Below are 113,281 nucleotides of genomic sequence, written 5' to 3' on the forward strand. Positions count from 1 at the left end.
GACCGCCTCCTCCAGGGTGGCGCGGTCCTCGATCCGCGCGGAGAACGAGCGCGTCACCGCACAGCCCTTGCGCCGGGCCGGCACCAGCTCCAGCGGCAGGCAGGCCAGCCCGCGCAGCTCGTGGATGATCCGCTCGCCCACTACGGTCAGGCCCTTGCGCACTGGGCGCGGATCGAGGTCGCGCAGGTCCGCCACGCTCTCGACGCCCATCGCCTCGAGCTTCGCCAGCGACGCCCGGCCGATGCCCCAGACCTCGGCCACCGAGATCCGGCACAGCCAGTGCGCGTAGGCCTCCGGGTCGGTCAGGTCGCACACGCCGCCGAGGTCCGGCACGGTCTTGGCGATGTGGTTGGCGAGCTTGGCCAGCGTCTTGGTCGGGCCGATGCCGACGCAGGTCGGGATACCGGTCCAGGCGCGCACGGTCGCGCGTAGATCTCGCGCCAGCTCGATCCGGAGCGCGGGCGCCACGTCGGTGAGGTTCAAGAAACTCTCGTCGATGGAGTAGATCTCCACCTGCGGGCTGAACTGGCGGTAGACCGCGTTGGTGCGCCCCGATATGTCGCCGTAGAGCGTGTAGTTCGACGAGAACACGCGCACGCCCTGCACCCGGCACAGGTCGCGGATCTTGAAGTAGGGATCGCCCATCTTGATGCCGAGCGCCTTGGCCTCGCTCGTGCGGGCGATGGCGCAGCCATCGTTGTTCGACAGCACGATCACCGGCACGGCGGCGAGCTTCGGGTCGAACACGCGCTCGCACGAGCAGTAGAAGCTGTTGCCGTCGATCAGCGCGACGGCGCGGCCGCCGCCGATCCGGTCGCGTCCGCGGGGCGTGCTCACGACAGCTGGCCGCGGGCGACGTGCCAGCGGATCGAGAAGCGGACCACGCCCCAGATCACGCCCTCGCCGAGTTCCTAGACGGCGAAGACGGGCAGGTCCGGGTTGCAGAAGGCCAGCCGCGCGACGTTGCCCTCGACGACGAGGCGCTTGCACGACATCTGGCCGTCGATCGCCGCCACGACGATGCTGCCATGCCCGGCCTTGAGGCTGCGGTCGACGCAGGCGAGGTCGCGGTCGTAGATGCCGGCGCCCTCCATGGAGGATCCGCTGATGCGCCACAGGAAGGTTGCGGGCGGGTTCGGCACGAGCCAGCGCGGCAGCTCCAGCGCATCCTCGACGAAGTCGTCGGCGGGCGACGGGAAGCCGGCGCACAGCGCCTGGCCGATCAGCGGCACGCGGACGGCGTCAGGGCTGTCCACGAGGAGCGCGTCGATCCGGTTGAGGTGCACCCGTATCCTCGTCGTGCTAGAACGGACGAAGAACAAAGCATCAGGCCACGCCGAGGTTCAACCGGTTCGGGCTTCCCCGCTGAAAGCGTGGTGGACGGATGTGGACAGCGTGTGAGAACGCGAATGGTGGTGGCGCCTTACGCTGCCCTTCGCAGAAACGAGGTGAGGATGGCGATGAAGACGGCGTTCGTGGTGCAGCCGTTCGAGCTGCATCGGAAGCGGTTGCGGCCGGCGCGGCAGGAGCCGGCCTCGACGGAGAGCGGGGCGTTGAAGAAGGCCGAGAACTTGGCCAAGCGGATGCCGGGCGCGGTGGCGCTGAGGGTGGTGGCCGACGACGAGACCGGCGAGCTGGAGGGTGTCACGATCCTCGGTCAGTGGGGCGAGATCCCGGACGATTTCGCCGAGAGCCTGCAGGGCGGCTGATCGCCGCCTGGACCACATGTGAGCTATGCCGGCGCACCTGATGGCGATCGCATGGCGAGATCGACTGAACGCTGCGAAGAAGCAGCATGCGGCCGAGGATGAGGCGGAGCGGTGGACCAGCCGCGCGAACACCCATCCCGGCACGCAGGGCGCCTGACCCTTCAGCCGCCGTCAGCATCCGATGCAGACGTGCGGATCCCACTTCGGGAGGGGCTTCAACGGTAGCAACGGCTTGAACGCGCGAGCGTCCGCGGTCACGGTTTGCTCAGGCAGATTGACCACCGCCGTATCGCGACCCACCGCACTGACTGGTTCGGCCGCGATGACCGGCGATGAATTGATGCTACCCGTCTGCTCAGGATCGGAGGCTCGCGCGGCGCCGCAGCTCAGCGAGACGGCGATAGTTACGATGATCAGGCGGGGGGTGTTCATGGCTCTGCTCCGCCGGCACAACGTGGCACCGGAGCCCAGGTTCGGGTGCGTGCGATGCAATAACAGCGCACCCCTACCAAGCCCGTAATCCCGCCGGCATCGTCTTCATCGAGCAGACCGGTCAGAGGCCAAGCATGCGACTGCGGGAGGAGAGGCAGCGTCAGCGTTCCCGCGCCGTGAACTCCCAGATCGGCGGCCCCCCGGACCTGACCCGGTTTCGTACGTTAGCCGGAGAAGCGATCGAACACGATCCGGTCTGCCTCGACGCCGATGGCCGGCGCGCCGTTGACGATCAGGGCGCCGGCATATTCCACGGGCAGGAAACTGTGCTGCGGGTGGACCCCGAACAGCTGCTCAACCGTTCAGCCGAGCCGGTGCGCTTCAGCGCCGTGCTGATCGCGGACGGCGAGCGCATGCGCGCGGATCGCCGCCCACTTCGCTGATGCGACGTACCGGCACTGCGAGGCGCGCTCGGACAGGCGTTCGATCTGGTCGCGCTAGGAGGCGACAGCGGGCGGGAGGTCGGACATGCCGCTGCGGTAGGTGCGCGCGATTAACGCGACTTACCCCCTGGGGGCGAACCGACATCCTGGAGCGGCGTTGCCGCGCTGACGTAGCATGATGCGGCGTCCGATTTGGAACATTCATGACCTATACGCTTCAGCGTCTCGCCCCGGGCAGCTTCGATCTCATCCTCGACGGGAAGATCGTCGGGAGCCTCGTCCGCGACGTGTCCAAGGACGGCTACGAGGGCGACTGGACGGCCGAGACGCTCGCCGAAAGCCCGCCTTACCCAGCCCCATTCCTGCACGAGACGCACAAGTTCGGGACCCTGAAGGCTGCAGCGGATTGGCTCGACGCAGAGGTTCCGGATCTGTGATCTGAACCACGTTCGGTGCGTCGTCGGCGTGGTGCGAATCTCGCATCGCAGGACGCTCGAAGCCGCGAGCGTCGACCTCGTGGAAGAGAACGGTGAGGAGCCGGGGGTGCGGCTGAAAAAATTGAACCCGCTTGATCAACGGTGAGCGGGTCGAGGCTTGAGCTGAACCGCAAGCAGCGCATGCTGCGCGACAATCCGATTTGTTGTCTCTGCGGCGGCGTTCAGTCGACTAGTGAAGACCACATACCGCCGCAGTCCTGTTTCCCGGCAGGTTATCATCGGTAAGGTATGAAGTTCCCCGCATGTGATGACGGCAATCAGTCCACAAGACCATATGATGATATGTTTGGCTTTTATGCCCTAGCGGTGGATTTTGATGATGACGACCTGAATGCTGAGACACTTAACAAGCGTATTCAGAGCTTGCTAAATAACTACCCCGACGCCGTTCCCATCGAAAATCTTCCTGCGAACGAAAAAAATAGGAAGCTTAAGCTCATGGGCATAGCACCTGTTGGGCAATTTCTGAACGATATTGACATTGTGTCGGTGCCGCAAGCATCGAAGATCGTAATGTATGTCACCACCAGGAAACTGGCGTGCGCGCTATCTTGAAGATAAACTGGAGAAATACTTAGTATGTCACATCGAATCACCAGAATTTAGCAGCAGGCTCAAGATGCCCAGCAGAAGCCGAGAGCTAATTATTGGAACGACCTTTGCTTGAGTATCGGCCGTTAAAAAGATCAGATACTAGATATTATGGACAAAGGTTCTAATATAAATCCGTCTCTATGGACGACGACGATTTTTTGCATTCCATGTTCAAATTGGCAGCGGTTTAATACTCAGTGGCATGACGATTCCGACAGGTAGGGAATTCAAACCGTCGACGGCGATGCCAATTTGGCGGGTCGATGATCCTTGGAATTGTTTGGGTAAGGATTTCGCACTGCTGCAGCCTCAGCAAGCGACTGAAACTTGAGCACCCTGTTGCAGATTATTCAGCTATCGTCCCGCCATGCGTACAGCCCTCGCCGCACTCGCTCTCGTCGTCGCTGCCGGTGGAGCGCAGGCTCAGCAGCAGCTCCCAACCGTTTCCGAGCTGCTAACCGCCGAGCTGAAGGCATCGCAGGCCTGTGAGGCCGCCGGCGACCCGGCTGTTACCCATGGACAGTGCAGGCTTCAGGATCGGCTCAGCGGTCGCTTAGCCCAGGCCGGCTACTGCTATGGCCGCACGGGACAGACCGAAGAGAAGAAGGAGTGGCATGCCTGCCAGCCGGACTCGATTTACGAGGACGACATCCAGGCGGTCACGCGCTGATCACCGATGACCACCCGCTAGCATCTACCGCCTCCACACGCTCGCTGAGGCGGGCAAGCGCTTCCTTTGAGCGATTGATCATATGCGCCGCTGAGATGAGCTCGGTCTGGTCGCAGCCGCCGTGCAAACGGATTCGGAAAACGATATTGCTGGGTACCATCGCACTGGTGGGAGTCGAGCCGCAGGAACGCTCTAGGTTTTTGCCGCGATCGTCGTTCGTCCGCCAATCTTGGAGCTTGCGACAGATCCGCTTTGGCCCTTTGCCGCCTGTGGTACCGCGCGATGTCGGCGAGGCGGTTCTGACGGCCTGAGTGGTGACTTGGCGCCAAGCACGTGGGACGTCAGCGAACCACCTTCCGCCGAAAGCGTTCCCGACTCTCAACGGCAAGGAACGCGACATGAAGGTGATCTCGGCGACCGTCCTCGGCTTGGCGCTACTCAGCAGCGTAGCCCCGGCCTTCGCGCAACCCTACGGCGGGCGCGACTATGGCTACGACCGCGGCGATTATGGCTCCCGCGACCGGGGCTACGGAGATCGCGGGTATGGCGATCGTGGCTACGGCGACCGTGATCGTCGCGATTATGATCGGGACAATGACCGGGGCTCGCGGGGCGGGCGTGGCGACTACGCATTCAACGAGGAAGAGTATCTGCGCTGCAATCCGGACGTGCGCCGAGCGGTCATAGGTCGTGCCATCAAGTCCGGACTGGAACACTACCGGAAGGTCGGCATGGCCGAAGGACGGAAGTTGAGCTGCTGAACCTGGGTTGCGGCACGGAGGCGGTGGCTTAATCTTTCCGCCGCGTCGCCCTGCTGAATCCGCTCGGCCCCGCCCCCGATCTGCTCACGGGGCGGGGGAGCGTCCGATCTCGCCAGCGCAAGAGCCGAGCCGTCACGCGAAGTGGCACGCGCAAGGTGCACCTGTGGCAGATAGACCAGCCGCAATTGCCAGAGGATCAATCAATCCGCTGCGGCCTTCTCCCCCGTATGAACCGCTTCGCACTCATCGGCATCTTCGCAGCCCTGTTCGCCGGGATCCTGGCTATCGGGGGCACATGGTCATATGTGACGAGCATAAGCCCGGCCGTTGGCCCGGACACGAGTTCGACGCCAAATCCTACGGCACAACGGAAACAGCCGTAGGTCTACCGCGCGGAATATCTGAAAAAGCCCGCCGCGGCGAACCGGGCGGGCGTTCTCAGATTCGGGCCATGAGCGGGACGACAGGCCCGGTCCCATCACGAGAATGCAGGTTGTACGCCAACGAAAAACTCCCGCCCGGCTGAGCCGGCGGGAGTGAAATGGCAAAAAACACCCCGGCCGAAGCCCCGTCACCCAACGGCCCCGCCTCGATCTGCGGACAGGGCGAAAACGCGGGCGAGCCGATACGCAACGTTGTTCGGGAGGCGAGATGGCGTCGCCCGTTTGGCCGGCCGTGCGGACGTGTTCATTGCGATCGACCCGCCTCGGGATCGACCACTGCAAGTCTGGGCGTGGCCAGCCGTATGATCTGGCCGCCCGCGTATCCGCTCAGTTCAGTCCGTTTTCGCGGCGAGCTCGCCCAGATGACGCTGCACGATGCGGTGGGTCTCGGTGGCAAAAGCCTTGAGGTCTGGGTTCGTCCCGGATTTGGCCTCTTTGGCGAAAGCGGCTCCGTCTGCGTCGTGAATCGCCTGCATATCTTTGACATAGGCGGAGTCGAAGGCTGCGCCCGACAACCCTTTCATCCGATCGAGCCGCCCCTGGAACTCGCTGTTGAGCGTGTCAGGGAAAGGAAGGCCGGCGCCGGTGGCGATCGATTTCAGCTTGTCGCCCACGAGGCCGTGATCGTGCGCTTCGGTGTTGCCCTGGTCCTTGATGTCCTGCCGGGCGCCCCTGTCCTCTGCGAGCTTCCCGAGCTCGACCTCGTACATCCCGCCCTGCGAGACCTTGGCGACGAAGGCCTTGTCCACATCGGAGACGGTGGCTGCGCGGGCAGCCACGAGCCCGGCCAGCGACAGGATTGTGGCGAGGCAGAAGCGCGCGGACGGTCGACTGTAGAACATGGGATGAAACTCCTGTTGCCCGTGATCAATCAGGAGGCGAAGAGATGCGATGCATCACGCTTCGGTGATACCCTGCGCGGAGGCATCGGAGCGGCCGGATGTGCATTGCTGGCGACGTACTCAGCGCCAGCCGACCGAACCAACGTTGCATCCTGCCTTCGGTCAAGCTTAGGACGGCACGACAAGGCGAATTGGAGGCGTGGTTGAACGAGCCCGAACAGGGCAGCGCGGAGGCGGTCTACGTCTCAGCCATGGTGGGCGAGATGATGCAGCGCGTCCTTGAGGACGCGCTGGCCGAACTCGCGCGGACGCGTGGCGCTGCCTACCTCGACATGTTCGTGGAGCGCGAGCTGGCCCGCTACGCGGATCTGTTCCGCGAGCGGCCGGACGACACGCCCGAAGTCACCGGCACACTGCGCGCCTGGTTCGCGGTGGAGGGCGGGGCGGCGTTGCGCGCCGTGGTCAAGCGCGCAAGCCTCGAAGCGCGACGCGACTGACGGGCTCCGCTGGCCGCCCTACCTGCCGCCACGGCCCTTGTAGGCCGTTATCGCCCGCCGGCAGTTCTCCGAGATCTGATCCATATTTTTCTTGAAGCAGGCGTCCATTCCCGGACTGTCGGGATCTTCGCCGCTGCAGAAAGTGACGGCATCGCCTGAACAGTAAGTCTTCAGATCTTTGTTGCCACGTTTTGAGGTGGGCCCGTCAGGAGCCCCGAGAACAGGAGCTGCTACGGCAATGAGGCCTATGGCGAGGATAATGCTTCGCATATGAGATGCCCTGTCGACGGTGTTCGTGGATGCAATAAGAGCCCGGCTCGGTCATTTTTTCGTCTGCTCACGGAGACGAGGTTCATTCACCTCCGCGGCATTCGGGCTTTGACCGAATGGTCGAATGGCTACTTGCCACCCGCCTTCTCGTAGGCATCGATGGCGCGGCGGCAATTCGGGGTCATCCGGCTCATGTTTTTCTTGAAGCAGGCATCCATCTGCGGGCTATTCGGATCAATACCGGCGCAGAATTGAAGGGCGTCACCGGCACAATTGGTTTGTAGGTCCGCGTTGCCGCGATTGGGCACCTGCGCTGAGGCGGGAGCGGCGATAGCGATGAGGCTGAAGGCGAGGATGAGGCGGCGCATTCTTGGTCCCTGAGCGAAGCAGTTCGTCGAGGCCCTAACAAACTCACCGCCGGTTTTATCCCTCCCGATGCCAGATCCCGGCCCGCTGGCATTCCTGGGGATGCATTTCAGGCCGGCGACGATCGCACGAGCCAAACGACGCCGCAGGCTGCCAGCGCCGGGAAGCCGATCAGCGATTGGGTGCCACCGATCGAGCTGAGGAAGCCGCGGCTCACGAGCGTGCGCCCTTCTTGGCGAACTCCCAAACCGGAATGCCCCAGACCTGACCGGGCTTGGTCCGGTAGCCCGAGCCTCGATCAAACACGACCCGTGTCGGCTCGACCGCCAGGGCCCTGCTGCCGGAGACCATCAGCACGCCGCAGTAATCCACCCGCAGGGTCCCGTGCTCGGGGTGAAGCGCGAACAGCTCAGCCGCGGTCCACCCGAGCGTGTGCGCCTCGGTTCCCAGCCGATCACAGAAGTCGAGGGCTGCTTCGCGCATCGGGGCCCACCGTGACGGGGCGAGATACCGGCAGGGCGAGGCGTGGGGGGACAGATCCTCGATCGCACTGCGCCACAGGGCGGCGGCTTGAGGGAGCATGGTGGGCGCGAAATCGAGGGCCATGTGGCCGAGCTACGGCAGGCGCGGTGCGGTGACCATGCGGCCAGAAGCGGTCTTGCCCAACATGGGTTAGGGCGGCTCGCATACAGCCCTTGGTGCCCTGGTTTAAGGCTGAGGTGCCCGTGAAGAAGTGGGACGACCTTTCCGGGGACCGGACTGAGCAGGAGCGCTACGACGAGACCCGCGGCCTTCCGCGGCGCCGATCCACTTGCTCAGCCCCGCCCCGATCTGCTCGCGGGGCGGGGAACGGCGGATCTCACCGGCGTAAGAGCCGCGCGGATACGCGACGTGGCTCCGGGGTAGGAGGGCCGGCGGCGGTTAGCGCGGCGTGCCGATACCAGCACCGTCATCGTTCCAGACCGGGCCCACTGGTGGAAGCGGCGCGATCGGCAGGCTTGAGACCAGCAACGCGATCATGGCGGCGCGAGAGCTCAGCATGATGGCCGGCGGTTCGCCGGTGAGGGTTCGCCAAGCCGCGACGAAGGCTTCGGCGGGCATGGCGGCGAGCGTATCGCTTGTGGGGATGGGGTAGTCCGCAGTGCCAGGCGTGGGCGTGTCCATGCATCTCCAATGAACGCAGACTGCTTTCCGCCGGTACGCTTGCTCAGGAAGATGAATCATGTGTTCCACCGCCCGCACGAAAAAGCCCGCCGGGCTTGCGCCGGGCGGGCTGAAGGTGGGTCTGCTTCGGGGGAAACGCAGAGATGAATTCTTAGCCAGCTTGCCCATCACCGCGCCACTCTGGCCGGAACATGGCGGCCCTGCACCCCCGGTCGATCACAACAGCGTCATACGTCTGGCGGCGCCCGGAGAAGGAGGTACGTCTGCGGGGCAAGCCGGCCTCGGCCGAAGTTCAAAAGGTCGACGAGGCCGCGCGCGACCGCGCACCCGCAGTCGGGTCCGCGGCAGGCAGACGGCCCGCGAAAAGCTCGTTCATCGACGTGTCGCAGCGCTACTGCGCGAGCCCGTCCTTCACGAGGCTCGATGCCTCGATGCGCAGCTGGCAGAAGCGGTACGTCCGCGATCTCCGCGACACGAGGGCCGAGACGCCGGCGTCCGCCAACACCCTGCTAAAGGCGCTGCGCGCCCTGTTCCCGTCGACAAGGAATGAGGACATCGTCGATGCGGATCCGACGCGCGACGTGAAGCGCCTCCGATACGTCTCCAAGGGGCATCACACCGGGACGCTGGACGAGGTCGCGCAGTTCGAGCGCCGGTAAACGGTCTGCACGAAGCCGCATCTCGCCTTCGCGCTCGTGCTCTACACAGCCCGCCGGCGTGAGGACGCGCCGCGTCTCGGCCCGCAGCACATCCGCGACGGGCGCCCGCGTGTCACGCAGGCGAAGAACGAACATCGCGCCCCGGTCGCGATCGACGTACCGGTGTTTCCGGATCTGGCCGAGGCGATCGCCGCCCACCCCTCGTCGCCCCCGACGTTCCTCGTGACGGAGGACGGCAAGCCCTTCTCGGCGGCGGGACCCGGCAACCGGTTCCGGGAGTGGTGCGACCAGGGCGGGCTGCCGCCTTGCTCGGCGCACGGTCTGCGCAAGGCCACGGCCGCACGCTTGGCCGAACGCGGATGCACCCCGCACGAAATCATGGCCGTGACGGGTCATCAGACGTTGGAACAGGTGGAGCGCTACACCCGGGAGGCTCAGCGTGCCGGGCTCGCCGACAGCGACTGGGAACGCTTTGAGTGGGGCCAGCGTGGTCACACCGGAAACGAGGGTTCAAGTCCCACTTCCGGCAAGGTACTGTCAGCTTTACGAAAAGCCGCGCCGGTGGCGCTCCCAAGGGGAATCGAACCCCTGTTTTCGCCGTGAGAGGGCAAGGCCGATTGTCCAACGACGTCCAGGGGCGTCCAGCTATCATACTGATATTAGACTGATTTTTGACATTTTGACCCTTGGCTTGTCTGACTAGGTGTGACACAAACCGGGCACGTCGGCAGGACACAAACGGGACACCATGCCTCGCAGCGCACGCGCCCCGAAGCTGGAGAATCGCAGCAGTCGGCTGAAGCTGCCGATAGCTCGCAAACCCGAGTTCGTCCGTGTCGCTCCGGGAACATCCTTGGGCTACCGACGCACCGCGACTGCCGGTTCCTGGGTGGTGCGAGTTGCCGATGGCAAAGGCGGTTCCTGGACGAAGCGGATTGGCGCTGCCGACGACCTATCCGATAGCGACGGCGAAGCCGTGCTTACTTTCTGGGAGGCGCAGGAAAAAGCGAAGGTCGTCGCACAGGGCGATTCGGATGACACGAAGCGCGGAACGCCACTTACGGTCGAGCGTGCAGCCGAAGCCTACTTGGCCAGCCTGGAGGCCCGCAACAGCCGCACCGCCTACGATGCACGCCTGCGCCTGAGGCGGCTGCTCCTGCCTCGCTTTGGGGCTAACCGCATCGAGGATCTCACGCGCCGGCAATTGGAAGCTTGGCGCGACGGCCTCGTGCACAAGGATGGCGACGCGGAGCGGCGGCGACGCAGCCAGGACACCGCCAATCGTGTGCTGAGCATCGTCAAGGCGCTCCTCAACCACGCCGTTGGCGATCCAGCTAACAACCTCTCCGACGACAATGCGTGGCGGCTAGTGCGGCCTTTCCAGGGTGTCGCTCGGGCTCGTGAAGTACACTTTACGGTCCCTGAGATGCTACGCCTTCTCGAGGCTGCCGACGATACGCTTTTTAGGGATCTGCTTACGGCCGGCTTCCTGACAGGCGCGCGCTACGGAGAGCTCTGCGCATGCGAGGTTCGTCACTTCGATCTCGCTCGCGAGACGTTGCATGTGCCACGCGGTAAAACCGGACCTCGCACCGTCATCTTACAACCGGAAGCGGTGACATTCTTCGCTCGGATCGTCGGCAAACGCGGCAAAAGCGAACCACTGCTTGCGCGGCCTAATGGCCAAGGTTGGAAGCCCAGTGACCAACAACGGCCAATGGAGCAAGCCATCGCGAAGGCTGGACTACATCCTGAAGGCACCTTCTATGCTCTGCGCCACTCCTATATCTCACGCGCTATCGAAGCAGGGATGCCGCTCACGGTACTAGCCGAGAACTGCGGTACAAGCGTCCGTATGATTGAGAAAACCTACGCAAAGGTGCTCGCCGACAAGCGACGTGAGTTCATTGTGAAGGGAGCACCACGGCTGTTTACAGCATGATCTAATTTTTACAACTTCGAAATTAACTCAGTTATGTTAAGCCGCCGGGCTGTCTCCAAGGAGATTTACGATGTGATCAATTTTTTGTGACACTTCTTCGGATTGAATATACGTATTTGCTAAATCAAATAACGCAGAGATGTTTTCAGGACTCGCGTCATCTAGATCCTCGTTGACCTCACTGAGATCTACTTGTAACCTCACATAATTACTGGTGGTTACAATTTGTCTTGCTGTTAAATGGGCCACCTCTGAGGCGCCGTCAAAGAGCACATCAATGATAGGCTTAGCCCATCTCAAAGATCCCCAGGTTCGTGCATCTTCCGCAGATATTTTCCTCATCAAATTTCCCGTGCCTAAAGAAATTAGAACTATTTTATCTTCCCGTTGTAGATCTCTGATACTCTCTTTATTTCTTATCCGCACAGCTTCTGCAACAGCCATCATCGCTGGGTTATTGCAAAATACGCCGCCATCTATCAACGGACGGGTTATGCCGCCAGACTTCAAAATGTGTGCGGGAAAGTACGATGGAGCGGAGCACGATGCCTTGCACGCTTCCCAAAATGGTATGCTTGTGCCGTCCCCTTCGTAAGATTTCATCAGATAGATTTGTCGATGAAATACGTCGTATGACGAGATTAAAAGCCGGGTTTTTGCATCACTCAGAACGCCAGTTAAACCAAAAAGTTTTTGTAGAGAGTCTGAAAGATTATCTTCAGTATAAGCAGGCGCAAAACTCAAAGCATCCATCCATTTGAACGGTCTTCTTTGTGTCGTTCCTGGTGGAAAAATCTTTGGCCCTAACTTTTTATAAAAATCAACAGATGAATTGATGTCGGTGCCCATTGCTGCAACAGAGGCAATCAGAGATCCAGTGGAAGTTCCTGCAATAAGATCGAATTTCTCATCTATACCGCTCGAACCGAGCCTTTCTGCTATTTTTGCAAGGAACACGGCGGGGATAATGCCTCTGATACCACCACCATCAATTGCCAATATCCGAAAGGTCGCCATTTTGCCTCTGAAGTGTGACCGAGAAACAAAGCTAAAAGCATACTGAATGCTACCGGTTAATCCTGTCAATTGTCTTTTTCCGCGGTTACGCTGCCTGTCCTTCCGTGAGATCGTATCAATTGGCCGTGTTTTCAATGATATTTCAGATACATAAAATGAAAGGAAATATGTGTTATATGATTCTATAATATAAAACGCATGTGTATCTAGTACAAATGACTACTGACGCATAAACGCCTGTTATTTTTATCTCATATTATAGGTTTGTTGTTTATTTCACCAATGTCAATCAATGCTGATGTAATCGTCTTCGTGCCATATCGACGTTGCGGCTAACGAAGGCGTTGTATTAGGAGATTGACGGCCAGATCGTCATGCATGCGCATTGGGTCAACGCCGCTTGTTGCCTTAGTCGTCAACGAGCGGCGCAGGCGGCGGCTTCCGCCTGATCAAAATTTACGAATCCGAGCCGGGTGTTGCGACGCTGATCGAGGTGATGACTCGACACATCGCAGCCCGCTATGGCCTTAATCCCGTGCGTAATGTCCAGGTGCTTACCTCGATGCAGCACGGCGTTCTAGGCGCGAGGAACCTCAAATATGAGGTCTAGGCCGTGCTGAACCAGAACCCCGCCACACCAGTCGAGCGCTTTGGCTGGCGTTTCTCGCCGGGCGACCGAGTGATGGCAAGCCAAAACGACTGCGCCCGAGAGGTCTTCAACGGCGACCTCGGCACGGTGTTACGCATCACGAGGAGGAAGGCGCGGTCGTCGTGACGTTCGAGGGGCGAGAGGTTGTGTATCCCTACGGCGAACTCGACACCCTCGTGCCGGCCTACGTCACGACGATCCACAAATCGCAGGGCTCGGAATACCCGGCAGTCGTCATCCCGCTCACCACTGGGCATTGGACCATGTTGGCCCGCAACCTCCTCTACACAGGGGTCACGCGGGGCAAGCGGCTGGTGGTGGTCATTGGGCAGCGCAAAGCCATCGGCATCGCAGTTCGCGGTGGGAACATGAAGCCTCGCTGGACCAAGCTTGTGCAATGGCTGAGAATGTCGCAATCGGCGGATGGCTCTTAGACGGGAAGGAGCTGTGCCGATGCCGATCAGCAGAATGGACCTCTTGGACGCGGGCTCGCGGGAAGCTCTAGTCAATCGCATCCTACAGGCCGAGCCGAACCTTTCGGTGCCCGTGCCGATCCAGGAGCTGTGCGCGCGACCCGGCATCCTCCGGATCGAATACCTAGACACCGACAAGTTCGAGGGCGGCCTCGTTACCGACGCGAAGCGATACGACGGAGTCATCCTCGCCAAACGCGGGGGCGAACCGCGTCGCCGCTTCACCATCGCGTACGAACTCGGCTAATTCCTGATGGCACACCATGTTCCGGATCAGCCCGGCCGGTTCCTTTGCAAGAGTTCTGACCTATTGCGCTTCACGGCCAAGGCGGGCGACCAACGGCAGCTCAGGGAGGTGGAGGCTAATCGCTTCGCCGCTCTCGTGCTGATGCACCCGCACCTGCTGCGAGCCGCCATGGCGGCTTTTCGCGAGCCCGATCTGCAGCATGTTCTTGTGCTCGCACGCGACTTCGCGGTCGGCAAGGAGGCGGCGGCTCGGGCCTACGTGCAATACCATCCTGAGCGGATCGCCATCGTCGTGGCGGGCAACGGCCGGGTGCAGCGGTGCTACCGCAGCCTCTCCTGCCCGGCCATCGTCTGCGCCGTCGGAAGCCCGGTCCCGGAGCAATCGCTCTATCACAGCGGTTCGCACCGGCCGAGCATCGCGAGCGACATCGGCGCGTGCAGTCCCGATCTCTGGATTGATGTGAAGCGCGACCTCCGCGCGCCGGCCCTATACGAGCAGGTGTACCTCCTGCCGAACGGCTTTGCGATGATCCTGCTGCGTCCGGAACCCGTCCCGGAGGAGAGCGCGGAGGAGCGCAGGCTTGAAGAGGGCTGGCGTCACCGCTTTCACTCGGGGAGACTGTAGGCAAGACTCAGCTCTGACGGCCATAGCTGTGCGTGCCGTCTCCTCGCGAGAGGTGCCTGAACGCGCAAACGCTGGCAGAGATTGAAGCGGCACCGAGCGACATTTAAGGTAGCCGAAAAGCCAGCTTTTGGAGCCGTCACGGTGAGCCCATGTCGAGTAGCTTCTTTTTTCAACAAGCCGAAAAGACCTCACTGAACCGAGAGATTATCGATGCGGTCGAAGCGTGGGCTAATGAAACTCGTACACAAGCGTATGTCATCGACCGGCCATTAGGCGATGAGAGGTATGAATACAAACACTCCGGCTGCATTGTTATACTTATTCCTGGCCGGAAACTTTCGTTTATTGATTTTTCTGGCGATAGTGAAAGTTTTGAGGATTTTATCGAGGACTTCATTGAAGATCTTGGATCAATATCTGACAAGTATCGCTACAAAGATGCAATTGGCCGACCAAGGAGGTGGCGTGAACAGCTTGTTGTCTCGTTCGACAATGGCATCAGCACCAATCTTGCGTCTTTGCTTGAGAAAAATGACTTAACCGATCCGGGTCGGAGACGAGTTGCTGAACTTTTAGTCTCACTATTGACCGGCAGCATAAACGACATTCAAAAGGTAAGGGCAGATCTCCCGCAAAGCTTATTGGAAAAGGTCAAGCGTAAAATATTACTATTTGATGGCGATCAAACGCGATTTATTTATCAAACATCGAAAATAAAACGGTGAATATCCAGGGCCTTTCTGGCACTGGCAAAACCGAGCTATTGCTCCACAAACTCAAAGATATTTATATAAAACATTCAGAGTCGCGAATTGCTTTCACGTGTCACAACCGCATCCTCGCGGATAATCTAAAGCGACGTATACCTGAGTTTTTCAATTTTATGAAGGTTGAGCAGCAAATCGCATGGAATGAGCGTCTCTGGTGTATGCACGCTTGGGGTTCCTATTCGGACACGAATTCGGGGACTTATAGATATATCTGCGATTTCTATAGCCTAACCTTCCGCCGTTTTGGGCCAACGTCGCCCTTTGACGCTGTTTGCAAGGAAGCAGTTGAGCAAATACGGCTGAAATCAGTGAACGAGTACGCTTTCGACTATGTTTTGATTGATGAAAGTCAGGATTTTCCACAATCGTTCATTGAGCTTTGCCAGCTGGTGACGCGACAAGTTGTGTACGTTGCAGGAGATATATTTCAAAGTATCTTTGATGAAAGAATCACGCCGACTATATCTCCAGATTTTCTGCTGAGTAAATGCTATCGTACGGATCCGAAAACGTTGATGTTTTCCCACGCGCTTGGAATGGGGCTTTTCGAGCCTCGCAAGCTGCGCTGGCTCGACGATGCTGAATGGATGACTTGTGGTTATATTGTTGAAAAATCTAGTGATTTCAGTTTCTACCGTTTGAAGCGGGAGCCTCTACGACGGTTCGAAGACATTGATGAGGCAAACCTAGATTGTGTAAACATCACACAATCCAACGATGCAGTAGGAACAATTATCCAGACGATTGACCTCATTAGAACCTCGAATCCGACTATCGAACCCGATGATATCGGAATCATCCTTCTTGACAGCGCCAATAGTAGCTACGTTCTCGCGGACCGGTTGGAACAAATTATACCGCAACATTTTGGTTGGCAGGTAAATAAGGCTTATGAGTCCAAAAGCAAATTGAAAAGCCATCTCTTCATTAGCAACAAAAATAATGTTAAGGGCTTGGAGTTTCCGTTCGTAATCTGCGTTACTAGTGCCATAAGAGATACTTACTCCTATAGAAACGCGATTTATATGACGCTCACCCGATCCTTTCTCAAGTCGTATCTCATTTTATCAGATCGTCAGGACGGTACTGTACTGAAGCAGATCAAAGACGGCTTGGAGGTCATAAACAACTTTGGGTACATAGAGGTACAGCCGCCGACGGCAGAAGAAAGTGCTCTTATTCGCACTACCATCGAGCACGCCTCCGCGAAGGAGTCATACTTCGACTTCCTGGAGTCGATTTTCGACAAGATCGGAGTGGCTTCCACGGCTCGTGAGAAGCTTAGATCGGCAGTAACAACGATGCTTGGTGAAGAATTTGACGCCGATTTGGTGCGTGAAGTCGTGTCATCTAATTACAGCGCCATACTGCGGAGTTCAAAAAGTGAAGAAATTTGACTTCCCTTTGGACGCTTTCCAGCTGGCTCGCCTCACGTCCCAATTTAGGGAGAAGAAGGACGTTATTGCACTTTGGATGAATTCATTAAAAACAATTGCTGCCTACGCACGGCCTGAGGATGCTAAAATTGTCGGGGAGCTTGTGCTTGTTGTTGATCGGATGAGCAGGCTTTTTATTCATACTCAGGACAAGTCGTACTCAGTAAATTTTCCGTTTTCCGTCCGCGAAGTCGAGGGTGCTCTCGAGTTCGGAACACCCACTTGCCCGGTCGTCGATAGCAAGGTCACTTCAGATATCATTTCCCTCATCAATACAAACGATGTCTTGAATAAACGTAGCGTGTCAGAGTTTGCGGACCCCTTGCTCGAAATCTATGGCGAACAAGATGTAATATGGGAGCTTTTGCGCGATTTGATGATCGCGGATGATGGATATCTTCGAATTGACCACGATCCAGCAAATGTTAACGGTAACGTTCATCCGCTCGATCACATTGATATTTTTTATTCTCAATCTGCCACATTCAAACTTGGCTTGCGAGCTCGTATTCCCATAGAAGCGTTTCATGATCTGATGAATATTAGAACAGATTGCTTTTTCCTAGGAGGCGCGTAGTTTCAAGTTTCTTATGCCGAATCGAGAGGATCTTTGGTGTTTTCTTTCTATGCCGCTGCGGCTATTCAAAAATGCTTTCAGACGTGTCAAAACTTATAATATATGGGCATACCCCGACGTGACGTAACATTGGCGACGCCGCGCATCGTAACATCTGGGTCGACGGCGACTATCTGTGACGCAGTAGCTTTGCGCCTACAGCCTGAGGTGACACATGGCCCGCATCGAGTATGCCCGCGTCAGCACCATCGATCAGGACCTCAACGGCCAAGTCGCTCGCCTCATAGCTGCGAACTCAGCCTCACACGAATATGCGCTCACGGGCAGGTGCTCAAGGCGTTCGATTTCGCCAACCGCGGCGGCGGCCGACAACTACTTCCCTTGTGACGTAGCAGCCGCGTGCACTTGCGAGTCCGTCAGCAGGGGAGACGACTGGCAGGCGGTATTCAACCTGCATCACCGTGATCTGAGCCTATGAGCCTACCAAGGCGAAGCAGCGGGTACACCGCCAAAACCAGTGCAACGACCCAGCCGACCACGCTCACGTTGGTCGCCAAAATCAGCCAGCGCTTCGGATCTTCCCTCCAAAAGGCGATGGCCGACGGCAGAGTGAATACCGCAAGCACCATCAACCAGACGCAGGTAACAGCTAAGGCGAGTGTATCTCGAGGGTTCATGTGCCGCTTCGCATCAACGCAATAGTCTCATCAACGTGTCAGGTAGACATTGATACGCGTGTCCGCCTCATTGTTTTGGGCGATTCGGCGTCGGCACGATTACGACCACGTCGCCCTTCTCGGTCGCTTCGGCGTAGAAGGTGATCGCAGTGTCTTCCTGCTGCTTGGAGCCGGCGAAGGTGACGCTGATGCGGGTCATCGCCTTGCAGACCGACCTTCGCGGGGTTTGTTCAACCGCGACGAGGTCGCGAATTTCCCACTCGACTTCGGCAACCTGCCGGAACTCGGCATAAAGTTGGTCGAGCGACCGGTGGAGCGCATCAATGACTGTCTGATCGCTGCATCGGATGTCGCGTGAGCAGCCCCCGAGCATCTCTGCGGGAGCGAGCGAGCCTAACACCAGCGTCCGAAACGCAAGACGTCTATGGTGATGACTGGCCACGTCAGTATTCCTCGGCCAGCATGATAGTTAGCACCCGTGTCGTCACCGCTGGATCGGCCGGGTTGGGCGAATGCCCGCGCAGGTCGCAATCGTAGGCGTCGATCTTCCAAAACAAGCGCCGCCCGCCGGCCTCGACCGCGCCGAAGTCGTGTTCGCTGTGGGGATCGTTGTCTCCGTCGAAGCCGTCGAAGCGGCGCACAGCCAGTAGGACGGCGATGCGCTCGGCCTCTGGCAGCGTGATCAAGCCGGCCGTCTCGACCACACGACCGCCGACGAAACTCCGACGAAACGCGTCATTGAGCTGGGCGATGTGCGTGATACTGGCGGTCTCCCTGGGCCGCGTGCGGTGCGTGGGATGAGGGCGCGCATTCTTGTTCATGTTTTGTTCTGGCGTTGCCTGAGTGTTCGTCATCGGCTGCTTCACTCCGCCGATGCGCAATGGGCGGCCAAACGATCGGCCGCTGCAAAGGCACGTCGTGACAGCTCGGCGAAACGATGCGCCTCAGCCTCGAACGCAGCACCCAGTGCCTTCCGCACGCCGGGGCGTTGCGCCTCGGCGGTTCGCAGCACCACTTCCAGATCGTCGCCCTCCAGGCTGGCGACCGCTTCGAGGGCTGCTGTTAAGACGGCGTCGGCAGCCGCACAGGGGCGAACGCGCTGCGGTGCCTTAGCGGTAGGCAGCAAGGCCGGTAGGCTCGCGGCGGGCGGGATCTGATCGGCACGGTCGGTCATTTCGTTCTCCTTCAATGCAGCGATGCGGGACCCGGGTGCTCAGCCCTGCGGGTCAGTGGCGGGGTGCAGCAGGGCGAGTTCGTCGCGGCGGGGGTGAACTCGGGCAACTCAGGCCAGTCACGCCAGCGCAGGAGGAAGCGGTCGTCGGCGCGGGTGGCGACGACGAGGGACTCAAACCAGCCCTCGGCATGCCCTTCGGTGGCGAGCACAAGCGAACCCGGCTTGATCGCGTCCCAGCTGCCGGGCACGCGGGCATCACCGGCCGGCGGCTTGGATGGTCCTGGAGCGGCCTGAGCGTGCGATGCAGCGACTGCGCTGCTTGTCGGGGTTACCGGAGCCGTAGGCTTCGGCGCGGGTGACGCAGCTGAGGTTGCGCTAGCGCGGGGCTGCGAGCCACCCTCTGGTTCGCCGAGAAGTCTAACGGTTTTGGGCGGCTGACCCCGGCCACCACTGATGCTGCTCGGCTTAGGCTGCTGGTTGGACATGCTGGAGCTCCAGAAACGACGAAGGCGGCCTGGAGGCCGCCTTGCGAGGGGAAGATGCTTTGCGCTGAGGCCGCGCTGATCGCGGTGGTGGGGCGCGCCAAACAGGCGGCCTTGGCAGGAGCTGAAGCGGCGTCATCGCAGGTGCTTTCAGTCGCGCAGGGTGAGCGACGAAAGTATCAATACCGGATAATTATCCTAATGTCAAGGCTGCGGCCGTCGTCCAGCTTGTCGCCGCATTCGCTGCGCACAGAGCGGCATGGCAAAATTTGCGATTATGTTCCAATTTAGACAATACTGCTGGATGTTGTCGGTGCAACGGTGCTGAATATTCTGATCGCGCCCTGAAATGCTGACGCTAAAGAGTATGTTTTACCGTCGCCGCAGCAGACGAAGGAGGCGCTGAAATTTCTTCCAATGGCGCCAATTGGTTCGATGTCGAAAAGCGGACCTTCGGCTTTGCGCCCACAGCTGACCTCGAACCGATAGGCACTGAACCGCCGCTCCCGACCCTTTGCAGAAGCTCGGAACGTCCGCTCGCAAACGGTTCAAGGGACCGAATCCGGTAACTTGTAGCCAGAAGCCGTCCGGGTGCTTCCCGCACCGGAACCGCAGGGACAGCTATCTAGCGCGGCTTGGCGTAGCGCGTGAGGAGCAGCGTTACCGCGGAGCACCACCAGCACCGTAGCCGCCAGATCGTAGTCCCCGCATTGAACTCCAGGGGGCGACCTCTGCGACCAGCGGCGAGCGCTGGCTACGAAGCCGGCCCCCACCTTATGCGAACATGTCGGGTTGGGTCTCGGCGATGTGGTTGTACAACGTCTGGAAGTGCAGCCATCCGATATAGTCGCTGCCCACGTGCTCGCGGCTGTAGCGGGCGGTCTTCTCGGAGAGGAGCTGCGGCTTGATGCCGGTGGCCTCGACCAAGAGCTGCTGCTGGCAAGCACGCTCAAGGGCGATGAACCAGAAAGCCGCGTCGTCGATGCTGTGGCGCGAGCAGGTCAGCAGCCCGTGGTTCTGGTGCAGCACGCCGCGGTTGCGGCCGATCTGCTGAGCCACCGAGAGGCCGCTCTCCTTCTTCACCGCTACGGCGCCCGCCGAGGCGACAATCACCGCATGGCTGTTGTAGAAGGCCGCCGCATCCTGGCTGATCATATCGAGCGGCCGGCCGGTGGCGCACCACGCGGTGCCGTAGGTCGTGTGCGCGTGGCACATCGCGATGACTTCCGGATACTCCTCGTGCACGGCGGCATGGAGGACGAAGCCGGCCCGGTTGATCGCATAACGCCCCTCGACCACCCGGCCCGTGTGGTCGGCCAGGATCAGGTTCGACATCCGCACTTGCGAGAAGTGCACGCACATCGGGTTGGTCCAGTACAGCTCCGGATGCTCGGGATCTCGGATCGTCAGATGTCCGGCGAAGCCGTAGTCGAAGCCGTGCATCGCGAAGGCGCGGCAGGCGGCGACGAGGTGCTTCTTGCGGTACTCGCGCTCCTCGGCGTGGTTGGCGAATTCGGGGATCTCCGGGAAGATCAGGCCGGCCTGCTCGGGCTGATAGATCGAGGTCCGCTTGCGGCCGGCATCGTCGTTGGGCAGGTCGAGGGCGACGGCCCCGTTGTGGGAATGATCGTCGAGCATGGTGCGACCTCTACTAAAGTAGCGGGTAAGGAGAATAAGGCGATCCAGCCGCACGACAGCTGCTAACACATGAAGTCAGTAGTAGCCGGTCAACGCCCGTCGCCGCTCGGTCTTAACCGCCGTGGAGCCGAGCGAGCTTAGACGGGAGACTAGACTATCGGTCACCCAATGAGGCCGGGATGATCCGGATCAGCGCTGCCCCCACCAACATGCAAGCGGCCACCGCGTAGAGGCCGATCGCAGGGTTGCCGGTGAGCACGTTCAGGCCGCCCACCATGTAGGGCGAGACGAACCCGGCGAGGTTGCCGATGCAGTTGATCGTGGCGATGCCGGCCGCCGCCGAGGTGCCCGCCAGGAACGCGCAGGGCACGCCCCAGAACAGTGACAGCGCCGAGAGCATGCCGGCCGTGCCAACGCACAGCCAAGCCACCGCCGCGACCGGGCTTTGGCCGACATAGCCGGCAAGCGCCAAGCCGACGGCACCGATCGCCAGCGCCACCGAGAAGTGCGCCCGCCGCCGTCGGGTGCGGTCGGCACTGATGCCGGTGAGGATGATGGTCGGGATCGCGACGAGATAGGGGATCGCCGAGAGCCAGCCGATCGTCGCGACGTCCTTAATGCCGGAATCCTTCACGATCGACGGCAGCCAGAAGCTGATCCCGTACAGGCCGATAATCGTCATGAAGTAGACGCCACTGAGCTTCCAGATCCGCGCGTCCCGGAGGAAGGCCGCCGAGGAGCCGTGCGTCACCTTCTCGCCGTCCTCCCGGCGGAGCTCCGCACTCACCTCCGCCTTCTCGGCCTCGGTGAGCCAGGAGGCCTGCTCGGGCTTGTCGACCATTAGAAAGAGCACGGCGATACCGGCCAGCAGCGAGGGGGCGGCCTCCAGCAGGAACAGCCACTGCCACGCCTTCATCACGCTGGAGCCGGTGAAGTGCTCCAGGATCAGCCCTGAGACCGGTCCGCCGACGACGCCCGCGAGCGGGATTGCGATGTAGTAGAAGCCCAGGGCGAAGCCGCGCTTCTTCGCCGGAAACCAGTAGGTCAGGTAGAGCATGATGCCGGGCGAGAACCCGGCCTCGGCGAGCCCTAGGAAGAACCGCGCTACGTAGAACTGGACCGGCGTTGTCACGAACAGCGTCAGCGCCGAGATGATTGCCCAGCTGATCATGATCCGAGCGATCCAGACCCGGGCGCCGAGCCGGTGCAGGGCGAGGTTGCTGGGCACCTCGAACAGGAAGTAGCCGATGAAGAAGACCCCGGCCCCGAAGCCGTAGATGGCGTCGCTGAAGCCGAGATCGGCCATCATCTGGAGCTTGGCGAAGCCGACATTCACCCGGTCGAGATACGCGCACAGATAGCAGACGACGATGAACGGCATGATCCGCCACGTGATCTTGCGGTAGACGTTCGTCTCCGCCACCGGGGTGGTCAGGCCGATACTGGCTGCGTGATCCATCGTTTCCTCCGATCGGCCCATTGGCGGGCTCTGTCGCGATGTTGCGAAACCTTGGCCGGCCCCGCCGCTAGGGGCGGGGCCGGCGCGCGATCAGGGGCGCGGCGCTCGGTCAGGCGACCTTGCGCGCGGCGTCAGCTAGGCCGAGCTCCTGCCGGAACAGGGTCTCCATCTCGCGCCGGACGCGGATCGCCTCCTGGCCGGCGTCGAACGCGACGTCGCTCCAGCGCACGGCCCGGCCGGCGGGAACGTCGTTCTTGAGCACCATGTTGTGGGCCAGTCCGATCGGCAGGGCGTCCTGCGCCAGCGAGTTCGCCGTCGGCATCAGCTTGCCGTAGACGGTGAACCCGCCTTCGCCGTCCAGCCGCTCGCCGGCCTTGAGGGCCCGCTTGGCGGTGGCCGCCACGTCGCCGCGCCACTCCCCCGTGGCGCCCGTGGCCTCACCGCGGACCGCGATCGAGGCCACCGAGATCCCGAGCTCCAGTCCGATCAGGTGGTAGGGTTTGTAGGTGGCGGCGAAGCGGCCGCTGTCGTCGGTTCTAAGCCCGTACTGGGCGAAGCAGTCGCGCACGTAGGGGCTCGGCGCCTCGAACACTGCGTAGACGCCCCAGCGCAGGTCCCGGAACACCGGCCGACCGTCTCGCTCAATGGACGAGACCACCTCGACCGTGCCCCGCTCCGCCAGGATGCCGCCGTCCGCGACAGGCCGCAGGACGCTCGGCAGGTCGTCGACGCCGCAGGGCGGGAAGGCGAGGCCGTCGCGCGGGGGCGTGAGCCCGCAGGCATTGGCCACCGCGGCCATCTCCAGCGCCGACTTGGTGCCGTCGAGGAAGGAGTTGAACATCTGCGGGTTGAAGTCGCCCCCCGCGACCTGCTCGGCGCTGAAGCCGTAATGGCCCCAGACCATGTCGGGCGTGGAGGCGTGGTAGGCCGGCAGGTACTTCGTCCCCTTGCCGGCACAGATCACCTCAAGTCCGATGGTGCGCGCCCAGTCGACCAGCTCGGCTATGAGCGCCGGCTGGTCGCCTGAGGCCATGGAGTAGATCACCCCTGCTTCCGCGGCCCGGCGGGCCAGCAGCGGCCCGGCGAGCACGTCCGCCTCGACGTTGACCATCACGATGTGCTTAGCCGCCGCGCAGGCCTTGAGCGTGTGGTGGATGCCGGCCGCCGGGCTGCCCGTGGCGTCGATCACGATGTCCACGAAGGGGCTCGCGATCATCGCGTCGGCATCCTCGGTGACGAAGGTGGTGCCGGCCCGTGCGGCCTCCTCCATCCCGCGCGCCGCGAAGCGGGCCTCGTCCCAGCCCACCCGCCGCAGGGACTGGCGGGCCCGGTCCGGTGACAGGTCGGCCACCGCGATCAGGTGGATCCCCGGGGTGCGCGGCGCCTGCGACAGGTACATGGAGCCGAACTTGCCGGCGCCGATCAGGCCCACCCGGACGGGCCGGCCCTCCTGCGCGCGCTGCTGCAGCTTGGAAAACAAGGCCATGTCGCGATCTCCCTGGGCTTTCCGCGGTCGATCCGGATCCAGGCTCGGTTCCCGCCGCGTTTGCACTTTGTCGCGAGATCGGAATTATCATTCGTATTTCCGCACGCCCATGCGAAGGATTGCAAAGGCGCCGTGCGCAAATCCCCATGCCCGAGGCCCGGCGGCGCGTAATGTCCGATTTCGACTGGAACGACCTGCGCGCTTTCCTGGCCGTCGCCCGGGCCGGACGGCTGACTGTGGCGGCCCAGCGCATGGGCGTCGATCATTCGACCCTCAGCCGACGCCTCTCCGCCCTGGAGGGCACCCTCGGCGCGCGCCTATTCGACCGCCGCCCGTCCGGCTTTGCCCTCACCAATGCGGGGGAGCGCCTGCTGGCGGATGCCGAGCGCATGGAGAGCCTGGCGATCGGCCTGCGCGCGCGGCTGGACGCGGACGCGCATCAGGTCGGCGGTACCGTTCGACTCGGCACGCCCGAGGCCTTCGGCACCTATTTCCTCGCCCCGCGCCTCGCCGAGCTCTGCACGGCCCAGCCGGCGCTGGAGGTCGAGCTGGTGGCCAACCCGCGCAGCTTCAGCCTGTCGAAGCGAGAAGCAGACCTCGCCATCGGCATGACCCGGCCCGAGACCGGGAGGCTCTATGCCCGCAAGCTGGTGGATTACGCGTTGGGCCTCTACGCGGCGCGGCGCTACGCCGAGGCCGCGGAGGCGATCCGGAGCGTGGACGACCTGCCGTGCCATCGCTGGGTCGGCTACGTCGAGGATCTGCTCTGGACGAGCGAGCTCAACTACCTGCCGCAGGTCTCGGCGGCGATCCACCCGCAGGCGCGGATCTCGAACGTCATCACCCAGCTGGAGGCGGTGCGCGGCGGCGCCGGCCTCGCCGTTCTGCCGCATTTCCTAGCGCGCGGTTGCCAGGACCTCGTGGCCGTCCTGCCCGAGGTGCACATCGTCCGGGCTTACTGGCTCATCGCCCACGCGGATACGCGTGATCTGCCGCGGGTCCGGCTGGTCTCGGACTTCCTGACCCGGCAGGCCGAGGCGGCCGGCAATGCCTTCTGGCTGGCGCCGCCGTAAAACTCGGGCCCGGACCATTCGAGAATTGCCGGATCAGGTCAGCCTGACGAGCTGGCCGCATCGTGGCGGTCGCCGAGGCCGGCAGCTTGGCCAAGGTCGCGGAGGCGCGGGGAAGGAACACTTCCGTGCTGTCGCGGCGCGTGAGTTCGTCGATGATGTGGCGTCAGCCATCAAGACTGAGTGGGTGCGATAAGCTGCCCCTGCCTGATGCACCCTGACGTCCGCTCGGAAGAAGCGACCACACGTTTCTACGGCAGGGTCAAGTCGGATGGGGAAGGTCAGCTTTCTGGCGGCAGGCGAGGGTCTGATTGCCACCTCATCCGGACCTTCGCCGGCGACATCGCCAAGATCCGCTTAAAATCACTCAAGGTATCTACCTGAGCTGCGCTGAACGTCCGCTTCCCCATAGCTTCCGCCCCGAAGCAGACAGTTCGCAAACGGCCAGATTTCGTCACGCCTGATCCCGTGGACGCACAAAACCAGACGTTCGGCTGTGCGCCCATCCCGGCCATTCGATGGGTTATCACGAGTTCCCACAAGCAGACGTTACCACCGACGTTCGGAGAGCGGCCTACGGGATGATCTAACGGTACGGAAGCGGCTGCCGACATGGCCGAACAGTCCTTCACCGTGTCTGTCCCGCGGCAATCCCGCCGAGTTCTAGAAGGATCTCAGATGTGTGCGATTTTGCGTTCCAAAAGGCAGAGACCACCCGATGGAACGCTTATGATTCTTGGTACGGACCGTTCCACAGGAGCGGGCCCTATTGGACCGATTTTGGTAGTGGGGTTCGGTGCACGAGCTTGCAGCAATCGCCTTGGAGGCGGGTGCAACGGCTGCAGCGGGTGGGAAGCGGGATTTGACGTAACGCTTGGAAGCGGACCTTCAACTCCGCTCCCGGCTCAGTCGTTCGGGGTGATGCAGTTGGTATTTTCAAGGATCGCCCTCGGTCAAACACCATTTGGCGCAGCTCGCTTTCGCGCAGTACCAGCAGGTGCTCGATAAGCTCTAGCTTAGAACGCCTTCAGATTTGAACCGCTATAAGTGTGTGATCTATAACACGTTTTCGCCTTGCTCAAGGATCTGTGAACGGTGATCACTGGGGCGTTGCGCCGTTCAAGGCGCGTGTCAGCGTGATCTATGTCTTACCGTTCCTCGCTCCTCGCCGTCCTTCTCGCCACCACCACCCTCGCTGGGAATGCGAGCGCGCAGGACGGGACCATCCAGCTCAACGAGATCTCAGTCGACGCGGCAGGACCCGGCAGCTCTGCCCCGGGACCGATGGGCTCCGGCGGCCTCAACCTCAGTGCGGGCGACGGCGGCACGGCCGCGACCAGCGGCGGTGGCGGTGGTCCGTCCGGCATCACCGGCTACACCGCCCGCGTGACGACTGCGGGAACGAAGACCAACACGCCAATCATCGAGACGCCGCAATCGATCTCCGTCGTCACCCGGGAGCAGCTCAACGACCGCAACGTCCAGACCCTGAGCGATGCGATCAACTACGTCCCCGGCGCCATATCGGCCCGGTCGGGCTTCGATCCGCGCTTCGACCAGATCTTCATCCGCGGCTTCGACGTGCTCACCAACCAGGGCACCTACCGCGACGGCCTGCGCGTAATCGGCAGCGGGTTCATCTTCCCGCGCATCGAGCCCTACGGCGCGGAGGCCGTGACCATCCTACGCGGGCCGTCCGCCGGTCTCTACGGCCTCGGCTCGCCGGGCGGCATCCTCGACATCACGAGCAAGCGCCCGGTTTTCGTGCCATTCGGCGAGGTCCAGTTCCAGGCCGGTAGCTTCGACCGCGTCCAGGGCAACTTCGACTTCGGTGGCCCAGTCGAGGGCTCGGGCGGTACCATGGCCTACAGGCTGACCGGCATCCGTCGCGAGGCCGGCACCTTCATCGGCCTCGGCACCAACGACGACCGGTTCAACATCGCGCCCGCCTTTACCTGGAAACCCGATGCCGCCACGACGTTCACGTTCCTGAGTGAGTTTCAAACGACCAACACGCCAGCCACGACGTTCTACTACAACTACCCAGGTTTCCGGGCGAGCCCGTACTATATGGGCGACCCGCGCTTCGCCGGTCTCGACCAGACGCAGTATCGGGTCGGCTACGCCTTCGAGCATTTCATCACGCCCGATTTGGTCTTCCGCCAGAACTTCCGGCACTACGGCGTCTTCCTCAGCGGGAAGTACGTCGATATCAACGGCATAAACGACGCAAACACGATCGGCACGCGCGACACCGGCTACATCCGCGAAGGCTTGGTGCAGCAGACGCTGGACAACCAGTTGGAGGCGCGCTTCGCCACCGGCCCGATCGCTCACACCGTGGTCGGGGGCGTCGACTATGCGCGGTACAGCTTGAGCCAGCGCCTCGGCTTTGGCCTAGCCCCGGACCTGAACCTCATCACGCGGAACTACGGCCAACAATTCATCGCCACGCCGACTCTCGGGTCCGCCGCGCGCCAGACACAGAGGCAGATCGGCGTCTATCTGCAGGATCAGGCTAAGTTCGGCGACTTCATCCTCACCCTGAACGGACGCCACGATTGGGTCTTCCAGGACAATTTCGCCACCCCCGACAGTGCAGTCTCAAGCCAGAACAACAGCGCGTTCACGGGCCGGGTCGGACTGGGTTACGTCCTAGCGCCGGGCCTCGTGCCCTATGCCAGCTACGCCACGACCTTCACCCCGCAGGTGGGCCTCGATCGGAACGGACAGGCGTTCAAGCCGGCGACCGGTGATCAGATCGAGGCAGGCGTGAAGTACCTGATCCCCGGCACCAACATCCAAACCGCGTTCGCCGGCTTCGACATCACCCAGTCGAACATCCTGATCCCCGACGCGTCCTCCCTCGCGTTCCAGACCGCCGGCGGTGCCGTGCGCTCGAAGGGCTTCGAGGCCGAGGCGACCGCCAACCTCGCGCCGGGAACAAACCTGACCATCGCCTACACACACGTCGACATCCGGTTCGTGAACTCAGTGTCTTCGACCGGTCAGTCGCTCGCCGGCAACCTCGTCTCGGGCATCCCCCAGGATACCTACGCGTCGTTCCTGACCTACGCGTTCCCGCCGTCTTCGCCTCTGCGCGGCCTCCAGATCGGCGGTGGCATCCGCTACATCGGTGCGAGCTACGCGGATGATCAGAACACGGTGCGCAACACTGCCGTCACGCTCTACGACGCCTTGGTCGCCTACGACTTCGCGGCTCTCGATCCGAAGTACAAGGGCTTCCGCGCGCAGCTCAACGGCTACAACATCTTCGATCGGAACTACCAGACCTGCTCGTTTGGGTTCTGCAATCGCAACCAGCCGGCGACGGTCATCGGCAGCCTGATCTACCGGTGGTGAGAGGCTCCACCTCCAGCGGCTGGGTATTCGAGTGCCGAACCGTTACACCAGCACGACGACCGCGGCGCGCCGCATGGCGGGCTGCGGCTGAGACGACACGGGCGTGAGAGGGTGCCGTGCACGAGATCGACCTGACCCCGACTTACCAGGACACCCTTCGTCTCGCGCAGCTCCGGAAGCAGGCCAAGCGCCTCGGACTGAAGTTGTCGAAGTCGCGCTGGCGTCAGTCTTATATTCGGAACCGCGGCGGCCTGATCCTCTTCAATAGCCGGGACGAGGTCGTCGCAGGGGACGGCTACAGTCTCAATCTGGCGGCGGCTGAGAGGATCTTGTCCGTCATGGCGGATCAAATGCCCTCTTCGACGCCACGATCAATGGAACGTATGGGGTCGGCATAGAAAGCTTTGCTCAATAAGCGCCCCAGTGCCGGTAAGCAGACCTTTCCGAGGTCCTAGAAGGGTCGAAAGCAGACTCTGTACTCTACGCGGGAAAGATATGTAGCATCGTGCCGATCACGCCAAGCGCACATATGCCGATTAGAGCCGCTGTGATGTACAATAGCATCCAGCTTTCACTTTTGATGGGCGAGTGGATGTCGTCGTCAGGATCGTCAAACCAATCTGTCACGTGGTCATATCATGTCGGGCAAGTTGGAGAGCGGCTTATGTACGCTATGCAATGAGGACATAAACCTAGAAGCTTCTTCCGGTCTGCCCGTGACCCCCGAGCGATCTGCTTGATCGTCTACGACGAGCTCGCCATCGGCGTGACGACGTGCATAAAGCTCGCCAGGCCAGCGCTCCGCACCGGGTGGAAGGGTTTAGCCTGTGCTTCGCAGTATCGTTTCAGGTGAAGGCTCGCCTCGTGGCTGACACAGCTCACGGGGAACACCGCTAGATCCGCTTGCCCAACCAGCCCCGCCAGAAGGCACAGGTTGTCCTCGATACCTCCGTCATGGTTGAGCAGCCTGCCGCCCCTGGCCTCCACGAAGCGGCGGAGATTGGCCACCTGACGCCGCCGGCCGCCAACATAGAGGATGACCTGTCCGTCTAGCCGTCCCGATGTTTGGCTATCGGCTGTATCCACGCTCGGCACATCCAGAGCCGCTTCGAGGGCAGCCAGTTCCCTTTCGGCAACTGATCGGCGGGCTATCTCCGTGGCTAGATCAGCGCTGAGGCGTTCGGCTGCGCCAGCCAGCACCGCAAGCCGCTCCTCCAACGCGGTCGCATGCGCGATCTCCCGGGCCAGCCGCACCTCCAGGCCGCGCGTGGACGGTGGCTCGATGGTCGTAGTAGCCGGGATGGGACGCTCGGTTTCGATCGTCCGGGTGCGCTTCCTGAGATCGTCGCGCTCGCGCATGAGCGCCATGATGCGCTCGTCCCGTGCCGCGAGCGCTTCATCGCGTCGGCCCAACTCCTCTTCGAGATGGCGCAGGCGGCGGATGTCGGCCCGGTTCGACTGACCGACGAGGTGCGAGAGCATGTGCACTTCGCCGAAGATTTCCTGCACGAGTGGCCAGTCGGTGGCTGGGTGGGTGATCGCTGCCCAATAGGCGCCAGGGATAGCCCCACGCTCCAGCGAGGACTTCCAGAGCGCCCGAACCGCGTCAGCGGTGCGCGCCTCGGCAAAGCGTTCGATCTCCCGCTCGTGCCGCCGGTCCAGGGTCTTTTGCAGCAGACGGCCACCCCCGTCCTTGCGACCGGCTATCTGGACGATCTCTCCGTGCAGGTGGTGCTCACTGATCGTCCGAGCGTCGGCACGCCCAAGCTTGGCCAGGATCGCGCGGGCTTCAGAGTTGGTCAGGCAGGTGCCTACGATCGAGCAGTGCAGGTTCTCGGCAAGCTCCCAGATCCGGTCCCGCGGTTTATCCGCCGAGTCGGGTTTAGGCGGCGGCACGAACGGCGGACGGGTGACGGAAGCGAGGGCGCGCAGCGCTGGACCGTCGAGGTGAGCGATTGGCGGCATCGGCGTCTCGGCAGTCGTTATATCCATTCGGATATAACACTCTGTCCAAAAACAATCGGCTTGCCTAGGGGGAGGTCACAGCCGGCAGGTCGTCTGCGGTTCGCTCGGGAGCAGCGATCCGATCTAGGAAGGGCGCGGCCGCCCGGTCGGCAGCACGCTCGATCGCCCTGTAATGCGCGACCAGATCGACTCCGAGTGTAGACAAGCGTGCCCCGCCTCCCGCCTTACCGCCAATCTGCGCCTCGACTACCGGCTGCCCGAAACCGCTGTTCATCGCCTCAATGAGCATCCATGCCCGCCGGTAGGACATGCCGAGCGCCCGCCCGGCTGCGCTGATCGAGCCGTGCTCGGCAACCATCTCCAGGAGTTGCACTTTACCGGGGCCGATACGATTGTCGGGCCCAACGTCGATACGAATGCTCAGGCTTGCCATCGGGTCTCTCCCTCGCCTCATGCCACGAACCAACGCGTCGACCGGTGGAGCAGTCGCGAACGCAGCGCAATCGATGGCTTTCGGCGATATATTCTGCTTGATATAGCGCTGCTGGCACATCCGACGTCGAGGACCGCTTCCGCATGCGCAGTTTGATCCGCTCCGGCCTCATCGCCGCCTTGTTCCTCACCGTTGGAGCAGCCCAAGCGGCCGAGACCACGACGGTGTTCGGAGCAGCCAGCCTCAAGAACGCTCTCGATGATGCCGGCAAGGCATTCACAGCACAATCTGGGATCGAGATCCGGGCAAGCTACGCGGCGTCCTCTGCCCTCGCCCGGCAGATCGAGGCCGGAGCGCCGGCCGATCTGTTCGCCTCGGCCGACCTCGAATGGATGGACTACCTCGCCAAGAAGAACCTCATCCGTCCGGACACGCGGGTGAGCCTGCTCGGCAACCGCCTCGTCCTGATTGCGCCGCGCGACGCCAAGGAGAACACGGTTGCCTTCACGCCGGAGGGCTTCGCCAAAGCGCTCGGTCCCGATGGGCGGCTGGCCACAGGCGAGGTCAACTCGGTACCGATCGGCAAGTACGCCAAGACCGCTTTCGAGAAGCTCGGCCTATGGGGAAGTATTCAACCTCGTCTGGCCATGAGCGACAACGTCCGAGCGGCCCTGGCTCTGGTCTCGCGCGGGGAGGCGCCTCTCGGCGTCGTCTACGAGAGCGACGCGAAGTCGGATCCCGGCGTGAAGGTCGTCGGCATATTTCCGGCGGACAGCCACCCGCCCGTGGTGTACCCGTTCGCCGTCACCACGGACGCGAAGGGCGACGGGGCGAAGCGCTTCCTGGACTACCTCCGGAGCGCAGCGGCCAAGCCGTTCTTTGAGGCTCAGGGCTTCAGCGTCATCGACGGTGGCAAGAACTAGCTAGCCTGAAAAGGGCCAGGAAGGCGGACACCGTGAAGATCAGCGCACGCAACATCATCAAAGGCACCGTGACCGCGATCGAGAAGGGCGCCACCACGGCGCACGTCAAGATCGAGATCATGCCCGGCCAGGTCGTCACCGCCGCCGTGACGAACGAGGCCGTCGACAGCCTCAACCTCACGGTCGGCGGTCCCGCCTACGCTGTGATCAAGGCGTCCGACGTCATGGTTGCGGTCGACTGATGAAGCCTGGATCCCGCGTCCTTCTCACCGTCGCATCGGTGGTCTGCTGCATCCGTCCGGCGGCGGCTGAGGAGCCACCGGCCTGCGCGAGCTTCGCATGGTCGGTTGCACGGGATCGTGCTGCGTTCACGGCACCCGACTTGGCCGAGCTCGCATCTGGATCGGCTTTGCTGGGCGGGGCGGGGGCCGCGCAGATGTCATTGAAGCCGGCGGCAGAGGTAACACTGCCGGTTCAGTCCGAGAGGGCGGCGAAGCCGGGGACGTTCGCGGGCTTCATCACGGCCACGGTGCCATCCGCCGGCACCTATCAACTGACGCTGTCGGAGGATGCCTGGATCGACGTCAGTCAGGATGGGCGTACGACGCTTAAGCCCGAACGCATCAGCGGTAAGGCCGGCTGCCCGGAGGTCCGCAAGAGCCTGCGTTTCGCACTCGACGCCGGCCCGGTGACAATTGAGATCGGCCGCGCGCCGAGCCAGCAGATCAAACTCAATCTGCTCCAAGCGGAGTAGCCGCGTCGGCCGCTCGTCCTGACCGCCTTACGGCCCGCTGATCGGTTCGAGTTCGTGGCGGGCGAGGATCGCCTGTCCCTTCTCGGAGACGAGGAACAGGGCAAGGCGCATCGCGTCCGGATTGTCGGAGATCAGCGCCATGGCGTAGGTCGCCGGCACCGACAGGCTGGACGGCAATTGCACGACGCTGAGGCCGGGTACCTCTTTCGTCGTGTCGCCCTGACCGCTGCAATAGTACAGCAGAGCATCGGCGTTGTTTCCGAGGAAGACCGTAGCGGCGGGGCTGCGGCCCGCGACCGGCACCATCGTGTTGGGCGAGCCGAGCAGCCTCAGCGCCTTCTTCTCCAGCACAGCCTTGGCGCCGGGATGCTCGGCCTCAGCCCGGTCGAACACGGCAAAGGCGTAGTCGCCACCGGGATCGGCGCCGGGCGTCGAGGTCGCGAGCCGTAGGTCGGGCTTGAGCAAGCGATCGATGAGGTTGTCGGCCGTCAGGCCGTGGTCGGCGTGGGCGTACACGCACAACCTGTTGCGGGCGAACGGCACGACGTCCCTGGCTATGCCCGCCGCGGCGAGGCGCCGGGGGCCGGCAAGATCGGCGGACAGGTAGAGGTCTGCCTTCTCACCGGCCTCGATCCGCTGGCGCAACAGACCGGCCGGCCCGAAGGTCGGCGGCGCTACTGTTTCAACGGGCAGGCCCGAGGCGGCGATCACGTCCTTGAGCGCAGCCACGAGACTGCCAGCAGCATAGACCTGCATCGGCTCAGCCCACGCTCCGCCTGTAGATGACAGCGTGAGGCAGCCGAGGAGAGCTAATTGCCGAAGGATGCGCGAGGGTATGGTGAGACGGGTGGCGGGCAATGATGCCTCCAGACGGCTAGAGCAGGGCTATATCTGTTCGGATATAGCCCAAAGCCTGGCAGGATCACCCCTGGCACATGCGTTTCAGGCATCCAGTCGAGGCGTCAGTCGTCGGTCTCGAAATCACCCGGTTGCGGCGGGGCGATCGGCGTGAAGAGGGTCCGGTCTGGCTTGAGGTCGAGGAGTGGTGTGCCATCGAGGCAATCGAGGCCCCTGACCGTCAGGATGTTGCCCTCGATGGCGACGAGCGTGGCGATCGATGTTCCGATTGGGTTCGGCCGTACGGGCGAGCGAAGAGCAAAGGTGCCGCGCGTGCTCCCATTGTTGGCCGGGCTCTGCCGCACAAGATCTCGTCGGGAAGCATCGAGCCAGTACAGCACCTCAATCCGAGCGAATTTTGCTAGCCCGTCTAGCGCTGCGCCCCAAGGTTCAAACAGCTCGATACGGCAGATCGGACCATCCGACCTGCCTTGTCGTGGGCAAGCGAGACGATCGGTCCAGGGGGTGTGGATACGACCGATGTAGACCAATCCGGCGTCATCGGCTGCAGGTGCCGCGACTGCGACTTCGCCAGTTCTAATTTCGTTGAGGCGCACCATGGACGGTCTTCTCCCATGGACATCAGGCTCACGCCACTAGGTTAAAACCAGCTGCGTAACACTGAACAGCGCGAAGGGAATTTGCGTCCGATTGCACGATCGTTGGCCATGGGCCGGCGCTCGCGGTGTCCAGCTCCCCCGCAATGCACCGACCCTCACACGACCGCCCGACCGAGGCTCCACGGGCGGGCGGCAGGGAACTGGCCTGCGTCCGCCTGTCGTCGCGTACTCACACCGCCGCACGTCTTGCGGCGTCGCGAACGCCTCGAATGTGCAGTCAGAAGAGAGGGCTTTCATAACCATCCTGACGTCGATGTCATCCACAGGGTGCCTTCAGCCGAACCGGAACCGGCTGACGTTGTCGCCGTTGACCGGCCAGATTGGATCTGTTCTAATTCGCAACAAGACGGATCGACCATCGAGTAGGGACACCGACATGGCCAACGCGCACTGCGAGAGCTGCAAGTTTTTCGACGAGCACAAAGGTAACGGCGCTTCCGCTCAGGGTGATGCCGGCCTGTGCCGCTTCAACCCGCCGATCAGCCAGCCGGCGCCGGAGGCGAAGGGCTTGTGGCCGGTGGTTTCGTCCGAGGACTGGTGTGGTCACTTCACCGCAGAGATGACTGCGGCCGAGTAAACCGTTCTCGTCGCATCCCTCATGGGAACGCGGGGGCCAGCCTTCGGGCTGGCTTTTTTATTGCTGTGTCGTCTCGACTGCCGATCGATAGAGCCGATCGGATGCTCGGCACAAAGCCGAATTTCTCGTCGAGCTGATGCTGTCCAAGCTGCCATGTTTTAGCGCGGCAGTTCCAATGCTCTTGCTCTATTGGAACGCTGCACTCCGCGCTCGCTTTAGGGCGAAATAGCAGGGTGCGGTTTCCACCCCAGACCGATCCTGCCGAATGGCAGACGTACGCTCGCTCTGCCGGGGAAGGCTGTCAACGGTCATGGCGGCAGGGTCGGGTCGGTAGGAGGTCGTCCGCTTTTCCCGACAAAACGGCTTCGAAGCAGACCGGCCGGTTTCAGCCAGACCTAGAAACATGGGTATGCGCGACCGTACGAGGTACGAAGAGACCCTGTAGTCGCTTCCATCGCAGGGCCCTTTGATTGCAAATTCGAATTAGATGCCAGGGCTCGCGCATCATGTGTGAACCCGGCTACGACTTGCCGATGCCCGATCGTGGAGGGCGCAGGTAGCTCGCATGCCCGACACCCACCCGCTGATCCAGCGTCCAGGCCTGCGGGGCGCGCGTCCGCTCGCCGGGCTGCCCAGTTCGCCGCTTGCCTACGCCCTGCTCGCCCTGGCCTTGACGGCGGTCGGGTGGAACTTCGTGGCCGGCGATGCCGCTCGTCGCGAACGGTTGCACCGCCGAGAGTTGATCGGCCACAGCGAGCGCCTGCTCTCGACGATGAAGGATTTGGAGACCGGCATGCGCGGCTACGCGCTCACCGGCAAGCCCGAGTACCTCGAACCCTATGCCGATGCTCTCGGCCGCATCCCCGGTGAGAGCGCCTTCCTCGACAATCTCGACGGTGGCTCTTCCGATCCAGCGATCGCGGCACTCGCTCCCGTGCGCAAGCTGATCGGCGATGAGGCGGTGTTCTCCGACCGGGTCGTGATCGCGCGGCGTGACCAGGGGTTCGACAGCGCAGAAGCCCTGATCGAGACCGGCGCGGGCAAGCGCCTGATGGATGCGATCCGTGCCGCCACCGCGACGGCCAACCGATCCGCCGCGGAGGCGTCGGCGGAGAACGACCGTCGCGACAGCTTGCGCTACACTGCTCTGACGGCGTTCAGCCTGCTTTGCGCGACCCTCGCGATCGTGCTGCTGGTCCGCCTCACGATAGTACGGCGCCGCGAGAGCCAACGCAGCAGCGGGCTGTTCGAGGGCGTGCTCGCCAATGCCCCGGTCGGGCTGGGCTTCCTCGACGGCGGGTTTAACATCCGTCACATGAACCGCGCCCTGGCGACGATGAGCGAGCGCGGCTTCGGCGCGGATCTCGGCGCACCGATCTGGACGCTTCTCCCTAAGCTGGAAGATCAGCTCACCCCGCTGCTGGAGGCAGCGCGCGACCACGGCCTCGTCAGCGCTGACGTGCCGGTCAGCGTGGCGAGCGAGAGCGCGCCGGGCGGGATGCGCCACTTCCGCATGAGCTTCTACCCGCTGAGCCAGGATGAAGGGTCGGCTGTGGCCACCGGCGTCGGCCTCGTCGTGGCGGACGTAACTACGGCCGTCCTGTCCGAGGCCCAGGTCCGAGCGGGCGAAGCGCTGCTGCGGAGCGTTCTCGACACACTGCCGGTGGGCGTGCTCATCGCCGACGCGCCGTCCGGACGGATCACCGGCCACAACGCCCGCGCCGAGACGATCCTCGGGCACGGGGTGCTGCCCGCGCAACCCGGCGAGGGACCGGCCCGCTGGGTCGGCTTCCACGAGAATGGCCGGCCGGTCGAGCCGAGCGAGTGGCCGCTGATCCAGGTGGTGCGCGCCGGCGAGCCACAGTCCGAGCTGGAGGTCGACTATCAGCGCGGCGACGGTGCCCGCGCCTGGGTCGGCTTCGCCGGCGCGCCGATGCGGGATGCCGAAGGCGAGCTCATCGGCGCTGTCGTGGTGGTGTCCGACATCGACGCGCGCAAGCGCTCCGAGCACGTCCTCGCGGCGGCGAAGGACGCCGCCGAGGAGGCCAACCGCGCCAAGTCCGAGTTTCTGGCGAACATGAGCCACGAGCTGCGCACCCCGCTGTCGGCGGTGATCGGCTACTCGGAGATGCTGCAGGAGGAGATGGAGGACGCCGGCCAGGCGGACCTGCTGCCCGATATGAAGAAGATCGAGGCGAACGCGCGCCACTTGCTCGGGCTGATCAACGACGTGCTCGATCTGTCGAAGATCGAGGCCGAGCGCATGGAGGTGTACCCGGAAAGTATCGACGTCGCCGCGACCGTGCGCGACGTCGCCGCCACGGTGGAAGCCCTGGTGGAGAAGAAGGGCAACGCCCTGGTCCTCGACATCGCGGACGGGCTTGGCGGTGCGTACACGGACGCGACCAAGCTGCGCCAGTGCCTGATCAACCTGCTGAGCAACGCGGCAAAGTTCACGGAAGGCGGGGAAATTAGGCTGTCGGCACGCCGGCAGACGGACGCCGAGGGTGATCGGCTGGTGTTCGCGGTGGCCGACACCGGCATCGGCATGAGCGAGGAGCAGGCGTCACGCTTGTTCCAGCGCTTCAGTCAGGCCGACGCCTCGACCACGCGGCGCTTCGGCGGCACGGGGCTCGGGTTGGCGATCACCCGGGCGTTCGCGCACATGCTCGGCGGCGACATCGCGGTCGAGAGCCGTCAGGGTGAAGGTACGACCTTCAAGGCCGCACTTGGCCTTGAACCACTGCCGGTCCTCGTCGACCAGGGAGACGAGGGCGATCGGGACGGAGAACAGATCGCGCGCCAGACGGCAGACGGCATCGAAGTGCGCCTCGTTCGGCGTGTCCATGATCGCGAGATGGTGCAGCGCGGCCAACCGGTCCGTTTCGTTGGATGCAATCGCAACCATTTATTCACCCACCTATCGGTTTGGGGGCGAAGACCACCCAAGTCGATGCGCGCCAGGGTTGTAGCGACAAGTTTTTAATGAACTATTCTCGGCAAGCTGCTCCCTTTTGATGGCGGTAGCTCTATAGCGTTGGGCGTATGCCCGCAGGTCTGCTCTCAAACGTTAAGATAACTTCCGATGATCGCCCCAAGCCAGATTAACCCGATGGCTGACGAACGGCTACTTTGAAGAAACGGCGATGACGGTCAAAGCAGCTAGGTCGGTCTGGTTCAGGACTGTCCGCTTTTGCGTTGGACCGGCTCCGAAGCAGACTAGCCGCTTTCGGCCATTCGAAGACGCCGCCTCGGCCGGCTGAACGTCTCAAGTGGGTGGATTACTGCCTGGCCACTTTCGAGCAGTAAAAACATCCGGTGAAAACATCAGAGCGAACGTCCCCATCGCACCCGCTCGCAATTCAACTCGGGTGTAGGCAGGTCAACCAACTTGCGGCAAGATACCCCTTGTCACAGCACTCAGTTCGGCATCGACCTCGAAGAAGCATAAGCTGATATCGCGCGCCCCAGCCTCGGTAATGCATGCCTTCAGCCCAGCATCTCCGACCTCGGCTTGCCCCTGTAATTCAAAAAATATACTCCGACGTAATAATCGATGTCGTTTTATTTAAGCCAATATTTTCGAAATAAGCCGTCAATTGATGAAACATGCTCAGCCATACCCCTCAATTCCTCTGGAGAGGCGCTTTTATGTTGATCGTTTGGGATGTAGGTGATGATTAAGATCGCAGCTCATCCTTGCGTTTGGCTCAAGAAAGCGCTGGTGGGTAGCACGCGCCACGGCTGCTTTACACTCCGCGCTTAAGTTGCCAGGCGGCCAACGAACGACCGCGTTCGGTAAGCGCAGTTGGTAACTTGGGCGGCTGCCATGGGTCGCAAGCGGGATAGCTGCTTATGGTAAATTTCCACCTGTCTGCTGTCAGGTGGCGGTGATCAGGGACAGACATAGCCCCTGCGTCCGCGCACGGCCTGGCAGAAGACATTGCGATCTGGCATTGCTACGGGTCGGCCTCCTGACAAAGAGGACGAGCACATGCTTCGTGGACGCTGTCACTGTAACTCGATCCAGTTCGAAATGCCGGATCAGGCCGTAGCAAGTTCCGTGTGCTACTGCGGCGATTGTCGGAAGCAGTCAGGAAGTCCCATAGTGGCATGGGCCATGGTGCCTGAAGAAGCTGTGTCGGTCACGGGTGAGCCGAAGGTCTACAACTCGTCTCTCGATGGGCGGCGATCGTTCTGCGGGTCATGCGGAACTGGCCTGTTCTTCTCGAATGCACCACTCCAGCAGATGGGGATGATGCAGGTCAGGGTCGCAGTGCTCGACGATCCCGAGGCGATCGCCCCGCAGATGCAGGTGCAGACGGCGGAACGCGTGAAGTGGGTGACATCCCTGCACGAACTACCGGCATTCGAGCGTTTTCCGGGTTGAGCAAGGATCGCATATCACGCCACTCGGAAGCGTTAGAGGGCCGACGAATGGCTGCTTACGGGAACCGAGATCGGGGTTCCCAGCGGCTGCCATGGGTGGCGAGCCGAAGGGCCGCTCGGGTGAAAAGCGGCTTGCCTGCTTTCGGTCGGAAAATGTGAACAGCCGACGTTCAGCTGACGACTTGGTTGAAAGTAAAGCTGAGCGGACATTTTCTTGCGATCGGCGTACGAGGCGTTCGTTCGTTTGCGGTCGGCGCGGAATGAAGCTTGCGCCGTCCTTAATGCTTCAGCCCTCTGCACCGCGGTCCGGCGCCGCCGTTTTGGGCGGCATCATTCGGGCTTCGATCTTGACGTCCGATCGCAGACGCCGTGCGATCGCTTGTCCGAAAAACTCGGTCGTGCGACGCACCCGGGCTGGAACGATCCGGCGCTTCGGCCAGACGAGGTTGACGTCTCTCGTCGCAACCATGAACTCGTCCAAGACGGTGACGATGTCGGGTCGGGAGAGATCGTCTACGAGCGAGGCGTTGGTGAATAGGCCGATGCCGACGCCGGCCAGTACGCCGGCCCGGATCGTCTCGATACTGTTCGACGTTAGGTTGCCGTGGACGCGCACGCTGTAGGGTCGATCGGGTCCAACAAACGGCCAATCGGCAGCCTCGTGCATTCCGCCGTAGACCAAACAATTATGATCGACGAGGTCCGTTGGCTCTAACGGTCGTCCGTGTTTTTCGAAATATCCGCGGGACCCGGCGCATACCAGTGACGTGGCCGAGATCCGTTTGACGATGACATCGAGCTGCTCGACCGATCCGATGCGGATGGCCAGATCGACACGGTCCGCGAGCATGTCACGAACGGTATCCGACAGAATGAGGTCGACGCGAAGTTCTGGATAGAGTGACAGCAACTCGGGGACGAGCGGAACGACATGCAAGCGTCCAAACGTTGACGGCGCGCTGACACGGATCGAGCCCGAGATCTTCGAGGCGCTGGTCGTCAATTCATTGTCAGCGTCGTCCAGCCCCTCAATCAGTAGCTTCGTGCGGTCGTAATATTTCTGTCCTTGATCGGTCAGTGTCACGTTACGCGTACTGCGATTGAGAAGAGCAACGCCAAGGCGTTTTTCGAGCGCCGCGATGGCCTTGCTGATCCCCGGCTGCGCTTCACCGTTGCGGCGGGCCGCCGCCGAGAATCCTCCGGCTTCGGCCACGGCGATGAAGGCGGCCAACTCGCGGAAGCGGTCCATGCCCATTCTCCTCGGGAATAGATCCTATGGAATTTCCGATCATTATCAACGGAAGTCACATGCCTCACTGATCGGCAGCCATTGGGGAAGCGAGCTAGGCGGCGAAGCTGACCATCCAACAAAGGGCACCGACCATGACTCATGCTTCCTTATCTCGCCCCGATCCGACGTCCCCTTCCACCTACGACCTAAGCGGCAAACGAGTCGTCGTCGTAGGCGGCAAGACTGGGATCGGCCTCGGCATCGCAAAGGCCGCCCACAGGGCCGGCGCGGCCGTGACGGTCGCCAGTCGGCGCAGCGTCTCGGCCGCGGAGAGGCCGGACCTCGCCGAATTCGAGCAGATCAGCCTCGATATCCGCGATGAGACGGCGGTGCGCGCCGCCTTCGAGACCATCGGCAGCCTCGATCATCTCGTTGTCACGGCGGGACCCGAATTGGGATCCTGGGGCGCGTTCATGGACGAGGACATGCGCGGCCTGCGCAGCTACCTCGAAGGCAAGTTCCTCGGCTCCTGGACGTGCGCGCGACATGCCGCGCCGCGCCTGCCGCCCGGCGGCTCGATCACCCTCCTCACGGGCGGCACCGCTGCGAAGCCGAAGCGCGGCCTGACCGCTGTCATGGCTACCTTTGCCGCCGTCGAGGCCATGTCGCGCTCGCTCGCTCTGGAACTGGGGCCGGTCCGGGTCAACACAATCCGTCCCGGCTACGTCGATACCGGGCTTTGGGACGCTCTACCTGAAGCGGAACGCGCGGACCTCCGCGAGAAGGTCCGCGCGAACTTCCCGGCGCGCCACGTCGGCACGATTGCCGATATCGGTCATGCCGCCGTCTTCCTGATGACCAACCCCTACGTCACGGGCAGCCTGCTCGAGGTCTCCGGCGGCGAGCTTCTGGTCGACTGGCTTTTCTGAGCAGCCATCGCCGCGTCCCGTTTCGCGCCGCCCTGGAAAACCGGAGACCGTCAGCATGGCACATCGTATCCGCATGCATCGGACCGGCGGACCCGAGGTTCTGCACTACGAAGAATTTAACGTCGGCGAGCCGGCACAGGGGCAGGTCCGCCTCGTCCAAGAGGCAGCCGGGGTTAATTTCGTCGATACCCAGTTCCGCGACGGCATCTATCCCGCGACGCTTCCGCTGACGCTGGGCGTGGAAGGTGCCGGGATCATCGACGCGGTCGGGTCGGGCGTCACCGAACTTCAAGTCGGCGATCGTGTCGGCTACTGGCTCGCGTTCGGCAGCTACGCCAACATGCGCCTCATCGATGCAGACAGACTGGTGAAGCTCCCGGATGGTATATCGAGTGAGCAGGCCGCCTCGATCTTCACGAAGGGCCTCTCGGCTTGGGCCATGGTCAAGCGCGCCCATGTCGTCCAGCCCGGCGAAACGGTACTCGTCCATGCCGCCGCCGGTGGCGTCGGCTCCCTCGCCGCGTCATGGGCGCAGGCCCTCGGAGCCAGAGTGATCGCCACCGTAGGCAATCCGGCCAAGGCAATCTGGTTGCGCAAACGCGGCATCGAGACGGTGCTGAACGCCAGCGACATTGACCTCGCCGCGCAGGTTGTGGCCCTGACCGGCGGCAGGGGCGTCGATGTGGTCTATGAGTTGGTCGGCGCCGCGACCTTCGAGAAATCGATCGCCGCGCTGAGGCCCGGTGGGGAGCTTGTCCATTTTGGCAACGCCTCCGGCCCGCCGCGCATTGACCCGGCAGCCCTGGCGGATCGAGCAATCGCTTATACCAAACCGGATACCGCCGATTTCGTGACCAGCCGCGCAGTCTTATTAGGGGCCAGCACCGAGCTCTGGTCCGCTCTGGCGGCCGGCATACTCGAGCTTCCGTCTGTCACCAGCTACCCGCTGTTCGAGGCTCGGCGTGCGCATGAGGATATCAGGGCGCGAAGTGTCATCGGATCTATGGTGTTGGCCGTTTGAGTGTCGGTGGACTCCCCGAGGTTTACGTCGCCTTCCCGCCACTCGATACGCTGTCAATTTCTGCCAACTGCCGGACTGTGTTTACCACCCGGTCGAGTGGTTTGCAGTCCGTCCGCGGACGGTCGTACGTGGTTCGAAACGGACATCGCAGATGTCTGGTCTAGGAGCGCTTCATGCCAATCGAACATGTCACGATCCGGACGCGCGATGGCGATTGCCCTTCGCACGTCGTGATCCCCGCCAGCGGTGGACCATGGCCCGCGGTGATTTTTTACATGGACGCCGGTGGTATCAGGCCGGCGATGCTCGACATGGCGCAGCAGTTCGCTGACGCTGGCTACATCGTTCTGCTGCCGGACCTCTTCTACCGTTACGGACCCTACGGGCCATTCGTGCCCAAGGAGGTGTTCGCGGGTGACTTTCGCGCAATCCTTGGACCGCTGATGGCCACAACCAGCGCCTTGAAGGCCGCTGAAGATGCGGAAGCCCTGCTCGCTTACCTCGACACGCGTGACGACGTCGGAGGTCGCAAGGTCGGGGTGGTGGGCTTCTGCATGGGCGGCGGCATGGCCCTGGCCACAGCGGGAACCTACCCGGAGCGGTTCGCGGCAGCCGCAAGCTTTCACGGGGGCAACCTCGCGACCGATGCGCCGACGAGCCCCCACCTATTCGCGCCGAAGCTGAAGGCGGAGGTCTACATTGGCGCGGCGGAGAACGATGGCAGCTATCCGCCCGCGATGGCCGAGCAGCTTGAGAGATCTCTGACGGAGGCCGGCGTACGCTATACATCGCAAACGTATCCGGCCGCGCACGGTTGGATGATGCCGGACTTTCCGGTCTACGATCACGCCGCCGCAGAGCGTGGCTGGAGCGCAATGCTCGCGCTCTTCGGCCGGACCCTGCCCGGCGGCGAAAGATAACGCGTGGCCCTGGTCCAACGTCTTCTTACTCGTCAGGCAGTGAAATGGTCTGAACGGCGAGATCGGGTCGGTAGAAGATCGTCTGCTTTCCCGGCAGCCTTGCCCCGAAGCAGACAAACCGCAATCCGCCAGATCCAGTCCCGCAGGGTTGTGCCTTTTAATGACCGGGGTGGGTGCAGGCTGTGTGAAAACGCAGGCGCGTTCCGGAATCGCAGATCAATCTTCTCTGCGCGAGGCATCCCTGCCCTCCAAATGGCGGCCTTGAAGACAGTAGGGTGCCCTTTCCGATATCGGGCAGGGAGCCGGAGAGAAGGTCCTTCTACCGCCTCCACGTTTTCACACAGCGTCGGTGGGAAGCGGACCTTCGCACTCCATTCGGAAGCGGACTTTCCGCATGCGACCGGCATACCGGGGGCGCCAAGGGCACCAGCACCCTCATCAGTAGGGTTAGGCAGCGCGTTACCCCCTGGTCTATCGGCCGGGTTCTTCCGACGCGGGTCTCGCCACGGTACGTCTGGCCACCACGCCGAGCGTCGAGCCCTGCACGATGATGGTGAACAGGACCACCGCGTAGGTCGCCGCAAGGATGATGGGCTTGGCGTCGCTCTCCGGGATCGAGAGGGCCAGCGCCACCGAGATGCCGCCGCGTACGCCGGCCCAGGTCAGGAAAGGCACGTTCTTGGCCGACAGGTTCCCGCCCCAGCGGAACACCAGCAAGGGCGCCGAGACCGCGAGCAGGCGGGCGACGAGCACGATGGGGACGGCCGCCGCCGCGAGGACGACGGTGTCGACCCTGAAGCGCAGGACCAGCACCTCCAGGCCGATAAGCAGGAACAGCACCGAGTTCAGCACCTCGTCGATCAGGGTCCACAGGGCGGAGACGTAACCCTGGGTGCGCTCGCTCATGGCATCACGCGGAGCCCTGTCGTCGACGAGCAGCCCGGCCGCGACCACCGCAAGGGGGCCGCTGATGTGGAGCTTTTGGGCCAGGGCGTAGGTGCCCGTCACGAGGGCCAGGGTGATCAGGACCTCGACGGGGAAATCGTCGATGGTCCGCATGGCGCGGTAGGCGACGTAGCCGGTCACGCCGCCGAGGAGCAGGCCGCCCCCCGCCTCCTGCACCAGCAGGCGGGCGATCCCGGCGGGGCCGGATGCCTCGCCGCCGATGCCGGCCGCGAAGCCGAGGAGGACGGTGAACAGGACGATGCCGACGCCGTCGTTGAACAGCGCCTCGCCCTGCATCTCGATCTCCAAGGCCGGGGGCACCTTCACGTTCTTCAAGGTGGCCAGTACCGCCACCGGATCGGTCGGACTGATCAGCGAACCGAACACCAGCGCCCACGGCAGGGTGACCGGCAGGCCGATGCCCTGCGCCACGGCCCAGAAGGCGCAGCCCACCACGGCCGTCGAGATGACGGTACCGACCAGCGCGAGCGTGGCGACCGGCCAGGCCCGGTCGCGCAGGGCGCCGAGGTCGAGGGTCATGGCGCCTGCGAACAGCAGGAACGCCAGCATCCCGTTCATCACCACGTCGGTGAAGTCGATCTGCCTCAGCACGTCACTCAGGGCGCCGTAGAGGTTTTGGCCGGGGAAGGCGACGTCGAGGAGCACCAGAAGCAGCGATGCCACGAGCCCCATCACCAGCAGGCCGATGCCGTGCGGCATGTGGACGAAGCGCCGGTTGATCCAGCCGAACAGGGCCGACAGGGTCAGGAGAAGGGCGGTGAGATCGAAGATCGAGAGCACACGGCTTCCTTGTCCAGCGTCACCCATGAGAACGAGCGGCGGTTGTGACGTTCAGGAGCGTCACTTTTGGATGGCGAACGGAAGTTGATCGGCGGCCATAAAGCGGACGTTCGACCTCGCGCGGCTAGGGGTGAACCCGGTCGGCAGCAGGTGCGTGTCACCGATCAAGGCAACGGCCAGAGCCGCGAGGGTGGCCGCGACGCCGAGGCCCACCGTCACGGTCGAGGCCAGGCACTGGAGGGGACGGCGACGCGCACGCTGGGGCGGACCTTGGTTGCCGGCAGGCCCGCCGTGGGAGCCGCGCCTCGTCCACCCGTCCTTCAGCGTCGCTTGGATCGCCCCGCTTTCACGAGCGCGGCCGCGGCCAAGACACCGCCAAGCGCCAACCCGACCGTGAGGCCGGGGTGCATGGCCGCCGTGGTCGCGAGCGCAGTCTCGCCCGGGTAGCGTGACGAAGTGCGGCGTGACAGCAGGTGATCGTAAAGCTGCGTGAAGGCGCGATCGATCGCGCGGGTCTCGACGAGCGTGCGATCCAAGAGCTTGACGGCTTTGGCATGTCCGAGCGCGTGTGCGGCCCTCCGCAGCGTGCCATACCTGGCGATGTAGAAATGCGCCGCGACTTGACCGTACTCGATGTTGATGAGGTCGCGGTCGGCGGCGTCCCCATGCTTGGCTATTTCCGCTTCGTTGAGATCGCAGATGCCCTGCATGGCGGGATCGTTTCTGGGGTCGGGCCTGACGCCGATCGAGTCGAAAACCTCCTTTAACCGCTCTAGCTGAACGATGTTCTGTTTCGATCCGGCCTCCAGCATCTGTTTCAGCTTCGGCAGCGTCGCCGTCTTGTTGTTGCGCGTCGCCTGCGCCGCCCCCTGCCGATGGGCTCCGTGGAGAAGGTCTAACCCTTCCTCGAAAAGTCGCCGGTTCCCTGACATCATTCCTTACCTCGTGTTCGCCGTCTTGAACTCAGAGTCTGTCTGGCAACTCTGGCCGCCCTCGTCGTTCAATTGATGCGATCGACTACGGTATCCAACGCAGTAAGCGCCCGGGTCGGCCTCAAGATCCGTCTCGGCCTTCTGCAGGCGGCAGGTATCTACGGGCGCCGATTGGAACTGGGGTGCCGACACGCGGTTTCGGCGGTCGCTCAAGAAACACCCGAAAACCCACCTGTGTGATGGCCAGGACATGCCCGCCACACAATCCACACGGCTTGAAGCACTTGCTCGCCAGCGATGTCTGTATTTTCAACTGCTCATTTCACATCCGTCAGGTAGCTTTCCGTCGGACCCGGTCGCTCGGGATCGTACAGTTTGCCCGAAAGCAGACCTTCCGAATTACCGAGTCGGTCGTGGGCGGAAACGTTCGGTAGCCGATCCCCTTTGGGACACATGGGGAATGCCCGGAGCGCGAGTTCAGACGGTCCGTTGTCGAGCCTGGAAACGGCAAGGCTAATTAAAGCGGTCGTTCGCGGGATGGGCCATGTGAAGCGCAACCAGAGCAGGTCAGCGCGATCAGCGCAGCCTCGAAATGCCGCGCTCTAGGTTAGCTTTAAAGCGCTGCTTCATTTCCGCGGCGATAAAAGAGCGGACCATGGACCGGATCCCGAGAGGATGCGGCAAGCTCGGCCGATATGCTTGACTATCCGGGGATGACCGCAGGCTCTGGGGTGCAAGAAGCCCTTTCAAGGCGCATCCTCCCCGGCCGTTTCAAGGATCACGCGCGCCGTCTCGGCAGGTTGATCCCAATGCGGGAAGTGGCTGCAGCGTTCGAACCAGTGCAGCCGGGCCGACGGGAAGGCTACCTGGGCGCGTGCAGCCTGGCGTGGCAGCAGCAGGTGGTCCTGGCGGCCCCAGCCGATGGTGACCCGGCCAGGCGTCTTTGCCGAGCCCTGCTGCAACGGTCCGCGTGCCAGCTCGCGCAGCATCGCATCGAACACCGGTGTGGCCGCCAGGCTCCGCAGCTCCTCTTCGACAAGCTGCGGTGGTAGCACCCACGGACGGGCCGACAGTTGAGCCAGCAACACCGTACGGGTGACGGCATGGCGCGACAGGCCGGGATGGAAGGGCCGCAGCAGCCGCACCAGGCGTATCGATGCCGCGAGCGTCCAGTGTAACCAGCGCGTTTCCCACCCGCGCCAGAAACCGCCGGGATCGAGCGCCACGCAGTGCCGACCGATGCCCCGCCGCGCCAGCTCCAGCACCAGCCGGCCCCCCACCGAACTGCCGACAAGGTCCGCCGTCGTCAGGCCATGGGACTGCACGAAGCCGGCTAGGGCGTCTGCATAAGCCTCCACCGTCTGTCGGCCCGCGAGCGGGGCCGATTTGCCATGTCCCGGCAGGTCGACCAAGATCAGTTCGCGCGAGCCGTGCAATGCGCTCAAGAGCGGATCCCAGGTGCGGAGATTGGCCCCCAGCCCATGGACCATCAGTAGCGGCCGGCCCGTGCCGAGGCGTTCGAAATGTAGGGACATGACGGCATTGTCCTTCAATTTTCGCCCTGCAATACGAACACTGGTCCGTTGCAGATTTCGTCAGGCCGAGAGTGCCAGTCAGGTCCGCGGGCCGCTCATATCGGACGCATCGAGGTCGAGTGACCCGCCGCGGCATTCGGTGAACCTGCACAGGTGATCAGAACATGAACCCATGGCCGGGTTGGCGCTTGCCGAGCCAGCATCGTCGTGCGCGGTCCGTGCGATCACGCCGGCTCCAAACGGTCGACGGACGGAGACTTGACGGCACGGAGCCATCCAGCCCCCGGGAACTTCTCACCATCGTCTTCAGTCCTTTGCGATCGGCTCCCAGATCCGGAACCTGAGGGCTTCGATCACGACCGTCTACGTCAGGATGGCGCCGCCGCGGTCGATGTGCGTGTTGCACACCACCGCATCGTCGGTTCAATCGGAGACGGAGGGGCCCTCGAACTCACAGGCGTGCGACCGGGCGACATCAATCAGCATGTCGCCCCCCCTGGCTGTCCGATGTCGATCATGTCGCGCCTAGGCCGGAACGTGATCAATGCTCGCGGTATCCTCGGACGCCACGCCATTCTTGCTGTGGCGGAAATCGCTCAGCGCCTGGTAGACCCGAAGCCGTGCGCGCATCACGGAACCAAGCGGCCGGTGAGCCGTGAGACTATGGGCAGGACGGAAGGTCATCACCTCGTCGAAGTAGCGCACGCGGGCCGCGCTGTAGGCATCCTGGCGGGGCAGCCGCAGCGTCGCGGCCGTACGGTAGGGGCTGATGGAGACCGGCCAGTCGACCGAGGCATCCTCGATGGGTTGGCTCTCGGCGTCGGCCCAGATCTGGGCCCTCAACTCGAACACCACCTCGTGGTCGCGGAAGAAGGCGACCGTGGCATGGCGGAAGCCGTCCTCGTCCTGATGCGGATCGAGCCGCCACTCGGATAGGGCACGCTGGCTTTCCGTCGCCGGAACGACCCCGAGCTTGGCCACGTAATCGCCGTAGCGGACCGGCGCCTGGCTGAAGTAGCTGTCGGCGAGGGGGTGGCTGTAGGGATGGCCGAAGAAGTCGGCCAGCGCGCTCTCCGTCCCGAAGGCGTGCAGCGCGCGATTGAGGTTGCGCATCGTCGACGAGACCGCGCTCTTCACCCCTTCCGGCAACCCCGTGGACTTCCCGATGACGGTGCCGTCCCGCAGGAAGCCGGCCGCTGTGCCCGAGGGAAACGTGGTGCCCGTCGCGAGTACGAAGTCCTGGGTGTCGACGGCGTGGCCGGGCAGCTTCTCGCCGGGCACGTCGAACACCTTGATGGACATGCCGCGGTGGGTCGAGACCCGGTCGCCAAGGGTCTCGCCCGGCCCCTGAGCGAAGCGAACCGCCACGGGGTGGGTGCCGGGCGTGGCGAACAGCCCTTGGGCCAGTTCGGGCGGCAGGCCGGCGGCAATCGTCAACTCGCCGGTGACGCAGGCCGAGCTCTTCGCGTGGCTGGCACGCACGGCATGGTGCTCGCGTGCCTCGACGGTCTCCGATTGCTGCGTCATGCCGTTGATGATGCCGTCAATCGTCTTCTGCTCGTCCGGATCGGGCTTCTCGACGTCGGGTGCGTATCGAAGGTAGGTCATGTTCTTCCTCACGGGGATCGGGGAACTGAAGCGGGCCGCGGCAGGAAAGAGCGCAGCGGGTTCGGGGTTCGACGGGTTGAATCGGAAACGGAATCCTGTTCCGAAAACCGAGGGTGCCGGGGGCCATTCTCGACCCAGGACGACTTCGCATCCGTCGAAAGTCTGCGTTCGGCTGCTGGCCGAGCGGGGTTCAAACCGGAGGCGACAGCCCGAGCGTTGCCTCAGGGTAGACGTCTGACCCTCCCGCAAAGGGCGACCATCGCGTCACCTCAGATACCGGCGTACCAGGCGTAGCCCTGGTCCTCCCAGTATCCCCCCTTGCCATTGCCGAGGCTGGCGAAGCTCTCTACCACCTCGATGCGCATCACGTATTTCGCCTGCTTGTAGCCGAGGTTGCGTTCCACGCGCAGCCGCAGCGGTGCGCCGTTCGACACGGGAAGCGCCTCTCCGTTCATGTCGTAGGCGAGGATGGTCTGCGGGTGGAACGCGTCCACGAGATCAATGCTTTCATAATACCGGACCGGCGATCCGCCGCTGGCCGCGTCATCATCCGACGCCTGCTGGCCACCTGAATCCTTCCTGCTTTCCCCGCTACCCGATTGCTTGGTCATGCTCGGGTTGGCATTGCCGGCGGGGGCCTTGTCGGCCTCCTCCCCGTCTCCCCCGCCTTCGAGTGCGTTGCCCTGATCCATGGTGTCGGCGCAGTGGAACACCACGTAGCGCGCCTCCGATTTCAGCTTGGCCCGGGACAGGAGGTCGGAGAGCGGCACCCCGGTCCACTTGCCGATGGCGCTCCAGCCCTCGACGCAATCGTGCCGGGTGATCTGGGTGCGGGCGGGAAGCTTGCGGAGCTCGGCCAGGGACAGCTTGAAGGGCGCCTCCACGAGGCCGTCGACTTCCAGGTGGTACTTGGCGAACTTAGACTTCACGAGGGCCTTGTAGGCCTTGTCCGGCGGGTCCTCGGTGCCGTTCGGCTTGAACCACGGCGAGATGTCGGCCTCGGCGTATTCCGGGGCCAGCGCCCGGTCGGTGAGTAACAGGCGCTGGACGAACAGGTTGGCGTCCTCGCCGGTCTTGAGGGTGCGCCGGAACCACTCCGAGTTGCCGAGGCGGTCGCAACCGCCCAGCATGGCCGCCGCGGCCGTGGCGGAGGCCCCCGTCAGGAGGGCGCGTCGGCTGGGTAATCTGCTCATGGCCGGGGCTCACCCGTGGCGGCGGTGGGCTCGACCTTGCGCTCGATCACGAACCAGCCGGTGAGCATGCCGCGCATGTTGTTCCAGAAGCCAGAGAGCAGGACGAGGGCGACGTGAACGACCACGAACAAGACCAGCAGGGCCGCCACGACGAAGTGGACCGTGCGCGCCGACTGGCGCCCGTCGAACAGCGTCAGCAGGTACGGGAAGGCAGCGTCCATCGCCGGGGACATCGCGAGCCCGGCCAGCACCTGCACCGGCAGCAACACGAACAGCACCACGAGGTAGGTCAGCTTCTGGATGACGTTGTAGCGCTTGGCCTCGTCGCCCTGCGGGAAGCGCAGCGTCAGGTGCTCCCGGATCGACGCGCCGAAATGCCGGATCTGGTCGCGCGACGGGATCACGCGGAACCGAAGCTGTCCGCTGACTAGCCCATAAAGCAGGTAGGCGAGCCCATTCAGGACGAAGGCCCATGCGAAGAAGAAGTGCCAGGAGCGGCCGCCGGTGAGGTCCTGGTCGCTCGGCAGGGTCGACCAGGCCGGGAAGCCGCGGTCGGCAGCCTCGCCATTGGAGCCGACCGATGAGCCGAGCCAGCCCGTCGTGTCGAAGCCGTGACCGAACACCGTCGTTACGCCCTTGGGCGGGTCGTCCTCGGTCGAGGACATCGCCATCAGCGGCGTGTCGAAGGTCGAGACGCCGCCCCAGTAAAGGGCCGGGTGGGCGTTGAAGATTTGCAGGCCGCTCATCAGCAGGACCAGGAGGCAGACCGCGTTCACCCAGTGCGTGATGCGGATGACGACGGGATGCCGGAACATCCATCGGCGACGCTCGACCTCATCAGTCTCTGGCGCTGATCGGGTGAGATAGGTTCGGGCCAAGCGGTCTTCCTTGAAATCGTGGCCGGCAGGGCGGAGGTCCCTTCATCGGGACCTCCGGGACTGTCAGGCGCTTGAAATCACATGCCGCGGTTCATCATCCGCTTCTTCATCATGCGGCGCTTCATCATTTGCTTCCGCATCATGCGCTTCTTCATCATCATCCGGTCGCCGTGCATCATGCGGACCTGGGTGACGCCGCTCTCGGACTGGAGGCCGTTGACGGACATCGGGGCGGCGCTGGCCGAACCGGCCGCGAGGGCGACGCCGCCAAGGGCGGTCAAGGCGACGAGGGCGAGATTGAAATTTTTCATGCAAGATTTCCTGTAGTGCTGAATGACTTATTCAACCTTCGTCACAACAAATATTTTCCGGCATTGTTCCGATATATAGAATCCCATCATTTGATGGTTATTGGCCATCTGGACAGACGATAGCGTGTACGAAAGGAAAGCCTTCGGCACGAATATTATCAGGTCGTTTGACGGCGGTACGATATCGGCTCAAGTTAAGTTTCAAATATAATTATTGGCGGTTAGGATGCCGCGCACAGCCGGCCAAGCCATCGAAACAGGCCAAGATCCTCGTCGCACATCTCGTCGCCGCCAATTGCCTTCTTGCTAGCGGTGTTGGGATTGGCCTGAGGGATGTGCTCGGTGTCAGATCCTGATGCGCCGGCTGGCTTGCTTTAGGATGCAATCCGACGCCGAGAGCCGAGGACGGTCCGTCCCGGGGGGCGAGGCCATGCCCGATCTCGACGATTTCGGCGGCGGCTTCCTCAGGTTGTATTTTGACCTTACCTAGGCCGGCCACCAGGCGCCGATCGACGAGCACTGTCTGGGGCCGGCATCGCTCGCCGAGACCGTGTCCAGCGCCGACGACCATCAACGCGTCACGGGCGAGGGCGACCATGACGCTAAGAACCGGACAGACAGCTTTCGACCAGCTTCAGTCGTACAGAAGTTGCTCGCTCAACGTCCGCTTCCGAGCATCGCGGCGCAAAGCCGGATTGACTGGGTCGGGTCGTCAGGAGGCTGTCCGCTTTTCCAGCGGGTCTGCTCCGAAGCGGACCAGCTGCTTTCGGCCAGAGTACGCCATGCTGGATCGCAGTCGCGCGTAAAACCGGACGTTCGGCTTTGCGCCCAATTCCGCCATTCAGAAGCGTCTGCCGACATCTCCGAAGCGGACATCGACGCGGAGCGAGTCAGATGTCACAGTTACGTCGCTTCCGAACCTTCATCCGAGCCAGCGGATGCTCGCTCGTGCCCTGACGGTTATAGCGGATGCGGGAGCCAACCGGGCCTGCGGCAGCCTCGATGCGTGGGCCAGGCATGAGCGACACGTCGCTTGTTCAGTTCGATGCCCGATCTCAGTTACAGCCCCATGGCCACTCAGTTCGACGTCATCATCATAGGCGGAGGTGCCGCCGGCATCGGCGCCGCGAGACGGCTCGCGGTCCACGGCGCATCGGCCTTGCTGCTGGAAGCCTCCTCGCGTCTTGGAGGCCGTGCGTACACGCAGAATCTCGGAGGTTATCAGCTCGACCTCGGCTGCGAGTGGCTCCACTCGGGCGACCGCAACGCGTGGGTCGGCATCGCCGAGGCATCGGGCTTCCCGGTCGACCGCAGCGATCCGCCGTGGTCGAAGGCGCATCCCTCCATTGCCGAGGATAAGGACGACCAGGAGGCGGCGTGGAGGGCCTACGGCGCCTGGGAGAAACGGCTCCGTGCCGTCGCGAGGGGCAGCGACAGGGCAAGCGATGCCCTGGAGCCCGGGGGTGAGTGGAACGCCTACGTGCGGGCCATCGCCGGCTTCATGAGCGGCATGGCGCCGGAGGTGATCTCCGCGACCGATTACCTGGCCTACGACGATGCCTCGACGGGTAAGAACTGGAACCTGCCGCTCGGCTACGGCACGCTCGTCGCCGCCAGCCTCCCTCCCTCGACAGCCCTGCGGCTCGCCACCCCCGCCGAGCGGATCGACCTAACGGCGGACGGCGTCGCGGTCACCACGCGCGCCGGCACCGTCCGCGCCAAGGCCGCCGTCCTCACGGTCTCGACCGCAGTCCTGGCCGGCGACGCGATCTGCCTGCCGCCGGGAACCGAGCCCTGGCGCGAGGCGGCCGCCGCCCTGCCACTCGGGCGCAACGAGAAAGTCTTCTTTGAGATCGGGCGCGACGCCGCGTTCGAGCCGGGCTCGCACGCTTACGGCAACCTACGCGACGCGCGGTCCGCGGCCTATTCGATCCGGCCCAACGGCTGGCCGGTCATCGAGGCATTCCTCGGCGGCGACGGCGCCCGCATTCTGGAAGTGGAAGGGCCGGCCCCCGGTTTCGCCCACGCAACGACCGAGCTGGTCGCCCTGTTCGGCAGCGACGTAGCGTCGGCCCTCCGCCCGCTCGCGGCGACCTCGTGGAGCCGGATGGCGTCCATCGGCGGCGCCTACAGTTGCGCCCTGCCAGGCCAATCCCAGACGCGTGCACGGCTGGCCCGGCCCTTCGACTTCACTACGGCTCATGGGGCTCATGACAGCGGGCACAGGGGCGCGGACGAGATCATGGCAGCGCTTCGGCACAGACAGGGGAAAGCGGCCTGACGGAAGCCCGGCAGCATCCGTATGGTCGCAGGCACCGGAAGATCCGAGGCTGACCTCCGACGCTCTCGGACACCATCGCGCGACGAGCGCGTTGAACACGCTCTTGCGTTGGAAGTCGGTGCGACAGGGCAGCCCTAAGACCGACGCCTCCGACCCGCGTCTCAGGATGCAGACCCCGTCCACGCAGTACGCGCAGCCGCCGCTCAACGACCAACCGCAGGCAGGCGTCGGGCCTCGCCTGCGGTGGGCCTTCCTATAAGCTCGGCGCGATAGGAATTTCGCACGTGCGATCCAGCGCCAGAAGAGCTGTTTCACTTGCTCAGGCGGGTCTTCCCTCGACCTTGGCATAGGTCCCGGAGGACACCTGCTCGGCGAGCTGTGCCTTGAAGTCCGCAATGCCGAGGACCTGCACCAGGTTTCCGCTGTCGTCGAGGAACTCGTAGAGCGCGTCCTCGATGTTGCGGTTGCTAAAAAACACGATGGCGTCCTCATCGCCGCCGCCCTCCATGTGAGGCTCGCCGTTGGCAGCACCGGAGACGTAGCTTCCGGTCGGACGGACCTCCTTCATCTCCCCGTTCTCGCGGTAGAACCGAAGCTCGCCCTGCATCACCAGGGTGACGTAGGGGCACTTGTGCCGATGGAGCATCACCTTCTGGTTGGCCGCGAACTTGAACACGACGTCGACGATGCGGCTCTCCTCGTCGACCTTGTAGACGAAGAAAGCGATGTGCGGGAGCCAGTCCAGCGTCCGCCAGGTGATGTTGCCCTCATCGAAAGCATAGTTCGGCATCGGTTGTCCTCCATTTATTATTGTTGTTTGGGGCCGGACGTGCTTGGCGCATGTGCTCCGGCCCCGTCCGGGGTGGTCAGCCGTGCGGCTTGAACACGACCTTGGTGCAGTTGTCCTTCTTGTCCCGGAACATGTCGTACAGCGCCGGGCCATCCTCCAGGTTCGTGGAACGATGGCTGATGATGAAGGACGGATCGATGTCGCCGTTCTGGATGCGCTCCATCAGCGGCTTCATGTATCGGACCATGTGGGTCTGGCCGGTCTTCAGGGTCAGGCCCTTGTTCATCAGGACGCCGAGGGCGACGGGACCGACCGGCCCCGCGAAGACGCCCGGCATCGAGACGTTTCCGCCCGGACGGCAAGCCAGGATTGCCTGGTTCAGGGCGAAGGGACGCTCCAAGCTGACGGTGTGCTCCATGATGGCGGAGGACACCTTCTGGAGGGTGGTGTCGGCCCCGTGCGACTCCATGCCGACCGCCTCGATGACCGAATCCGGACCCAGGCCATGGGTCATCTCCATCAGCGTGTCTTGGACGTTCTCGGTCGACAGGTCGATGGTCTCGGCGCCGGCCTCGCGGGCCAGGGCGAGGCGCTCGGGGACGCTGTCGATGGCGATGACGCGCTTTGCGCCCAGCATCAGGCAGCACTTCACCGCGAGCACGCCGACCGGGCCGCAGCCCCAGATGGCGACGGTGTCCTCCGGGCCGATGTCGCAGTGCTCGGCGGCCTGGTAGGCCGTCGGGAAGATGTCGCTGAGGAACAGAACCTGCTCGTCACTGAGACCCTCGGGGACCACGATGGGGCCGACGTCGGCGTAGGGCACCCGCAGGTACTCGGCCTGGCCGCCGGCGAACCCCCCGGTGATGTGCGAGAAGCCGAACAGGCCGGCCAGGGGGTAGCCGTAGGTCTCGGCCTGGAGCTTGCCGTTCGGGTTGGTGCGCTCGCAGCAACTCCAGTTGCCCCACTTGCACTGCCGGCACTCGCCGCAGCAGATGGTGAAGGGCACCACGATGCGGTCGCCGACCTTGAGCTTCCGGTTGTCGCGCCCGACCTCGATGACCTCGCCCATCGTCTCGTGCCCAAGGACGTCGCCGCACTCCATCGTCGGCATGAACCCGCCCATGAGATGGAGGTCGGATCCACAGATCGCGCAGACGGTCACCTTGATGATGACGTCACGGCCGTGCTCGATCTTCGGGTCCGCCACGGTCTCGCACGAGATCTTGCCTCGGCTCTGCCATGTGAGTGCTTTCATCCGGCGACGCTCCTGGTTCGGGGTGTGCCGACAGGATGACCCCCACCGCTACCACCAAGGAGGTAATGTCCGACGCGCTTGCCTGATCCGGATGGGGGCGAAACTTCTCCACCTCCGGATGACCGCTGCGGAGCACTGGGATTTTTCTTCCAGTGGAGGAAATCTGAAGCTTTGGTACCCCGCTGCCGGGGCTGCTTTCGACCCAGGCCGTGTCAAAACTCGGAGAATGGGCGTCTGCCGTCAGGTGACGTCCCGGTCGTGCGAGAACGGGCCTTCCATCGCTTGGAGCAAGCTTTTGTGGTCGAGCGACGATCCGTTTGAGTGAAGGCGCCTTTGGACGGTCTTTCGGCCCCTAAGTGAGCGATCCGAGGCTTTCGCTCAGGCAGGGATCGCTGCCAAGAGCTTCCGGCTTTCCAGGATGTTGAGAACCCGCGTCAGATTGTACGCCAGGACCTGGAGTGCCATCTCGGTCGAGACGCGCGGCAAGGTCTTGGTCAAGAAGTGCCTCGCCCCCATCCGCGCCTTCAGCGTGCCGAAGGTGTCCTCGACCGTCTCGCGCCGGACCTGCATGGCCAGCGGATCGCCGTCCAACCGGCGCTGCACGGCCTCCAGCACGGCCTCGTGCTCTTACCGGGTCACCCGGCGCTCCTTGCCTGTCGTGCAGGCTCCCTTCATGGCGCAGGCCGAGCAGACATTCGTCCAGTACCGATGCAGCGTCAGGCCATTTTCCACTGAGGTGTGCCGATAGCACAGCGTCTGACCCGCTGGACACAGGTAGGTGTTGTCCTGACAACGGTAGAGGAAGTCTTCGCTGCCGAAGCGTCCAGTGGCCTTGGCACCCGAGTTCATCGGGCGGGGCAGCGTCACAGCGATGCCTGCACGTTCGCAGGCCAGGATCTGTTCACTGGAATAGTAACCCCGGTCAGCCACCGCATCGAGTGTATCCGCTTCCAGAGCCTGCTTGGCCCGCGCGGCCATGCCGCTGAGCTGCGCCCGGTCCGAGCCGGCATTGTTGACCGCGTGTGCGACGATCAGATGATGCTCGGTCTCGACCGCCACCTTGACGTTGTAGCCCACCACGCCCGATCCACGCCCGCTGGTGGCTATCGATCGCGCATCGGGATCGGTCAGCGAGACCTGCCGGTCGGGCGCCGCCTTCTTCTGCTCCTCCAGTCTAGCACATCGATGCCGTCAGGGGGCGTCCACCCCTACGCTTTTGGCTTGCTGGACAGCATCCATTGTGAGGACGCAGATGCAGTTCGCCATGTTCCACAGGTGCGGGTTGTGCGGCGCACCGGGCACCGGGGATTTGGCCGAGGAGATGTCGAGCATCTCGTAGATCCTTTCGTGCGCCGCGTCTCGGCAGAAGCCCCCCGCACTCCCGGGCGCAGCTCGGTCGATGGCGGCTACCGGGCACGCACACGAACGGGCACCGACTTCGCGGCCGGTACTTTGCTGCGCTCGGCGTGATGCCACAGCGGGATCAGAGGGTTGCACTCGGGGTAGTAGCCGCCGAGGCAGCCCTCCGGGATGTCGTAGGCCAGCACTCGAAAGCCCGTGACCTCACGCTCGACGCCGTCGTTCGCGGCCCCAACGAGATCGACGGTCTGCGCGTCGCGCAAGCCTAGGCGCTTGATGTCGGCCCGGTTCATGAACAGCACCATCCGCGTGCCCTTCACGCCGCGGAACCGGTCGTTGTAGCCGTAGATCGTGGTGTTGAACTGATCGTTGGAGCGCATGGTGATGAGCCGCATCACCTTCGGGTCGTCCTGCTCGGTGTCGGGATTGGCCGAGAGGCCACGCGGCGTGACGAAGTTCGCCCGGCCGGTCTCGGTCTTCCACTGCCGCTCGGCGGCGGGGATCGGCCGACGGAAGCCGCCCGGCGTCCACATCCGCGCGTTGAAGTCTTGGAACTCATTCGGGTAGGTCGCCTCGATGGCATCGCGCACGCTGGCGTAATCCCCGCCCCAGCGATCCCAGTCGATGTAATGGTTGACCGGCAGTGTGGCCTTCGCGATTTCAGCGACGATGCGCGGCTCGGACAGGAGGTGCGGGCTCGCTGGCTCGGCGTACCCTTTCGAACCGTGGATGCAGGCGGTCGAATCCTCCATCGTCACCGTCTGCCGACCTCCGGGCTGGCGGTCGATCTCGATGCGGCCGAGACAGGGAAGGATGTAGGCGATTTCGCCGTGAACGAGGTGATTACGGTTGAGCTTGGTCGAGATCTGAACCGTGAGGCGTAACTTCCTCCAGGCCGCCTCCATCATCGCCGTCTCGGGCACGGCGCGGATGAAATTGCCGCCGAGAGCCACGAACGCTCGGATCGAGCCGGCGATGATCGCCTCACAGGCCTCGACCGTGTTGAGCCCCGTCTCCTTCGGCGGATCGAAGCCGTAGAGGGTTTTGAGCTTGTCGTAGGGGACGAGCTCAGGCTTTTCGGTGATGCCGACCGTGCGCTGGCCCTGGACGTTGGAATGGCCACGCACCGGGCAGATGCCGGCGCCGGGACGGCCGATGTTGCCGCGCAGCAGCAGGAGGTTGACGAGTACCTGCACAGTCTCGACGCCCATGCGGTGCTGGGTCAGGCCCATGCCGTAGATGCCGATCGCGGCCTTGGATTCGGCATAGGTCCGGGCCACCTGTTCCAGCGCGGCGCGCGTCAGGCCGGAGTGGCGCTCCAGCTCGTCCCAGCCCTTTCCACGTACGGAAGCGGCGAAAGCTTCGAAGCCTTCGGTGTGCTCGGCGATGAACGCGACGTCGATCAGGCGCGGACGGCCGGTCTCGCGCGCCGCGTCGTCGGCTTCGAGCAGCGCCTTGCAGATCCCGTAGATCGCCCCGAGATCGCCGCCCGCCTTGACCTGAAGGTACTGTGACGAAATCCGCGTCTCGGACCGCGTCAGCATCTCCAGAGGGGCCTGCGGGTTAGTGAAGCTTTCCAGCCCGCGCTCACGGAACGGGTTGAATGTGATAATCGGCACCCCGCGCTTGCTCGCCTCCTGCAGCGGGTGAAGCATCCGGGGCGCGTTCGAGCCTGGGTTCTGACCGAAGAACAGGATGCAGTCGGTATGCTCGAAATCGTCCAGCAGCACCGTGCCGACCGTCGATCCGATACTCTCGGGTAACGCGACCGACGTCGATTCATGGCACATATTGGAGGAGTCGGGCAGGTTGTTGTTCCCGTACAGACGCGCCATGAGGCCCCACATGTACGAGGCTTCCAGGGACGCTCGACCGGAGGCGTAGAATACGGTCGCCTTTGGCTCGACCGCCCTGAGTTCGGCGCCGATTTCACGGAACGCCGCCTCCCAAGACACGGGGACGTACTTGTCGCTAGCGGCATCCCAACGCATCGGTTCGGTGAGACGCCCCTCTTCCTCGAGATCGTAGTCGCGCCACGTCTCTAGTTCGGTCACGGTATGTTTCGAGAAGAAGTCCGCGGTGATCCGCTTGCGGGTCACCTCCCAGGCTGTGGCCTTTGCGCCGTTCTCGCAATACTCGAACATCGCGGGCTTGGCCGGTTTCGCCCAGGCGCAGCTTACGCACATGAAGCCATCGGGCTTGTTCTGGTGCATCAGCATCGAGGCGCCCGACAGCGGGATCTGCTCGCGGAGCAGGATCTCGGTGAGGGATTTCGCCGAACCCCAGCCGCCGGCAGGACTGTCATAGGGCTTGATCGTGATAGGATCTGCCATGCCGATCTCCGAGAATGTGCGCAGAATCGATAATCAAGCCGGTTATTTTCCGCGTATAGCGTCTTAAAAGCTTGATGCTGGAGCGATGGTAGCGAATATTTATTACGGTTCAGCTCTGTGTGGCGCAGAATACGAGCGAGACGGATCCAGCCCGACCCTCGCGCGCAGGGGTATGACATCGAACGACAGAGCTTGGTGAGGGACAGAATGCGTCGGAACGCCGTGCAGGCGCGCCCAGCGGTCCCCCGTTGTTGAACGGTGCAGCCAGGGACCAGCGGCGCGCAAAGAAAGGAACTTGGTGATCGAAACCTTATAAGGCGAATTACCGCGGATGATACACAAATCTACCCTTCCGTGACGTTTCGACACAATAATGTAAGATAGTTTTTATTTACAACATGATTTTTTAATTTCACGCGTTCTCGGGTTATATAATCTGAGCGCCTGCTGGAGAGCGGCATTAATTTTTGTCGCGGTTACGAGCCATTGCTATCTTGGCGCATCCGTGCTGCCGTGCCGATTTGCTGACCGGTTTGTCCTTACCGATGGCGAGTATGAATGGGTTTCGCCAGACCTGCTGCGTAGACCTGTCGTCGAACCGGCCTCGGCCTCTTGGCGCGCCTACTTCCGCAAACTCTGCCGCATCCACTTCGTGGCATTTTCCAGGGTATCGAACACGTCCGCTTTTTTGCAAACCTTCTCCGTAGCGGACAGACGGCTTTCGGCCACTTCCAGCTTCGTTGGCCGGCGCCTTGATCGGCTGAGTTGGGGGGCTTTCAGACGGTCTGCTTCGGGGCGGCAATGCATGGAAGCGGACACCGCTCCCGCGCCCGGTGACGACCCTTCTCGGACGGCCATGCAGATGCCATCGGAGGTCCGCATCCAAACAAGAGCAGGTGTTCAACGGATCTCAGTACCACCATTGGAGACTTGAGCGGGTCTAAACCCTCCCCATTCGCAGTCTCGCAACCGCGCTGCTGACTTGCACGAGACGTAGGAAGCGTCTCACGTCGGTGGCTCGATCAGGCATACGCAGTCCAGACATAGGCGTCAGGTTCGCTTAAGTGACTGGACTGAGGTTGCCGTCTACGTTGATCGAGGTTCCGGTCACGTAGCCCGCGAGGTCGGAAGCGAGGAAGCAGGCCACATTGGCGAACTCCTCCGCTGTTCCGACACGGCCGAGGGGGATGTTGCGCGCCATGTCCGCCAGGAACGCTGCATAGGGCTGATCGTCGTTCTTGCCGGCATGGCGGCGGACCCATTGGTCGCTGTCGATCAGTCCGACGTGCAGGGCGTTCACGAGGATGCCGTGCGGTGCGCCTTCGCCCGCAAGTACCTTGGACAGCGCCAGTCCCGCCGCCCGTGAGACTGACGTCGGGGCCGATCCTGCCTTGGGCGCTTTGGCTGCGGTGTTGAGCACGTTGATGATCCGTCCCCAACGGCGCTCGACCATCCCGGGCCACACCAGTCGCGCGAGCCGGATCGCCGCAAACAGCTTGAGGTCGAGGTCGGCCTGCCAGACGGCATCGGTGATCGATGCGAAGGCGACGGTCTGGGAGACGCCTGCGTTGTTCACGAGGATGTCGACGCGTCCTAGCGTCTCCATGACGTCGTGGTAGGCGCGCTCCACCTCAGCTGCCTGCGAGACGTCGCAGGCCACCACGTGAACCCGACCGCGCGCGATCGGCTCCACAAGCTGCTGTGCCTCTGCAAGTCCCTCTGGCCGGCGTGCAAGCAAGGCGACATCCGCGCCACTGCTGGCCATGCGCGTAGCGATGGCCAAGCCGAGCCCCTTGCTTCCCCCCGTGATGAGGGCGACGCGTCCGTCTAGCGTCACATCCATAAGTTCTCTCCCGTGGATCGGTCGGTGTCCGGTCGCAGGTTCTCAGACTGACACGGCGTCCCGCCTGCCCGCGTCGTAACGCTCCTGCGAGGTGAGCACCTCCTCTATGTGGGTCTCTGCCCACACGCGCAGGGCGTCGACGGTGGCCGCGAGCGTCCGCCCCAATGGCGTGATGCTGTACTCGACCGTGACCGGCACGGTCGCGACCGCCCTGCGACTGACCAGCCCGTCCCGCTCCAGGCTCTTCAAGGTCTGCGACAGCATCTTCTGCGACAGGCCATCGATCGCCCGGCGCAGTTGGTTGAACCGCACAGGGCCGTCGGTCAGCAATCCCAGCACCAGCACCGCCCACTTATCGGCCACGCGATCCAGCACCATCCGGGTTGGGCAGGCCGAGGCGTATGCGTTCCAGGCGGGCATGTCGGTTTCCCTCGGGTAACTTAGTGCGCAGCAGGTGCCTTCTTTACGCCTGCTCGCACTTGCTGCACCAGGTACCTATTCGAAACCACAGTAGGGTACCACTATGAACGTCGCTCTCATCGGAGCCACCGGCAACGCCGGTTCGCGCATCCTCGCCGAACTCGCTCGGCGCGGGCACGCCGTCACCGCTATCGCGCGCAGCGCGGATAGGGTTGCAGCGCTGCCAGGCGTGACGGCAAAAGCGGGTGACGTCTTCGACCAGGAGGGTCTCGCGGCTTTACTCAAGGGGCATGATGCGGTGATCAGCTCCGTGCACTTCACCGCGAGCGACCCGCGCAAGCTGATCGAGGCGGTGCGGGCCTCGGGCGCGCAGCGCTATCTCGTGGTCGGTGGTGCCGGCAGCCTGGAGGTCGCCCCGGGCGTGAAGGTGATTGACACCCCAGACTTCCCGGCCGAGTACAAGGCGGAGGCCGCGGCCGGAGGCGTGTTTCTCGACCTGCTACGCGGCGAGACCCAGTTAGATTGGACGTTCCTATCGCCGTCCGCGATGTTCGTCCCCGGTGAGCGGACCGGCCGGTTCCGCCTCGGCACGGATCAACTCCTCGCCAATGAACAGGGCAGCAGCATCTCGTTCGAGGATTACGCCATCGCCCTCGTCGACGAGTTGGAGAAGCCGGAACACTCACGCGCTCGGTTTACGGTCGGCTATTGAGCGCCATCGCTCGGCGGTCCGATCCTGGCCGCCGGTATCAACATCGAGCGCATGCGCATGTGCTCGATCACACCGCCCCAACGCGGGTGCGCCCGAGATCGCTCTGACGACATCAACGAGCAACACCCCAACCGCCAGCACACCGGCGTCACGCAGGAGCATGCAATGGCAGATGGAATGGACAAGAAGCCGTCCCTGACGGTCGACCGCCGCGGCTTCGTGAAGTTCGCCGGCGCTGCCGCGGCGGCGGTCAGTGCACCGGCAGCTGCGGCAGTCAGTACATCGGCCGCCGCCGCGGGTCAAAGCGCCGAGACGATGCGCGCCGCGCCCCAGCCTGCGATGTCGCCTTCTTCCGATAAGAACACGTCCGACATCCTCGTCGACACGCTGATCACCTGGGGTGCCACCCACGTGTTCGGCATCGTCGGCGATGGCATCAACCCGATCGTCGAGGCGCTGCGCAAGCGGCAGGACAAGATCGCCTTCGTCAGCGTACGCCACGAGGAGGCCGCCGCTTTCATGGCCGGTGGCATGGCTAAGCACGGCGGCCGCCTCGGCGTCTGTCTCGCCACGACGGGACCAGGTGCCGCGCATCTGGTGAACGGCCTCTACGACGCCGCCTATGACAACGCCCCGGTGGTCGCGATTACCGGCACGACCTTCCACGATATGGAGGGGATGCGGTTCATGCAGAGCGTCGACACCGTCAAGCTGATGCAGGACGTCGCCCTGCTCGACGAGCGTATCACGGGCCCGGACAACGCGCTGATGCTCGTCAACCGGGCCTGTCGCACCGCGTTGGCGAACCGGGGCGTCGTCCACCTCACGATCGCCAAGGACGTGCAGCAACAGACGATCGCAGCCGACAAGGCCTCGTCGGCGAGCGCCGGCGGACGTACCGCGTCCTCCTGGGCGCCCCCGATGGGCACGCCGCCAGCCGATCAGCTCAGGGCTGCCGCCGAGACGATCAACGCCGGGCGGCGCGTCGCGATCATGGCCGGTCAAGGCTGTGCCCGCGCCGTGCCGCAGCTGCGGAAGCTCTCCGACACGCTCGGCGCACCGATCGCCAAGGCCTACCTTGCGAAGGCTCTGATGCCCGACGACGATCCGCTCACGACCGGCGGCGTCGGCCACCTCGGCACGGCACCGTCGCAGTGGGCGATGGAGAACTGTGACACGGTGCTGATCCTCGGCACCACGATGCCGTGGGTCGACTCGTATCCGAAGCCCGGGCAGGCTCGCGGGGTGCAGATCGACATCAAGGCGGACCACATCGGGCTGAAGTACCCGGTCGAGGTCGGGCTGACCGGCGACATGGGCGCGACCCTCGATGCTCTACTGCCCATGCTCCAGGCCAAGGGTGATCGCAGCTTTCTGACGGAGGCACAGCGGCGCAAGCGTGACTGGCGCAATCTGCTCGACCAATTAGAGGCGACGCAGAAGGGCCCACGGTTGCGGCCCCAGACGGCGGTCCGCGTTCTGAGCGATCTCGCGCCGGCGAACGCGCTGTTCAGTATGGATTGCGGCGCCAACACCCACTTCGCCGCCCGCCACATCCAGATCCGGCAGGGTCAGGGTTGGACGGGCTCGGGCACGCTGGTGACGATGGCTTCAGCGCTGCCACTCGCGATCGCCGGCGCTTTCGCCCACCCGGGTCGGACCTCGATCGCCCTGGCGGGTGACGGTGGCCTGTCCATGCTGATGGCCGAGCTGTCGACGGCGGTGATGAACCGCCTCGACGTTAAGGTGATGGTGCTCAACAACGACGCCTACGGCCAGGTGAAGGCCGAGCAGCGTGAGCTGGGCGTGCCGGAGTACGGCTGCGCGCTCGGCCACATCGACTTCGCCGCCTGTGCCGAGGGGATGGGCGCGCGCGGCTTCCGGGCAGCGAGCGTTGCCGAGCTGCGCCCGGCCGTGCAAGCGTGGCTCGCGACGTCCGGACCGGCCCTGATCGATGTGCAGGTCGACGCCGGGGAAGAGAGCCAGCGGCCCGATAAGGTCGTGGCCTAGGAGACTGAACGACGGTGCCGCGAGAGAGCGACCGTGGCACCTCCACGCCGCGTGGCGTGGTCCATAAGGGGGACGAGATCGATCCGACGAAGGTCGGCGATCCGTCCGCGCCTGCCTGGACGGAGGCCGACGCAGCGGTGCTCGCGGAGGCGGACTATGCGGCAGACCGATACGCCGCATGGATCCGCCTCGCCTCGGCCGCCGCGATCGGACTGGTGCTGTTCGGTGCCATCCAACTGACCCAGCCGACCTGGAACAGCCAGCTCGTCGTCGTCGTGCTAGGCGAACTGTCGATCGCCTGTGGCGCCGTCTACCTGACCCAGATCCGATGGTTCAGCGCGGCCGTGCCATGGGTTTTGTCGGCCTTCGACGCGGGGTTCCTGTTCGGTGTCGGCTGGTTCAACCCGTGGTTCGAGCGGCTGCCGCAGGGTTACCGCGCCGCGCTCGTCTCGCCTTCCCTCGCGTTTCTCCTGATTGCGCTGGCCGCAGTGCGCCCCCGCGCCAGCACGATCCTGGTTCAAACCGCTTCGATGGCGGTCAGCGTAGCTCTGGTGCTGTGGTGGCCGCTGCGGGCGGTCGGCACGCTGGCGCCCCAGAGCGAGAGTTTCGAGCGGCTGTTCTCGGACGAGTCGAACCTGTTCCGCCTGTCCATCGTGATCCTGACCGGGGCAGTCCTCGCCGCAGGTGCGTACCGATCGCGCGCGACGTTGATGACCGCGATCCGCACAGCTCGCGAGCGGACAGCCCTGCAGCGCTTCGTGCCGGCGGAACTCGACGTGATCCTCGCCTCGTCAGAACTCCAGGCGTTACGGCGAGGTGACCGACACCGCATCGTCGCCCTGTTCATGGATATCCGTGGCTTCACACAGCTATCGGAAGGCGCCGATCCGACCGAGGTCGTCGCGCTGTTGAATGCGTTCCGCGCCCGAGCAGAGCGGGTGATGACGCGCCACGGTGGGGTGATCGACAAGTTCATCGGCGACGCGATCCTCGTGGTGTTCGGGATCGTGGAGGCCGAGCCCGATGATGCGGTCCGCTGCCTAGACGCGATCGATGACATCGTGGCGGAGATGCGAGCGTGGAATGCGGAGCGCGCTCGTGACGGTCAGGACAGCGTGCGCATCGGGATCGGCGCCCATCTGGGCGACGCATTCGTCGGTGCCCTCGGCAGCGAGCACCGCCTGGAGTTCACCGTGATCGGCGACGTGGTCAACGTCGCGCAGCGCTTGGAAGCGCTGACGCGATCGATCCCGGCTGAGGCGATCGTCTCGGAGGCGTTGTTCACCGCCGGTCGGACTGCGGGAAGCAGTCCTGGTCTCTGGCAGCCGTTGCCCGAGGCTACACTGAAGGGACGCGTGTCCCCAATCGGCATCTTGGCATTGCGCAGTTCGGGATACCAGGCACGATGACTCGACGGCGCAACAGCTACTGTTTCCCTCGGTCGGCCTTATACGGACGAGATCTTCTGTTGGACTGCTTCGAGGCACCTGCCGACATTCGAGGGCTCAAGCGCCAGGGGCCGCTTTCCACCCCGAGCCGAAGTTATCGGACGGCCGAAGAATGACCGCTATGGGGAAGCTTCAACTGCTGCCCCAATGACCGGGTTGGGTCGGAAGCGGAATGGCCGGTTGGGGTGTATTTCCTCCAATTCACTTCCAGATGGTGGAAGCATCGAAGCGGACGCAGCTTTCCCGGCAGCTAGTAGCTCTTACGTGATGCTCGGACAGCCTGCCTCGCCTCAGTTCGGTGCGACTGAATCAGCGGATGCACCGCCAAGGCCAATGCAATCAACCAGCCGACGCAGCTTGCGTTGAAGACGAGGATCAGCCTGCGGTTCGGATCACCCCGGCAAAAAGCGATGAGGGTCGGCAGCGCGAATAGCGTCGCAATGAGCAAGCAAGTGCATCCGACCGCTACAATAAGACCGGCGTTGGAACTCACCTCAGTACTCCTCGGCCAACATGACGGTGAGCACACGAGTCGTGATCGCCGGGTCGGCCGGATCGGGCGAGGCGAAGCGCTGACCGAGGTCGGAGCAGTCGATCTTCCAGAAGCAACGGTAGCCGGCGACCGTGACGCCGCCAAAGTCGTGTTCGCCATGCGGGTCATTGTCCGCGTCGAAACCGTCGAAGCCGCGCACCGCCGCCAGGAGCGCGGCGCGGGCCACGCTCGGCAGCGCTGCGACCCCGGTAGTCATCATGATGCGACCGCCAGAGAAGCTCTGGCGGAAGGCATCGTTGAGATCGCGTACCCGGTGCGGATGCCCGGTTGCGGACGAGGCAGTCACGGAGCTAGCTCAACCCCTCACGCGAATCGAGCGGCAGCAGCCCAAGATCCTTGCGCGCCCGAGTGAACTCGCCTTCGTGAGGGTAGTCGCGCCATTGGAGGATGAGTTCGCTGTCGGCCTTCGTGTAGAGGACGACGGCTTCCCACCAGCCCTCCATCGGCCCCTGGCAGGCCAGCACGACCGATCCGATACCAATGCCTGCCCAATCGACCGGGCGCTTAGCGGCCCCGCCAGGGGCATCCGGGCCGCCCTGGCCGTTCGAGCCCGTCCTGGCGGGCGGAGGGGCGTCAACGGGCTTGCTGGCGACCCTGACGGGCAGGGGAGTGTCGGGCGTGCCTGTGGCGGCGAGCAGGCGCTCGTAAAGCTCCGCCTTCACGAAAGGCACGAAGCCCCGCCCGCTCGGGAAGAGCCGGCCTGCGGGCAATCGTGCGGCGAGGTCGCGCAGCGCCTCCGTATCGGCGCGGGCGAGGCGCAAATCCATCAACCGTGCGGCGTTCTCGGCCTCGGCAGCCTCGTCGCCCAGGAAGCGCGAGGCATGGGGCCGACCGCGTTCGTCGCGCCCGAACAGGACGACGGCCGGGGGCGGTTCGACGGCCAGCGCGGGTAACTTCAGCAGGGCTGGCAGCGTAGCTGGAGTAGCGACGGCGAGGGTTGGCTCGGTGCGCAAGGCAGACCTCCTGAAATGAAGAAGGCGGCCCTCGGGCCGCCCTATGGCGTTTGTGAAGCTGCTGAGGGCATTTGGTGACCGGCCCCACGGCACGAGCGACGGGTGTCGCGGTTGTGGATCGGTCGAGGTCATGAGTCACCCAGCAGGGTCACGCCGCAGGTTGCGGTCACCCGAATGTATAAGATTATTATCCTAATGTCAAATTTTAGTTTCGCCCTTCAGCTGTTCGGGCTTGCAGAATCTTCATTCGCCTCTGCCAGAATCTCCTAAGCGGGAGTTACCTGAACGGGACCGTTGATGCCTTGGATCGCGGGTGCCGACGGCTTTAAAAGCCAATGGTGCGTCGTACTGCAGAACGTCGAATCAGGCGAACTGCGCGCTCGCATCTGCCCGAGCTTTGCCGGCCTGCTGACGCTGGCCGAAAAGCCATCGGTCATCACCGTAGACATCCCGATTGGCCTGCCGGAGGTCACGCGACCCGGTGGGCGACTGTGCGAACAGCAGGCGCGGAAGATTCTCGGGAGCCGGGCGTCATCGGTGTTCTCAGCCGTCGGTCGAGCCGCCTTGCGAGCCCATTCCCAAGTTGAGGCGGATCAGATCAGCCGCGATGCCGGCGGGCTAGGCGTTGGGGCGCACGCATGGGGCCTCGCCGAAAAGCTGCGGGAAGCTGACGCCGTGATGACCCCGGAGCGGCAACACTTGGTTCGGGAGGTCCACCCCGAGGTGTCATTCTGGGCGATGAACGGCCGCTCGCCGTTGCCGGCGGGCAAGAAGACGCTGGAGGGCATGCTCGGCCGGATGGACGCTCTCGAGGCGGAAGGCTTCCCGAGCACGTTCGTGCGGCAGTTGCCGGTTGGGCTCCGCGTCGGGCGCGATGACTTCCTTGATGCCTGTGCAGCACTCTGGACAGCTCGGAGGATCAGCGCGGGTCTCGCTGAGCGCCTGCCCGAGCAATTGGATCTCGATAGTCGCGGCCTCGATCAGGCAATCTGGTTCTAAGATAACCCATCATGCTTGGTAGCTCACCGTGAGGGTCGCCGGCGTTGGGTCAGTTGGCCTGCGCGGCGGCATGCTACCAATCAGCCAGCAATCCGCTTAACCCAAGAAGGTCCGCATGGGCGTAGCTATTCTCGCACCGGTGCCTGCTGTCATCATCGATTCAGCCATGGAAACCTGCGCCCGCGAAGGCGTAGTGGCTTTCGGAACAAATGCGTTCGAGGTTTTCCATCGGGTCGAAGAAGAGTACGGCACCGGGATACCCGTCATCATTAAGCCAACGTCCCGGTACGGTGATCCAAAGGGATATGCTCGAATGAGCTTCTCAGGCAAATTCGAGCGTTTTACGAAGGCCGATAGGCAAGGTCTGCATCCCGAGCCTGAAAAGAGACCAGCGGTGACATTGAGCCCAGAGGATCCTGACACGCCCGTCTACGGTTTCTGGGAAATTTCCAATCTCCGGCTTATGCCCAATCAGGTCTCGATGGGCAGCTTGAGAGCGGTCGGTAAGAAGACGCCTCTGCCAGCCACGTACAAGTTCCAGGGGCCGCTACTCGTGGTCGCGGATTTCCTCTGACGGCGCAGTCGTGGCCGGTCGCTCAAGCCGCCGCTGTCGTCTGCATCAACATTGCCTATATCGCGCCCTGGGCGGCGACGGTGGGCTTGATGACCGGCGCTCGCCGCATTCTGTCCCCTGGTGGCGTTCTGTTCCCCTACGGCCCATTTTTTGAAGATCAGCGGGAGACGGCGCCGAGCAATCATGCCTTCGACCTTCGGTGTCGTGACCATGCCTGGGGCCTGCCGGCGCTGAGCGACGTCGATGCTGCGGCCCGGCGCGAAGGGTTGCACTGGGAGGCCCGTATCGCCACGCCGGCCAACAACGTTGCGCTCGTCTATCAAAAGGGCTGACGACCGAGGATCGTGGCGCAGGAGGAGGGCAATGAGCCGATACGATCCACTCCGGGATCATCTTCAACGACAAACGGCCGACACCGTGACGATGGCGTTTACCGAGCTGGACTCTCTCGTAAAGCTGCCGGCCTCCGCCAAGCGCTTTTCCTTCTGGCGGGCAAACGACGACGTCAAATCCACTATCCACGCTAGAATATTACTAACTCGGACCAATAGCAATACCTTGTTGCTCGTGCCATGTGGCAGCTTCCAGTGGTAAAAGCAGCACGGATAAAGCAAGCACTGGGCCTCCCAAAAGTGTGGTGAAGCCCAGTTTGGCCCTCAGACCTTTGACGACCGGAGGCATACCCATCGCCCGCGCCCAGCACGCGGAAAGCCTTGTACTGCAATCTGACGATGTCGTTTGCCTTTGAGGCCAGGAAGTACGATCCCTTTTCCAGCCAGCGTATCTAGCACGGCGATGGCGCTCGGCTTCGACCGTGCCAGCCCTACGAAGACGCTCGGGAGAACCGCCAAGATCTCCTGTCCGTCTTCTTCCCGGCAAAAGCCCCATGCGACGCCTCGCTTTTCCTCGGGGAGTTGATCGCCCTTCCGGAGGATGGGGAAAAAGCCCTGGCTACGCGCCTCCCGCAAGCGATGCATCACATCACTCGCCTCCTCCTCGACCGAGACGATAGCTTGGCGAGCGACCCTATAGATGGCCAAGATACAACGCCGTGCATGCTCGGTCGAGAAGGGCGCAACATCCCAATCGGCAGCCAGTATGGCCCCTGCCAGGACGATCCCGAACTTCCGTGCGTATCGTCGCTCCCACGGCTGCGTGCTCGCCCCGACTGACGTGACGAAGTCGTCAACGATCTGACGAATTTTGATCACGACCTGAGGTCGTTCGGCGGCCAACCGGTCGAGGTAGTGATCACGGGCGAGTCCGTAGTTCGCGCTGATGGTTGCCTCGATATCGGCGGCGAGGCGCGCCGCATCCATCCCCCGTTCTTCACCCTCGGCATCGATTAGATCGAATACGCCGCCACGCGCGGGGCGGGGAACGGTGATGTCGATATGCCGGAGTTGTTCTCCCGCAAGGCGCGTCGCTCCCGGTTCGTCGAGCGGACGCTCGCCCGACGAGATGCCGAAGAGTCGCCACGTCAGGTTCGGCAATTCATGATGCCGGCTGACGCGCGCTGACCGGATCGCGCCGCGGCCGCTTGGAACCATGAACGCGATGTTGCGGACCTTCTCGCGTCGCTGCTCTGGCGTACCCGTCGTCCGCCCTGCCTCGTCGAAGATGACCGCCCAATCGTTGCGCCCGAAGCAGAGCTCCTCTGCCCCGCGTTGGCTGATGCCGTAGGTTGGCAGGTCTGAACTCTGAGCGCGCCCCGCTTGCGAGTGGAGGGCACGGGCGACCAACGTCTTGCCGGTGCTCGAATGCCCAAAAAAATTGAAGATTGCACCTTCATTCTCGTCCAAGAGATCGAGCAAAGGGCCGGCATATCCGACGCTCAAGCCGAAGGTGAGATAGCTTGACGCCCTACAAGCCGGCACCATGCCCGCTCGCCAGCCTTCGAACGTGCCGTGTCGCATGCCGATGCTTGGGTCCTCGAAGATAGAGGACGCAAGGAAGCTCAGGGATGCGGCTTGCGGCCCGAACGTCCGCCCGCGTGTGACAAACGAGTCGCCGTGCCAGCCGCCCTGACGGGTGATCGCACGCGTGATGGTGGGTTCATGTGCCAACTGCACCTGCACGAGGGCGGCAGCGGCCTTGGCGTCGCTTGGTAGCGGCGCACCAGCATCAAGGAGCATGCGCCGCACGTCATGGGGGGCCGCGGTGAGCGAGCGGGGGATCGTGACGGTACCTTCGACGCCGTCGATCCGCGGGAAGCGGAGTTCCAGCAGGTAGCTGTCGAGGTCAAGGTCGTGGATTAGGGCATGGACGGCAACGGCCGGCTTGTCGGCAGGTGCTAAGGCGGCCTGCCGCCTGCGGACCCTTTCTGCCATGGCGGCGAGAACATTGGGTGAGAGGTTGAGCTTAGCCACGACGGGCTCTCCATAGTGAGGGTGAGCAGTGAGCACTTGCGTGTGCTCACTGCTCACCTGCGAACGGGGGTTGATGGCTGATAGGGTCAGGCGGGGGTGCAGTTCACACACTCGCCAGGGGCTTTGGTGATCGGGCTTTACCGGAGGCGGCCTGGACCTTGTTCGCGCAGCCGATGATCCACTCGGATCGCAACTTTGCCGATTCGGTCCCGCTCAAGCATTGTCCCGTGCAGGATCAGACGTTGCCGCAGCCCGACAGCGTCCAGGAAGACAGCCAACTCGACCGCCTCGGTCCCGCGTAGCGGACGCCCCCGCGTGTTGCGGCACTGGCGTGTTCCATTCGCCGTCGGCTTAATTTGCTCATAGCTCTGCCGCCGCCCAAACGCGGGCTTCATCCCGTAGGCGGTGCCCGCTGGGTTGCCGTCGAAGGCGGCAACCTTGAGCGGGCGCGGGATGAGGTCGCTCGGTGGGAAGTACATCCGGAGCGTTTTGACCTCGGACGCCGTGAGAACTCCTGGCACGAACACCCGAGGGTGCAGGGACCAGTGCGGGCGGAAGTCTGCCGTCAGGTGTTCGTTGTACGAAACGTCGATCCCAATCACTGCCGTTGTGAGTCCGGCGGCGGTGAGCGCATCGCACACGACCCCCTTAAGCCGGTGCAACGTTGCCGGAGGCAGACCGCCCCCTGGCACAACGATACCGGCTGCGTGCACGGGCGACAGGATTGTGCCCCGCGTTCCGGCCGGCATCGCGTGCGCGAGGAACTCCTCGGTCGCAGCGGTGAACCAGCGCTGCCACGCGCGGGCGCACTCCGGGCACGCCCCACTCATGCACCGCACCTCCGTGCAGCAACAATCTAAACGGTTGCCCACGGCTTCGGCGTTGAAGTCCGTGCGGGCTGCAAAGCGCCGCAACCGCTGCACCAGCCGAAGACGTTCGACCGCTGCCTGAGCCGCTGTTTGGCAGGGTCGCTTAAGACGACCCTCCAACCACTGCGGCGGGCCGTCGCCGTAGTGTTGGACGTCGAACAAGACAAGCGCTTCGGCGCGTGTCACTTTAGGATGTGGCAGCGAAACGGGCGGCAAGTAGTCGAAGGGCAAAGGCTCGCGGTTCACGACTGCCCCCCCCGCTCGATTAGGGCTTGAATGTCGCGCGCCCTCCAAGCAGTGATCCGTTTGCCCAGCCTAATAGGTTGTGGATATATTCCTTTCTTTACGCCGGCCCACCAAGAACTGGCGCTGATCGGCAGTAGCCCGGTTGGTCGGACAATGTCTCGTAAGCGGTAAGCGCCTTCTAGAGATTTTAGGGTTTTCATAATGCTCTCCGTTCGTCATTGAACGAAGCTGCATTTACGCGCTTATTAAGCGGAACATCAGGATGTCAGACAAAGCAACACATGTTCCCCCAGACAACCTATGTTGCTAAGACCAACAAACCTTTCGCTTAGGCTTCCTGGGTCCTTGCAGATCGTCAGGAAGGTTCGAGGATCGCGGGCGCATGACAGCGAAGGCGCGTTTCACCCCCTCAGTCGCTTCTCCGTAATCAGGACCGGTGAATGCAAGCGGTGGAATATCTAACAAGTACTCTATCTGCTGAAATTTTCCGGCGCGCTTGTACATAGGGGATATAATATGCTCTGCGACGTAAGCGGCACGGCGGGCCCATTCAGCTATCAGGTGCCCGTGTTTTTGGTAGCTTGCCTCACCCCTACATATGACATTCAGTAGATTTTCTGAAGCATACGTTATTGAATATGCAGCATATATTAGCGCTGCAGATTGAGAAAACTCATTTGCGCGTTTTTGACAATTGAGAGCATCAACAGTCTTGTTCGTTATACGAGACGCAAGCAGACTATTTATTACCATTTTGTCGCGCTTTCCCTCACCGATCAAGTAAGAGACTGCGCTCCCCGCAGAGGCATAACTAGCGCGTAGAAATTTACTTCGATTTTCCAACTTATCAGCATGAAAGTGACAGACACGCGTCATTTCGACGGAAAGCTCGATCCATTGCGAAGCTGATTGGATGTCGTTCTTCAACGTCGCTGGGGAACGAGCTACTAATATGCGCTGCAACCCCCCTGCCGGGTAGTAGAAATCGCGGTAGAAATCGATGCCCGGCCCGTTCAGACGTGTCACTATATCCGCCAACATAGGCGACTGCGGGAAGGCTTTTTGATACTCTCGCTCTGCGCTTGCCAAGCACGCCGCGCCAGCCAAGATCATGGCCTCTTGCACTAGGTTCGTGTCTCTTGGACACACGATCCAAGCGCACAAACCCGCAAACAGTATGTCCTTCTGAGCGAAATAGCTTGGCTTGAGATCGAGTAGCCGTTGCAGCACCGCTCGGGGTCTGAACTCGCCCAAGGCGTAGTCGGCAAGGCGTGGGCCTCCCGGAGTCAGAACAGACGCTGCCTCAAGTTGTGCATTCAGTTCGACCCAACGTTCGGCGACTTGCCGAGCCGCAGACTTTTCCACTCGCCGAATCATTCGACCTCGCCGCGCATGAGCACGCAAGGATCTGGGCTGGGGGCGCCCTACAGCGCCTGCCTCGCGCACACGAGGCAGTTTGTCCGAGTTTGTACGGCCGCGTCCAGCCCCATCGGCAGGACACAAACAGGACACTAACACTCGGGGTAAGGACTAAGTCATTGGCACCGTTGGCGCTCCCAAGGGGAATCGAACCCCTGTTTTCGCCGTGAGAGGGCGACGTCCTAGACCGCTAGACGATGGGAGCTTTCCGGCGGCGTGGCGGTGCTATAGCCACGACCCGGCGAGGGAGCAAGGGCTTTCGTCGGTATTTTGCGTCGGCGGGGCGGATAGGGCTGCGGATCGGGAACGTGGTGGACACAGAATTCGATGAACGCGTCGGCGTCGTCGCTGAGGGCGGCTCAAGGCTCGACCGCACCCTGGTGGCGCTGTTTCCGGATCTGTCCCGGGCTCGGCTGCAGGATCTCATCCGCACCGGTCACGTCAGCGGGGACGGCACGCCGCTGCGCGACCCCGCTCAGAAGACCATCGCCGGCACTCGAATCCAGCTCGCGCTTCCCCCGCCAGTGCCGGCCGAACCGGCGCCCGAGGCGGTAGACCTCCCAATCGTCTATGAGGACGACGACCTGATCGTCATCGACAAGCCGGCCGGTCTGGTCGTGCACCCGGGGCCGGGCCACGAGAGTGGAACCCTGGTGAACGCGCTGATCGCTCATTGCGGCGCGACGCTGTCCGGGATCGGCGGCGTCCGCCGCCCGGGTATCGTCCATCGCCTCGACAAGGATACGAGCGGCCTTATCGTCGTCGCCAAGAACGATGCCGCGCATCAAGGGCTCACGGCGCAGTTCGCCGACCACGGCCGTACCGGCCCGTTGGAGCGCGCCTACGCTGCGGTGGTCTGGGGCCTGCCCCAGCCACGAACCGGTACGATCCGGGCGAGTCTCGCGCGCTCCCGCTTCCATCGGGAGAAGATCGCCGTGGTGCCGGACGGGTCCGGCCGCCACGCCGTTACGCATTACGCCGTCGCGGAGGCATATCCTGATGCCGCCCTGGTCGAATGCCGGCTGGAGACGGGACGAACCCATCAGATCCGCGTGCACTTGGCCCATCTCGGCCATCCGCTGTTGGGTGACCCGGTCTATGGCGGAGGATTTCGGACTAAAGCCGCACGCCTCGATCAAGACGCGCGGGCTGCATTGTCCGCGCTGGGCCGGCAGGCGCTTCACGCCGCGCTGCTCGGCTTCAGCCATCCGCGCACGGGCATGACCCTCCGATTTGAGAGCCCGCTACCGTCCGATCTCACCGCGCTCGTGGCGCGGCTACGCGCAGGCAAAGCGGAGGGTTCCACCCTGTAACCGGTCTCCGCCAGCGTGCGAAACAACACCCCGTACCGCGTCACATCGTGCCATGGTACGATCCGATTTGGCCGGTTGCGCGTTGATGACGACGTGGGTGTCCTCGATCGCAATCGGCTCCCGGTGACCCGTACCAGATGGGTGGCCGGCAGGGTCGGCTCAAGAGCGGCCCGAGTAGACGGCACTGTTGCCCGTCGCGTCCGCCCGCCAGGGGGACTCAGTCCAGGAGAATGCCATGGCCGGTACGCTGCCCGTGCTCGCCAACGAAGGTGGGCTATCGCGCTACCTCGATGAGATCCGCAAGTTCCCGATGTTGGAACCGACGGAGGAATTCACCCTCGCCAAGGCCTGGCGGGATGCCGGTGACCGTGAGGCCGCGCATCGTCTCGTGACGTCGCATCTGCGCCTCGTCGCCAAGATTGCCATGGGCTATCGCGGCTATGGCTTGCCGATCGGCGAGGTCGTGTCCGAAGGCAATGTCGGCCTGATGCAGGCGGTCAAGCGCTTCGATCCCGACAAGGGCTTCCGGCTCGCCACCTACGCGATGTGGTGGATCAAGGCCGCCATCCAGGAATACATCCTGCGTTCCTGGTCGCTGGTGAAGATGGGCACCACGGCCAACCAGAAGAAGCTGTTCTTCAATCTGCGCAAAGCCAAGGGCAAGATCTCGGCCCTGGACGAGGGCGATCTCAAGCCCGATCAGGTGAAGCAGATCGCCACCCGCCTCGGTGTGCCCGAGCAGGACGTGATCGACATGAACCGCCGCCTGTCCGGCGACACCTCGCTCAATGCGCCCCTCCGCGAGGAGGGTGAGGGCGAATGGCAGGACTGGCTGGTGGACAACGCGCCGAGCCAGGAGACCGTCCTGGCCCGCGAGCAAGAGGGGCAGAATCGCCTCACGGCGCTGCGGGATGCGCTCGGCGTGCTCAACCCGCGCGAGCGCCGCATCTTCGAGGCCCGGCGCCTCGCGGAAGATCCGATCACGCTGGAGGATCTCTCGGGCGAGTTCGGGGTCTCGCGCGAGCGTGTGCGGCAGATCGAGGTCCGCGCTTTCGAGAAGGTCCAGGAGGCGGTCAAGCGCAACATCGCCAATCGCGAGTTGCCCCGGGCGGGCATCGAGGCTCACTGAGGCCCGGTCGGAAGGGCGGGTGCATCCAACGGCACCCGCCTCGATCGCGGCCTTACTGCCAGGCTGCGAACGCGTTCTGCATCACCTGAGTCCCCGTGGCACCCTTCTCGAAGGTCAGGACGGCGCGCTTGCCGGACGTGTAGCGCAGGGCGAGATCGAACCAGTTCTTGTGCAGCAGCAGGTCGGTGTTGCGTTCGATGTCGTTCGGCAGCGATGAGAGACCGATCAGGAACAGGTTGTCGCGCACCCGGACCGGAAGGCCGGAGACTGGCGAGCCGCGGGCATTCTGTTCATCCTTCGCCTGGAGCAGGCCGACATCCTGAATGGTCCGGCCGCCACCGCCACCGGTCTGGCTGAATGTCAGGTTCACCGTGTGGGAAGCCGGTAGGGTCGCGTCGAGATTGCGCTGCAGCGTCATGACCAGCGTGAGCCCCGCATCCGGGATCGTCACGCTGGCCACCACGGCATTCTGCAGCGGCTGACCCTGGTCGCCGTTTACCGTGTCGAGCTTCCATGTCACGCGGCCGGACATCAGCGTCGGCTGCGCATTCTCGCCGCTCCCGACCTCCTCGATCAACTCGGCCCTCTGGGCGACGGAGACCGTCGACTCGGTGGAGGGTGCGGCCGCACGGGGAGGCGAAGCGCTGTCGGGACGGGGGGCGGTCCGCGGTGTCGGTGAGGCGTCGCCGCCAACCCGGTCACCGAACTTGGTTTCCGATTCGGGCTGCTGCATGTCGGCCGTCTCGGTCCCGCCCGAAGGGAGGCTCTGCGGTCGGTCTCGGAGCAGAAACGCGGCCACGGCGATCATGGCGATGACGGCGGCCAGGATCCCGCCCACGAAGACGTTGCGCAGCAACCGCGAGCGTCCAGCCCGCGGAGGCACCACCTCGATGCGCGGGCGCTGGCGGCCATTGCATGTATCGGCGGCAACGGCGGCATCGAAATCATCCGCCGTCGGGGGAGCGGCGTCCGCCGGCTCGGTCGATTCGGAAGCCGCCGGCTGAGCCGTACCGGGACGCCGGGGCGCGATCGCGATCGGAGCCTCGCGCGGGCTCGCGTCCGGCTCCGGCGCGATCACCGGCGGCTCGTAGCGCCGCTCGAAGGGCGGGTTGGCGGCGGGGAGCGCAGGCTCTGCCGCGGCCGGCTTCGGCGGCGCTGGCTCCGGAACCACCGGATCCGAGACCGGTTCCAGGCCGGCCGTCAACGCAGCATCGTTGGCGGGAGCCGGAAGTCCGCCGTGGTCCACTTCGAGCCGCTCGATGGCGGCATCCAAAGCCCGTCGCTCGAGATCGATATCGTTCTCGGACAGCGGCGGATCGAGCGAGCGGAGCTGGCTGATCAGGGCGTTGCGTGCGCGGTCGTAGACCGCCTTGCGCAGGGCAGGCGTTCGATCCGGGAGAGCATCCAGCGCGCGTGCCAGAAGCGGGTAGTAATCGGCCATGTGCCCCTGATCCGCGCCTACGGTCGCCGGCCGGCGCGCCGGTCGATCGCCCGGAGCCGGGGGACGCGGCCGTCCTTCCGGATCGGCGCGGCCCTCGGCCGTTGATGTCGTGTCCCTACAACGCGAGGCCGCGGCCGAACGCTGGTCGTTCCGTCGCTGGCCGCCCACCGCCGAGAGGGCTCGAGCCGCCTACCCGTTCTAAGCAAACTTGCGTTAGCAGGCCAACGCTTCGTCCGCCTAGGGTCTTGGTGGGTCGCAGGTTTTCGTCGCTCAACCGGCGGCCGACGTGGAGCGGCCTGCCGAGATCACGCCAGCGTGGTGGGGATATGGGCGGAGTGGCCAAATCGATGCGCCGTTGACGCGACTGCGCCCGATGCGTCAATCCTCGAAAGGATTCTGCATCAGGATCGTGTCGTCGCGCTCCGGCGATGTCGAGAGCAGGGCCACGGGGGCGCCGATCAACTCTTCGATCCGGCGAACATACTTGATCGCCTGCGCCGGCAGATCGGCCCAGGACCGGGCGCCAGCAGTCGTCTCCGACCAGCCCGGGATCACTTCATAGACCGGCTCAACACGGGCCTGCGCGGCCTGACTCGCCGGGAGATGGTCGATCGGCTTGCCGTCCAGCATGTACCCCGTGCAGACGCGGATCTCCTCGAATCCGTCGAGGATATCGAGCTTGGTCAGCGCGATGCCGTGGATGCCGGAGGTCCGCACCGTTTGGCGCACCAGCACAGCGTCGAACCAGCCGCATCGGCGCTTGCGCCCGGTGTTGACGCCGAACTCCCGTCCACGGCTCCCGATGGTCTCGCCGATCTCGTCGAACAGCTCGGTCGGGAACGGCCCCTCGCCCACCCGGGTGGTGTAGGCTTTGGCGATGCCGAGGACGTAGCCGATCGCCCCCGGGCCGAGGCCCGACCCCGTCGCAGCCTGCGCGGCCACGATGTTCGAGGAGGTGACGAAGGGATAGGTGCCGTGATCCACATCGAGCAGCGCGCCCTGCGCGCCCTCGAACAGGATGCGCTTGCCGGCCCGGCGCTCCTCGTCGAGCAGCGACCAGACGGTGTCGGCGTAGGGGAGGACCTTCGGGGCGATGGCCTTCAGCTCGGCGAGCAGCGCCTCGGCGTTCACCTCGTCGATCCCGAGGCCGCGACGCAGGGCATTGTGGTGGGTCAGCACCCGCTCGATCTTGGCGGGCAACGCCTCCGGATCGGCGAGATCGACGACGCGAATCGCCCGGCGCCCAACCTTATCCTCGTAGGCCGGTCCGATGCCGCGCTTGGTGGTGCCGATCTTGAGGCCGGCATTGGCGGTCTCACGGAAATGATCGAGCTCGCGGTGCAGCGGCAGGATCAGCGTGGCGTTGTCGGCGATTCGCAGGGAGGTCGGCGAGACCTCGACGCCCTGCGCCTTGATCCGCTCGATCTCGTCCACGAGGTGCCAGGGATCGACCACCACGCCGTTGCCGATCACCGAGAGCTTGCCGCCGCGGACCACGCCGGAGGGCAGCAGCGCCAACTTGTAGGTGACGCCGTCGATAACCAGCGTGTGGCCGGCATTGTGCCCGCCCTGGAAGCGGACGACGATGTCGGCCTGCTCGGAGAGCCAGTCGACGATCTTCCCCTTGCCCTCGTCGCCCCACTGGGCGCCCACAACGACGACGTTGGCCATGTCTGCCTGCTTACCCGCGACGGAAACCGGGACGGCGCCACCCACGGGTGCAGGCGGCGCACGTCGTCAGCCGTTTCCGCGATCCGGGCAGCGAAATCAAGCAATGCGCCTGCATGGCGCTCCCATTATCCGGTCCGAACGGACTATTTCGCCTCGGTTCCCGGGGTGCGCCCCGGCAGTTCGCTGGGCTTGATCACCGGCATGGAACCGGACTGATCGGGTTTCACCACCGTTCCGGTGGTTCCATTGGCGGGCGGCTTGATCACCCCGTCATTCTGCTGAAGCTTGTCGCTGAGCGTCTGATCCTTGGGCGGCGCATCCGTGCTCGGACGCACGCGCTCGGCCGGCGTCTGGGTTGCCGGCGGCAGGGCCGGATCCGTATCGCGGCCCTTCAGCGGGGCATCGGGATTCTGCGCGTAGGCGGGCCCCGCCAGCACAGTCGCGGCCAGCATGGCGAACAGGAGACTCTTCGGCACTGTCACTCTCCCCTCGATGATCGGATTTCGGGGAGGAACAGCCGGCGGCGGCATCCGTTCCGGTGCGGAGCCGCTTCCGGGCTCGGCCGTGGGGCCGCTCAGCCCTGGCGCGCGGCCGCGATGTAGAGTTCGCGCAGGCGCCGGGTGAGCGGGCCGGGACGGCCCTCGCCGATCGTCCGGTTGTCGATCTCGACCACCGGCATCACTAAGGCCGAGGCGCTGGTGTAGAACGCTTCCTGCGCCTCATAGGCCTCCGCCACCGTGATCAGCCGCTCCTCGATCCGCAGATCGGATTCCTGCGCGAGGCGCAGCACCGAAGCGCGGGTGATGCCGGGCAGCAGCGCCGTCGAGAGCGGCCGGGTGACGAGCACGCGCTCGCGGCTGACGATGAACGCTGTGGACGAGGACCCTTCGGTCACCGCCCCGTCCTCCACCATCCAGGCCTCCGCGACCCCGGCCTCGGCCGCCTGCTGCTTGGCCAGCACCTGGGCCAGCAGGGCCACCGACTTGATGTCCCGCCGCTTCCAGCGCAGGTCCTCGACGGTGATCACCCGGGCGCCGGTCTCGGCCAGCGGGTTGGCCAGCACCGTCTTGGCTTGCGTGAACATCATGACGGTCGGCGCGACATCACCCTTCGGGAAGGCGAAATCACGCTCGGCGACGCCGCGCGTGACCTGCATGTAGACGAGGCCCTCGGTGACGCCGTTGCGGGCGACCAGCTCCGTCTGCAAACGCTCCCAGCCGGCCGCGTCGTGCGGGTTCCGGATACTGATCTCGCCGAGCGACCGGTCGAGGCGGGCGAGGTGGGCGGCGTTGTCCACGAGCTTCCCGTCGAGAATCGCCGAGACCTCGTAGATCCCGTCGGCGAACAGGAAGCCGCGGTCCATGATCGGCACGCGCGCCTGCTCGAAGGGGAGGAATTCGCCGTTGAGGTAGACGGTGCGGGGAGCGGTCACGGGCAGCCTTCCTGTGTTCGTCGCTGGCCTGAAGCAGGAATCGTGTGGCGCTGTCAGGCCGCGCCGAAGACCCGCGAGAAAATCGTGTCCACGTGCTTGAAGTGGTAGCCGAGGTCGAAGCATTCCTCGATCTGCGCCGGCGAGAGCGCCGCGGTGACCTCCGGATCAGCCTTCAGCAGCGCCAGGAAGTCCCCCTCCCCGCGCCAGACCGGCATCGCGTTGCGCTGAACGAGGCGGTAGGAATCCTCCCGCGAGACGCCAGCCTGCGTGAGCGCCAGCAGCACCCGCTGCGAGTGGACGAGACCGCCGAGCCGGTCGAGGTTTTTCTGCATGTTGGCCGGGTAGATCAACAGCTTCTCGATCACCCCGGTCATCCGCGCCAGCGCGAAGTCGAGGGTCACGGTGGCGTCGGGGCCGATCATGCGCTCCACGGAGGAGTGCGAGATGTCGCGCTCGTGCCAGAGGGCGACGTTCTCCAGCGCCGGGGTGACGTAGCCGCGGACCATCCGGGCGAGGCCCGTGATGTTCTCGGTGAGCACCGGGTTGCGCTTGTGCGGCATCGCCGAGGAGCCCTTCTGCCCCTCCGAGAAGAATTCCTCCGCCTCCAGCACCTCGGTGCGCTGGAGGTGGCGGATCTCGATGGCCAGGCGCTCCAGCGAGGAGGCCACGACACCCAGGGTGGCGAAGAACTGCGCGTGGCGGTCCCGCGGGATGACCTGGGTTGAGACCGGCTCGGCCGTGAGGCCCATCTGCTCGGCGACGTAGACCTCGACCCGGGGATCGATGTTGGCGAATGTGCCGACGGCGCCCGAAATCGCGCAGGTCGCGACCTCCTCCCGGGCGGCGACCAGACGACGGCGGTTGCGCTGGAATTCGGCGTGGGCCTGGGCGAGCTTCAGCCCGAAGGTCACGGGCTCGGCGTGGATGCCGTGCGAGCGGCCGATGGTCGGCGTCATTTTGTGCTCGAACGCCCGGGCCTTCAGGGCGTCGAGCAGGGCATCCACATCAGCGATGAGGATATCGGCGGCCCGGACGAGTTGCACGTTGAGGCAGGTGTCGAGCACGTCCGACGAGGTCATGCCCTGGTGGACGAAGCGGGCCTCCGGACCGACGATCTCCGCCAAGTGGGTCAGGAACGCGATCACATCGTGCTTGGTCACCGCCTCGATCGCGTCGATGCGGGCGACGTCGAACACGGCATCCCGGCCCTTGGCCCAGACAGTCTCAGCGGCCGCCTTCGGCACGACGCCGATCTCGGCGAGCGCCGTGGTGGCGTGGGCCTCGATCTCGAACCAGATCCGGAAGCGCGTCTCGGGCGACCAGATCGCGGTCATCGCAGGGCGGCTGTAGCGGGGGATCATGGAGCCTCGGCGCGGTCCGGAACGGGTGCGAGGCCGGTAGCATGGGCCACCCCGGCTGCTCAATGCGGATCCGGTATGCTCACGTCGCTTCGGCCGGGATGCCTTCAGTCCACCCGCACCCAGCCCTGCCCCATCAGGCGCTCCTGCGGCAGGAAGCGCGACTTGTAGTCCATCTTGCGCGAACCCTCGACCCAGTAGCCGAGGTACAGGTACGGCAGGCCGAGGCGCTGGGCCCAGCGGATGTGATCGAGAATCATGAAGGTGCCGGGCGAGCGGGACGCCTCCGCCGGGTCATAGAACGAGTAGACCATCGACAGGCCGTCGGCGAGGACATCCGTCAGGCAGAAGGCGAGTGGCGGGCCGGACCCACGCCCCGTAATCGCCGTATCCGGCCCGTGGCGCCGATAGGACACGAGATGCGTGTCGACATGGCTGTCCTCAACCATCATGGCGTAGTCGAGCACCGTCATATCGACCATGCCGCCATCGCCGTGGCGGGCATCGAGGTAGCGGCGGAACAGGGCGTATTGCTCGGAGGCCGGACGGTTCGGCTCCGGCGTCCCCACCCAATCCGCGTTGCGGCCCAGGATCCGCCGCTGGCTCGCGCTCGGCTCGAACTCGTCGACCACGACGCGAACCGAGACGCAGGCCCGACAGGTCTCGCAGGCTGGCCTGTAGGCAATCGTCTGCGAGCGGCGGAAACCACCCTGCGTCAGGATCTCGTTGAGGTCTCGGGCGCGCCGACCGACGAGGTGGGTGAACACCTTCCGCTCCTCCTGGCCCGGCAGGTAGGGGCAGGGCGAAGGAGCGGTCAGGTAGAACTGCGGAGTATCGCGCGGGTGGCTGGTCACGCTGCTGATTGGCCCTGCGCCGGGTGCATCCTGTCGGCGCCGGCATACCAGTTTACAGGCGAAGCGGCCGGGCTCAATGGCCCGGAAAGCCGCGACGCTCGATTTTCACCGCGACACGAAGCTCTCAGCGAGCGTGAACCACTGCCAGACCGAGCAACAGATCGTGACCGAGCCGCCGGTCAGACCGGACGAGGCCGAAGGCGATGTCGACGAACCAGAGCAGGAAGGTTGAGATCGCCACGTAGAACAGCAGCGCGTGAACCGCCGCCGTGATGATGTCGACCCGCGCGCCGCTCTCCGGTGCCACGACGCGCAGACCCATCAGCCTCTGCCCGATCGTGCTCTGCCGCGAACCGCCCACCGTGATCGCGCTATAGATGATGCCGCTCGCCGGCAGGACCGCAAAGAGGGTCCAACCGAGTCCGAAGGTCACCACGCCAACCAGGGTGATCAGCAGGGTGAGCAGGACCGTGAAGCCGAAGATGAACAGGATGTCGAGAAGATAGGCCACGGCCCGGGCGCCGAGGCTCGCGCGCACGAACGGTACGGGTAGCGCGGAGGCGTAACCGGGCGAGTCGAAGCGCGGTGCGTAGCCGGTCTGGGGGTTCTGCATCATGTCGCGTCCTGCAAGCGAGGCTGCGACGGCAAAGGTGGTGGCGATCCGCCGGGGCCGCAAGAGGCGCTGACGGGACGAGCCCGTTCAGTGCTGGGCCGGGTCCCCGGCCGCGGCATCGGGCGTATCTAGGTAGAAGCGTTTCAGCATGTAGAGGGCGGGACCCGAGAGGCTCCGGCCCTCGGTGGTGAGGGCCAGAAGCGTCGAGCCCGCATCGAACCGGCAGGTCAGCCAATGCTGGCGGTTACCCTCGGCATAATCGACCCGGACCGTGTTGGCTGCCGCGCCCGGTCCGGCTCGGAGAAGGCGGATACCGTCCTCGGGCGCGACCGCCGGCAAGGCACGGCGGCAGGTCGCGACCCGCTCGCGATGCAGGGTGTCCTGGCAAGCGGCGAGCCCGCCGAGGAAACCGGCCGACACGGCCGCCGCGAGCAGCCAGCGATGGGCCAGCTTCACGGATGGTTGCGCAGACGCTCGGCGACTCGCGGTGCGTGATAGGTGAGGATGCCATCCGCGCCAGCCCGCTTGAAGGCGAGGAGTGCCTCGACCATCGCCCGATCGCCGTCGAGCCAGCCGTTCCGGGCGGCCGCCTCGATCATCGCGTACTCGCCCGACACCTGATAGGCGAAGGTCGGCACCTGGAACTCGTCGCGGACGCGGCGAATGATGTCGAGATAGGGCAGGCCCGGCTTCACCATCACCGAATCGGCCCCTTCGTCGAGGTCGAGACGGACCTCGCGCAGGGCCTCGGCGGAATTGCCCGGATCCATCTGGTAGGTGCGCTTATCGCCGACCAAAGCCGCCTTGGTTCCGATCGCGTCGCGGAACGGGCCGTAGAAAGCGCTCGCGTACTTCGCGGCATACGCCATGATCTGCACGTCGAGGAACCCGGCCTTGTCGAGCCCGGCCCGGATGGCGCCGACCCGCCCGTCCATCATGTCGGACGGGGCGATGATGTCGGTCCCGGCCTCGGCCTGGATCAGGCTCTGTTCCACGAGGACCGCCACGGTCTCGTCGTTGAGGATCGCGCCGTCCCGCATCAGGCCGTCATGGCCGTGGCTGGTATAGGGGTCGAGGGCGACATCGGTCATGATCCCGACCTCGGGCACCGCGCGCTTCACCGCCCGAACGGCCTGACAGACCAGGTTGTTGGCGTTGAGCGCCTCCGAGCCCGTCGGGTCGCGCAGCGACACCTCGGTGAACGGGAAGAACGCCACCGCCGGGATCCCGAGCCGCGCCGCGCGCTCGGCGTCGCGCACGATCTCATCCACCGAAAGCCGCTCCACGCCCGGCATCGAGGCGATCGGCTCACGCCGTCCGGAGCCGTCGATGACGAACATCGGCCAGATCAGGTCGTCGACCGTGAGCGTGTGCTCCCGGACCAGGCGGCGCGACCATTCGGCCTTGCGGTTACGACGCGGGCGCTGGGTGATCTTCAAACCCTCGACCCGGGCGCCCTCCCGGGCGGCTTCCAGGGCTATGGGACGCGGCTCGGGCAAGGTGTCTGACATGCGGGCTTCGCTACCGTTCGCGCGGCCGGCGCCGCGGATCGCCCGGCGCTGGCGCGCCGAAGGCGTCCGACTAGCATACGGGGGCGAGCCGGCGAAACCCGACCGTTGACGCAGACTCGCCAAACCGCTTCAACCCGGCGCATCCCCTCCATAATCAGGACCCGGCTCCGATCATGCACCGGCCCCTCCCCGCCCCGAGCGCGTCGTAGTGCCGGGCTCCTTTCCGATCCGACGCAAGACCCCGCGCCCCGGCGAGATCCCGACCGACCGGATCGAGCGTGTCCAGGGCCCGGCCCCCGGCACCTGGGATACGGCCCTCATCTGGTTCATGCGGATCACGGCGCTGCTCTGGCTGACCAAGAGCGTCGCGTCCTGGGCGACCATCCTGGATGTCATCCCCGGTGCGCGGCCGTTCGAGACCGAACCGTTCGGCCGGCAGGCGGCCATCGTCTACTTCGCGGTGGTCGATGCCGCGGCGGCGATCGGTCTGTGGCTGACCAGCGCCTGGGGCGGCGTCATCTGGCTGCTCGCCGTGACATCCGCCCTGACGCTCGCCGTCCTGACACCGCAACTCCTCCCGGTACCGCTCTCGCTTCTCGTATTCGGCGGCTGCGTCGTGCTGTTGTACTTCCTGCTGTCCTGGCTGGCCGCGCAGGAAGCACGGTGAACGAACCGTTCTGATCTTCGCTTCAGTTTGTCTTTACCGCAAAGCGTAAATCGGCAATTCATCCTGTCGCTTAAATCGCCTTTCATTTCCGAGCGGTAGCTTAGCCATCATCAGCGGCACCGCATTGAACGGATACCGCAACATCTGACGGTGAGGCAGAGATGAAGACGCAGAGCGCCCGGGCCACGACGATCGAAGCCACGGAGGAGGCATCACCCGGTAAGGGCTCCTACCTGGAGGCCCTCCATCTTGTGGAGCGTCTGCACCGCCGGCTGCTGGACGTGATCAAGGACGAGTTCGAGCGTCGCGGCCGCGAGGACGTCAACAGCGTCCAGGCCCTGCTGCTCTACAACATCGGCGACAAGGAACTGACCGCGAGCGAGTTGCGGACCAAAGGCTACTATCTCGGCTCCAACGTCTCCTACAACGTCAAGAAGCTCGTCGAGGCCGGCTACCTGCACCATGCCCGGTCGAAGACCGATCGCCGCTCGGTCCGAATCAGCCTGACCGACAAGGGCCGTCAGGTCCATGAGATCATCCAGGGCCTTTACGACAAGCACGCCCGGACGATCGCGCCGATCGGCGGCATCTCGGACGACGATTTCGGCCGCCTCAACCAAGCGCTCGGCCGCTTGGAGCGCTTCTGGACCGACCAGATCCGTTATCGCCTCTGACCGATCCTACCAGACGTTCAGGAGGGTCAGGATCCCGGCGATGACCGCGTAGGCGAAGCCGGCGTTGATCGCGACGCCGAACAGACCGATCACGAGCCCGACCATCACCAGGATGCCGTCGCGTTCCACGAGGCCGAGGCCCACGAGGCAGACGGCGAGGCCCAGGGGAATCTGCCCGACGATCGGCGCGGCCACGATCAGGGCCAGCGCCAGGGCGAGCAGGACGATGCCCATGCCGCGCATGCCGAGCGCGGTCTCGAACACGCTCAAGCGCGGGCGCGACCAGCGCTCCAGGCGCCGCAGGATCGGCACAGCGCGCGTGACGGCACGACGGACGTCGGCCAGTGCGATGGAACGGTCGAGCAGCATTCGCGGCAGCCAGGGCGCCGACATCCCCGCTGCGATCTGGATGGCCACCAGCAGCAGCAGCAGGCCGCAGATCAGCGGGATCGGCGGCGGCATCGGCAGGCAGTTCGGCAAGCCGAGCAGCACGACGAGCAGCGCGAAGGCGCGATCCCGCAGGACCGCGACGATGTCCCCCACCGTGAGGCGCTCGCCCTCTTGGCTCGCCAACACCGTGAGGACGTCCGACGTTCGTGCACCGGAGGTCAAGGATCCGCCAACCTTCGCTGTCCCGCGCGGGCTCTAGCCGAGAACCGCTGGCACGCCAAGCATGGCAGTCTTGCGACAGGTCGACCCCGAGGCTTCACCGCGGCTGCGGCCTTCGAATCGCCGGCGCCGCACCTGAATAATTCTTATCGATCTCTACACCACTCTCAAATCTTCGTCCCATTTTTCAAAGCTCGCCGAACCAGCCGCCCAATCTCTACGGATATATCTGCGCGAGCGTCTTGCCGAATCAACGCGTCAGATCATAGATCCTACTTCGCTCGGAGGCTTGTCCGTGCGATCTCTATGCCGCTCGCGACGTTACCGCATCCTTTTGATTTGGATCACGAACGCATTCGGCGGCTGCGCCTGTTTGTCCGGCGCGGCTTGCGCGGGAGAGATCGACACGCTCCTGTTCGGCAGCCTCGCTGCTGGGGCCGCCACCTTCGTGACCGGCGGACTCAAGATCGGCCTGCCAACTCTGGCGGGTGATGGTGCCGTCGCGCTGGCGAGTCTTGGCGGCGGCCGTCAGAATGAGCGGGGTCCGGAGGGAAAGCGACGGCGCTTGACTGCGCTCGGCGCCATCGGCCTCGGCTATCAGTGGTTCTTCGATTGGGGCGTGGTCGCGGCTTTCGCGGGTCCGGAAGGAGCGATGCAGATTCTGGCCGACAGCCTCGGCACGACCATCCTGCCGGCGCGATTCGGGCTGCGCCTGCACGGCGAGGTCTGGGCTCGCCCGACCGAAGCGTCGATGCTCCAGGCAACCGTCATCGCGGGCACCACGCTCGGGAGTGTCTGGACACGGGCGGCTTGGGGTTATGACCTCTGGGGGCCTATCTCGGTCCGGAAGTCAGCCTGTATGCGGATGCGTCGGGCTATCAGAAATGGAACTTCGGCCTGCACGGGACCGATTTTGCGATCGATCGCTTCAGTTTTCGCGTGTCGGCAGGCGTCCAACGCGAGACAGACCGGCGGGCCATCGCCCCTTATGTGGCGCTCTCCGTCTGGTCGTCCTTGTGAACGGCATCGGGCCGGGTCGATAGCGCGCCGAGAAACGTGGTCGCATCGCGGCGGATCTCGGCGCGCCTCGTGTCCCCGAAACCCCGCAAGGTTCTGTAGGGCATCGTCATGCGCGGATTCCCGGCGAGCTTATCCTCGTTCTCGAGCAGAAAATTCCAGTAGAGGTAGTTGAACGGGCAGGCCTCCGCGCCGGACTTGACCTTCACGTCATATGCACACGAACCGCAGTAATCCGACATCCGGTCGATATAGGCGCCCGAGGCGGCATAGGGTTTCGAACCCATCACGCCGCCGTCGGCCCACAGCACCATGCCGTGGACGTTGGGCAGTTCGACCCATTCGTAGGCATCGGCAAAGACGATCAGATACCATTCCTCCACCTGCGCCGGATCGAGGCCGGCGATCAGGGCGAAGTTGCCTGTCACCATCAAGCGTTGGATGTGGTGGGCGTAAGCATGGGCGCGCGTGTCCGCGACCACCTGGGCGATGCAGTTGAGCTTCGTGTCGCCCGACCAGTAGAACCAGGGCAGGGCGCGGGCCGCCGCGAGCGCGTTCGTCTCGCGATATTCCGGCATCCGCGCCCAGTAGAGGCCACGCACGTATTCCCGCCAGCCGAGAATCTGCCGGATGAACCCCTCGGCGCAGTGGAGCGGTACCGCATTCTCACGATAGGCGCGCTCGGCGGCCCAGCAGACCTCCTCGGCGGTCAACAGGCCGGCATTGAGGGCCGGTGAGATCAGCGCATGGTACAGGAACGGCGCACCGGCCTTCATGGCATCCTGGTAGTCGCCGAAGGTGGGCAGACAGCTGGCGATGAAGTGGCGAAGGGCCGCGAGGGCGTCGTCCCGCGTCACCGGCCAGGAAAAGCCGCCGAGCGTGCCGAAATGGTCGCCGAATTCCTGTTCGACGAGGGCGATGACCTCCCGGGTCACGGCATCCGGCTGGAAGCCGATCCGATCAGGGAGACGATGCCCCTTGGGCAAACGCTTGCGATTCTCGGCATCGAAGTTCCAGCGCCCGCCCACGGGCTCGCCGCCCTCCATCAGCAGGCCGGTGCGGCGACGCATCCCCCGATAGAAGGTCTCCATCCGCAGATGGTGTCGCTTCTCCGCCCAATGCGCAAAATCCTCGCGGGGGCAGAGGAAGCGGTTGTCGGAGCGGATCTCCACCGGCGGCCCAAGGGTCTCGCGCCAGTCCTGCATCATTTCCCAGACCCGCCATTCTCCGGGCTCGGTGACGACGATGCGCTCGGGGCGGTGCCGCGCGACCGCCCTCTCCAGTTCGCCGGTGAAGCTGCCGGTATTGCCGGGATCGGTAAGCCGCACATAATCGACGGTGACGCCCTCTTCCGTCAGATCGGACGCAAAATGGCGCATGGCGGCGAACAGGAAGGCGATCTTCTGCTTGTGGTGGCGGACATAGGTCGCCTCGTCCCGGACCTCGACCAGCAGGACGATGTCGCGCTCGGGATCGAGGTCGGTCAGGCTGGAGACGCGACGGGTGAGTTGGTCGCCCAGGACGAAGCGCAGCGTCCCGCAGGAACCGGCATGACGCTTGACCGCCATCGCCTCAGCCCTTCGTCCGCACGGTGGAACGGTCACCGTCAGGGCCGATCCCGTCATCCATCACCATCCGCCGCACCCGGATCCCCTCGCTACCCAATCCAACGGGATCAAGGTAAGGCCGGGGGCAATGTCGGGCAGGCCGTGGGCCCGCGCACTCCACGTGCACAAGGTCGCAGGCGGGAAGCATGAAGTTCGCGTTCGCCGGCATCGACTTCCTCGGCGGCGTCTTCGAGGGCCTTCTGGATGCCGGCTGGACGCCGGTGAAGCTGTTCACCCGCCCCTGCGACGGAATTTACGACCACAACGACGTGATCGTCGCCCGCGCCCGGTCGCTGCGCATCCCGATCCAGCTCTCGCGGATCCGCGAGCGCGACATCGAGGCGATCCAGGCCGACCACGGCAAGGATTGGGCGCTGGTGGTGGCGGGCTATCCATGGCTGGTCCGCGGCTGGCGCGGACGGGCCGCCTACGGGTTCAACATCCACCCCTCGCCGCTCCCGATCGGGCGCGGCCCCTACCCGCTGTTCCGCGCCGTGCTCGACCGCTACGAGACCTGGGGGGTGACCGCCCATGTCCTTGCCGACGGCTTCGATACCGGCGACATCCTCGCGCAGGAGATGTTTCCGCTGAGCCCGCAGGAAACCCACGAGACCCTCCTGGCCAAATGTCAGATGGCAGCCCGACGGCTCGTGACAGGCCCGCTCGGTCGCGATTTACCCAGCCGCTGGCGCTGGGCCGAGCCGCAGGGCGACGGCTCCTACTGGCCGCGGGCCACCGACGGCGACCGGACCCTCGATTTCCGGCAGGACGTCGGCTCAGTCCTGCGCCGGGTCCGGGCGTTCGGCACGGTCGAGACCATCGCCCGCCTCGGCGATACGCGCGTCTACGTGGCGGAGGCCCAGGGCTGGCAGGAGCGGCACACCCACGCCGCCGGGGCGGTGGTGCATCGCCATCGTCGTCACATCGTGGTGGCGGCTCTGGACGGGTACGTCCAGATCACCCGCTGGTCGCCGCTGCCGCTCTCCGAATATGGTCAAGTCGGCCGCTAGGTCCGGGGCGGCGGGAACCGATGCGGGCCCGTCCGTGTTTCCGGCGTCCCTAGTTACGGAGTCCGACATGTCGACACGCGCCAGCCTCGCCGCGGCCCTCGGCTTCGCCGCCCTCTTCACCGGTTCGGCCTTCGCGCAGGCCGTCATCGTGGCACCCGACGATTTCGGGCCCGACGACGACGTTGTCGTGCGCGACTACATCGTTCGTCGTCCGGTCGGGCCGGGGCCGATCGTCGGGTCGATCCCGTTGCGGCCCGGCAGCATCGTGCCCGAGGATGTCCGCCTCGCGCCCTTCACGGATGCCCCCAATCCGCGCCTGCGCCGGTTCGGCTACTTCGTGGCCCCGGGTGACAAGATCGTGGTGGTCGATCCGGCTACGCGCGCCGTGGTGCGCATCCTCGATCGCTGAGGCGCGTCCGCGGAGCACTCACCAGTCGCTGAGGGGCGCTCGCTTCCACCGGTTCGGGGCCACGCAGCGATACTCGTAGTCTTGATCCCAGGCATGATCGCCGGGTGTGCAGGCATCGCTGCCGTTGCGCGGGGGGGTCGGCCGGGATTCCCGCACGGATGCCGCATCGAGGCGACCGGCATCACTGACCCGGAGCACCGGCATTCCGTCGCGCCCGTACACCAGTTCGTGCCCGTCGAACCCGAGACTGCGCGAGAAACCACCTGCGCGCGCGCCGTCGAGGCCGATCATCTGGCCCGTGCCGAGCAGGATCGGCACGGCGGTGAACGTGGCCGCAGCGGCGTCGATCCCGATGCCGTAGGTGCCTTCCCCCTGAAACGAGATCGCGCGATCCGTCACCGAGCCGGTGAGATTACCCATCAGGATGCCGTATCCGGTATGGGCGCCCGGCACGCCGCCGGTGGAGATCTGCAGACCGACCCGCTGGCGGTTGCGGTCCGTCGTCGGCGATTGCGCGGAGACGTCGATCTCGGCACCGATGCAGGAGGCGATCGGATCCGCCTCGTTGGTCATATCCACGCAATTGAAGTTTCCGGCCCAGGATGGGCCGACCGGACCGATCCCGTTCGGCTCCTTGAAGATCGTCCCGTTCACCGCGACGTTCTGGGCGCCGGTGCTGGCCAGGGCGCGGTTGTGCTGCTCACCGGTGATCGTCCACTCGTATCCGGCATTGTGCGGCCCGGTGGAGCCGAGCGCCCACAGCGCCTTGTAGGTGTGCGTCGGCTCGCCTGACCCGTCCGGCACATGCCGGTCGACGCGGAGCGTCGAGACCGAATCAAAGCCCTGCGGGCGATTCCACAAAAAGACGTGCCCGCCGTCGATCCCCAGCACGCCGGTACCCTGGACGTTCTGAGAGAAATTCGGCGGCCAGCCGAGCGGCGGCGCCGGAACGAGGGTTGGGGGCGGTCCGGGTGCCTCGGCGGCAGCCTGAAGCGGCACGTTCCCCAGAATACCGAGGAGGCTCGGCAGCAACAGCAGGCCTTTGCGCATGGCCGGACTCATCATCGGAGGGGACCGGACCGGGTCCGGTGAGACCCACAACGGATCACGCCCGGCCAGATAGGCCGGGGTCATCGGCGGGCGATGGCGCGATCGCCTCCGGCCGTGAACCGAAGACCGTCTGGCGGCGTAAACCCTTCCTGATCCGACGATCCGTTATCAAGGCCTGATCCAGTTCAGCGAGGGACGCGCGATGAAGGCCCTGCGAATCTTGAGAGTGTGGTTCCTCGTGTCTGTCCCGCTCGGCCTGATTGTGGGCCGATTCATCAAGGCCGGAAAGGGACCGCCAATGCGCCAGGAGAACGACCGATCCGACCGGCCGTGAAGACCGGCCGACGCGTCCACCAATCGAGGAGCTGGAGCGACAGCGCCACCGGACGGCAATCGTATGGAGGCTCTTGATTGGCGACACGGCTTATTCGTCAATTACATATTAGTAAATCATCGGCATTTTAGCTGAACTCGTGCCATGTTGGCCGACATGGGCAGGACGTTCGGCCATGTCTCGCAATGCCACGCCCCAGACCGGTTTCGTGGAGCGACGTCATACGGCGCGAAAGCCCACGGCGCTGTTTGCGTTCGCGCTGAGCCCGAGCGGCGCGCGCTTTCCCTGTCAGGTTCGAAACATCTCCGACCGTGGCGCGATGCTGGAATTCACCGGCTCGCATGCCGCGCTGGTCGAGAACACGTTCGAACTAGTGCTGACCGACAGCAAGGTGCGCTATGCGGTCGAAGTCGTCTGGCGGAAGGAGCGTACGGCCGGGGTGCTGTTCTGCCTGGACAAAGAATGACGCCCGGCAAGACGCTCCGGCAAATCGGAGGGGATAGCTTCAGGCCGTCAGGGCGGCCATCAGCGTGAGGCCGGCCGCTGGCAGGGCCTGAGCCGGGCCCCGAAGCTCTCGCGCGGTGCGGGCTCGCTGGCGCCGATCCAGCGGCGCTCCGCAAACGTCTCTGCGGCCGACCCCGCCAGCACGCGGCGGCCGCCGATGACGGACACGAGCACGGACATGAACCGCCGCTTCTCCGATGGGCCGCGCGCACGATCGCCCCTGTGCGGCGTACGCCGGCCGCGGCGATACGGTTCACTGGCCAGCTCCAATCGCCGCTGCAGCCCGCCGGCCCGGTCACTCGGCGCCGGGGAATGGATGTGACGTTCCGCCCGGGTGAACGCGGCGCTTTGCACCCCCGCGGCGGGGAGAACTTGCAATCCGAGCCAGATTTGTCGAGGCCACCAGCGAGGGGCGCCGGACTCACCGGCCTGCGAAGCGGAAAGCGCGCGGATCTTCCATGACAAGGGGCAGCGGCGTGGCCGTCGGGGACGATGGCTGGTTGTACTGGGTCGGGCGCGCCCGCGAGGTCGAGAACTTCTACGGCGACAGCGCCCTGTCACGCCGGATCCTCGAGCGATGGGCGCGGCGGATCGGCCAGCGCGCCAAGCGTCTCGACGAACTCGGGATTCGCCATGTTCACGCGGTCGTGCCCGACAAGCTCGCGGTCTATCCCGCGGCGCTCGGCCGATCCTTCCCCGGGCTCGACGATCCACCGGCCGTCCGCCTCGCGAGGCTGCTCAGCCCGAATGACCGCGCCCGGATGATCGATCTGCTGACACCGCTGCAGGCGGCGCGGGTGCATGAACCGGTCTATCTGCGGACGGATACGCATTGGACCTATTACGGCTATCTGGTCGCCTACCGGGCGCTGTGCGAGGCCCTGGATGCACCGGTGGCCGAGCATGTCTTCGCCGGCACGCGGGTGACCGAGCGATTCACCTTCGATCTCGGCGAGAAGCTCCAACCCCCGGTCGACGAGGCGTATGTCGCCTACGATTTTCCGCGCCGTGCGGAACGGATCGACGCAAATGCGCTGGTTCGGGTGCGCGAGGATGGTCTGGCGGTCCGGCAGCGCGGCTTGTTCGTCGGTTCGCGCGTCATCATGAGAAATTCTGCCGCACCGGATCCGCGCCGCGTGGTGCTGTTCGGCGATTCCTATATCTACAGCCCTGGGGCGCGCCTGACGGCGATGCTCGCGGAGACCTTTGCCGAGGTTCACGCGATCTGGTCGTCGAATTTGGATTGGGCTTACATTGAAGCCGTCCGGCCCGACCTGCTGATCTTTGAAATCGCCGAGCGCTTCCTGCGCCAGGTTCCAAACGATCGAATCCGCATCGACCGCTTTGCCGAGAAGAGGGCCAATCGAGCCCTTAGACCGACCCTGCGCGAGCGTCTGAGGGGATACCTGCGGTCGGCATCGGCTGCGAGATAAGCGCTCCGCCGTGACGCAGCCGCTTCGTCAAGGTTCCTCGGTTCCCTCCGGAACACGCCGAGATCAAACCGCACCCTGTGCAGGGCGCGTGGCCCCGCCGCGGCAACGCAGCGGGGCCTGGTTCGTCAGATTGAGTTTTCAGTATCCGCGGCCGTAATAGCCCGGGCCACCACGATCGAAGGCGCCCGCCGCAGCGGCACCGGCCGCCGCCCCCGCGATGCCAAGGCCGACGGCAGCGCCCGTCGAGAGACCGCGATGCCGGCGATAGCCGTAGTCGCGGTGACGACCATAGCCACGCTCGTAGCCGCGGCCATAACCGTAGCCATCGCGGTATCCGTAGCCCTGCGCCTGGGCACCACCCACGCCCAAAGTCCCAAGGCACAGCGTCACGGCGGAGAGGAGAGCCAGCTTTCGCATCGATGATCCTGTCGCAGTTGCGTTGTGGGTCCAACCCGAAGCGTGCCGATGGGTTCCAAACCCGTTGTCGGCCTGCAAACGGACGGTTTCATCCTGCACAACGGCCAAAACAGCGATGCGCAAGCCTCTCATTGACCGTCGACGTCTCGCGCAGATCTGCTGACGCCCGATCGCCCGTCAACCGATGCACGCCCGGGCCCGAAAGGGCATCCTGATTGGTTCGTGGGGTGGTTAACAGCCGGCGACCGCAATCTGCGTCGTATCATATCGGAATCGCCGCATACTCCGTACAGGCTACGCTCTATGCGCGCCAAGCAAGTATCTGTACCGACATATCTCTAGATACACGCAATGATACAGCGCTTCGCGGGGTCGATCTGCCGGAATGTCTTCGCTGTTCGCGGACCCGCTCGGCCGGGCCTTACTGACTCTCCTGACGACCGATCACGGCCTGCCCGGTGCGCCGCAGAGAGCGGTGCTGTTGCAAGCGCTTCTGGACCTGCGCGCCCAAGCCGAGACCAAAGGCGCATCGATGCAAGTCCGGGGGGCCATCCGTTCGGCTCTGTGGGCGTTGCGCGGGGAGTTTCCAGCCTCCGTCCGCGCCTCTGTCGCCAGGGCCACGGTGATGGCAGACGCCGGATCGAGATCCGCCCCCCAAGGCCTCTGAGTCCTCGAGCGCGCATGAACGTCCCCATCGGCCGGCGCGTGACTGTCATTCCGACGGGAGGATCGACATCGGACCGCCGCTTGCCCCGGGCATAAAGCCTGTTTCGTCCGGGCCTCGATGCGTCGTCCGTGGCGCTTCTCAAAACAGCGGCGGGGCAGCCCGTCCGAACGAGCCGGAGGTGGGATGCTGCTGAGGACCGGCCCCGGTCCCACGCTTCCCATGGGCGTCGCGGCTGCGATAGGACTGGTCCCGCGCGACCGTGCCGCGGTCGGGCCTTCAGCACCGTCGAGGAAGCCATGGCAGGCAGGGACGAGGCGGCGTGGCGCGTCGGCGTTCTGTTCTCCCGCAGCGGGGTCAGCGGCATCACCGAGACCGAGCATTTCCTCGGTACCGCGCTCGCCATTGAGGAGATCAACACGGCCGGCGGCGTGCTCGGCCGCCCGATCGCGCCGATCTGTTACGATCCCGCCGGGGACACCGACGCGTATCGGTCCTACGCCCGCCGGATGCTCGCCGAGGATGGGGCCGAGGTGGTGTTCGGATGCTCCCTCTCGGCCAGCCGCAAGTCGGTGCTGTCCACCGTGGAGCGGCACAACGGCCTGCTGTGGTATCCCTCGATCTACGAGGGGTTCGAGTATTCCGAGAACATCATCTACACCGGCGCGACCCTGAACCAGAACGTCTTCGCCCTGGCCGACTACCTCTTGCAGGAGCACGGCACCCGGATCTTCCTGATCGGCTCGGACTACATCTATCCGCGCGAATCGAACCGGGTAATGCGCGACCTCATCGAGACGAAGGGCGGGACCGTGATGGGCGAGCTCTACGTTCCCCTCGACGCGGACGACGCGGCCCATGCGGCGATGATCACCGCCATCCGGTACGCCGCGCCGGACGCCGTGTTCTCGACTGTGGTCGGGCGCGGGGCCGAACGTCTCTACCGTGCCTACGCCGAATCCGGGATCGACCGGGCGCATTGCCCGATCGCGAGTCTTACTTTGGCCGAGGGTCAGATCCAGGCGATCGGGCCCGAACTGTGCCGCGGCCACGTGCTGGCGACGTCCTATTTCGGAGCGCTCGCCGGCGAGGAGAATGCGCGCTTCGTATCGGCCTTTCAGGCCCGGTTCGGGACCGGGCGGCCGACCAGCATGTGGTCGCAGACCGCCTACGCGCAGGTCCACCTGTTCGCGCGCGCGCTGACGGAAGCCGGTACCCTCGATGCCGGTCGCCTCGGCGCGGCGGCGCTGCGCCAGCGCCTGGCCGCGCCGGAGGGCGACCTCACCTTCGACGGTGAGACCCGGCACATCTGGCTCACGCCCGGCATCGGCGTCGCCCGGGCCGACGGTCAGTTCGACGTCGTGTGGCGGGCACGCCGCCCGGTGCGGCCAGATCCCTATCTCGCATGGTCGCGCTTCGAGACGAACTGGCTGGACGAGGGCGTGGCCGCATGAGCGCGCCCGCCCGCAAGATCTTGGACGACCTGCGGCGCGCCCGCGCCCTCGTGATCCATCCCCGGGACGAGGAAGGCGCGGCGCTGCAGGAGCAGCTCCGCCGCCTCGGCTGTGCGGTTTCGCTGGCGTGGCCGCCACCGGCCGCCCTGCCGGGTGACATCGACACGCTGTTCATTCAACTCGACGACGCTCAGGTGATGCACCTCCTGCCGTCGATCGAGGCGATCGAGCCGGCCGTCATCGCCATCGTGGCCTATGAGAGCCCGACTTCCCTGAAGGCGATCGCCGACGTGAACGCGCACGGGGTGCTGAACAAGCCGCTCCATCCGCGGGGCGTCCTCACGCAGTTCGCCCTCGCCCGGTACCGGCGCAGCTACGAGGGCCGTCTGACCAGCAAGATCAACCGGCTGGAGGAGACGATGAAGGGCCGCCGCACGGTCGAGAAGGCGGTTCGTCTCCTCGTGGAGTTGAACCGGATCGACGAGGATGCCGCCTACAAGATGCTCCGCGATCGGGCGACCACCTCCCGGGTGCCGATGGCGAGCGTGGCCGAGGGTGTGGTCTCGGCCCACGAGGCGATGAGTGGCCTCGGCCTGCGCATCGCGTTGGCGGAAAAGCCCTGACTGTAGCAGTCTGCCGCAATTATCGGCTTGCCCTCGGGAAGACGACGGCTATCGTAACCGTATCGGGCAAGGTTGCCCCGCAGCAGGATTGCTGCATCACATCTCGGCTTTGAAGCCTCTGGACCGCGGATGACGTCTGCGCCCAGGGGCTTTTTGCGTTTTGGAGCTCTCATGATCCAAGCGAACGATCCCGCACGCCCGCCGATACGCGTGTCCTGCATCCAGTTCGCGCCGGAATTCGGTGCGGTCGAATCCAACATCACCCAGGCGGCCGAGCGCGTCCGCGCGGCCGCGGCGGAGGGCAGCCGGCTGATCGTCCTGCCGGAACTCGCCAGCACCGGCTACGTCTTCGAATCGCAGGCCGAGGCAGCCTCCCTCGCCGAGCCGGTGCCGGACGGACCGACCACCCGGGCCTGGGCAGCGCTGGCCGCGGAACTCGGCGTTCATATCGTGGCGGGGATCGCCGAGCGCACCGGCGTTGTCCTCTACAACGCCGCCGTGATCGTCGGACCCGAGGGCTATATCGGCACCTACCGCAAGGCGCATCTCTGGGACCAGGAGAACGTGTTCTTCGCCCGGGGCGACCTCGGCTTCCCGGTCTTCGACACGGCGCTCGGCAAGATCGGCATCGCGATCTGCTACGACGGATGGTTCCCCGAGACGTTCCGCCAGCTCGCGCTGGGCGGTGCCGAGATCGTCTGCATCCCGACCAATTGGGTTCCGATGCCCGACCAGCCCGCGGGCGAAGCCGCCATGGCCAACACCCTGCACCGGGCCGCAGCCCATTCGAACGGCCTCTTCATCGCCTGCGCCGACCGGGTCGGCGTCGAGCGCGGCCAGCCCTTCGAGGGACAGAGCCTGATCATTGGACCGAAGGGCTGGCCGCTCGCCGGCCCGGCAAGCCGCGAGGCTGCGGAAACCCTCTCGGCCCTGGTCGACCTCGACGCGGCCGGACGCAAGGACCTGAACGCGTTCAATTCCCTCCTGCGCGATCGCCGCACCGACATCTACGGCTGACGGTCACCGCCCCCATTCCCACCCGTTTCGAGGAGCCCCCTATGGTGAAGCATCTGATCATCGGTACCGCCGCCCTCGGGCTTGTCGCCTCGGCCGCGCAGGGTGCCGACGGCAAGCCGATCGTCATCGGCGTCCCGATCGGCCTGTCGGGCGCCAACAGCGTCGTCGCCCCCTCAGTGGTTCAGTCGGCTGAACTCGCCGTCGAGGAGATCAACGCCAAGGGCGGCGTGCTCGGCCGCAAGCTCGCCCTCGAGGTGGCCGATGACGCCTCCGGCGCGGCCGGCGCCCAGAAGGCATTCGACAGCCTGATCTATCAAAAGAAGGTCGATGTCCTGATCTCCATGGAGACGAGCGCGGCCCGGAACGCCGGTCTGCCCGCCGTCACCAAGGGCCGGGTGCCCTACATCTACACCTCGTTCTACGAGGGCCATTCCTGCAACAAGAACCTGTTCGTGGACGCCTGGGTGCCGGAGCAGCAGGTGCCGCCGGTGGTCGACGCCTTCAAGGCGAAGGGGGCCAAGACCTACTTCCTGATCGGCAGCGACTATGCCTTCGGCCGCGGGATGCTCGGCTTCGCCAAGAGCTACGTCGAGAAGACCGGCGGCAAGGTCCTAGGCGAGGAATACCTGCCGATGGACGGCAGCGATTGGACTGCGATCATCTCCAAATTGAAAGAGGCCAAGCCTGACGCGCTGATCACGTCGACGGCCGGCGGCGCACCGAACGTGACGCTGACGAAGCAGCTGCGCGGCGCGGGTGTCACCCTGCCCTTTGCCAACCTCGCGTTAGACGAGGGCACCGCCAAGAGCATGGGGGCCGATGCCGAGGGCGTCTATTTGTCCGCGTCCTACGTCACCGGGATCGACGGCGCCGAGAACAAGGCGTTCCTCGCCGCCATGAAGAAGAAGTTCGGCGCCGAGCTGCGCACGCCGAACGACCTCTCGGTTCCGGAATATGAGGCGATCTACCTCTACAAGGCAGCCGTCGAGAAGGCGGGCGGGACTGAGACCGTCAAGGTCTTGGAGGCGCTGCCGACGGTGAGCTTCACCGGTCCGCGGGGCACGATCCGCATGAGCAAGCAGCATCACGCGCCGCTGACGATGTATCTCGGCCAGATCCAGGCGGACGGCACCGTGAAGGTCGCCGACACCTTCAAGGATGTCGATCCCGGGGAGCAGTGCCCGAAGCTGCAATGAGGGAAGCGCGCTGAGGGAATCGCGGAACTCCCGACGTAGCAGAGCGGGGAGGGAGCGCCTCGCTACCCACTGCCTCCCCTGCCGTTCCCGCACACCCGGAACCCTCCGATGCTGCTGACCCTCGACATCCTGACCACCGCGGCGATCCTGTTCATCGTCTCGATCGGCCTCCTGGCGATCTTCGGCGTGCTCAAGATCATCAACTTCGCCCACGGGGCGTGGCTCACGGTCGGGGCCTATTGCGCGGTGGTGACAGCAAAGCTCGGGCTCAACCCGTGGCTGGCGCTGCCGCTGGCCTTCCTCGTCGGCGCGGTTCTGGGCGGCATTGCGGAGCACTTCATCATCCGCCCGCTCTATCGCAGGCCGCTCGACGCGATCCTGGCCACCTGGGGGCTCGGCATCGTGGTCGGGCAGCTCGTCACCCTGGGTTTAGGCCGGGACGTCCAGCTCACGCCGAATCTCTACGCCGGCACCGTCGCATTCCTCGGCGTGGATTACTCCGCCTACCGCCTCGTCGCGCTCGGCATCGCGCTGGTGATCGGTACCATGTTCGCGCTCGCCATCGAGCGGACACGCCTCGGCCTCTCGGCGAGGGCGGTGATCATGAACGAGACGCTGGCGCGCAGCCTGGGCATCGACACGGGCCGCGTGCGCCTCGTGGTGTTCATGATCGGCGCCGGCCTCGCGGCGCTGGCCGGCGTTCTGCTGACGCCGCTGACCAGCGTCGATCCGAACATGGGCGTCGCGTGGCTGATCGGCGCCTTCATGCTGGTGATGGTCGCCGACGCCTCGTACCTCGCCCTGGCGGCGGCCTGCCTCGTCTTCGGGGCAGCGCAGGTCCTGATCAGCACCTTCGTGAGCCCGATCCTGGGCAGCATCGCCATCGCGGTGCTGGCCGCCCTCGTGCTTCGGATCAGCCCGAAAGGTTTCTCCCGTGCTTGAGACCGCTCCCGTCGCCCGGCGTGCCGTGCCGGCGCCCGGCCGGCGACCCCGCCTGGCCCGCACGGCGCCCTTCGTGGTCGCCGGTCTCACCGCCCTGGCGCTCTGGATCGCGCCGCTTGTCCTCGACACCTTCGCGGTCAACGTCCTGACGCGCTCGATGATCTACGCCGTGCCGGCCGTCACCGTGGACTTGCTCTGGGGCTTCGCCGGCATCCTGACCTTCGGGCAGGCGGCCTTCTTCGGCGTCGGCGCCTACGCGGCCGCCATGATCCTGAACGCCTACGGGGCGACGCCGCTGGGCATCGCTGCGGCATTGGCCACCGCGATCGCCGCGCCGGCGCTGCTCGGCCTCGTGGTCGGCTGGCTATCCTTCTACCACCGCTCGACGCCGCTCTACGCCTCGGTGATCTCGCTGGTTGTCCCAATCGTGGTGGTCCAGCTCATCTACGCGGGCGGGGAATGGACTGGCTCCAGCAGCGGCCTCGTCGGCTTCGACGTGCTGCCCTTTGAGATCGAAGGCTATTTTCGCCTTGCAGCCCTGGTTCTGGTCGCCGTCACCCTGGCCGCCTGGATCCTCGTGCGCTCGGATGCCGGACGCGCCCTCGTGGCGCTCCGGGACAACGAGGCGCGCTGCGCCTATCTCGGCCTCAATCCCCGCCGCCTGCAGATCCTGCTGACGGCCGGACTCGCCGCCGTTGCGGGTTTCGCGGGCTTCCTGTTCGCCAACGCCTCGGGCGTCGTCGCCCCGGAGAATGCCGGGTTCCTGTTCGGCACCGAACTGGTGATCTGGGTCGCGCTTGGCGGCCGCGGCACGCTGCTCGGCCCGGTGCTTGGCACGATCGCCATCGATTACCTCGCGGCGAACCTGTCCGGGGACCTGCCCTTCCTCTGGCAGCTCCTGCTGGGAACGGCCTTCGTGGCCATCATCATCCTGCTGCCCGGTGGCCTTGCCGACCTCGTCGGCCGACTGTGGCGGGTGCTGCCGTTCGGCCGGTCAGGGCCATCCGCCCCCGCGCTCGCGGCCCGGGAGGACGGGACGGAGCCGACGGCCACCGATACCTCCATCCTCAAGGTCCAGGGCCTCGCCAAGGCTTATGGCAGCCTGACGGTGCTGGAAGCGATCGACCTCGAGATCCGGGCCGGCGAACTCGTGAGTTTGGTCGGTCCGAACGGCGCCGGAAAGACGACCCTGATGCGCTGTCTCAGCGACGGCACCGAGCCGTTCACGGGCTCGATCGCCGTCGGCGGTACCGCCATCACCGGGCTGACCCCGAACCGGATCGTCGGGCTCGGGGTCGGGCGCAAGTTCCAGGTCGCGAGCGTCTTCGAGAGCCTGTCGGTCGCGGATTGCCTGCGGCTCGCCCGGGCCTCGCACGACGGGTTGAACCCGACCGGCCGGGCCGCGACGCTGGGCCTGCCGCAGGCCGCCCTCGACGTCCTGCGGATGACAGGTCTCGACCGCCGGCTTCCGGAGCCCGCCCGGCTCCTGTCGCACGGGCAGAAGCAGGCCCTCGAACTCGCCATGGTGGTGGCGCTGGAGCCGCGCCTGATTTTGCTCGACGAGCCGACCGCCGGCCTGACCAAAGCCGAGCGCACCACGATCGGACGCGTTCTCAAGGATCTCACCGCCAACGGGCGGATTGCCGCCGTGCTGGTCGAGCACGACCTCGACTTCGTGCGGGAGATCTCGTCGCGGATCGTGGTGCTGCACCAGGGCCGGCTGGTCCTCGACGGCACGGTCGAAGCGGTGGTCGGCTCCGAGCTGGTCCGGACCATCTATTCGGGAGGCGCCCATGGCTGAAGCGATGACGGACGCGACAGCCGCGGCGGCGCGGGTCGCGCCGGCGGGGGCCGCCCTCGCCCTGGACAACGTCGCGAGCGGCTACGGGGCCGTCTCGATCGTGAAGGGCGTCTCCCTGTCGGTGGCGCCCGGGGAGATCGTCGCTCTTCTTGGCAAGAACGGCATGGGCAAGACCACCCTGCTCAAGACCATTTTGGGCATGGTGGCGCTGCGCGGCGGCGGGATCACTATCGACGGACAGGCACTCGGGACCCTGTCCCCCGCCAAGCTCGTCGCCCTGGGCGTCGGATACGCCCCCCAGGAGCAGCCCCTGTTCCAGGATCTTTCGATCCGCGACAACCTGCGCCTCGCAGTCCCGTCGGACCGGCATCTGCCGGCGGCGCTGGAGCGGCTGTTCGGCCATTTCCCCTTCCTGAAGGACCGCCTCGCCCAGCGCGCCGGGACGCTCTCCGGTGGCGAGCAGAAGATGCTGATCCTCGGGCGCGCGCTGATGCTGCGCCCGCGCCTCCTCCTCATCGACGAGATCTCCGAGGGGGTTCAACCCTCCATGGTCGAGCGCCTGCGCAAGGTCCTGCTGGCCGAGCGCGACGGTGGCCTGTCCATGCTGGTGGTCGAGCAACATGTCGCCTTCGCCCTCGGCCTCGCCGACCGCTACGCGGTGCTGAAGCTCGGCGAGATCGTGGACAGCGGCTCCACCAAGGCCCCAGACGCGCAGGCGCGCGTCATCGACCACCTTGCGGTGTGATCCCCCATGGAGCTCAACACCTTCTCCATCGCGGCCCGTTGCCCCCGGACCGGACAGCTCGGCGTCGCCGTGGCGAGCGCCGTCCCGGCCGTGGGCGGGCTCTGCCCGTATATCCGGGCCGGGATCGGCGCCGTCACGACCCAGTCCTGGGTGAACCCCTACCTCGCCCTACGCATTCTGGATGGGCTCTCTGAGGGGAAAGATGCAAATGCAACCCTGACGGCGGCGCTCGGCACCGATGATCGGGCGGATCTGCGCCAGATCGGGTTGGTCGACAGCAACGGGACAGCCGCCTGCTGGACCGGCGCCGGATGTACCGCAGAGGCCGGGCACCGCAGCGGGGCAGGCTACGCCGTTCAGGGCAACATGCTGGCCAGCGCCGACGTGATCGACGCCATGGCTCGGGCCTTCGAGGACAGTGCGGCCTGCGATCTCGACGAGCGGCTGATACGGGTTCTCGAAGCCGGAGAGGCTGCGGGTGGCGACCGCCGGGGCAAGCAATCGGCGGCGCTGAAGATCGTCGACACCGAAGATTATCCCCGTTTCGACCTGCGCGTCGACGAGCACGGGCGCCCGGTCGCCGAACTGCGCCGGATCCTCGCCGTCGCCCGGCGGCAGCTCATCCCCTTCGTGGCCGGGATGCCGCGGCGGGATGGCCCGGCCGGCGCGTTGCCGGAGGATGTCGCCGCCATGCTGCTCCGGCCGCCCGCGGACAGACCCGGCGCGGACTCCCACGGCGCGCCGGATCTGCTGCTCGATATCATTGGCCTGTCGCCGGAAGCGGCCGGACGGGTCGCGCACCTGCAATCCCGCTTCGCCCCGATCCTGGACGAGATCCGGACGCTGCGCAGCCTCGACCTTACCTCTGTCCACCCGCCGGTCGTCTTCGACCCGAATCTTCCCTATCGCCGGCCGGCCCAAGGCTGTCACCCCATGACTGATGCCCCATGACTGACGCCCTCTGGTCCCTGCCGATCACGGAGCTCGCTCGACGGATTGCGGGGCGGTCGTTGTCGAGCGTCGAACTGGTCGGGGCCTGTCTCGACCGGATCGAACGCCTCGACGGCGATCTTCAGAGCTTCGTATGTCTGTCGGCGGACGCCCTGGAGATGGCGCAGGCGGCCGACGCGGAGATCGCGAAAACCGGTCCGCGGGGGCCGCTCCACGGGATCCCGATCGGCATCAAGGACAATTACACGACGGCCGACCTGCCGACCCGGGCTGGGACGGCGGTCGACGCGCTGACCTTCCCGCGGACGGACAGCCACTGCGTGGCGAAGCTGCGGGCGGCGGGCGCGGTGATCCTCGGCAAGCTGCGCATGCACGAATTCGCCTGGGGCATGGTCACGCCGCCGACGCGCAATCCCTGGGATCTCGCGCGGGTGCCGGGGGGCTCCAGCGGCGGTTCGGGGGCCGCGGTGGCGGCCGGGCTCTGTCCGGCGGCCCTGGGCTCGGATACGGGCGGTTCGATCCGCATCCCGGCGGCCCTGTGCGGCGTCGTCGGCCTCAAGCCGACCTACGGGCGGATCGGCCGCTCGGGGATCGTGCCGCATTCCTGGTCCCTCGACCATGCCGGACCGCTGAGCCGGACGGTGGCCGATGCGGCGCTCCTGCTCGGCGTCCTCGCCGGGTCCGATCCGGACGATCCGGCGGCCTCGTCAGCCCCGGTGCCGGACTATCGCGCCGCCCTTGCCGCGCCGGTCCGAGGCCTGCGCGTGGCGGTGATCCGCAACCACTTTTTCGAGGCGATCGACGCGGACGTCGCCGCCGCCGTCGAAGCGGCGATCCGCTTCTTCGCCGGGGAGGGCTGCCCGGTGCGGGACGTCGCGGTACCATCCCTGCGCTACGGGCTCGGCGCCATCTACGCGATCGAGCTGGCCTCTTCGGCGGCCTATCACGACCGCAATCGCGCGCAGGGCCATGTGAACGGCTTCGCGGCGGATGTGCGGGACCTTGTGGAAATGGGCCGGTTCGTCACCGGACCGGACTACCTGCGGGCCGAGCAGGCCCGGGCGCTGATCATGGCCGAGATGGCCGCCACCCTGGCGGAAGCGGATGTGATCGTCACCCCCACCGCGCCATTGACGGCGTGGCGGTCCGACGAATCCACGGTGACGATCGCGGGACGGCCGGAGAGCGTCCTGGCGGCCTCGTGGCGCCTCACCTATCCGTTCAATCTCACGGGACTTCCGGCCCTCGCACTGCCCTGCGGCTTCGACCGGCGGGGCCTGCCGATCAGCCTGCAGATCGCCGCCCGGCCCTTCGCGGAGGATCGGCTCCTCGCCTTCGCCCATCGGTATGAACAGGCCCACGATTGGTGGCGCCAAGTCCCGCCCTTCGCACGCGAGCCCTGACCAATGGCGCAGGGCCAGCCGAACATCCGGTGTCACGTCAGGCAGCAGCGCTAACCTATCGGGGATGGCACCCGATCGAACTCCATGACGCCTCGGCCGTTCCAAAGCTGCAGCAACAGCACGGACAACCGCATGACACGCACGACGATGGCGCTCGCTGGCGCCCTGAGTATCGCTCTGGCAAGCCCCACGGCGGCACAGATTGTCACCGGGGGTGCCGGCAACACAGGCGTGGCCGCGCCAAACGCGGTGGGCGGCGTGGCCCCTGGCGCTCGAGATCTCGGCCCTAGCCCAATCACCCGAGGCAATGAGGCCAGTCCCAGCAACTCGTCGGTACCCGGGACAACGCCCGGAGTGAATATCGGCGGCACACCCACCAGCGGGCCGCCCGGAACCGGGGGCACATCGGGTGGCCCGTCCCTGAGCGGACGCTAGTCGGCCAGTACGGCGATGAGCGAGAACGAGCCGGCGAGCACGAAAGTGCCCGCCACCAGGGTGGCGATCAGGAGCATCGGGAAAGCCTCGGGGCGCTGAACAGCGCAGCTTTCTCAGGAACGCACACGGCTATGCTTGGTTGCGAGGCCGAATGCCGGGCATCAATACCCACCCCCTGCCCCGATCTGCTCAAAGGGCGGTGCCGCCTGTCCTGACGAACCAGCCCTGCTCCGGGACGCTACGCGGCCCAGCCCCATGATGGACCCGCTGGATCAAACGGCCGAAACCGACGTTGGGCTGAAGGTGTCAAAGCCTTGGGCTGGCAAGAACTGAAGAACCAGCCACTTCCTGCCCGGGCGCAACCCGCGCCTGATGCGGGGAAGCACCGAATTTTTGTGCGAGTCAACTTACAGTTCTTGCTGGTAGATTGGTGAGCGCGCTGGGACTCGAACCCAGGACCTACAGATTAAAAGTCCGTTGCTCTACCAGCTGAGCTACGCGCTCGCGTCCCGCTCGCGCCCGGATTGCGGGGCGCCGGGGACGGCGCGTCCGCAATAGGTGAGGTGAACCGGGGGGTCAACACGCGAGCGGGGACAACGCTCAGTCTGGGTCGGTCCGCCCGCGCTCCACGATCGCGCGCGCCTCGTCGAAGGCGGCATCCGGGTCGAGTTCCGTCGTGTCGAGCCGAACGGCGTCGTCGGCCATGCGCAGGGGCGCGGCGGTCCGGGAGGAATCGCGGGCGTCGCGGGCCTCGATGTCGGACAGGATGGCCGCAAAGGTCGCGTCCTCACCGCGGCCGGCCAATTCCCGATGGCGGCGGCGTGCCCGCTCCGCCGAGGATGCGGTGATGAACAGCTTCACCTCGGCGTCCGGACAGACCACCGTGCCGATGTCGCGCCCGTCGAGCACCGCACCCTGCGGCGCGGCGGCGAAGCGCCGCTGCCACAGGAGCAACCCGGCGCGGACATCCGGCACCGCCGAGATCCGCGAGGCCGCCTCGCCCATCGCCCGGTCCCGCAGACGCGGATCGTCGAGCTTCTCCGGATCCAGCGCCTGCGCGGCCTTGGCGGCGGCCCCGTGATCGTCGAGCGACAGGCCAGCATCGATCAGCGCCAGGGCCACGGCCCGGTAGAGCAGACCCGTATCGAGGTGCGGCAAGCCGTAATGGTCGGCCAAGCGCTTGGCCAGCGTGCCCTTGCCCGAAGCGGCCGGTCCGTCGATCGCGATCACGAACGGCATGGGATTCAACCTCCGATCTGGCCGCCGAGGGCCCGCATGGTCGGCAGAAAGGTGGGGAAGCTCGTGGCAATCATCGCGCCGTCATCGACCGTCACCGGGTCCCGCGTGGCGAGCCCCATCACCAGGAACGCCATGGCGATGCGGTGATCGAGATGGGTCGCCACCGTGCCGCCACCACGGGCCGCATTGCCGTCCCCCTCGACCACGAGGTCGTCGCCTTCGACCGTGTGGCGGACGCCGTTGGCCGCGAGACCCGCCGCTACGGCGGCGAGGCGGTCGGATTCCTTCACGCGCAGTTCGTGCAGGCCATTCATCCGCGTCCGGCCCCCGGCGAAGCTCGCCGCCACCGCGAGCACCGGATACTCGTCGATCATGGCCGGCGCCCGTTCGGCCGGGACATCGACGCCCGTGAGGCGGCTCGATCGGACGCGGAGGTCGGCAACGGTCTCGCCCCCCTCCTCCCGCTCGGCCACACGCTCGATCTGCGCCCCCATTTCGAGCAAGGTCGTGATCAAGCCCGTGCGCAGCGGGTTCATCATCACGCCCTCGATCACCACGTCCGAGCCCGGCACGATCAGCGCCGCCACCAGCGGAAACGCCGCCGAGGACGGATCGGCCGGCACCACCACGTCGGTCCCGCGCAGGGTCGGCTGACCGGTGAGCGCGACGCGGCGGCCGTGGCCTCCGGGTCCATGCGGCACAACCTCGACCGCGGCGCCGAACAGGCGCAGCATCCGCTCGGTGTGGTCGCGGGTCGCGGCGGCCTCGATCACCGTCGTGGTCCCGGGGGCGTTGAGGCCGGCGAGCAGCACCGCCGATTTGATCTGCGCCGAGGCGGCCGGCGTCTCGTAGGTGATCGGGATCACCTCCCTGGGTCCGCGCAGGGTCAGCGGCACGCGCCCGCCCTCGGCCTCGGCTAGAACCTGCGTGCCCATGCGGGTCAGCGGATCGAGGATACGGCGCATCGGCCGAGAGCGCAGGGAGGCGTCGCCGTCGAAGGTCGCGGTGACGGGCTGGCCGCCGACCACGCCCATCATGAGCCGGGAGCCAGTGCCGGCATTGCCGAAATCCAGGACCTCGGCCGGATCGCCGAGGCCGCCGATGCCTACGCCCCGCACGCGCCAGCGCCCGGAACCGAGGCGCTCGACGCCGGCGCCCAGAGCCTTGGCGGCGGCGGCGGTGCGCAGCACGTCGTCACCTTCGAGGAGGCCCTCGACTCGGGTCTCGCCCTCGCTCAACAGACCGAGGATCATCGCCCGGTGGGAAATCGACTTGTCGCCGGGTGGGCGGAGCCGTCCCCGCAGGGCCGAGCCAGGGGTCGCTGTGAGAGGTTCGGGGGATGAAGCGTGCGACACGGAACGTCCGTTCGGGCTCGATGGTGGGCCGGGATCCGGCGCGTCGCACGGCATGGCCGCGCCGCTGCAATCGGACCGTGAAATCGCCGTGCGGTTAACACGCGCACCGTCGGACGTCATCCACGGATACCTTCGCGACCGCGCCGCCCGGATCGCGTCTCGTCGGGTTCGATTGACAGGGGCGGCGCCCACGACTAACGGGGCCGCTCCCCCGAGACAGTAGTAGACGACGAGGTGTCCCCCCGTGGCCCGACCGGAACTTGGCTTGAAGCGCCAGTGCATGAGCTGCGGCGCGAAGTTCTACGACCTCGCCCGCGACCCGGCCATCTGCCCGAAATGCGGGGCGGTCTATCAGGCGGTCGCCACATCGAGCCGTGCGGCGCCTCCGGCGCTGTCGCGCGCCGCGCCGACCAATGACGATGAGGACGACACGGACGAGAAGGGGCCGGAGCTGGTCTCCCTCGACGAAGTCGAAGCCGCAGAGGACGAGGCGGATCCCACACCCGACGACGAGACGGTCGAGGATGGGGATTCGACCGAGGACGATACCTTCCTCGAGGAGGAGGATGCCGGCGACGACGATGTCTCCGATCTCATCGACGGCGATATCGAGAACGACGAGGAGGGCTGAGGCGGTCTCCGCCTCCCCACCAAAAAAACCCCCGATCGAGGCGAAAAAAGGGGGTTGAGTCCGCGGCGCGAGCCGCCTATAGAACCGGCCTCGCCGGACGCCAGCCGGACGGCGAGACCCCCGCGGAACCCAAACCGCGGTGGATGAAAGTGGGGCCTTAGCTCAGCTGGGAGAGCGCTTCCATGGCATGGAAGAGGTCATCGGTTCGATCCCGTTAGGCTCCACCATCCTCCTCTAGCGCGACGCGGCCCGGACGGCCTGCCTTGCGCTTCGTTTCCCGCCTACACCGATCCTGGCGACAGCTCGAGCCGATTGCTCAGCGGGTCAAATGCCCGAGCGGCAGGGCCGTCGTGTACTTCACCTGCCCCAGCGCGAAGCTGGACCGGATGTTGGCCACCCCGGGGATCCGGGTGAGATGGTCGAGCACGAGCTTCTGGTACTGGCCCAGATCCTCCACCACCACCCGCAACATGTAGTCGGCCTCGCCGCTCATCAGGTAGCACTCCATCACCTCCGGGCGGCTGCGCACCGCCTCGTCGAAGGCCTGGAGCGCGGCTTGGGTCTGCTTCTCCAGCGAAACGTGCACGAAGACGTTGACCGCGAGCCCCAAACTCAGCGGATCGACCACCGCGACGCAGCCGCGGATCACGCCCGCTGCCTTCAACTCGTTGACGCGCCGCCAGCACGGCGAGGCCGAGAGGCCGACCCGCTCAGCGAGATCCGCAATGCTGATCTCACTGTCCTCCTGAAGGCATTCGAGGATGCGCAGCGAGGCTGCATCCAGGGAAACCGATCGCGGCGCCATACGACTGCTCCCGTGTATCGAGCCGGCCTGTCATGCCGCTCATCGCCGGATGGAAAAGGCTTCTCCAGCATCAATTGTCCCCAGATGGGTCGAATTCACCCTGGATAGAGCCTTAAGAGGACGAATCGATCTGAATTCACGCGCTGGAGGCGAAACTTCGGCATGTCCAGCCGCCCCGGCGCCGCTATGATCCGGCGCCTACAGGGAGGCCGCGCCGATGAACGCCATACCGCCGAAAGCCACCATCGCGCGCTCCGCCGAGGTCGATCACGATCCGGCCGAGACTCAGGATTGGCTGGCGGCGCTGGATTCGCTGTTCCGCACCGAGGGCGCGGCGCGGGCGCGGTTCATCCTCGACCGGCTTGAGCGCCGCTCGAAGGAGATCGGCATCCTCGACGAGGCCCTGCCCTACTCGCCGTACCGGAACACGATCGCCCTGGAAAAGCAGCCCCGCTATCCCGGCGACCTCGACATCGAGGAGCGGCTCACCTCGATCATGCGCTGGAACGCGCTGGCCATGGTGGTGCGCGCCAACATGGCCTACGGCGAACTCGGCGGCCACGTGGCGAGCTACGCCTCGGCGGCTGAGCTGTTCGAGGTCGGGTTCAACCACTTCTTCAGGGGCGGCGTCGACGGCGATCTGGTCTATTTCCAGCCGCACTCGGCGCCGGGCGTCTACGCCAGGGCGTTCCTCGATGGGCGCCTCTCGGAGGAGCAGCTCAAGCATTACCGCCAGGAGATCGCGGGCGACGGCCTGTGCTCCTACCCGCATCCCTGGCTGATGCCGGATTTCTGGCAGGTCCCCACCGGCTCGATGGGCATCGGACCGATCCATGCGGTCTATCAGGCGCGGTTCATGCGCTACCTCGGCCATCGCGGGCTCGTCGACACCGCCGGCCGGCATGTCTGGGGCGTGTTCGGCGACGGCGAGATGGACGAGCCGGAATCGATCGGCGGCCTCGCGCTCGCCGCCCGTGAAAAGCTCGACAACCTGACCTTCGTCATCAACTGCAACCTGCAGCGGCTCGACGGGCCGGTGCGCGGCAACGGCCAGATCATCCAGGAGCTGGAGAGCCTGTTCCGCGGTGCCGGCTGGAACGTCATCAAGGTGCTGTGGGGATCGGAGTGGGACGGGATCTTCGCCCGCGACACCAACCACGCCCTGCTGCGCCGCTTCGCCGAGACGGTCGACGGCAAGTACCAGACGCTGGGCGCCAAGGACGGCGCCTACAACCTCGCGCATTTCTTCGGCGAGGATCCGGAGGTGCGCGAGCTGGTCGCCCACATGTCGGATGCCGATGTCGACCGGCTGAAGCGCGGCGGCCACGATTTCCGCAAGCTGCACGCCGCCTTCGCGGCCGCCAAGGCCACCAAGGGGCGGCCGACCGTGATTCTGGCCAAGACCAAGAAGGGCTACGGCATGGGCGGCGCCGGCGAATCACGCATGACCGCCCACCAGGCCAAGAAGCTCGACGTGGACGCGCTGCGCGCCTTCCGCGACCGCTTCGCCCTGCCGCTCACCGATGCGCAGGTGGAGGGTCTGGCCTTCTACAAACCGGCCGAGGACGGGGCCGAGATGCGCTACCTGCGCGAGCGCCGGGAGAGCCTGGGCGGCGTGCTGCCGGCCCGCCGCCGCACGGCGCCGGCCGTGCCGATCCCGCCGCTCTCGACCTATGCCGGCTTCGCGCTGGAAGCCGGCGGCAAGGAGATGTCGACCACGACCGCGGTGGTGCGCCTGTTCGGCAACCTGCTGAAGCACAAGGACCTCGGGCCCCGCATCGTCCCGATCGTCGCCGACGAGGCGCGCACCTTCGGCATGGCCAATCTGTTCCGGCAGGTCGGGATCTACGCCCCGGACGGGCAGCTCTACGAGCCCGAGGATGCCGGCTCGATGCTCTATTACCGCGAGGCCCGGGACGGGCAGCTCCTGGAGGAGGGCATCACGGAGGCCGGGGCGATCTCGTCCTGGACGGCGGCGGCGACGGCCTACAGCGTCCACGGTCTGTCGATGCTGCCGTTCTACATCTACTACTCGATGTTCGGTTTCCAGCGGGTCGGCGACCTGATCTGGGCGGCGGCCGACCAGCGGGCCCGGGGCTTCCTGATCGGCGCTACGGCTGGCCGAACCACGCTGGGCGGCGAGGGCCTGCAGCACCAGGACGGATCGAGCCACCTCGCGGCGGCCGCGATCCCGAACTGCCGGGCCTACGACCCGGCCTTCGCGTACGAGATGGCGGTGATCATCGACCGGGGCGCCCGGGGGATGATGGAACAGGGCGAGGACGCTTTCTACTACGTCACCGCCATGAATGAGAACTACGCCCAGCCCTCCATGCCGGAGGGCGCGGAGGCGGGCATTCTCAAGGGCATGTACCGCCTGTCGGGGCCGGAGAACGAAGCGGGCGTGGTGCGCCTCCTCGGCTCGGGCGCGATCCTGCCGGAGGTGATCGCGGCGGCGGAGCTGCTGGCCCAGGATTGGGGTATCGCCGCCGAGGTGTTCAGCGTCACGAGCTTCAGCGAACTGGCACGCGACGCCCGTGAGGCCGAGCGCCGGGCCATGCTCGATCCTGAGATCGAGGCGCCGGTCAGCCACGTGGCGGCCCTGTTGCCCGGCGCGGCTCCGGTCGTGGCGGCGAGCGACTATATCCGCGCCTATCCGCAGTTGATCGCCTCCTATGTCGGCGCCCGCTTCGTCGTGCTCGGTACGGACGGGTTCGGTCGCAGCGACACCCGCAATGCGCTCCGCCGCTTCTTCGAGGTAGACCGCCAGCACGTGGCGATCGCCGCCCTGCACGCCCTGGCCGAAGCCGGCACCGTGCCCCGCGCCACGGTCGCCAAGGCGATCCGCCGGTACGGCATCGCGGCGGACGCGCCGGCGCCCTGGACCGTCTGAGGCTCAACGCCCCGAAACAAGGGGCGGCCCCCGTCCCGACCCTTCTCCGAACGCCCGACTTACGGAACCCCACCCGCATGAGCGCCGCGCTGCAGATCGCCCTTCCGGATATCGGCGACTACCGGGACGTGCCGGTCATCGAACTCCTGGTGAAGCCGGGCGATCGCCTCGCGGTGGACGACCTGATCCTCAGCATCGAATCCGACAAGGCGACCATGGAGGTCCCCTCCCCGGTCGCCGGCACGGTGCGCGAGCTGTTGGTCTCCGTGGGCTCGAAAGTCTCGGAGGGGACGCCGATCCTGATGATGGAGCCCGCGGAGGGAAGCATCGATCCAGCGGGCGCTCTCC

General features: G+C 64.9%; 111 protein-coding genes, 4 tRNA genes and 4 pseudogenes (1 of these 119 cut by a window edge). 60 read left to right on the top strand and 59 right to left on the bottom strand.

What is annotated here, in order from left to right:
* Together MKK88_RS10305 and MKK88_RS10310 are read right to left on the bottom strand one after the other, a co-directional pair.
* On the bottom strand, window positions 1-837 hold an 837-nt coding region (locus MKK88_RS10305; protein WP_243999336.1), incomplete at its 3' end, for a Y-family DNA polymerase.
* A pseudogene (locus MKK88_RS10310) lies at window positions 834-1,286 on the bottom strand (LexA family protein). The pseudogene MKK88_RS10310 and the gene MKK88_RS10305, both read right to left, overlap by 4 nt.
* Before the next feature lie 168 nt (window positions 1,287-1,454).
* On the opposite strand from MKK88_RS10310, the gene MKK88_RS10315 reads away from it, so the two are divergent.
* Complete coding sequence (locus MKK88_RS10315) at window positions 1,455-1,709, top strand: hypothetical protein (RefSeq protein ID WP_243999338.1); 255 nt, start codon at window positions 1,455-1,457, stop codon at window positions 1,707-1,709.
* 25 nt (window positions 1,710-1,734) lie between these two features.
* Window positions 1,735-1,866 carry a hypothetical protein gene (locus tag MKK88_RS33805; RefSeq protein ID WP_279602205.1) on the top strand — a complete coding sequence of 44 codons (132 nt, stop codon included), beginning with the start codon at window positions 1,735-1,737 and terminating at the stop codon, window positions 1,864-1,866.
* Window positions 1,867-1,880: 14 nt separating this feature from the next.
* Here MKK88_RS33805 and MKK88_RS10320 read toward each other — a convergent pair whose 3' ends face one another.
* Window positions 1,881-2,141, bottom strand: coding sequence for a hypothetical protein (locus MKK88_RS10320; protein ID WP_243999339.1), 261 nt, complete (start codon window positions 2,139-2,141; stop codon window positions 1,881-1,883).
* 134 nt (window positions 2,142-2,275) lie between these two features.
* On the opposite strand from MKK88_RS10320, the gene MKK88_RS10325 reads away from it, so the two are divergent.
* The 5 genes from MKK88_RS10325 to MKK88_RS10345 all read left to right on the top strand — a co-directional run bounded on the left by MKK88_RS10325 (window position 2,276) and on the right by MKK88_RS10345 (window position 5,106).
* Window positions 2,276-2,584: a hypothetical protein gene (locus tag MKK88_RS10325; protein ID WP_243999341.1), complete on the top strand. Its 309-nt coding sequence runs from the start codon at window positions 2,276-2,278 to the stop codon at window positions 2,582-2,584.
* Window positions 2,585-2,787: 203 nt separating this feature from the next.
* Entirely contained in the window at window positions 2,788-3,021 is a 234-nt protein-coding gene (locus tag MKK88_RS10330; protein ID WP_243999343.1) for a hypothetical protein, read from the top strand.
* Between the two features lie 288 nt (window positions 3,022-3,309).
* On the top strand, window positions 3,310-3,636 hold the full coding sequence (locus MKK88_RS10335; protein ID WP_243999345.1) for a hypothetical protein: 327 nt from the start codon (window positions 3,310-3,312) through the stop codon (window positions 3,634-3,636).
* A gap of 406 nt (window positions 3,637-4,042) precedes the next feature.
* Complete coding sequence (locus tag MKK88_RS10340; protein WP_243999347.1) at window positions 4,043-4,345, top strand: hypothetical protein; 303 nt, start codon at window positions 4,043-4,045, stop codon at window positions 4,343-4,345.
* Window positions 4,346-4,743: 398 nt separating this feature from the next.
* A complete protein-coding gene (locus MKK88_RS10345; protein WP_243999349.1) occupies window positions 4,744-5,106 on the top strand; it encodes a hypothetical protein in 363 nt (120 codons plus the stop codon).
* A 775-nt stretch (window positions 5,107-5,881) separates the two neighbouring features.
* On the opposite strand, the gene MKK88_RS10350 is transcribed toward MKK88_RS10345, so the two are convergent.
* The gene (locus tag MKK88_RS10350) at window positions 5,882-6,328 is read right to left on the bottom strand and encodes a DUF4142 domain-containing protein (RefSeq protein ID WP_243999351.1); all 447 of its coding nucleotides are present in this window, start codon (window positions 6,326-6,328) and stop codon (window positions 5,882-5,884) included.
* A gap of 266 nt (window positions 6,329-6,594) precedes the next feature.
* On the opposite strand from MKK88_RS10350, the gene MKK88_RS10355 reads away from it, so the two are divergent.
* Entirely contained in the window at window positions 6,595-6,888 is a 294-nt protein-coding gene (locus tag MKK88_RS10355; RefSeq protein WP_243999353.1) for a hypothetical protein, read from the top strand.
* Between the two features lie 398 nt (window positions 6,889-7,286).
* Here the strand turns inward: MKK88_RS10355 and MKK88_RS10365 are convergent, their stop codons facing one another.
* The 3 genes from MKK88_RS10365 to MKK88_RS10375 all read right to left on the bottom strand — a co-directional run bounded on the left by MKK88_RS10365 (window position 7,287) and on the right by MKK88_RS10375 (window position 8,856).
* The gene (locus MKK88_RS10365; RefSeq protein WP_243999357.1) at window positions 7,287-7,526 is read right to left on the bottom strand and encodes a 3',5'-cyclic-nucleotide phosphodiesterase; all 240 of its coding nucleotides are present in this window, start codon (window positions 7,524-7,526) and stop codon (window positions 7,287-7,289) included.
* 211 nt (window positions 7,527-7,737) lie between these two features.
* On the bottom strand, window positions 7,738-8,130 hold the full coding sequence (locus MKK88_RS10370) for a hypothetical protein (RefSeq protein WP_243999359.1): 393 nt from the start codon (window positions 8,128-8,130) through the stop codon (window positions 7,738-7,740).
* A gap of 315 nt (window positions 8,131-8,445) precedes the next feature.
* Entirely contained in the window at window positions 8,446-8,856 is a 411-nt protein-coding gene (locus MKK88_RS10375) for a hypothetical protein (RefSeq protein WP_243999361.1), read from the bottom strand.
* Between the two features lie 263 nt (window positions 8,857-9,119).
* Here MKK88_RS10375 and MKK88_RS10380 point away from each other — a divergent pair, with 263 nt between their 5' ends.
* Window positions 9,120-9,347 (top strand): hypothetical protein, encoded by a 228-nt coding sequence (locus MKK88_RS10380; protein ID WP_243999363.1) that lies wholly within the window; start codon window positions 9,120-9,122, stop codon window positions 9,345-9,347.
* Window positions 9,348-9,380: 33 nt separating this feature from the next.
* Window positions 9,381-9,950 (top strand): annotated as a pseudogene (locus MKK88_RS10385) (tyrosine-type recombinase/integrase); the annotation flags it as partial.
* Here MKK88_RS10385 and MKK88_RS10390 read toward each other — a convergent pair.
* Window positions 9,910-9,986, bottom strand: a tRNA-Glu gene (locus tag MKK88_RS10390). The pseudogene MKK88_RS10385 and the gene MKK88_RS10390 sit on opposite strands and share 41 nt — an antisense overlap.
* Before the next feature lie 214 nt (window positions 9,987-10,200).
* Here MKK88_RS10390 and MKK88_RS10395 point away from each other — a divergent pair.
* Entirely contained in the window at window positions 10,201-11,289 is a 1,089-nt protein-coding gene (locus MKK88_RS10395; RefSeq protein WP_243999365.1) for a tyrosine-type recombinase/integrase, read from the top strand.
* A 36-nt stretch (window positions 11,290-11,325) separates the two neighbouring features.
* Here the strand turns inward: MKK88_RS10395 and MKK88_RS10400 are convergent, their stop codons facing one another.
* Window positions 11,326-12,306 carry a patatin-like phospholipase family protein gene (locus MKK88_RS10400; RefSeq protein ID WP_243999367.1) on the bottom strand — a complete coding sequence of 327 codons (981 nt, stop codon included), beginning with the start codon at window positions 12,304-12,306 and terminating at the stop codon, window positions 11,326-11,328.
* Window positions 12,307-12,919: 613 nt separating this feature from the next.
* On the opposite strand from MKK88_RS10400, the gene MKK88_RS10405 reads away from it, so the two are divergent.
* The 7 genes from MKK88_RS10405 to MKK88_RS10435 all read left to right on the top strand — a co-directional run bounded on the left by MKK88_RS10405 (window position 12,920) and on the right by MKK88_RS10435 (window position 17,082).
* The gene (locus tag MKK88_RS10405; RefSeq protein WP_243999369.1) at window positions 12,920-13,081 is read left to right on the top strand and encodes a hypothetical protein; all 162 of its coding nucleotides are present in this window, start codon (window positions 12,920-12,922) and stop codon (window positions 13,079-13,081) included.
* Window positions 13,078-13,389 carry an ATP-binding domain-containing protein gene (locus tag MKK88_RS10410; protein ID WP_243999371.1) on the top strand — a complete coding sequence of 104 codons (312 nt, stop codon included), beginning with the start codon at window positions 13,078-13,080 and terminating at the stop codon, window positions 13,387-13,389. The genes MKK88_RS10405 and MKK88_RS10410 overlap by 4 nt, the downstream gene beginning before the upstream one ends.
* A 19-nt stretch (window positions 13,390-13,408) precedes the next feature.
* Window positions 13,409-13,675, top strand: a complete 267-nt coding sequence (locus MKK88_RS10415) for an ImmA/IrrE family metallo-endopeptidase (RefSeq protein ID WP_243999373.1) — start codon at window positions 13,409-13,411, stop codon at window positions 13,673-13,675.
* 63 nt (window positions 13,676-13,738) lie between these two features.
* Window positions 13,739-14,299, top strand: coding sequence for an ImmA/IrrE family metallo-endopeptidase (locus tag MKK88_RS10420; protein WP_243999375.1), 561 nt, complete (start codon window positions 13,739-13,741; stop codon window positions 14,297-14,299).
* A gap of 149 nt (window positions 14,300-14,448) precedes the next feature.
* On the top strand, window positions 14,449-15,024 hold the full coding sequence (locus MKK88_RS10425; RefSeq protein ID WP_243999377.1) for a hypothetical protein: 576 nt from the start codon (window positions 14,449-14,451) through the stop codon (window positions 15,022-15,024).
* Entirely contained in the window at window positions 15,021-16,466 is a 1,446-nt protein-coding gene (locus MKK88_RS10430; RefSeq protein ID WP_243999379.1) for a DEAD/DEAH box helicase, read from the top strand. The genes MKK88_RS10425 and MKK88_RS10430 overlap by 4 nt, the downstream gene beginning before the upstream one ends.
* Window positions 16,453-17,082, top strand: coding sequence for a hypothetical protein (locus MKK88_RS10435; protein WP_243999381.1), 630 nt, complete (start codon window positions 16,453-16,455; stop codon window positions 17,080-17,082). The genes MKK88_RS10430 and MKK88_RS10435 overlap by 14 nt, the downstream gene beginning before the upstream one ends.
* A gap of 744 nt (window positions 17,083-17,826) precedes the next feature.
* On the opposite strand, the gene MKK88_RS10440 is transcribed toward MKK88_RS10435, so the two are convergent.
* From MKK88_RS10440 to MKK88_RS10470, 7 genes are all read right to left on the bottom strand, one after another.
* Window positions 17,827-18,201 carry a hypothetical protein gene (locus MKK88_RS10440; RefSeq protein WP_243999383.1) on the bottom strand — a complete coding sequence of 125 codons (375 nt, stop codon included), beginning with the start codon at window positions 18,199-18,201 and terminating at the stop codon, window positions 17,827-17,829.
* Between the two features lies 1 nt (window position 18,202).
* Entirely contained in the window at window positions 18,203-18,613 is a 411-nt protein-coding gene (locus MKK88_RS33810) for a DUF3768 domain-containing protein (RefSeq protein WP_279602207.1), read from the bottom strand.
* Window positions 18,614-18,621: 8 nt separating this feature from the next.
* Window positions 18,622-18,933, bottom strand: coding sequence for a hypothetical protein (locus MKK88_RS10450; protein ID WP_243999385.1), 312 nt, complete (start codon window positions 18,931-18,933; stop codon window positions 18,622-18,624).
* Between the two features lie 11 nt (window positions 18,934-18,944).
* Window positions 18,945-19,181 (bottom strand): hypothetical protein, encoded by a 237-nt coding sequence (locus MKK88_RS10455; RefSeq protein WP_243999387.1) that lies wholly within the window; start codon window positions 19,179-19,181, stop codon window positions 18,945-18,947.
* Window positions 19,182-20,189: 1,008 nt separating this feature from the next.
* On the bottom strand, window positions 20,190-21,053 hold the full coding sequence (locus MKK88_RS10460) for a class II aldolase/adducin family protein (protein ID WP_243999389.1): 864 nt from the start codon (window positions 21,051-21,053) through the stop codon (window positions 20,190-20,192).
* 154 nt (window positions 21,054-21,207) lie between these two features.
* Window positions 21,208-22,512 (bottom strand): MFS transporter, encoded by a 1,305-nt coding sequence (locus MKK88_RS10465; RefSeq protein ID WP_243999391.1) that lies wholly within the window; start codon window positions 22,510-22,512, stop codon window positions 21,208-21,210.
* Window positions 22,513-22,621: 109 nt separating this feature from the next.
* Window positions 22,622-23,998 (bottom strand): NAD(P)H-dependent oxidoreductase, encoded by a 1,377-nt coding sequence (locus MKK88_RS10470; protein WP_243999393.1) that lies wholly within the window; start codon window positions 23,996-23,998, stop codon window positions 22,622-22,624.
* Between the two features lie 170 nt (window positions 23,999-24,168).
* On the opposite strand from MKK88_RS10470, the gene MKK88_RS10475 reads away from it, so the two are divergent.
* The 3 genes from MKK88_RS10475 (at window position 24,169) to MKK88_RS10485 (ending at window position 28,829) form a co-directional block, all read left to right on the top strand.
* A complete protein-coding gene (locus MKK88_RS10475; protein ID WP_243999395.1) occupies window positions 24,169-25,071 on the top strand; it encodes a LysR family transcriptional regulator in 903 nt (300 codons plus the stop codon).
* Between the two features lie 1,140 nt (window positions 25,072-26,211).
* Window positions 26,212-28,431, top strand: coding sequence for a TonB-dependent siderophore receptor (locus MKK88_RS10480; RefSeq protein WP_243999397.1), 2,220 nt, complete (start codon window positions 26,212-26,214; stop codon window positions 28,429-28,431).
* Window positions 28,432-28,547: 116 nt separating this feature from the next.
* Window positions 28,548-28,829: a hypothetical protein gene (locus MKK88_RS10485; protein ID WP_243999399.1), complete on the top strand. Its 282-nt coding sequence runs from the start codon at window positions 28,548-28,550 to the stop codon at window positions 28,827-28,829.
* 346 nt (window positions 28,830-29,175) lie between these two features.
* Here MKK88_RS10485 and MKK88_RS10490 read toward each other — a convergent pair whose 3' ends face one another.
* Both MKK88_RS10490 and MKK88_RS10495 read right to left on the bottom strand, forming a co-directional pair.
* Window positions 29,176-30,396, bottom strand: coding sequence for a DUF2325 domain-containing protein (locus MKK88_RS10490; RefSeq protein ID WP_243999400.1), 1,221 nt, complete (start codon window positions 30,394-30,396; stop codon window positions 29,176-29,178).
* A gap of 64 nt (window positions 30,397-30,460) precedes the next feature.
* On the bottom strand, window positions 30,461-30,829 hold the full coding sequence (locus MKK88_RS10495; protein WP_147939990.1) for a winged helix-turn-helix domain-containing protein: 369 nt from the start codon (window positions 30,827-30,829) through the stop codon (window positions 30,461-30,463).
* A 143-nt stretch (window positions 30,830-30,972) separates the two neighbouring features.
* Here MKK88_RS10495 and modA point away from each other — a divergent pair, with 143 nt between their 5' ends.
* The 3 genes from modA (at window position 30,973) to MKK88_RS10510 (ending at window position 32,506) form a co-directional block, all read left to right on the top strand.
* Window positions 30,973-31,752 carry a molybdate ABC transporter substrate-binding protein gene (modA, locus tag MKK88_RS10500; protein ID WP_243999402.1) on the top strand — a complete coding sequence of 260 codons (780 nt, stop codon included), beginning with the start codon at window positions 30,973-30,975 and terminating at the stop codon, window positions 31,750-31,752.
* Between the two features lie 32 nt (window positions 31,753-31,784).
* Entirely contained in the window at window positions 31,785-31,994 is a 210-nt protein-coding gene (locus MKK88_RS10505) for a molybdopterin-binding protein (protein WP_147939988.1), read from the top strand.
* 140 nt (window positions 31,995-32,134) lie between these two features.
* The gene (locus tag MKK88_RS10510) at window positions 32,135-32,506 is read left to right on the top strand and encodes a hypothetical protein (protein ID WP_243999404.1); all 372 of its coding nucleotides are present in this window, start codon (window positions 32,135-32,137) and stop codon (window positions 32,504-32,506) included.
* 27 nt (window positions 32,507-32,533) lie between these two features.
* Here the strand turns inward: MKK88_RS10510 and MKK88_RS10515 are convergent, their stop codons facing one another.
* Window positions 32,534-33,262, bottom strand: a complete 729-nt coding sequence (locus tag MKK88_RS10515) for a substrate-binding domain-containing protein (RefSeq protein WP_243999405.1) — start codon at window positions 33,260-33,262, stop codon at window positions 32,534-32,536.
* A gap of 206 nt (window positions 33,263-33,468) precedes the next feature.
* On the bottom strand, window positions 33,469-33,963 hold the full coding sequence (gene tsaA / locus MKK88_RS10520; protein ID WP_243999406.1) for a tRNA (N6-threonylcarbamoyladenosine(37)-N6)-methyltransferase TrmO: 495 nt from the start codon (window positions 33,961-33,963) through the stop codon (window positions 33,469-33,471).
* 436 nt (window positions 33,964-34,399) lie between these two features.
* Between tsaA and MKK88_RS10525 the strand changes: the two genes are divergently transcribed.
* The 3 genes from MKK88_RS10525 to MKK88_RS10535 all read left to right on the top strand — a co-directional run bounded on the left by MKK88_RS10525 (window position 34,400) and on the right by MKK88_RS10535 (window position 38,990).
* Window positions 34,400-34,600, top strand: a complete 201-nt coding sequence (locus MKK88_RS10525) for a hypothetical protein (RefSeq protein WP_147940008.1) — start codon at window positions 34,400-34,402, stop codon at window positions 34,598-34,600.
* Between the two features lie 565 nt (window positions 34,601-35,165).
* Entirely contained in the window at window positions 35,166-37,586 is a 2,421-nt protein-coding gene (locus tag MKK88_RS10530) for an ATP-binding protein (protein WP_243999408.1), read from the top strand.
* Between the two features lie 1,050 nt (window positions 37,587-38,636).
* Complete coding sequence (locus MKK88_RS10535; RefSeq protein ID WP_279602218.1) at window positions 38,637-38,990, top strand: GFA family protein; 354 nt, start codon at window positions 38,637-38,639, stop codon at window positions 38,988-38,990.
* Window positions 38,991-39,275: 285 nt separating this feature from the next.
* Here the strand turns inward: MKK88_RS10535 and MKK88_RS10540 are convergent, their stop codons facing one another.
* Window positions 39,276-40,238 (bottom strand): LysR family transcriptional regulator, encoded by a 963-nt coding sequence (locus MKK88_RS10540; protein WP_243999411.1) that lies wholly within the window; start codon window positions 40,236-40,238, stop codon window positions 39,276-39,278.
* 134 nt (window positions 40,239-40,372) lie between these two features.
* Here MKK88_RS10540 and MKK88_RS10545 point away from each other — a divergent pair, with 134 nt between their 5' ends.
* The 3 genes from MKK88_RS10545 (at window position 40,373) to MKK88_RS10555 (ending at window position 43,090) form a co-directional block, all read left to right on the top strand.
* A complete protein-coding gene (locus MKK88_RS10545) occupies window positions 40,373-41,149 on the top strand; it encodes an SDR family oxidoreductase (protein WP_243999413.1) in 777 nt (258 codons plus the stop codon).
* Window positions 41,150-41,204: 55 nt separating this feature from the next.
* On the top strand, window positions 41,205-42,170 hold the full coding sequence (locus MKK88_RS10550; protein ID WP_243999415.1) for a quinone oxidoreductase family protein: 966 nt from the start codon (window positions 41,205-41,207) through the stop codon (window positions 42,168-42,170).
* Between the two features lie 173 nt (window positions 42,171-42,343).
* Entirely contained in the window at window positions 42,344-43,090 is a 747-nt protein-coding gene (locus MKK88_RS10555; RefSeq protein ID WP_243999417.1) for a dienelactone hydrolase family protein, read from the top strand.
* A gap of 471 nt (window positions 43,091-43,561) precedes the next feature.
* Here MKK88_RS10555 and MKK88_RS10560 read toward each other — a convergent pair whose 3' ends face one another.
* The 7 genes from MKK88_RS10560 to MKK88_RS10590 form a co-directional block, all read right to left on the bottom strand.
* Window positions 43,562-44,836: a cation:proton antiporter gene (locus tag MKK88_RS10560; RefSeq protein ID WP_243999419.1), complete on the bottom strand. Its 1,275-nt coding sequence runs from the start codon at window positions 44,834-44,836 to the stop codon at window positions 43,562-43,564.
* Between the two features lie 320 nt (window positions 44,837-45,156).
* Complete coding sequence (locus MKK88_RS10565; protein ID WP_243999421.1) at window positions 45,157-45,771, bottom strand: DUF892 family protein; 615 nt, start codon at window positions 45,769-45,771, stop codon at window positions 45,157-45,159.
* Window positions 45,772-46,514: 743 nt separating this feature from the next.
* The gene (locus MKK88_RS10570; protein ID WP_243999423.1) at window positions 46,515-47,303 is read right to left on the bottom strand and encodes an alpha/beta fold hydrolase; all 789 of its coding nucleotides are present in this window, start codon (window positions 47,301-47,303) and stop codon (window positions 46,515-46,517) included.
* 525 nt (window positions 47,304-47,828) lie between these two features.
* The gene (locus tag MKK88_RS10575; RefSeq protein ID WP_243999425.1) at window positions 47,829-48,911 is read right to left on the bottom strand and encodes a catalase family protein; all 1,083 of its coding nucleotides are present in this window, start codon (window positions 48,909-48,911) and stop codon (window positions 47,829-47,831) included.
* A 269-nt stretch (window positions 48,912-49,180) separates the two neighbouring features.
* A complete protein-coding gene (locus MKK88_RS10580; protein ID WP_243999426.1) occupies window positions 49,181-50,104 on the bottom strand; it encodes a molybdopterin-dependent oxidoreductase in 924 nt (307 codons plus the stop codon).
* Entirely contained in the window at window positions 50,101-50,919 is an 819-nt protein-coding gene (locus tag MKK88_RS10585; protein ID WP_243999428.1) for a cytochrome b/b6 domain-containing protein, read from the bottom strand. Before MKK88_RS10585 ends, MKK88_RS10580 begins: the two co-directional genes overlap by 4 nt.
* A 140-nt stretch (window positions 50,920-51,059) precedes the next feature.
* Window positions 51,060-51,293: a hypothetical protein gene (locus MKK88_RS10590; protein ID WP_230366499.1), complete on the bottom strand. Its 234-nt coding sequence runs from the start codon at window positions 51,291-51,293 to the stop codon at window positions 51,060-51,062.
* 1,069 nt (window positions 51,294-52,362) lie between these two features.
* Between MKK88_RS10590 and MKK88_RS10595 the strand changes: the two genes are divergently transcribed.
* Entirely contained in the window at window positions 52,363-53,574 is a 1,212-nt protein-coding gene (locus tag MKK88_RS10595) for a flavin monoamine oxidase family protein (RefSeq protein ID WP_243999551.1), read from the top strand.
* A 319-nt stretch (window positions 53,575-53,893) separates the two neighbouring features.
* On the opposite strand, the gene MKK88_RS10600 is transcribed toward MKK88_RS10595, so the two are convergent.
* The 7 genes and pseudogenes from MKK88_RS10600 to MKK88_RS10630 all read right to left on the bottom strand — a co-directional run bounded on the left by MKK88_RS10600 (window position 53,894) and on the right by MKK88_RS10630 (window position 61,574).
* Entirely contained in the window at window positions 53,894-54,364 is a 471-nt protein-coding gene (locus MKK88_RS10600; protein ID WP_243999430.1) for a regulator, read from the bottom strand.
* 76 nt (window positions 54,365-54,440) lie between these two features.
* The gene (locus tag MKK88_RS10605) at window positions 54,441-55,619 is read right to left on the bottom strand and encodes a zinc-dependent alcohol dehydrogenase (protein WP_243999432.1); all 1,179 of its coding nucleotides are present in this window, start codon (window positions 55,617-55,619) and stop codon (window positions 54,441-54,443) included.
* A 378-nt stretch (window positions 55,620-55,997) separates the two neighbouring features.
* Window positions 55,998-56,792: pseudogene (locus MKK88_RS10610) on the bottom strand (transposase); the annotation flags it as partial.
* An 18-nt stretch (window positions 56,793-56,810) separates the two neighbouring features.
* Window positions 56,811-56,951, bottom strand: a complete 141-nt coding sequence (locus tag MKK88_RS10615) for a hypothetical protein (protein WP_243999434.1) — start codon at window positions 56,949-56,951, stop codon at window positions 56,811-56,813.
* 74 nt (window positions 56,952-57,025) lie between these two features.
* The gene (locus MKK88_RS10620; protein ID WP_243999436.1) at window positions 57,026-59,311 is read right to left on the bottom strand and encodes an FdhF/YdeP family oxidoreductase; all 2,286 of its coding nucleotides are present in this window, start codon (window positions 59,309-59,311) and stop codon (window positions 57,026-57,028) included.
* A gap of 1,060 nt (window positions 59,312-60,371) precedes the next feature.
* Window positions 60,372-61,154 carry an SDR family oxidoreductase gene (locus MKK88_RS10625; protein WP_243999438.1) on the bottom strand — a complete coding sequence of 261 codons (783 nt, stop codon included), beginning with the start codon at window positions 61,152-61,154 and terminating at the stop codon, window positions 60,372-60,374.
* 42 nt (window positions 61,155-61,196) lie between these two features.
* A complete protein-coding gene (locus MKK88_RS10630; RefSeq protein WP_243999440.1) occupies window positions 61,197-61,574 on the bottom strand; it encodes a winged helix-turn-helix transcriptional regulator in 378 nt (125 codons plus the stop codon).
* 103 nt (window positions 61,575-61,677) lie between these two features.
* On the opposite strand from MKK88_RS10630, the gene MKK88_RS10635 reads away from it, so the two are divergent.
* The 3 genes from MKK88_RS10635 to MKK88_RS34080 all read left to right on the top strand — a co-directional run bounded on the left by MKK88_RS10635 (window position 61,678) and on the right by MKK88_RS34080 (window position 65,705).
* Window positions 61,678-62,286: an NAD(P)-dependent oxidoreductase gene (locus tag MKK88_RS10635; RefSeq protein WP_243999442.1), complete on the top strand. Its 609-nt coding sequence runs from the start codon at window positions 61,678-61,680 to the stop codon at window positions 62,284-62,286.
* Window positions 62,287-62,451: 165 nt separating this feature from the next.
* Window positions 62,452-64,296 (top strand): thiamine pyrophosphate-binding protein, encoded by a 1,845-nt coding sequence (locus MKK88_RS10640; RefSeq protein WP_243999444.1) that lies wholly within the window; start codon window positions 62,452-62,454, stop codon window positions 64,294-64,296.
* Window positions 64,297-64,310: 14 nt separating this feature from the next.
* A complete protein-coding gene (locus tag MKK88_RS34080; RefSeq protein WP_243999446.1) occupies window positions 64,311-65,705 on the top strand; it encodes an adenylate/guanylate cyclase domain-containing protein in 1,395 nt (464 codons plus the stop codon).
* Between the two features lie 533 nt (window positions 65,706-66,238).
* Here MKK88_RS34080 and MKK88_RS10650 read toward each other — a convergent pair.
* Both MKK88_RS10650 and MKK88_RS10655 read right to left on the bottom strand, forming a co-directional pair.
* Window positions 66,239-66,583, bottom strand: a complete 345-nt coding sequence (locus MKK88_RS10650; RefSeq protein WP_243999448.1) for a DUF3768 domain-containing protein — start codon at window positions 66,581-66,583, stop codon at window positions 66,239-66,241.
* Between the two features lie 4 nt (window positions 66,584-66,587).
* On the bottom strand, window positions 66,588-67,250 hold the full coding sequence (locus MKK88_RS10655; protein ID WP_243999450.1) for a hypothetical protein: 663 nt from the start codon (window positions 67,248-67,250) through the stop codon (window positions 66,588-66,590).
* A gap of 297 nt (window positions 67,251-67,547) precedes the next feature.
* Between MKK88_RS10655 and MKK88_RS10660 the strand changes: the two genes are divergently transcribed.
* The 3 genes from MKK88_RS10660 (at window position 67,548) to MKK88_RS10670 (ending at window position 69,155) form a co-directional block, all read left to right on the top strand.
* On the top strand, window positions 67,548-68,249 hold the full coding sequence (locus MKK88_RS10660) for a DUF429 domain-containing protein (protein WP_243999452.1): 702 nt from the start codon (window positions 67,548-67,550) through the stop codon (window positions 68,247-68,249).
* Window positions 68,250-68,364: 115 nt separating this feature from the next.
* Window positions 68,365-68,823 (top strand): hypothetical protein, encoded by a 459-nt coding sequence (locus tag MKK88_RS10665; RefSeq protein ID WP_243999454.1) that lies wholly within the window; start codon window positions 68,365-68,367, stop codon window positions 68,821-68,823.
* Window positions 68,820-69,155: a DUF938 domain-containing protein gene (locus MKK88_RS10670; protein ID WP_279602221.1), complete on the top strand. Its 336-nt coding sequence runs from the start codon at window positions 68,820-68,822 to the stop codon at window positions 69,153-69,155. The genes MKK88_RS10665 and MKK88_RS10670 overlap by 4 nt, the downstream gene beginning before the upstream one ends.
* Before the next feature lie 324 nt (window positions 69,156-69,479).
* Here the strand turns inward: MKK88_RS10670 and MKK88_RS10675 are convergent, their stop codons facing one another.
* The 4 genes from MKK88_RS10675 to MKK88_RS10695 all read right to left on the bottom strand — a co-directional run bounded on the left by MKK88_RS10675 (window position 69,480) and on the right by MKK88_RS10695 (window position 73,931).
* Window positions 69,480-71,192 (bottom strand): DUF927 domain-containing protein, encoded by a 1,713-nt coding sequence (locus MKK88_RS10675; protein ID WP_243999458.1) that lies wholly within the window; start codon window positions 71,190-71,192, stop codon window positions 69,480-69,482.
* A gap of 137 nt (window positions 71,193-71,329) precedes the next feature.
* Complete coding sequence (locus MKK88_RS10680; RefSeq protein ID WP_243999460.1) at window positions 71,330-72,307, bottom strand: hypothetical protein; 978 nt, start codon at window positions 72,305-72,307, stop codon at window positions 71,330-71,332.
* Window positions 72,308-72,613: 306 nt separating this feature from the next.
* The gene (locus MKK88_RS10690) at window positions 72,614-73,432 is read right to left on the bottom strand and encodes a hypothetical protein (protein WP_243999464.1); all 819 of its coding nucleotides are present in this window, start codon (window positions 73,430-73,432) and stop codon (window positions 72,614-72,616) included.
* A gap of 423 nt (window positions 73,433-73,855) precedes the next feature.
* Window positions 73,856-73,931: transfer RNA gene (locus MKK88_RS10695), tRNA-Glu, on the bottom strand.
* Between the two features lie 103 nt (window positions 73,932-74,034).
* Here MKK88_RS10695 and MKK88_RS10700 point away from each other — a divergent pair.
* Both MKK88_RS10700 and rpoH read left to right on the top strand, forming a co-directional pair.
* Window positions 74,035-75,039, top strand: coding sequence for an RluA family pseudouridine synthase (locus MKK88_RS10700; protein WP_243999466.1), 1,005 nt, complete (start codon window positions 74,035-74,037; stop codon window positions 75,037-75,039).
* 235 nt (window positions 75,040-75,274) lie between these two features.
* Window positions 75,275-76,168 (top strand): RNA polymerase sigma factor RpoH, encoded by an 894-nt coding sequence (rpoH, locus tag MKK88_RS10705; RefSeq protein WP_243999468.1) that lies wholly within the window; start codon window positions 75,275-75,277, stop codon window positions 76,166-76,168.
* Between the two features lie 52 nt (window positions 76,169-76,220).
* Here the strand turns inward: rpoH and MKK88_RS10710 are convergent, their stop codons facing one another.
* The 9 genes from MKK88_RS10710 to hemB all read right to left on the bottom strand — a co-directional run bounded on the left by MKK88_RS10710 (window position 76,221) and on the right by hemB (window position 85,048).
* On the bottom strand, window positions 76,221-77,609 hold the full coding sequence (locus MKK88_RS10710; protein WP_243999470.1) for a histidine kinase: 1,389 nt from the start codon (window positions 77,607-77,609) through the stop codon (window positions 76,221-76,223).
* Window positions 77,610-77,987: 378 nt separating this feature from the next.
* Window positions 77,988-79,280 carry an adenylosuccinate synthase gene (locus MKK88_RS10715; RefSeq protein WP_243999472.1) on the bottom strand — a complete coding sequence of 431 codons (1,293 nt, stop codon included), beginning with the start codon at window positions 79,278-79,280 and terminating at the stop codon, window positions 77,988-77,990.
* Window positions 79,281-79,423: 143 nt separating this feature from the next.
* Entirely contained in the window at window positions 79,424-79,756 is a 333-nt protein-coding gene (locus MKK88_RS10720) for a hypothetical protein (RefSeq protein ID WP_243999475.1), read from the bottom strand.
* A 98-nt stretch (window positions 79,757-79,854) separates the two neighbouring features.
* Entirely contained in the window at window positions 79,855-80,712 is an 858-nt protein-coding gene (locus MKK88_RS10725; RefSeq protein ID WP_243999477.1) for a D-amino-acid transaminase, read from the bottom strand.
* 53 nt (window positions 80,713-80,765) lie between these two features.
* Complete coding sequence (purB, locus tag MKK88_RS10730; protein WP_243999479.1) at window positions 80,766-82,073, bottom strand: adenylosuccinate lyase; 1,308 nt, start codon at window positions 82,071-82,073, stop codon at window positions 80,766-80,768.
* A gap of 104 nt (window positions 82,074-82,177) precedes the next feature.
* Complete coding sequence (locus MKK88_RS10735; RefSeq protein ID WP_243999480.1) at window positions 82,178-82,924, bottom strand: arginyltransferase; 747 nt, start codon at window positions 82,922-82,924, stop codon at window positions 82,178-82,180.
* Between the two features lie 124 nt (window positions 82,925-83,048).
* The gene (locus MKK88_RS10740) at window positions 83,049-83,537 is read right to left on the bottom strand and encodes an RDD family protein (RefSeq protein WP_243999553.1); all 489 of its coding nucleotides are present in this window, start codon (window positions 83,535-83,537) and stop codon (window positions 83,049-83,051) included.
* Window positions 83,538-83,624: 87 nt separating this feature from the next.
* Window positions 83,625-83,993 (bottom strand): hypothetical protein, encoded by a 369-nt coding sequence (locus MKK88_RS10745; protein ID WP_243999482.1) that lies wholly within the window; start codon window positions 83,991-83,993, stop codon window positions 83,625-83,627.
* Window positions 83,990-85,048, bottom strand: coding sequence for a porphobilinogen synthase (gene hemB, locus MKK88_RS10750; protein ID WP_243999484.1), 1,059 nt, complete (start codon window positions 85,046-85,048; stop codon window positions 83,990-83,992). Before hemB ends, MKK88_RS10745 begins: the two co-directional genes overlap by 4 nt.
* A 208-nt stretch (window positions 85,049-85,256) precedes the next feature.
* On the opposite strand from hemB, the gene MKK88_RS10755 reads away from it, so the two are divergent.
* Together MKK88_RS10755 and ldtR are read left to right on the top strand one after the other, a co-directional pair.
* Complete coding sequence (locus MKK88_RS10755; protein WP_243999486.1) at window positions 85,257-85,715, top strand: DUF6163 family protein; 459 nt, start codon at window positions 85,257-85,259, stop codon at window positions 85,713-85,715.
* Window positions 85,716-85,876: 161 nt separating this feature from the next.
* On the top strand, window positions 85,877-86,389 hold the full coding sequence (ldtR, locus tag MKK88_RS10760) for a transcriptional regulator LdtR (RefSeq protein ID WP_243999488.1): 513 nt from the start codon (window positions 85,877-85,879) through the stop codon (window positions 86,387-86,389).
* 6 nt (window positions 86,390-86,395) lie between these two features.
* Here ldtR and MKK88_RS10765 read toward each other — a convergent pair whose 3' ends face one another.
* Window positions 86,396-87,001: an exopolysaccharide biosynthesis protein gene (locus MKK88_RS10765; protein ID WP_279602209.1), complete on the bottom strand. Its 606-nt coding sequence runs from the start codon at window positions 86,999-87,001 to the stop codon at window positions 86,396-86,398.
* 445 nt (window positions 87,002-87,446) lie between these two features.
* Between MKK88_RS10765 and bcsS the strand changes: the two are divergent.
* Window positions 87,447-87,764, top strand: a pseudogene (bcsS, locus tag MKK88_RS34085) (cellulose biosynthesis protein BcsS); the annotation flags it as partial.
* 89 nt (window positions 87,765-87,853) lie between these two features.
* Window positions 87,854-88,018 carry a cellulose biosynthesis protein BcsS gene (locus MKK88_RS33825; protein WP_279602226.1) on the top strand — a complete coding sequence of 55 codons (165 nt, stop codon included), beginning with the start codon at window positions 87,854-87,856 and terminating at the stop codon, window positions 88,016-88,018.
* Here the strand turns inward: MKK88_RS33825 and MKK88_RS10780 are convergent.
* Window positions 87,985-89,583, bottom strand: a complete 1,599-nt coding sequence (locus MKK88_RS10780; RefSeq protein ID WP_243999555.1) for a cryptochrome/photolyase family protein — start codon at window positions 89,581-89,583, stop codon at window positions 87,985-87,987. The genes MKK88_RS33825 and MKK88_RS10780 overlap by 34 nt on opposite strands.
* Before the next feature lie 185 nt (window positions 89,584-89,768).
* Here MKK88_RS10780 and MKK88_RS10785 point away from each other — a divergent pair, with 185 nt between their 5' ends.
* Together MKK88_RS10785 and MKK88_RS10790 are read left to right on the top strand one after the other, a co-directional pair.
* Entirely contained in the window at window positions 89,769-90,632 is an 864-nt protein-coding gene (locus MKK88_RS10785; protein WP_243999492.1) for a methionyl-tRNA formyltransferase, read from the top strand.
* A gap of 67 nt (window positions 90,633-90,699) precedes the next feature.
* Window positions 90,700-91,041: a DUF1236 domain-containing protein gene (locus tag MKK88_RS10790; protein ID WP_243999494.1), complete on the top strand. Its 342-nt coding sequence runs from the start codon at window positions 90,700-90,702 to the stop codon at window positions 91,039-91,041.
* Between the two features lie 18 nt (window positions 91,042-91,059).
* Here MKK88_RS10790 and MKK88_RS10795 read toward each other — a convergent pair whose 3' ends face one another.
* Complete coding sequence (locus MKK88_RS10795) at window positions 91,060-92,091, bottom strand: hypothetical protein (RefSeq protein ID WP_243999496.1); 1,032 nt, start codon at window positions 92,089-92,091, stop codon at window positions 91,060-91,062.
* Between the two features lie 509 nt (window positions 92,092-92,600).
* On the opposite strand from MKK88_RS10795, the gene MKK88_RS10800 reads away from it, so the two are divergent.
* Complete coding sequence (locus tag MKK88_RS10800; RefSeq protein WP_243999498.1) at window positions 92,601-92,891, top strand: PilZ domain-containing protein; 291 nt, start codon at window positions 92,601-92,603, stop codon at window positions 92,889-92,891.
* 59 nt (window positions 92,892-92,950) lie between these two features.
* Here the strand turns inward: MKK88_RS10800 and MKK88_RS10805 are convergent, their stop codons facing one another.
* On the bottom strand, window positions 92,951-93,109 hold the full coding sequence (locus MKK88_RS10805) for a hypothetical protein (protein WP_243999500.1): 159 nt from the start codon (window positions 93,107-93,109) through the stop codon (window positions 92,951-92,953).
* A 296-nt stretch (window positions 93,110-93,405) separates the two neighbouring features.
* Between MKK88_RS10805 and MKK88_RS10810 the strand changes: the two genes are divergently transcribed.
* Window positions 93,406-94,362 carry an alginate O-acetyltransferase AlgX-related protein gene (locus MKK88_RS10810; protein WP_243999502.1) on the top strand — a complete coding sequence of 319 codons (957 nt, stop codon included), beginning with the start codon at window positions 93,406-93,408 and terminating at the stop codon, window positions 94,360-94,362.
* A 138-nt stretch (window positions 94,363-94,500) separates the two neighbouring features.
* On the opposite strand, the gene MKK88_RS10815 is transcribed toward MKK88_RS10810, so the two are convergent.
* Window positions 94,501-94,779 carry a hypothetical protein gene (locus MKK88_RS10815; RefSeq protein WP_243999504.1) on the bottom strand — a complete coding sequence of 93 codons (279 nt, stop codon included), beginning with the start codon at window positions 94,777-94,779 and terminating at the stop codon, window positions 94,501-94,503.
* Between the two features lie 963 nt (window positions 94,780-95,742).
* On the opposite strand from MKK88_RS10815, the gene MKK88_RS10820 reads away from it, so the two are divergent.
* From MKK88_RS10820 to MKK88_RS10860, 9 genes are all read left to right on the top strand, one after another.
* Window positions 95,743-96,897, top strand: a complete 1,155-nt coding sequence (locus MKK88_RS10820) for a transporter substrate-binding domain-containing protein (RefSeq protein WP_243999505.1) — start codon at window positions 95,743-95,745, stop codon at window positions 96,895-96,897.
* Entirely contained in the window at window positions 96,894-97,520 is a 627-nt protein-coding gene (locus MKK88_RS10825; protein WP_243999507.1) for an ANTAR domain-containing response regulator, read from the top strand. Before MKK88_RS10820 ends, MKK88_RS10825 begins: the two co-directional genes overlap by 4 nt.
* 171 nt (window positions 97,521-97,691) lie before the next feature.
* Window positions 97,692-98,537 (top strand): nitrilase family protein, encoded by an 846-nt coding sequence (locus tag MKK88_RS10830; protein ID WP_243999509.1) that lies wholly within the window; start codon window positions 97,692-97,694, stop codon window positions 98,535-98,537.
* Between the two features lie 41 nt (window positions 98,538-98,578).
* Complete coding sequence (locus MKK88_RS10835) at window positions 98,579-99,733, top strand: substrate-binding protein (protein WP_243999511.1); 1,155 nt, start codon at window positions 98,579-98,581, stop codon at window positions 99,731-99,733.
* A gap of 108 nt (window positions 99,734-99,841) precedes the next feature.
* Window positions 99,842-100,675, top strand: a complete 834-nt coding sequence (locus MKK88_RS10840) for a branched-chain amino acid ABC transporter permease (protein WP_243999513.1) — start codon at window positions 99,842-99,844, stop codon at window positions 100,673-100,675.
* A gap of 25 nt (window positions 100,676-100,700) precedes the next feature.
* Entirely contained in the window at window positions 100,701-102,476 is a 1,776-nt protein-coding gene (locus tag MKK88_RS10845; RefSeq protein WP_409566642.1) for an ABC transporter permease subunit, read from the top strand.
* 4 nt (window positions 102,477-102,480) lie between these two features.
* Window positions 102,481-103,221 (top strand): ABC transporter ATP-binding protein, encoded by a 741-nt coding sequence (locus MKK88_RS10850; protein ID WP_243999557.1) that lies wholly within the window; start codon window positions 102,481-102,483, stop codon window positions 103,219-103,221.
* Window positions 103,222-103,227: 6 nt separating this feature from the next.
* On the top strand, window positions 103,228-104,172 hold the full coding sequence (locus tag MKK88_RS10855; protein WP_243999517.1) for a DUF1028 domain-containing protein: 945 nt from the start codon (window positions 103,228-103,230) through the stop codon (window positions 104,170-104,172).
* Entirely contained in the window at window positions 104,169-105,575 is a 1,407-nt protein-coding gene (locus tag MKK88_RS10860) for an amidase (protein WP_243999519.1), read from the top strand. The genes MKK88_RS10855 and MKK88_RS10860 overlap by 4 nt, the downstream gene beginning before the upstream one ends.
* Window positions 105,576-106,438: 863 nt before the next feature.
* On the opposite strand, the gene MKK88_RS10865 is transcribed toward MKK88_RS10860, so the two are convergent.
* The 3 genes from MKK88_RS10865 to aroA all read right to left on the bottom strand — a co-directional run bounded on the left by MKK88_RS10865 (window position 106,439) and on the right by aroA (window position 108,604).
* Window positions 106,439-106,514: transfer RNA gene (locus tag MKK88_RS10865), tRNA-Lys, on the bottom strand.
* Window positions 106,515-106,610: 96 nt separating this feature from the next.
* Entirely contained in the window at window positions 106,611-107,249 is a 639-nt protein-coding gene (cmk, locus tag MKK88_RS10870; protein WP_243999521.1) for a (d)CMP kinase, read from the bottom strand.
* 5 nt (window positions 107,250-107,254) lie between these two features.
* Window positions 107,255-108,604 carry a 3-phosphoshikimate 1-carboxyvinyltransferase gene (gene aroA, locus MKK88_RS10875; protein WP_243999523.1) on the bottom strand — a complete coding sequence of 450 codons (1,350 nt, stop codon included), beginning with the start codon at window positions 108,602-108,604 and terminating at the stop codon, window positions 107,255-107,257.
* A gap of 244 nt (window positions 108,605-108,848) precedes the next feature.
* Between aroA and MKK88_RS10880 the strand changes: the two genes are divergently transcribed.
* Window positions 108,849-109,235 (top strand): TIGR02300 family protein, encoded by a 387-nt coding sequence (locus tag MKK88_RS10880; RefSeq protein WP_243999525.1) that lies wholly within the window; start codon window positions 108,849-108,851, stop codon window positions 109,233-109,235.
* Between the two features lie 151 nt (window positions 109,236-109,386).
* Window positions 109,387-109,462: transfer RNA gene (locus MKK88_RS10885), tRNA-Ala, on the top strand.
* An 89-nt stretch (window positions 109,463-109,551) separates the two neighbouring features.
* Here the strand turns inward: MKK88_RS10885 and MKK88_RS10890 are convergent.
* The gene (locus MKK88_RS10890) at window positions 109,552-110,040 is read right to left on the bottom strand and encodes an Lrp/AsnC family transcriptional regulator (protein WP_243999527.1); all 489 of its coding nucleotides are present in this window, start codon (window positions 110,038-110,040) and stop codon (window positions 109,552-109,554) included.
* Window positions 110,041-110,257: 217 nt separating this feature from the next.
* Here MKK88_RS10890 and mdeB point away from each other — a divergent pair, with 217 nt between their 5' ends.
* A complete protein-coding gene (gene mdeB / locus MKK88_RS10895) occupies window positions 110,258-112,933 on the top strand; it encodes an alpha-ketoglutarate dehydrogenase (protein WP_243999529.1) in 2,676 nt (891 codons plus the stop codon).
* Between the two features lie 77 nt (window positions 112,934-113,010).
* Window positions 113,011-113,281: the start of a 2-oxo acid dehydrogenase subunit E2 gene (locus tag MKK88_RS10900; protein ID WP_243999531.1), read on the top strand. Its footprint extends 1,139 nt past the window's final position; 271 of the gene's 1,410 nt are visible here — the first part of the coding sequence; it begins with the start codon at window positions 113,011-113,013; its stop codon lies off the right edge, out of view.

This window comes from Methylobacterium sp. E-005 (assembly GCF_022829725.1).
Taxonomy (GTDB): Bacteria; Pseudomonadota; Alphaproteobacteria; order Rhizobiales; family Beijerinckiaceae; genus Methylobacterium.

Coding starts and splice junctions, on each gene's coding strand:
- MKK88_RS10315 (WP_243999338.1), top strand. CDS start 1,455: ATGGCGATGAAGACGGCGTTCGTGGTGCAGCCGTTCGAGCTGCATCGG.
- MKK88_RS33805 (WP_279602205.1), top strand. CDS start 1,735: ATGCCGGCGCACCTGATGGCGATCGCATGGCGAGATCGACTGAACGCT.
- MKK88_RS10320 (WP_243999339.1), bottom strand. CDS start 2,141: ATGAACACCCCCCGCCTGATCATCGTAACTATCGCCGTCTCGCTGAGC.
- MKK88_RS10325 (WP_243999341.1), top strand. CDS start 2,276: ATGCGACTGCGGGAGGAGAGGCAGCGTCAGCGTTCCCGCGCCGTGAAC.
- MKK88_RS10330 (WP_243999343.1), top strand. CDS start 2,788: ATGACCTATACGCTTCAGCGTCTCGCCCCGGGCAGCTTCGATCTCATC.
- MKK88_RS10335 (WP_243999345.1), top strand. CDS start 3,310: ATGAAGTTCCCCGCATGTGATGACGGCAATCAGTCCACAAGACCATAT.
- MKK88_RS10340 (WP_243999347.1), top strand. CDS start 4,043: ATGCGTACAGCCCTCGCCGCACTCGCTCTCGTCGTCGCTGCCGGTGGA.
- MKK88_RS10345 (WP_243999349.1), top strand. CDS start 4,744: ATGAAGGTGATCTCGGCGACCGTCCTCGGCTTGGCGCTACTCAGCAGC.
- MKK88_RS10365 (WP_243999357.1), bottom strand. CDS start 7,526: ATGCGCCGCCTCATCCTCGCCTTCAGCCTCATCGCTATCGCCGCTCCC.
- MKK88_RS10370 (WP_243999359.1), bottom strand. CDS start 8,130: ATGGCCCTCGATTTCGCGCCCACCATGCTCCCTCAAGCCGCCGCCCTG.
- MKK88_RS10375 (WP_243999361.1), bottom strand. CDS start 8,856: ATGGGCAAGCTGGCTAAGAATTCATCTCTGCGTTTCCCCCGAAGCAGA.
- MKK88_RS10380 (WP_243999363.1), top strand. CDS start 9,120: ATGCGCAGCTGGCAGAAGCGGTACGTCCGCGATCTCCGCGACACGAGG.
- MKK88_RS10400 (WP_243999367.1), bottom strand. CDS start 12,306: ATGGCGACCTTTCGGATATTGGCAATTGATGGTGGTGGTATCAGAGGC.
- MKK88_RS10415 (WP_243999373.1), top strand. CDS start 13,409: ATGCCGATCAGCAGAATGGACCTCTTGGACGCGGGCTCGCGGGAAGCT.
- MKK88_RS10425 (WP_243999377.1), top strand. CDS start 14,449: ATGTCGAGTAGCTTCTTTTTTCAACAAGCCGAAAAGACCTCACTGAAC.
- MKK88_RS33810 (WP_279602207.1), bottom strand. CDS start 18,613: ATGACGAACACTCAGGCAACGCCAGAACAAAACATGAACAAGAATGCG.
- MKK88_RS10450 (WP_243999385.1), bottom strand. CDS start 18,933: ATGACCGACCGTGCCGATCAGATCCCGCCCGCCGCGAGCCTACCGGCC.
- MKK88_RS10460 (WP_243999389.1), bottom strand. CDS start 21,053: ATGCTCGACGATCATTCCCACAACGGGGCCGTCGCCCTCGACCTGCCC.
- MKK88_RS10465 (WP_243999391.1), bottom strand. CDS start 22,512: ATGGATCACGCAGCCAGTATCGGCCTGACCACCCCGGTGGCGGAGACG.
- MKK88_RS10470 (WP_243999393.1), bottom strand. CDS start 23,998: ATGGCCTTGTTTTCCAAGCTGCAGCAGCGCGCGCAGGAGGGCCGGCCC.
- MKK88_RS10475 (WP_243999395.1), top strand. CDS start 24,169: ATGTCCGATTTCGACTGGAACGACCTGCGCGCTTTCCTGGCCGTCGCC.
- MKK88_RS10480 (WP_243999397.1), top strand. CDS start 26,212: ATGTCTTACCGTTCCTCGCTCCTCGCCGTCCTTCTCGCCACCACCACC.
- MKK88_RS10490 (WP_243999400.1), bottom strand. CDS start 30,396: ATGCCGCCAATCGCTCACCTCGACGGTCCAGCGCTGCGCGCCCTCGCT.
- MKK88_RS10495 (WP_147939990.1), bottom strand. CDS start 30,829: ATGGCAAGCCTGAGCATTCGTATCGACGTTGGGCCCGACAATCGTATC.
- modA (WP_243999402.1), top strand. CDS start 30,973: ATGCGCAGTTTGATCCGCTCCGGCCTCATCGCCGCCTTGTTCCTCACC.
- MKK88_RS10515 (WP_243999405.1), bottom strand. CDS start 33,262: ATGCAGGTCTATGCTGCTGGCAGTCTCGTGGCTGCGCTCAAGGACGTG.
- tsaA (WP_243999406.1), bottom strand. CDS start 33,963: ATGGTGCGCCTCAACGAAATTAGAACTGGCGAAGTCGCAGTCGCGGCA.
- MKK88_RS10525 (WP_147940008.1), top strand. CDS start 34,400: ATGGCCAACGCGCACTGCGAGAGCTGCAAGTTTTTCGACGAGCACAAA.
- MKK88_RS10530 (WP_243999408.1), top strand. CDS start 35,166: ATGCCCGACACCCACCCGCTGATCCAGCGTCCAGGCCTGCGGGGCGCG.
- MKK88_RS10535 (WP_279602218.1), top strand. CDS start 38,637: ATGCCGGATCAGGCCGTAGCAAGTTCCGTGTGCTACTGCGGCGATTGT.
- MKK88_RS10540 (WP_243999411.1), bottom strand. CDS start 40,238: ATGGACCGCTTCCGCGAGTTGGCCGCCTTCATCGCCGTGGCCGAAGCC.
- MKK88_RS10545 (WP_243999413.1), top strand. CDS start 40,373: ATGACTCATGCTTCCTTATCTCGCCCCGATCCGACGTCCCCTTCCACC.
- MKK88_RS10550 (WP_243999415.1), top strand. CDS start 41,205: ATGGCACATCGTATCCGCATGCATCGGACCGGCGGACCCGAGGTTCTG.
- MKK88_RS10555 (WP_243999417.1), top strand. CDS start 42,344: ATGCCAATCGAACATGTCACGATCCGGACGCGCGATGGCGATTGCCCT.
- MKK88_RS10565 (WP_243999421.1), bottom strand. CDS start 45,771: ATGATGTCAGGGAACCGGCGACTTTTCGAGGAAGGGTTAGACCTTCTC.
- MKK88_RS10570 (WP_243999423.1), bottom strand. CDS start 47,303: ATGTCCCTACATTTCGAACGCCTCGGCACGGGCCGGCCGCTACTGATG.
- MKK88_RS10575 (WP_243999425.1), bottom strand. CDS start 48,911: ATGACCTACCTTCGATACGCACCCGACGTCGAGAAGCCCGATCCGGAC.
- MKK88_RS10580 (WP_243999426.1), bottom strand. CDS start 50,104: ATGAGCAGATTACCCAGCCGACGCGCCCTCCTGACGGGGGCCTCCGCC.
- MKK88_RS10585 (WP_243999428.1), bottom strand. CDS start 50,919: ATGTTCCGGCATCCCGTCGTCATCCGCATCACGCACTGGGTGAACGCG.
- MKK88_RS10590 (WP_230366499.1), bottom strand. CDS start 51,293: ATGAAAAATTTCAATCTCGCCCTCGTCGCCTTGACCGCCCTTGGCGGC.
- MKK88_RS10595 (WP_243999551.1), top strand. CDS start 52,363: ATGGCCACTCAGTTCGACGTCATCATCATAGGCGGAGGTGCCGCCGGC.
- MKK88_RS10600 (WP_243999430.1), bottom strand. CDS start 54,364: ATGCCGAACTATGCTTTCGATGAGGGCAACATCACCTGGCGGACGCTG.
- MKK88_RS10605 (WP_243999432.1), bottom strand. CDS start 55,619: ATGAAAGCACTCACATGGCAGAGCCGAGGCAAGATCTCGTGCGAGACC.
- MKK88_RS10615 (WP_243999434.1), bottom strand. CDS start 56,951: ATGCTCGACATCTCCTCGGCCAAATCCCCGGTGCCCGGTGCGCCGCAC.
- MKK88_RS10620 (WP_243999436.1), bottom strand. CDS start 59,311: ATGGCAGATCCTATCACGATCAAGCCCTATGACAGTCCTGCCGGCGGC.
- MKK88_RS10625 (WP_243999438.1), bottom strand. CDS start 61,154: ATGGATGTGACGCTAGACGGACGCGTCGCCCTCATCACGGGGGGAAGC.
- MKK88_RS10630 (WP_243999440.1), bottom strand. CDS start 61,574: ATGCCCGCCTGGAACGCATACGCCTCGGCCTGCCCAACCCGGATGGTG.
- MKK88_RS10635 (WP_243999442.1), top strand. CDS start 61,678: ATGAACGTCGCTCTCATCGGAGCCACCGGCAACGCCGGTTCGCGCATC.
- MKK88_RS10640 (WP_243999444.1), top strand. CDS start 62,452: ATGGCAGATGGAATGGACAAGAAGCCGTCCCTGACGGTCGACCGCCGC.
- MKK88_RS10660 (WP_243999452.1), top strand. CDS start 67,548: ATGCCTTGGATCGCGGGTGCCGACGGCTTTAAAAGCCAATGGTGCGTC.
- MKK88_RS10665 (WP_243999454.1), top strand. CDS start 68,365: ATGGGCGTAGCTATTCTCGCACCGGTGCCTGCTGTCATCATCGATTCA.
- rpoH (WP_243999468.1), top strand. CDS start 75,275: ATGGCCGGTACGCTGCCCGTGCTCGCCAACGAAGGTGGGCTATCGCGC.
- MKK88_RS10710 (WP_243999470.1), bottom strand. CDS start 77,609: ATGGCCGATTACTACCCGCTTCTGGCACGCGCGCTGGATGCTCTCCCG.
- MKK88_RS10715 (WP_243999472.1), bottom strand. CDS start 79,280: ATGGCCAACGTCGTCGTTGTGGGCGCCCAGTGGGGCGACGAGGGCAAG.
- purB (WP_243999479.1), bottom strand. CDS start 82,073: ATGATCCCCCGCTACAGCCGCCCTGCGATGACCGCGATCTGGTCGCCC.
- MKK88_RS10740 (WP_243999553.1), bottom strand. CDS start 83,537: ATGCAGAACCCCCAGACCGGCTACGCACCGCGCTTCGACTCGCCCGGT.
- hemB (WP_243999484.1), bottom strand. CDS start 85,048: ATGTCAGACACCTTGCCCGAGCCGCGTCCCATAGCCCTGGAAGCCGCC.
- ldtR (WP_243999488.1), top strand. CDS start 85,877: ATGAAGACGCAGAGCGCCCGGGCCACGACGATCGAAGCCACGGAGGAG.
- MKK88_RS10780 (WP_243999555.1), bottom strand. CDS start 89,583: ATGGCGGTCAAGCGTCATGCCGGTTCCTGCGGGACGCTGCGCTTCGTC.
- MKK88_RS10785 (WP_243999492.1), top strand. CDS start 89,769: ATGAAGTTCGCGTTCGCCGGCATCGACTTCCTCGGCGGCGTCTTCGAG.
- MKK88_RS10790 (WP_243999494.1), top strand. CDS start 90,700: ATGTCGACACGCGCCAGCCTCGCCGCGGCCCTCGGCTTCGCCGCCCTC.
- MKK88_RS10795 (WP_243999496.1), bottom strand. CDS start 92,091: ATGCGCAAAGGCCTGCTGTTGCTGCCGAGCCTCCTCGGTATTCTGGGG.
- MKK88_RS10800 (WP_243999498.1), top strand. CDS start 92,601: ATGTCTCGCAATGCCACGCCCCAGACCGGTTTCGTGGAGCGACGTCAT.
- MKK88_RS10805 (WP_243999500.1), bottom strand. CDS start 93,109: ATGTCCGTGCTCGTGTCCGTCATCGGCGGCCGCCGCGTGCTGGCGGGG.
- MKK88_RS10815 (WP_243999504.1), bottom strand. CDS start 94,779: ATGCGAAAGCTGGCTCTCCTCTCCGCCGTGACGCTGTGCCTTGGGACT.
- MKK88_RS10820 (WP_243999505.1), top strand. CDS start 95,743: ATGGCAGGCAGGGACGAGGCGGCGTGGCGCGTCGGCGTTCTGTTCTCC.
- MKK88_RS10825 (WP_243999507.1), top strand. CDS start 96,894: ATGAGCGCGCCCGCCCGCAAGATCTTGGACGACCTGCGGCGCGCCCGC.
- MKK88_RS10830 (WP_243999509.1), top strand. CDS start 97,692: ATGATCCAAGCGAACGATCCCGCACGCCCGCCGATACGCGTGTCCTGC.
- MKK88_RS10835 (WP_243999511.1), top strand. CDS start 98,579: ATGGTGAAGCATCTGATCATCGGTACCGCCGCCCTCGGGCTTGTCGCC.
- MKK88_RS10840 (WP_243999513.1), top strand. CDS start 99,842: ATGCTGCTGACCCTCGACATCCTGACCACCGCGGCGATCCTGTTCATC.
- MKK88_RS10850 (WP_243999557.1), top strand. CDS start 102,481: ATGACGGACGCGACAGCCGCGGCGGCGCGGGTCGCGCCGGCGGGGGCC.
- MKK88_RS10855 (WP_243999517.1), top strand. CDS start 103,228: ATGGAGCTCAACACCTTCTCCATCGCGGCCCGTTGCCCCCGGACCGGA.
- MKK88_RS10860 (WP_243999519.1), top strand. CDS start 104,169: ATGACTGACGCCCTCTGGTCCCTGCCGATCACGGAGCTCGCTCGACGG.
- cmk (WP_243999521.1), bottom strand. CDS start 107,249: ATGCCGTTCGTGATCGCGATCGACGGACCGGCCGCTTCGGGCAAGGGC.
- MKK88_RS10890 (WP_243999527.1), bottom strand. CDS start 110,040: ATGGCGCCGCGATCGGTTTCCCTGGATGCAGCCTCGCTGCGCATCCTC.
- mdeB (WP_243999529.1), top strand. CDS start 110,258: ATGAACGCCATACCGCCGAAAGCCACCATCGCGCGCTCCGCCGAGGTC.